The organism is Halogeometricum pallidum JCM 14848, assembly GCF_000337095.1.
In the GTDB taxonomy this organism is placed as follows: Archaea; Halobacteriota; Halobacteria; order Halobacteriales; family Haloferacaceae; genus Halogeometricum; species Halogeometricum pallidum.
Genome location: NZ_AOIV01000041.1, coordinates 114,221 through 225,203 on the forward strand (window position 1 = coordinate 114,221; position 110,983 = coordinate 225,203).

At 69.0% G+C, this 110,983-nt stretch carries 114 protein-coding genes, 1 tRNA gene and 3 pseudogenes (2 of these 118 cut by a window edge); 60 read left to right on the forward strand and 58 right to left on the reverse strand.

The features are described 5' to 3' along the window. From C474_RS16860 to C474_RS16890, 8 genes and pseudogenes are all read right to left on the reverse strand, one after another. Positions 1–667, reverse strand: partial view of a DUF2103 domain-containing protein gene (locus tag C474_RS16860; protein ID WP_008388998.1) — the 5' portion only. The gene continues 56 nt to the left of window position 1, outside the view; the window shows 667 of its 723 coding nt (coding positions 1–667); the start codon lies at positions 665–667; its stop codon lies beyond the left edge, outside the window. A gap of 113 nt (positions 668–780) precedes the next feature. Beyond that, positions 781–1,935, reverse strand: coding sequence for a flavin-containing monooxygenase (locus C474_RS16865; RefSeq protein ID WP_008389000.1), 1,155 nt, complete (start codon positions 1,933–1,935; stop codon positions 781–783). Between the two features lie 83 nt (positions 1,936–2,018). Next, positions 2,019–2,828 carry a helix-turn-helix transcriptional regulator gene (locus C474_RS16870; protein WP_049917140.1) on the reverse strand — a complete coding sequence of 270 codons (810 nt, stop codon included), beginning with the start codon at positions 2,826–2,828 and terminating at the stop codon, positions 2,019–2,021. 44 nt (positions 2,829–2,872) lie between these two features. Further along, positions 2,873–4,285 carry a tRNA pseudouridine(13) synthase TruD gene (truD, locus tag C474_RS16875; RefSeq protein WP_008389004.1) on the reverse strand — a complete coding sequence of 471 codons (1,413 nt, stop codon included), beginning with the start codon at positions 4,283–4,285 and terminating at the stop codon, positions 2,873–2,875. A gap of 90 nt (positions 4,286–4,375) precedes the next feature. Continuing rightward, the gene (locus C474_RS23200; protein ID WP_239640455.1) at positions 4,376–4,654 is read right to left on the reverse strand and encodes a sensor histidine kinase; all 279 of its coding nucleotides are present in this window, start codon (positions 4,652–4,654) and stop codon (positions 4,376–4,378) included. A gap of 202 nt (positions 4,655–4,856) precedes the next feature. After that, positions 4,857–5,747, reverse strand: a pseudogene (locus C474_RS16880) (PAS domain S-box protein); the annotation flags it as partial. A gap of 89 nt (positions 5,748–5,836) precedes the next feature. Beyond that, positions 5,837–6,175 carry a peptidyl-tRNA hydrolase Pth2 gene (pth2, locus tag C474_RS16885; RefSeq protein WP_008389008.1) on the reverse strand — a complete coding sequence of 113 codons (339 nt, stop codon included), beginning with the start codon at positions 6,173–6,175 and terminating at the stop codon, positions 5,837–5,839. A gap of 45 nt (positions 6,176–6,220) precedes the next feature. Continuing rightward, a complete protein-coding gene (locus C474_RS16890; protein ID WP_049917141.1) occupies positions 6,221–7,456 on the reverse strand; it encodes an AI-2E family transporter in 1,236 nt (411 codons plus the stop codon). 171 nt (positions 7,457–7,627) lie between these two features. Here C474_RS16890 and dcd point away from each other — a divergent pair, with 171 nt between their 5' ends. The 4 genes from dcd (at position 7,628) to C474_RS16910 (ending at position 10,479) form a co-directional block, all read left to right on the forward strand. Next, positions 7,628–8,305, forward strand: a complete 678-nt coding sequence (gene dcd, locus C474_RS16895; protein WP_008389013.1) for a dCTP deaminase — start codon at positions 7,628–7,630, stop codon at positions 8,303–8,305. After that, positions 8,305–9,213, forward strand: coding sequence for a thiamine-phosphate synthase family protein (locus C474_RS16900; protein ID WP_008389015.1), 909 nt, complete (start codon positions 8,305–8,307; stop codon positions 9,211–9,213). The genes dcd and C474_RS16900 overlap by 1 nt, the downstream gene beginning before the upstream one ends. A gap of 1 nt (position 9,214) precedes the next feature. Continuing rightward, positions 9,215–9,889, forward strand: a complete 675-nt coding sequence (locus C474_RS16905; RefSeq protein WP_008389017.1) for a class I SAM-dependent methyltransferase — start codon at positions 9,215–9,217, stop codon at positions 9,887–9,889. Between the two features lie 80 nt (positions 9,890–9,969). Further along, entirely contained in the window at positions 9,970–10,479 is a 510-nt protein-coding gene (locus tag C474_RS16910; protein WP_008389019.1) for a halocyanin domain-containing protein, read from the forward strand. 52 nt (positions 10,480–10,531) lie between these two features. Here C474_RS16910 and C474_RS16915 read toward each other — a convergent pair whose 3' ends face one another. After that, positions 10,532–11,458: a sulfide-dependent adenosine diphosphate thiazole synthase gene (locus C474_RS16915; RefSeq protein ID WP_008389021.1), complete on the reverse strand. Its 927-nt coding sequence runs from the start codon at positions 11,456–11,458 to the stop codon at positions 10,532–10,534. Positions 11,459–11,635: 177 nt separating this feature from the next. Between C474_RS16915 and C474_RS16920 the strand changes: the two genes are divergently transcribed. From C474_RS16920 to C474_RS16930, 3 genes are all read left to right on the forward strand, one after another. Further along, positions 11,636–12,586 (forward strand): hypothetical protein, encoded by a 951-nt coding sequence (locus tag C474_RS16920; protein WP_008389023.1) that lies wholly within the window; start codon positions 11,636–11,638, stop codon positions 12,584–12,586. A 141-nt stretch (positions 12,587–12,727) separates the two neighbouring features. After that, positions 12,728–13,729 (forward strand): glutathione S-transferase family protein, encoded by a 1,002-nt coding sequence (locus C474_RS16925; protein ID WP_049917142.1) that lies wholly within the window; start codon positions 12,728–12,730, stop codon positions 13,727–13,729. Between the two features lie 162 nt (positions 13,730–13,891). After that, positions 13,892–15,025, forward strand: a complete 1,134-nt coding sequence (locus C474_RS16930; RefSeq protein WP_008389027.1) for a molybdopterin-dependent oxidoreductase — start codon at positions 13,892–13,894, stop codon at positions 15,023–15,025. On the opposite strand, the gene C474_RS16935 is transcribed toward C474_RS16930, so the two are convergent. From C474_RS16935 to aspS, 4 genes are all read right to left on the reverse strand, one after another. Then, entirely contained in the window at positions 15,022–15,777 is a 756-nt protein-coding gene (locus C474_RS16935; protein WP_008389028.1) for a 4-phosphopantoate--beta-alanine ligase, read from the reverse strand. The two genes, C474_RS16930 and C474_RS16935, sit on opposite strands and share 4 nt — an antisense overlap. 110 nt (positions 15,778–15,887) lie before the next feature. After that, on the reverse strand, positions 15,888–16,748 hold the full coding sequence (locus C474_RS16940; RefSeq protein WP_008389030.1) for a pantoate kinase: 861 nt from the start codon (positions 16,746–16,748) through the stop codon (positions 15,888–15,890). 117 nt (positions 16,749–16,865) lie between these two features. Continuing rightward, entirely contained in the window at positions 16,866–17,456 is a 591-nt protein-coding gene (locus tag C474_RS16945; RefSeq protein WP_008389032.1) for a hypothetical protein, read from the reverse strand. Positions 17,457–17,771: 315 nt separating this feature from the next. After that, positions 17,772–19,076, reverse strand: a complete 1,305-nt coding sequence (gene aspS, locus C474_RS16950) for an aspartate--tRNA(Asn) ligase (RefSeq protein ID WP_008389035.1) — start codon at positions 19,074–19,076, stop codon at positions 17,772–17,774. 215 nt (positions 19,077–19,291) lie between these two features. Between aspS and C474_RS16955 the strand changes: the two genes are divergently transcribed. Beyond that, complete coding sequence (locus C474_RS16955; protein ID WP_008389038.1) at positions 19,292–19,561, forward strand: hypothetical protein; 270 nt, start codon at positions 19,292–19,294, stop codon at positions 19,559–19,561. 72 nt (positions 19,562–19,633) lie between these two features. Here the strand turns inward: C474_RS16955 and C474_RS16960 are convergent, their stop codons facing one another. Genes C474_RS16960 through C474_RS16965 form a run of 3 tightly spaced genes read right to left on the reverse strand, consistent with a single transcriptional unit; the run spans position 19,634 to position 23,958 of the window. Continuing rightward, the gene (locus tag C474_RS16960; protein ID WP_008389040.1) at positions 19,634–20,362 is read right to left on the reverse strand and encodes a phosphoglycerol geranylgeranyltransferase; all 729 of its coding nucleotides are present in this window, start codon (positions 20,360–20,362) and stop codon (positions 19,634–19,636) included. Positions 20,363–20,415: 53 nt separating this feature from the next. Next, positions 20,416–21,411: an HNH endonuclease gene (locus tag C474_RS21790; RefSeq protein ID WP_008389042.1), complete on the reverse strand. Its 996-nt coding sequence runs from the start codon at positions 21,409–21,411 to the stop codon at positions 20,416–20,418. A 39-nt stretch (positions 21,412–21,450) separates the two neighbouring features. After that, the gene (locus C474_RS16965) at positions 21,451–23,958 is read right to left on the reverse strand and encodes a DNA topoisomerase I (RefSeq protein WP_008389044.1); all 2,508 of its coding nucleotides are present in this window, start codon (positions 23,956–23,958) and stop codon (positions 21,451–21,453) included. A 252-nt stretch (positions 23,959–24,210) separates the two neighbouring features. Between C474_RS16965 and C474_RS16970 the strand changes: the two genes are divergently transcribed. Then, positions 24,211–25,614, forward strand: a complete 1,404-nt coding sequence (locus C474_RS16970; protein ID WP_049917160.1) for an MATE family efflux transporter — start codon at positions 24,211–24,213, stop codon at positions 25,612–25,614. 86 nt (positions 25,615–25,700) lie between these two features. Then, positions 25,701–25,883 (forward strand): hypothetical protein, encoded by a 183-nt coding sequence (locus C474_RS16975; RefSeq protein WP_008389048.1) that lies wholly within the window; start codon positions 25,701–25,703, stop codon positions 25,881–25,883. Positions 25,884–25,956: 73 nt separating this feature from the next. Here the strand turns inward: C474_RS16975 and gatB are convergent, their stop codons facing one another. Continuing rightward, positions 25,957–27,447: an Asp-tRNA(Asn)/Glu-tRNA(Gln) amidotransferase subunit GatB gene (gatB, locus tag C474_RS16980; protein WP_008389050.1), complete on the reverse strand. Its 1,491-nt coding sequence runs from the start codon at positions 27,445–27,447 to the stop codon at positions 25,957–25,959. A 121-nt stretch (positions 27,448–27,568) separates the two neighbouring features. On the opposite strand from gatB, the gene C474_RS16985 reads away from it, so the two are divergent. The 5 genes from C474_RS16985 (at position 27,569) to C474_RS17005 (ending at position 34,141) form a co-directional block, all read left to right on the forward strand. Continuing rightward, positions 27,569–28,396 (forward strand): alpha/beta hydrolase, encoded by an 828-nt coding sequence (locus C474_RS16985; RefSeq protein WP_008389052.1) that lies wholly within the window; start codon positions 27,569–27,571, stop codon positions 28,394–28,396. A gap of 129 nt (positions 28,397–28,525) precedes the next feature. Continuing rightward, entirely contained in the window at positions 28,526–29,047 is a 522-nt protein-coding gene (locus C474_RS16990; protein ID WP_008389055.1) for a DUF7518 family protein, read from the forward strand. A 30-nt stretch (positions 29,048–29,077) separates the two neighbouring features. Beyond that, positions 29,078–32,674 carry a chromosome segregation protein SMC gene (gene smc, locus C474_RS16995; protein ID WP_008389057.1) on the forward strand — a complete coding sequence of 1,199 codons (3,597 nt, stop codon included), beginning with the start codon at positions 29,078–29,080 and terminating at the stop codon, positions 32,672–32,674. After that, positions 32,667–33,620 carry a segregation and condensation protein A gene (locus C474_RS17000; protein WP_008389059.1) on the forward strand — a complete coding sequence of 318 codons (954 nt, stop codon included), beginning with the start codon at positions 32,667–32,669 and terminating at the stop codon, positions 33,618–33,620. The genes smc and C474_RS17000 overlap by 8 nt, the downstream gene beginning before the upstream one ends. A gap of 50 nt (positions 33,621–33,670) precedes the next feature. Next, a complete protein-coding gene (locus C474_RS17005) occupies positions 33,671–34,141 on the forward strand; it encodes a hypothetical protein (protein WP_008389060.1) in 471 nt (156 codons plus the stop codon). Here C474_RS17005 and C474_RS17010 read toward each other — a convergent pair whose 3' ends face one another. The 5 genes from C474_RS17010 to C474_RS17030 all read right to left on the reverse strand — a co-directional run bounded on the left by C474_RS17010 (position 34,142) and on the right by C474_RS17030 (position 38,657). Continuing rightward, positions 34,142–35,392, reverse strand: a complete 1,251-nt coding sequence (locus C474_RS17010) for an ABC transporter substrate-binding protein (protein ID WP_008389062.1) — start codon at positions 35,390–35,392, stop codon at positions 34,142–34,144. 104 nt (positions 35,393–35,496) lie between these two features. After that, positions 35,497–36,357, reverse strand: a complete 861-nt coding sequence (gene mtnP, locus C474_RS17015) for an S-methyl-5'-thioadenosine phosphorylase (protein WP_008389064.1) — start codon at positions 36,355–36,357, stop codon at positions 35,497–35,499. A 51-nt stretch (positions 36,358–36,408) separates the two neighbouring features. Continuing rightward, positions 36,409–37,365, reverse strand: coding sequence for an AEC family transporter (locus C474_RS17020; protein WP_008389066.1), 957 nt, complete (start codon positions 37,363–37,365; stop codon positions 36,409–36,411). Between the two features lie 96 nt (positions 37,366–37,461). Continuing rightward, positions 37,462–37,896, reverse strand: coding sequence for a DUF6653 family protein (locus C474_RS17025; protein ID WP_008389068.1), 435 nt, complete (start codon positions 37,894–37,896; stop codon positions 37,462–37,464). A 47-nt stretch (positions 37,897–37,943) separates the two neighbouring features. Next, positions 37,944–38,657 (reverse strand): phosphoribosyltransferase, encoded by a 714-nt coding sequence (locus C474_RS17030; protein ID WP_008389070.1) that lies wholly within the window; start codon positions 38,655–38,657, stop codon positions 37,944–37,946. A 165-nt stretch (positions 38,658–38,822) separates the two neighbouring features. Here C474_RS17030 and C474_RS22710 point away from each other — a divergent pair, with 165 nt between their 5' ends. Both C474_RS22710 and C474_RS17035 read left to right on the forward strand, forming a co-directional pair. Further along, positions 38,823–38,978: a DUF7563 family protein gene (locus C474_RS22710; protein ID WP_008389072.1), complete on the forward strand. Its 156-nt coding sequence runs from the start codon at positions 38,823–38,825 to the stop codon at positions 38,976–38,978. A 58-nt stretch (positions 38,979–39,036) separates the two neighbouring features. Further along, positions 39,037–39,936, forward strand: a complete 900-nt coding sequence (locus C474_RS17035; RefSeq protein ID WP_008389074.1) for a PhzF family phenazine biosynthesis protein — start codon at positions 39,037–39,039, stop codon at positions 39,934–39,936. A 120-nt stretch (positions 39,937–40,056) separates the two neighbouring features. On the opposite strand, the gene C474_RS17040 is transcribed toward C474_RS17035, so the two are convergent. From C474_RS17040 to C474_RS17060, 5 genes are read right to left on the reverse strand one after another with little or no spacing between them, the layout of a single operon-like run. Then, on the reverse strand, positions 40,057–40,815 hold the full coding sequence (locus tag C474_RS17040; protein WP_008389075.1) for a proteasome assembly chaperone family protein: 759 nt from the start codon (positions 40,813–40,815) through the stop codon (positions 40,057–40,059). 4 nt (positions 40,816–40,819) lie between these two features. After that, a complete protein-coding gene (locus C474_RS17045; RefSeq protein WP_008389076.1) occupies positions 40,820–41,002 on the reverse strand; it encodes an RNA-protein complex protein Nop10 in 183 nt (60 codons plus the stop codon). Between the two features lie 3 nt (positions 41,003–41,005). Continuing rightward, positions 41,006–41,806, reverse strand: a complete 801-nt coding sequence (locus C474_RS17050) for a translation initiation factor IF-2 subunit alpha (protein ID WP_008389077.1) — start codon at positions 41,804–41,806, stop codon at positions 41,006–41,008. 24 nt (positions 41,807–41,830) lie between these two features. Next, a complete protein-coding gene (locus tag C474_RS17055) occupies positions 41,831–42,016 on the reverse strand; it encodes a 30S ribosomal protein S27e (RefSeq protein WP_008389078.1) in 186 nt (61 codons plus the stop codon). 3 nt (positions 42,017–42,019) lie between these two features. Further along, positions 42,020–42,301 (reverse strand): 50S ribosomal protein L44e, encoded by a 282-nt coding sequence (locus C474_RS17060; RefSeq protein WP_008389079.1) that lies wholly within the window; start codon positions 42,299–42,301, stop codon positions 42,020–42,022. A gap of 250 nt (positions 42,302–42,551) precedes the next feature. Here C474_RS17060 and C474_RS17065 point away from each other — a divergent pair, with 250 nt between their 5' ends. Both C474_RS17065 and C474_RS17070 read left to right on the forward strand, forming a co-directional pair. Further along, on the forward strand, positions 42,552–43,910 hold the full coding sequence (locus C474_RS17065) for a PQQ-dependent sugar dehydrogenase (protein ID WP_008389080.1): 1,359 nt from the start codon (positions 42,552–42,554) through the stop codon (positions 43,908–43,910). Positions 43,911–43,979: 69 nt separating this feature from the next. Then, the gene (locus C474_RS17070; RefSeq protein ID WP_008389081.1) at positions 43,980–44,237 is read left to right on the forward strand and encodes an HAH_0734 family protein; all 258 of its coding nucleotides are present in this window, start codon (positions 43,980–43,982) and stop codon (positions 44,235–44,237) included. A gap of 17 nt (positions 44,238–44,254) precedes the next feature. Here C474_RS17070 and C474_RS17075 read toward each other — a convergent pair whose 3' ends face one another. Beyond that, positions 44,255–46,639, reverse strand: a complete 2,385-nt coding sequence (locus C474_RS17075) for a DUF2298 domain-containing protein (protein ID WP_008389082.1) — start codon at positions 46,637–46,639, stop codon at positions 44,255–44,257. A gap of 156 nt (positions 46,640–46,795) precedes the next feature. On the opposite strand from C474_RS17075, the gene C474_RS17080 reads away from it, so the two are divergent. The 3 genes from C474_RS17080 (at position 46,796) to C474_RS17090 (ending at position 48,181) form a co-directional block, all read left to right on the forward strand. Beyond that, positions 46,796–47,590, forward strand: coding sequence for a glycosyltransferase (locus C474_RS17080; RefSeq protein ID WP_008389083.1), 795 nt, complete (start codon positions 46,796–46,798; stop codon positions 47,588–47,590). Further along, the gene (locus C474_RS17085) at positions 47,587–48,036 is read left to right on the forward strand and encodes a GtrA family protein (protein ID WP_008389084.1); all 450 of its coding nucleotides are present in this window, start codon (positions 47,587–47,589) and stop codon (positions 48,034–48,036) included. The genes C474_RS17080 and C474_RS17085 overlap by 4 nt, the downstream gene beginning before the upstream one ends. 70 nt (positions 48,037–48,106) lie before the next feature. Further along, a tRNA-Met gene (locus C474_RS17090) sits at positions 48,107–48,181 on the forward strand. Between the two features lie 364 nt (positions 48,182–48,545). On the opposite strand, the gene C474_RS17095 is transcribed toward C474_RS17090, so the two are convergent. The 4 genes from C474_RS17095 to C474_RS17110 form a co-directional block, all read right to left on the reverse strand. Next, positions 48,546–48,983 carry a Rieske (2Fe-2S) protein gene (locus C474_RS17095; protein ID WP_008389085.1) on the reverse strand — a complete coding sequence of 146 codons (438 nt, stop codon included), beginning with the start codon at positions 48,981–48,983 and terminating at the stop codon, positions 48,546–48,548. A gap of 65 nt (positions 48,984–49,048) precedes the next feature. Next, positions 49,049–49,936: an aminotransferase class IV gene (locus C474_RS17100; protein ID WP_008389086.1), complete on the reverse strand. Its 888-nt coding sequence runs from the start codon at positions 49,934–49,936 to the stop codon at positions 49,049–49,051. A gap of 120 nt (positions 49,937–50,056) precedes the next feature. Continuing rightward, a complete protein-coding gene (locus C474_RS17105) occupies positions 50,057–50,989 on the reverse strand; it encodes a helix-hairpin-helix domain-containing protein (RefSeq protein WP_008389087.1) in 933 nt (310 codons plus the stop codon). A 52-nt stretch (positions 50,990–51,041) separates the two neighbouring features. Next, on the reverse strand, positions 51,042–51,842 hold the full coding sequence (locus C474_RS17110; RefSeq protein WP_008389088.1) for a shikimate dehydrogenase: 801 nt from the start codon (positions 51,840–51,842) through the stop codon (positions 51,042–51,044). A gap of 185 nt (positions 51,843–52,027) precedes the next feature. Between C474_RS17110 and C474_RS17115 the strand changes: the two genes are divergently transcribed. The 7 genes from C474_RS17115 (at position 52,028) to C474_RS17145 (ending at position 58,409) form a co-directional block, all read left to right on the forward strand. Further along, on the forward strand, positions 52,028–53,347 hold the full coding sequence (locus C474_RS17115) for a ca2+/na+ antiporter (protein WP_008389089.1): 1,320 nt from the start codon (positions 52,028–52,030) through the stop codon (positions 53,345–53,347). Between the two features lie 126 nt (positions 53,348–53,473). Continuing rightward, positions 53,474–54,571: a sensor histidine kinase gene (locus C474_RS17120; protein WP_008389090.1), complete on the forward strand. Its 1,098-nt coding sequence runs from the start codon at positions 53,474–53,476 to the stop codon at positions 54,569–54,571. A 125-nt stretch (positions 54,572–54,696) separates the two neighbouring features. Beyond that, positions 54,697–54,963 (forward strand): hypothetical protein, encoded by a 267-nt coding sequence (locus tag C474_RS17125; protein WP_008389092.1) that lies wholly within the window; start codon positions 54,697–54,699, stop codon positions 54,961–54,963. 78 nt (positions 54,964–55,041) lie between these two features. Further along, a complete protein-coding gene (locus C474_RS17130) occupies positions 55,042–56,394 on the forward strand; it encodes a D-aminoacyl-tRNA deacylase (RefSeq protein WP_008389094.1) in 1,353 nt (450 codons plus the stop codon). A 100-nt stretch (positions 56,395–56,494) separates the two neighbouring features. Then, positions 56,495–57,649, forward strand: coding sequence for a cell division protein FtsZ (gene ftsZ, locus C474_RS17135; protein WP_008389095.1), 1,155 nt, complete (start codon positions 56,495–56,497; stop codon positions 57,647–57,649). 137 nt (positions 57,650–57,786) lie between these two features. Next, positions 57,787–57,960, forward strand: a complete 174-nt coding sequence (locus C474_RS17140; RefSeq protein ID WP_008389097.1) for a protein translocase SEC61 complex subunit gamma — start codon at positions 57,787–57,789, stop codon at positions 57,958–57,960. Positions 57,961–57,962: 2 nt separating this feature from the next. Further along, positions 57,963–58,409, forward strand: coding sequence for a transcription elongation factor Spt5 (locus tag C474_RS17145; protein WP_008389099.1), 447 nt, complete (start codon positions 57,963–57,965; stop codon positions 58,407–58,409). A gap of 91 nt (positions 58,410–58,500) precedes the next feature. Here the strand turns inward: C474_RS17145 and C474_RS17150 are convergent, their stop codons facing one another. Beyond that, on the reverse strand, positions 58,501–58,803 hold the full coding sequence (locus C474_RS17150; RefSeq protein ID WP_008389101.1) for a DUF7565 family protein: 303 nt from the start codon (positions 58,801–58,803) through the stop codon (positions 58,501–58,503). A gap of 184 nt (positions 58,804–58,987) precedes the next feature. Here C474_RS17150 and C474_RS17155 point away from each other — a divergent pair, with 184 nt between their 5' ends. Next, positions 58,988–59,722 carry a PHP-associated domain-containing protein gene (locus tag C474_RS17155; protein ID WP_049917162.1) on the forward strand — a complete coding sequence of 245 codons (735 nt, stop codon included), beginning with the start codon at positions 58,988–58,990 and terminating at the stop codon, positions 59,720–59,722. A 10-nt stretch (positions 59,723–59,732) separates the two neighbouring features. Here the strand turns inward: C474_RS17155 and C474_RS17160 are convergent, their stop codons facing one another. The 3 genes from C474_RS17160 to C474_RS17170 all read right to left on the reverse strand — a co-directional run bounded on the left by C474_RS17160 (position 59,733) and on the right by C474_RS17170 (position 61,250). Next, positions 59,733–60,017 carry a hypothetical protein gene (locus C474_RS17160; protein ID WP_008389105.1) on the reverse strand — a complete coding sequence of 95 codons (285 nt, stop codon included), beginning with the start codon at positions 60,015–60,017 and terminating at the stop codon, positions 59,733–59,735. Positions 60,018–60,073: 56 nt separating this feature from the next. Continuing rightward, positions 60,074–60,604 carry a metal-dependent hydrolase gene (locus tag C474_RS17165; RefSeq protein WP_008389106.1) on the reverse strand — a complete coding sequence of 177 codons (531 nt, stop codon included), beginning with the start codon at positions 60,602–60,604 and terminating at the stop codon, positions 60,074–60,076. A gap of 124 nt (positions 60,605–60,728) precedes the next feature. Next, positions 60,729–61,250 (reverse strand): CinA family protein, encoded by a 522-nt coding sequence (locus C474_RS17170; RefSeq protein WP_008389108.1) that lies wholly within the window; start codon positions 61,248–61,250, stop codon positions 60,729–60,731. Between the two features lie 83 nt (positions 61,251–61,333). Here C474_RS17170 and C474_RS17175 point away from each other — a divergent pair, with 83 nt between their 5' ends. Next, a complete protein-coding gene (locus tag C474_RS17175) occupies positions 61,334–62,458 on the forward strand; it encodes a pyridoxal phosphate-dependent aminotransferase (RefSeq protein ID WP_008389110.1) in 1,125 nt (374 codons plus the stop codon). 100 nt (positions 62,459–62,558) lie between these two features. Continuing rightward, positions 62,559–63,806: an ArsA family ATPase gene (locus tag C474_RS17180; RefSeq protein WP_008389111.1), complete on the forward strand. Its 1,248-nt coding sequence runs from the start codon at positions 62,559–62,561 to the stop codon at positions 63,804–63,806. Positions 63,807–63,837: 31 nt separating this feature from the next. On the opposite strand, the gene C474_RS17185 is transcribed toward C474_RS17180, so the two are convergent. The 5 genes from C474_RS17185 to C474_RS17200 all read right to left on the reverse strand — a co-directional run bounded on the left by C474_RS17185 (position 63,838) and on the right by C474_RS17200 (position 67,367). Next, positions 63,838–64,680 carry an SDR family oxidoreductase gene (locus tag C474_RS17185; protein WP_049917143.1) on the reverse strand — a complete coding sequence of 281 codons (843 nt, stop codon included), beginning with the start codon at positions 64,678–64,680 and terminating at the stop codon, positions 63,838–63,840. Between the two features lie 53 nt (positions 64,681–64,733). Beyond that, on the reverse strand, positions 64,734–65,501 hold the full coding sequence (locus tag C474_RS17190; RefSeq protein ID WP_008389113.1) for an endonuclease V: 768 nt from the start codon (positions 65,499–65,501) through the stop codon (positions 64,734–64,736). A 3-nt stretch (positions 65,502–65,504) separates the two neighbouring features. Next, on the reverse strand, positions 65,505–66,422 hold the full coding sequence (locus tag C474_RS17195) for a rhomboid family intramembrane serine protease (protein WP_008389114.1): 918 nt from the start codon (positions 66,420–66,422) through the stop codon (positions 65,505–65,507). 150 nt (positions 66,423–66,572) lie between these two features. Further along, complete coding sequence (locus tag C474_RS22715; protein ID WP_169330572.1) at positions 66,573–66,713, reverse strand: hypothetical protein; 141 nt, start codon at positions 66,711–66,713, stop codon at positions 66,573–66,575. Between the two features lie 120 nt (positions 66,714–66,833). Continuing rightward, positions 66,834–67,367 (reverse strand): inorganic diphosphatase, encoded by a 534-nt coding sequence (locus tag C474_RS17200; protein ID WP_008389115.1) that lies wholly within the window; start codon positions 67,365–67,367, stop codon positions 66,834–66,836. Between the two features lie 311 nt (positions 67,368–67,678). On the opposite strand from C474_RS17200, the gene C474_RS17205 reads away from it, so the two are divergent. Then, a complete protein-coding gene (locus C474_RS17205) occupies positions 67,679–68,035 on the forward strand; it encodes a PadR family transcriptional regulator (protein ID WP_008389116.1) in 357 nt (118 codons plus the stop codon). A 24-nt stretch (positions 68,036–68,059) separates the two neighbouring features. Here C474_RS17205 and C474_RS17210 read toward each other — a convergent pair whose 3' ends face one another. Next, the gene (locus C474_RS17210) at positions 68,060–68,692 is read right to left on the reverse strand and encodes a DUF7108 family protein (RefSeq protein ID WP_008389117.1); all 633 of its coding nucleotides are present in this window, start codon (positions 68,690–68,692) and stop codon (positions 68,060–68,062) included. Beyond that, positions 68,685–69,278 carry a ribonuclease HI gene (gene rnhA, locus C474_RS17215; protein ID WP_008389118.1) on the reverse strand — a complete coding sequence of 198 codons (594 nt, stop codon included), beginning with the start codon at positions 69,276–69,278 and terminating at the stop codon, positions 68,685–68,687. Before rnhA ends, C474_RS17210 begins: the two co-directional genes overlap by 8 nt. Positions 69,279–69,467: 189 nt before the next feature. Between rnhA and C474_RS17220 the strand changes: the two genes are divergently transcribed. The 5 genes from C474_RS17220 (at position 69,468) to C474_RS17240 (ending at position 74,660) form a co-directional block, all read left to right on the forward strand. Further along, on the forward strand, positions 69,468–70,004 hold the full coding sequence (locus C474_RS17220) for a metal-dependent hydrolase (protein WP_085944960.1): 537 nt from the start codon (positions 69,468–69,470) through the stop codon (positions 70,002–70,004). 70 nt (positions 70,005–70,074) lie between these two features. Further along, entirely contained in the window at positions 70,075–71,886 is a 1,812-nt protein-coding gene (locus tag C474_RS17225) for an ABC transporter substrate-binding protein (protein ID WP_008389120.1), read from the forward strand. A gap of 112 nt (positions 71,887–71,998) precedes the next feature. Next, positions 71,999–73,003 (forward strand): transcription initiation factor IIB, encoded by a 1,005-nt coding sequence (locus C474_RS17230; RefSeq protein ID WP_008389122.1) that lies wholly within the window; start codon positions 71,999–72,001, stop codon positions 73,001–73,003. Positions 73,004–73,168: 165 nt separating this feature from the next. After that, positions 73,169–74,434, forward strand: coding sequence for a DNA repair protein NreA (nreA, locus tag C474_RS17235; RefSeq protein ID WP_008389124.1), 1,266 nt, complete (start codon positions 73,169–73,171; stop codon positions 74,432–74,434). Between the two features lie 37 nt (positions 74,435–74,471). Then, positions 74,472–74,660, forward strand: coding sequence for a hypothetical protein (locus C474_RS17240; RefSeq protein WP_152421701.1), 189 nt, complete (start codon positions 74,472–74,474; stop codon positions 74,658–74,660). 33 nt (positions 74,661–74,693) lie between these two features. On the opposite strand, the gene C474_RS17245 is transcribed toward C474_RS17240, so the two are convergent. From C474_RS17245 to C474_RS17255, 3 genes are all read right to left on the reverse strand, one after another. Beyond that, positions 74,694–75,143, reverse strand: coding sequence for a DUF302 domain-containing protein (locus C474_RS17245; RefSeq protein WP_008389128.1), 450 nt, complete (start codon positions 75,141–75,143; stop codon positions 74,694–74,696). A gap of 68 nt (positions 75,144–75,211) precedes the next feature. Continuing rightward, on the reverse strand, positions 75,212–75,901 hold the full coding sequence (locus tag C474_RS17250; protein WP_008389131.1) for a CPBP family glutamic-type intramembrane protease: 690 nt from the start codon (positions 75,899–75,901) through the stop codon (positions 75,212–75,214). A gap of 20 nt (positions 75,902–75,921) precedes the next feature. Continuing rightward, the gene (locus tag C474_RS17255; RefSeq protein ID WP_008389133.1) at positions 75,922–76,221 is read right to left on the reverse strand and encodes a DUF5789 family protein; all 300 of its coding nucleotides are present in this window, start codon (positions 76,219–76,221) and stop codon (positions 75,922–75,924) included. 184 nt (positions 76,222–76,405) lie between these two features. Here C474_RS17255 and C474_RS17260 point away from each other — a divergent pair. Next, positions 76,406–77,424 (forward strand): annotated as a pseudogene (locus tag C474_RS17260) (DUF7139 domain-containing protein). Between the two features lie 37 nt (positions 77,425–77,461). Here the strand turns inward: C474_RS17260 and C474_RS17265 are convergent. The 3 genes from C474_RS17265 to C474_RS17275 are packed head-to-tail and all read right to left on the reverse strand — an operon-like array spanning position 77,462 to position 80,174. Continuing rightward, the gene (locus C474_RS17265) at positions 77,462–77,986 is read right to left on the reverse strand and encodes a DUF5615 family PIN-like protein (protein WP_008389135.1); all 525 of its coding nucleotides are present in this window, start codon (positions 77,984–77,986) and stop codon (positions 77,462–77,464) included. Further along, on the reverse strand, positions 77,986–79,734 hold the full coding sequence (gene polX / locus C474_RS17270; protein ID WP_008389137.1) for a DNA polymerase/3'-5' exonuclease PolX: 1,749 nt from the start codon (positions 79,732–79,734) through the stop codon (positions 77,986–77,988). The genes C474_RS17265 and polX overlap by 1 nt, the downstream gene beginning before the upstream one ends. Then, positions 79,734–80,174 carry a DUF5788 family protein gene (locus C474_RS17275; protein WP_008389138.1) on the reverse strand — a complete coding sequence of 147 codons (441 nt, stop codon included), beginning with the start codon at positions 80,172–80,174 and terminating at the stop codon, positions 79,734–79,736. Before C474_RS17275 ends, polX begins: the two co-directional genes overlap by 1 nt. A gap of 222 nt (positions 80,175–80,396) precedes the next feature. Between C474_RS17275 and C474_RS17280 the strand changes: the two genes are divergently transcribed. Next, positions 80,397–81,746, forward strand: coding sequence for an alkaline phosphatase family protein (locus tag C474_RS17280; protein ID WP_008389140.1), 1,350 nt, complete (start codon positions 80,397–80,399; stop codon positions 81,744–81,746). A 66-nt stretch (positions 81,747–81,812) separates the two neighbouring features. Here C474_RS17280 and C474_RS17285 read toward each other — a convergent pair whose 3' ends face one another. Then, positions 81,813–83,000, reverse strand: a complete 1,188-nt coding sequence (locus C474_RS17285; protein WP_008389141.1) for a glutamate-cysteine ligase family protein — start codon at positions 82,998–83,000, stop codon at positions 81,813–81,815. A 190-nt stretch (positions 83,001–83,190) separates the two neighbouring features. Then, complete coding sequence (locus C474_RS17290; protein WP_008389143.1) at positions 83,191–84,276, reverse strand: tubulin/FtsZ family protein; 1,086 nt, start codon at positions 84,274–84,276, stop codon at positions 83,191–83,193. 75 nt (positions 84,277–84,351) lie between these two features. On the opposite strand from C474_RS17290, the gene C474_RS17295 reads away from it, so the two are divergent. The 12 genes from C474_RS17295 (at position 84,352) to C474_RS17350 (ending at position 97,864) form a co-directional block, all read left to right on the forward strand. Continuing rightward, a complete protein-coding gene (locus tag C474_RS17295) occupies positions 84,352–84,864 on the forward strand; it encodes a DUF7310 family coiled-coil domain-containing protein (RefSeq protein WP_008389145.1) in 513 nt (170 codons plus the stop codon). Between the two features lies 1 nt (position 84,865). Then, entirely contained in the window at positions 84,866–85,333 is a 468-nt protein-coding gene (locus tag C474_RS17300) for a DUF7311 family protein (RefSeq protein WP_008389146.1), read from the forward strand. Positions 85,334–85,365: 32 nt separating this feature from the next. After that, on the forward strand, positions 85,366–87,351 hold the full coding sequence (locus tag C474_RS17305) for a type II/IV secretion system ATPase subunit (RefSeq protein WP_008389147.1): 1,986 nt from the start codon (positions 85,366–85,368) through the stop codon (positions 87,349–87,351). Further along, complete coding sequence (locus C474_RS17310) at positions 87,348–89,075, forward strand: hypothetical protein (RefSeq protein ID WP_008389148.1); 1,728 nt, start codon at positions 87,348–87,350, stop codon at positions 89,073–89,075. The genes C474_RS17305 and C474_RS17310 overlap by 4 nt, the downstream gene beginning before the upstream one ends. A 71-nt stretch (positions 89,076–89,146) precedes the next feature. Beyond that, positions 89,147–89,626 (forward strand): DUF7283 family protein, encoded by a 480-nt coding sequence (locus C474_RS17315; protein WP_008389149.1) that lies wholly within the window; start codon positions 89,147–89,149, stop codon positions 89,624–89,626. After that, the gene (locus C474_RS17320) at positions 89,604–90,050 is read left to right on the forward strand and encodes a DUF7285 family protein (RefSeq protein WP_008389150.1); all 447 of its coding nucleotides are present in this window, start codon (positions 89,604–89,606) and stop codon (positions 90,048–90,050) included. Before C474_RS17315 ends, C474_RS17320 begins: the two co-directional genes overlap by 23 nt. Further along, entirely contained in the window at positions 90,047–90,988 is a 942-nt protein-coding gene (locus C474_RS17325; protein ID WP_239640451.1) for a DUF7284 family protein, read from the forward strand. Before C474_RS17320 ends, C474_RS17325 begins: the two co-directional genes overlap by 4 nt. Next, positions 90,988–94,074 (forward strand): DUF7286 family protein, encoded by a 3,087-nt coding sequence (locus C474_RS17330; RefSeq protein ID WP_049917165.1) that lies wholly within the window; start codon positions 90,988–90,990, stop codon positions 94,072–94,074. The genes C474_RS17325 and C474_RS17330 overlap by 1 nt, the downstream gene beginning before the upstream one ends. A 47-nt stretch (positions 94,075–94,121) precedes the next feature. After that, positions 94,122–94,553: a DUF5791 family protein gene (locus C474_RS17335; RefSeq protein WP_049917144.1), complete on the forward strand. Its 432-nt coding sequence runs from the start codon at positions 94,122–94,124 to the stop codon at positions 94,551–94,553. Next, positions 94,554–95,459: an SDR family oxidoreductase gene (locus C474_RS17340; protein ID WP_008389154.1), complete on the forward strand. Its 906-nt coding sequence runs from the start codon at positions 94,554–94,556 to the stop codon at positions 95,457–95,459. Between the two features lie 78 nt (positions 95,460–95,537). Then, positions 95,538–96,728, forward strand: a complete 1,191-nt coding sequence (locus C474_RS17345; protein WP_008389156.1) for a DHH family phosphoesterase — start codon at positions 95,538–95,540, stop codon at positions 96,726–96,728. Between the two features lie 41 nt (positions 96,729–96,769). Beyond that, the gene (locus C474_RS17350; RefSeq protein ID WP_008389158.1) at positions 96,770–97,864 is read left to right on the forward strand and encodes an aldo/keto reductase; all 1,095 of its coding nucleotides are present in this window, start codon (positions 96,770–96,772) and stop codon (positions 97,862–97,864) included. Positions 97,865–97,873: 9 nt separating this feature from the next. Here C474_RS17350 and C474_RS22720 read toward each other — a convergent pair whose 3' ends face one another. Beyond that, on the reverse strand, positions 97,874–98,044 hold the full coding sequence (locus tag C474_RS22720) for an HVO_0758 family zinc finger protein (protein WP_008389160.1): 171 nt from the start codon (positions 98,042–98,044) through the stop codon (positions 97,874–97,876). Positions 98,045–98,227: 183 nt separating this feature from the next. On the opposite strand from C474_RS22720, the gene C474_RS17355 reads away from it, so the two are divergent. From C474_RS17355 to C474_RS17385, 7 genes are all read left to right on the forward strand, one after another. Continuing rightward, positions 98,228–99,424, forward strand: a complete 1,197-nt coding sequence (locus C474_RS17355) for an MFS transporter (protein WP_008389162.1) — start codon at positions 98,228–98,230, stop codon at positions 99,422–99,424. A gap of 118 nt (positions 99,425–99,542) precedes the next feature. Continuing rightward, complete coding sequence (locus C474_RS17360) at positions 99,543–100,640, forward strand: glycosyltransferase family protein (RefSeq protein ID WP_008389163.1); 1,098 nt, start codon at positions 99,543–99,545, stop codon at positions 100,638–100,640. After that, positions 100,637–101,149 carry a DUF7109 family protein gene (locus tag C474_RS17365; RefSeq protein ID WP_008389164.1) on the forward strand — a complete coding sequence of 171 codons (513 nt, stop codon included), beginning with the start codon at positions 100,637–100,639 and terminating at the stop codon, positions 101,147–101,149. Before C474_RS17360 ends, C474_RS17365 begins: the two co-directional genes overlap by 4 nt. 75 nt (positions 101,150–101,224) lie before the next feature. Next, positions 101,225–101,824: an NUDIX hydrolase gene (locus tag C474_RS17370; protein ID WP_008389165.1), complete on the forward strand. Its 600-nt coding sequence runs from the start codon at positions 101,225–101,227 to the stop codon at positions 101,822–101,824. A 157-nt stretch (positions 101,825–101,981) separates the two neighbouring features. After that, on the forward strand, positions 101,982–102,764 hold the full coding sequence (locus tag C474_RS17375) for a DUF7388 family protein (protein WP_008389166.1): 783 nt from the start codon (positions 101,982–101,984) through the stop codon (positions 102,762–102,764). Between the two features lie 134 nt (positions 102,765–102,898). After that, entirely contained in the window at positions 102,899–103,675 is a 777-nt protein-coding gene (locus C474_RS17380) for a creatininase family protein (protein ID WP_008389167.1), read from the forward strand. Beyond that, entirely contained in the window at positions 103,672–104,850 is a 1,179-nt protein-coding gene (locus tag C474_RS17385) for an NAD(P)/FAD-dependent oxidoreductase (protein WP_008389168.1), read from the forward strand. Before C474_RS17380 ends, C474_RS17385 begins: the two co-directional genes overlap by 4 nt. A 285-nt stretch (positions 104,851–105,135) precedes the next feature. Here C474_RS17385 and C474_RS17390 read toward each other — a convergent pair. The 3 genes and pseudogenes from C474_RS17390 to C474_RS17395 all read right to left on the reverse strand — a co-directional run. Next, positions 105,136–105,633: pseudogene (locus C474_RS17390) on the reverse strand (Hsp20/alpha crystallin family protein); the annotation flags it as partial. Beyond that, entirely contained in the window at positions 105,630–105,788 is a 159-nt protein-coding gene (locus C474_RS22725) for a DUF7559 family protein (RefSeq protein WP_008389170.1), read from the reverse strand. The gene C474_RS22725 and the pseudogene C474_RS17390, both read right to left, overlap by 4 nt. 91 nt (positions 105,789–105,879) lie before the next feature. Then, complete coding sequence (locus C474_RS17395; protein WP_008389171.1) at positions 105,880–106,515, reverse strand: GNAT family N-acetyltransferase; 636 nt, start codon at positions 106,513–106,515, stop codon at positions 105,880–105,882. 197 nt (positions 106,516–106,712) lie between these two features. Here C474_RS17395 and C474_RS17400 point away from each other — a divergent pair, with 197 nt between their 5' ends. Further along, complete coding sequence (locus C474_RS17400) at positions 106,713–108,440, forward strand: radical SAM protein (RefSeq protein WP_008389172.1); 1,728 nt, start codon at positions 106,713–106,715, stop codon at positions 108,438–108,440. A 502-nt stretch (positions 108,441–108,942) separates the two neighbouring features. Here the strand turns inward: C474_RS17400 and C474_RS17405 are convergent. The 3 genes from C474_RS17405 to C474_RS17415 all read right to left on the reverse strand — a co-directional run. Further along, positions 108,943–109,353: a TRAM domain-containing protein gene (locus tag C474_RS17405; RefSeq protein ID WP_008389174.1), complete on the reverse strand. Its 411-nt coding sequence runs from the start codon at positions 109,351–109,353 to the stop codon at positions 108,943–108,945. Between the two features lie 91 nt (positions 109,354–109,444). Next, positions 109,445–110,158, reverse strand: coding sequence for a YkgJ family cysteine cluster protein (locus tag C474_RS17410; RefSeq protein ID WP_008389176.1), 714 nt, complete (start codon positions 110,156–110,158; stop codon positions 109,445–109,447). 73 nt (positions 110,159–110,231) lie between these two features. Continuing rightward, positions 110,232–110,983 carry the 3' portion of an MBL fold metallo-hydrolase gene (locus C474_RS17415; protein WP_008389178.1) on the reverse strand. Its footprint extends 34 nt past the window's final position, so 752 of the gene's 786 nt are visible here — the last part of the coding sequence; its start codon lies off the right edge, out of view; it ends in the stop codon at positions 110,232–110,234.

The following is a 110,983-nucleotide window of genomic DNA, read 5'->3' on the forward strand; positions in this document are numbered from 1 at the left end:
CGCCGGTCTCCGTGTCCATCGCGGTGGTGACGATGCGGTTCTCCTGCACGCTCGACCCGTCGCGGAGGAGGAGGCGGACGTTGCCGTTGGCGTCGGCGCGCGTCACCTTCGCGCGGAAGCCCTTCTGCGACCCCATCCCGCCGGCGTCGATGGGGCCGGGGATGACCTTCTTCACGTGCGGGTGGTCGGCGATGACGCTGATGGCCCGTCTCCCCTCCCGGTCGCCGATGAGCGTCGAGTGCGTCCCGCCCACCTTCTCTCTCGGCGGCGTCTCGACGACTTCCAGCGAGCGTTCGCCGCGCCGTTCGAGGACGCGTTCGACGGGGTTCTCGCCGGCGACGCGGTAGAACTCGTGGTGCAACTGCGCGCGCGCCTCCCGGAGCACGTCCCGGTCGCCCGCGGCGTACACCTCCTCGGGGCGCTTGCGGCGTATCTCGTCGGCCACGAGGCCCGCGAAGTTCCGCAGTTCGACCACCTTCGCTTCCCCCTCCTCCTCGGGGATGGTCGTCACCGTCGTCGTCGCGACCACCTCCTCTTCGTCCAGCATCGTCAGCGTCGCCCGGTCGCGTTCCAACACGGCGACGACGGTGTCGCAGTTGGCGGTGTTGCACGTCAGACAGTAGTCTCCCGGCTTCTCTAACGGCGTGCCGCACCGCCCGCAGTCCATAGGTGTGAAAGCGGGCGACCGCATAAAAACGCGATTGTTCTCGGCGGTCACCGTCCGCCCGGATTCGCGTCCGGACCGCGGATCGAGAGGCCCGTGAGGCGGTCTCGGACGGGCTATCCCTGTTTCACTCCGGAACTGTCCGCCTCCCGCGACGCTGTGACGCTGGCCTCGGTCTGTCCTCCCCCTCTCTCGTCGCGTGCCGTGAGTTGCTTCACGACGTATCGCGCGTCGCGGCCGACGCCGGTGAACAGCGAGGAGGTCAGCGCGTACAGGAAAAGGAGGCCGACGAAGTATAGACCGGGGGCGTCGGGGACGACGCCGCGAACGTGGACGGGTTCCGCGGGCGCGTCCTGCCCGTCGAATATCGGGAGGTCGATCCACGAGAAGTCCGGTCGAAAGCCCGTACACCAGACGACGTTCGCGACGTCGAGCGTCCGGTCGTCTCCGACGATGGGGAGACCGTCCCGGACTCCGGTCGTCCGAGCGACCCGTTCGACTCCCGCCGAGGACAGGTCCGCGGGCTTGGTCCGAACCACGGGACCGCCCCGACCGAGCACCTTCGGCCGCACCCGTCGCCCGACGGGCGTCCCCGTGGTCAGGACCCGGTGGTAGAGAACGCGGAGCACGAACGGAACGCCGAGGTGCCTCCCGAACCGCGAGTCGACGTGGAACGGCACGTGACCGACGTCTCGTCCCGACAACCACGTCTCGTGGTGCTCGGCGACCTCGAGGGCGATCTCCGCCCCCGAGTTTCCCGCCCCGACGACGAGCACGCCGCCGTCTCGGAGTTGGCCGGGGTTGCGGTAGTCGGTCGAGTGCAACTGGACGACGTCGTCGGCGAGGTCGGCGGCGAAGTCGGGCACGACGGGAACCTGATAGCTCGCCATCGCCACGACGACGTTCCTGGCCTCGATTCGGCGGTCGTCGGCGGTGATCCGGTAGCCGTCGTCGGTTCGCTCGAGGGCCCTGACGCGAACGCCCAGTTCGACGGGGAGGTCGAACCGGTCGGCGTACGCTTCGAGGTAATCCGCCACCTCGTCTTTCGTGGGGAAGTAGTACGGCGACGTCGGGAAGCCCATCCCCGGCAGACCGGTGTAGCGGGCGGGGGTGAACACGCGGAGCGAGTCCCATCGGTTCCGCCACGGGTCGCCGACGCGCCCGCCGGCGTCGAGGACGACGAAGTCGCGGTCGTGCTGCCGCAGGTAGTACCCGGTCGCGAGGCCGGCCTGGCCACCGCCGACGACGACGGTATCGTAGTGCTCTGTCATGGGGTCGTTCCTCGCCCGAACGGAGGCGCTCCGAGACCGTGATGATGCCGCGTGCAAGCTTTCACGTCGTGAAAGCTCCGCGACTACGTGGCCGGAGACGACTCGGTCGTGGGGTCGACCGGCGTCGCCTCCGTCTTGACACGCTCGAAGGTCGAGAGCGCCCACTCTCGAGCCGCGGGGGCATCGGTATCGACGACGGCCACCAGTGCGCCGGTCTCGGGGTCGTGACAGCAGATGCCGGCCCGGTCGTCGACGATGCCGAGACCGCACCGGTCGCCGCCGGGCAGGTGGTCGTGAACGAAGAGCGCGGCGTTGTCACACGCGGCGACCGCGCGCATCCGTTCGGGATTCCAGGCGAACGTTCCCTGGAGGGCCTCGGGTGCGAAGACGTACTCGAACGCCATGCCGTCGAGGATCGCCCCGCAGGCCGTTTCGAGGTTGCTCGATTTGTAGACGATGCTGTCGAACCCGCGCATCCTCGTGGTCGATTCGATGAGGTGGCTGAGTCGTTCGACGGGTTCGTAGGGGTAGGCCGGTCCGGGGTACGAGACGACGGCGTCGGCGAACAGTTCGACGCTGAAGCCCGGCATCTCGTGCGGAAGCCACCGCCAGATGTCGCGGAGTTTCGCCTCGATTTCCATCGCGTCTCGCAAGTCGAGAAAGCGGTCTGCGACGAAGTCGCCGAGCGGTGTCAGCGCGTAGGTGGCACCCTCTCGCACGACCCACTGGCGGTCCTGGAAATCGGCGAGAACGCGCCCCATGGTCGGAGAGGAGGCGCCGGTCGCCTCGCCGAGTCGACCACGGGTGGTCGGTCCGTCGCTCAACGCTTCGAGAACGCCGACCCGGTGGGCCGACCGGGCCACGAACTCGACTGTTTCGACACCGGGAGTCATGTGCTATCTATGGTGGCAACCCCCTTAGCCTTTCCAGAGGACGCTCAGAGGTCCATCGGCGTCGCCTTCAGATACTCCCGCAGCAGCACCGTCGCGTACGACCCCGAGGGGAGCGAGAAGGCGAGTTCGTAGGCGTCTCCCGCCTCGTCCACCGTCGTCTCCGCGTCCGTCCGCAGGAGAACCGCGCGGCGCGTCCCCGAGGAGTCGAACTCGCCGGGCAGGTCGAAGTCGGCGGGTTCGAGGTCCAACTCGTCGAGGACCGCCCGTTCCACATCGCCGGGTTCGCCCTCGGCCAACTCCGTCTCCGTCCCCACGAGGGGCGCGGTGACGAACGCCCGGCCGCGTTCGCAGTGGCGGGCCATCACGTCGACGCGGCGGCCCGTCGCCACTTGGGTTCTATCGGGGTCCGCGCGGTAGAGTCGGTCCGGAACGTCGCGGTCCGAGAAACAGACCACGTCGCCCTCGACGGGTTCGGTCAGCGGCAGTCCCCGGTCGAGTCGCTCCGAGATGATGCGGTTGAACGCGTACGACTGCGCGGCGTTGACGAACAGACGCTGGAGGTTCCGCGGGACGGCTTCGAGGGCGTGCCGCCACTCCTCGTCGGTCTCGTCCCCGTCCTCGGCGAGGCGGTGGAGCATCGACCGCTCGTAGCGCAGGCGGTGCGGCATCGCGTCGAGGCAGGCCCCCCAGTCGGGACGGTCCGAGTCGGCCTCCCTGTCGACGAACTGCCGGGCCTCGCGCGTCCCCTCGGGTTCGGCCTCGGCGGGGTTGCCGACGTAGGCGAGGACGGCCTCGCGCCACTCCTCGCGGGCGACGTGCAGGCCCACGACGTGCGTGACGGGCCGGCGACTGCCGAATCGCTGGTGGCCGAAGTAGTTGGGGACGGCGACGGCGGCCGTCTGGCCGTCGGTCGGTTCGCCGCCGTCGCCGCCCGCATCGTCACCCTCCGAGCCGTTTTCGCCCGCGAGGAACGCCGCCAACTCCGCCGTGACCGCGGCGGCGTTTTCGGGGGCGTCGGCGTCGCGGACGCGCACCTCGAAGTCGTTGCCCGCCAGGTCGCCGAACCCCAGGTCGCGCCCGATTCGCCCGAGAACCGCCACGTCGGCGTCGCGTACGTCGGGAATCCTCTCGGGGTCGACGTCGCGGACGGAGAACAACTGCGTCGTGACGGCGTATTTGTCCTTCGTCCCCGCCCACGAGACGCGTTCGCGGCTGATTCCCATCGCGTCCGAGAGGCGGCGCGCGAAGTCGTTCGTGTCCCACTCGCGGAGCGTCGCGCGCAGGAGGAGGTGCGGGTAGTCGCCGGGGTCGGCGTCGACGTCGACGGGGTCCATCGCCTCCACCTCGCGGACGCGGAAGTCCTCGGGGTCGACGCGGAGGCGGCCGCCCGTGCCCTCGGCGTCGCTCGCGTAGTAATCGATTCCGACGCGCCGTTCGAGTGAGTGAGCCTCGCGCATCTGTGTCTCCGGTTGCTCGGCGTTTCGCTCGGGCGGGTAAGGTCCCTCCGGTCTCGGGTTCCTCGCGGCGGGCTTCCCGTTCCCGCCTCGTCAGTCGGAGACGCCCGTGACCTCGAAGCGGGCGCCGCCGTCGCCCTCCGAGACCGCGACGTCCCAGTCGTGGGCGTCGGCTATCTCGGCGACGATGTTGAGCCCGAAACCCGTGCCGTCGTCCGCCGTCGAGTAGCCGTACTCGAACACGTCGTCGCGCTCCTCCGCGGGGATGCCCGGCCCGTCGTCTTCGACTGAGAACCCGTCGGAGAGGCGGTCGACCGTGACGGTGACGCGTTCCCCGCCGTGGCGGACCGCGTTGTCGAAGAGGTTCTCCAGGAGGCGACGGACGCGCTGTCTGTCGCCCTCGACGACCCCTAGGTCGTCGCCGACGACGAGAGTGGCCGCGGGGGCCTCGACGGCTGTCTCTTATACACATCNCCGTGAGCGGGAACGTCTCGGGGTCGCTGACGTACCGTCCCTCGCGGGCCAGCGTCAGCACGTCGTCGATTATCTCGGCCATCCGGTCGGTCAGGTCCTCCAGCGTGTCGACGTACTCGTTGTCGCAGCCCTCCACCTCCCGAAGGAGCGTCAACTGCGCCATCGCGGCGCTCAGCGGGTTCCGAAGGTCGTGGCTGAGCACGCTGGCGAACCGCTCGAGTTTCTCCTCGCGGCGCTTCCGGCGAGTGATGTCGCGGGCGACGCCGACCGCCCCGCCGAACGACTCGCCGTTCCGCGGCGGCAACAGCGCCATGTGCGACTCGATGGTCCGCTCGCTCCCGTCCGCGCGGGTGACGGTTCCTTCTAGACGCACCGAGTCCTCCTCGGACTCTTGGAGCCCGTGGATGGCTTCGAGATGTTCGCGCGACGTCGAGGAACTGAGCGTCAGTTTGGCCGGGTGCGCGCCGATTAGTTCTTCCCGCGAGTAGCCGGTCAGATTCAGCGTCGCCTCGTTGACGTAGTCGATCCGGTCCCGCTCGTCGAACGTAAACACCGGGTCGGAGATGAGCGAGACGAGCCGCTCGTACCGCTCGAGTTCGAGTTCGTGCTCCTTGCGGTCGGTCACGTCGCGGATGACGTTCACGAGCACCGTCCGGTCGCCGAGGTCGGTCTTCGAGATGTCGATGTCGACCCAGAACTCGGTGCCGTCGGCCCGCTTGGCCTTCCACTCGAAGGTGCTCTCCCCCGTTCGTCGCGCCTCGGCTATCAACTCCTGTGCGCGCTCTTCGGTGTACTCCGGCGGCCCGGCGCTGTACGCCTCGATGGGGAGGTCGCGGAACTCCTCGGGAGTGTAGCCGTACACCTCCTCGACGGCGCCACTGACCGCCAGCGTCTCGCCGGTCTCGGCGTCTCGGACCGTGATGACGTCGTTGACGTTCTCCAGTATCTGGAGAAGTCGTTGATCCGAGTCGGACGCCGCGAAGTCCCTCATCGCCGGGGTATCGGCAGTGGCGCGTTGTAAGTTGTTCGGCTATTCCTCGCCGCGAGATGTGGTTGTTCGGCGGTTTCCGTCGGGAGAACTCAGTACAGCGAGAGGTCGCCGGTCACCTTGTCGACCAACTCGTCCCGACCCGGCCCCACGGCGAGGCAGGTTACGGTCCCCGGCTCCAACTGGGTGTGCCCCGCGTCCCGGATGATGGCGTGCGGGAGCCCCTGACGCTCGGCGTCGTCCGCGAGACGGAACAGTTCGTCCTCGCCGTTCGCCTTCAGGACGACCTTCTTCTGTCCGGAACCCTTCCACTCCGTCCGCGCCTTTCGGTCGGTGTCCTCGTACGCCGAGAGACTGGCGTGGGCGACCTGCGCGGCAAGTTTGCCGCGGCCCATGCCGAGGTCCGCCCGGGCGACGATGGCCTGTTTCATGGGGCGCAGTCGCCGCCCCGGCGGTAAAGCAGTGCCGAGTCGTTCTCAGGCGTCGCCGGGGGAGTTCGACCCGCGTCCGCCGTCCGACGGCCCGTCGTCCTCGTCGGCAGCGGATTCGTCGTCGCCGGCGGTCGAGTCGCCGGCGTCCTCTTCCTCGGAGAACGCCGCCGGTTCGGTCGTGCCGAGCGACCGGGCGGCGTCGACGTGCGGCGTCAGCGTGTCGCCGTGAACGAGGTCGGTGAAGGTCACTCGCACCACCTCGATGACGAGGACGACGATCAGGGGGAGCAGGAAGAACCCGTACCAACCCCAGACGATGGGGCCGAGAATGTAGGCGAACAGCAGGAGCCCCGGGTGGAGCTTTCGGCCCGTGATGTAGGGCTGGATGATGCCCTGCGGCGCGAGGTCCAACACCACGAGACAGACCGCGAGGAAGCCGCCCACGAACGCGAGTTGGTTGCCGGGCGTCTGTATCGACGAGAGGGCGAGGTATCCTGCTATCGGGATGTACACCACCTTGCTCACCACCAGCGGGATGAGACTCGACACGCCGGTCAGCACCGCGAGGACGAGCGGAATCGGGATGGAGAGGCCCTGCGGCGCCAGCATGTTCGTCCCGGAGTAGACCGTCGCGGCGATGACCGCCATCACCACGACGAACAGGACGTTGCCGAAGTACAGCGACTCCAAGTCGGTGTCGACGGCGGCCATGTACTGTCCGGTGGTCGACTCCTTGCTCGCGACGTTGTCGTGGAACCAGCCGACGATGCGGTCGTCGTCGCGGAGCAGATAGAACGCCATCGCCAGCGCGAGGACGAGGTGCAAGAGCACGTTCACCGCCGTTCCGAGGACGGCGGTGCCCTGCTGGAGTATCGTCTGGACGGTCTGCTGGTCCATGCTGAACGACCGCGGCGGGTTCGAGACGAGGTTCGAGAGCGACTGCCACTGCGCGCCCGAGAGCGACTGGATGCCGGTGAACCGCTGGATGAGCATCCGAATCGGCTCGGGGAGGCTACCGAGGGAAGTCTGGAGACTCGTCGCGACGTGGACGCCCGTGTACAGCAGCAACAGGACGACGGGCAACACGAACCCGAGTACCGTCGCCCCCGCGGCAACCCCGTCCGAGTCGGTTACTCGACTGATACGGCCGTACAGTGGCCGCGCCGCGTAGTAGGCGAAGACGCCGAGCACGAACGTCCCGACGAACGAGTAGACGACGAACCCGAGGACGACGCCGAGCGCCAGGACGTACGCCCACCAGCCGACTCGAGAGCGGTCCATCGACGACTCAGAGGAGAGCGATGAGAACGACTTCACGTTTCCCACTACTCTCGGCTTCCCGGAAGGTCTTATGCCCGACCGGTCGGATGCGGGCACTGTCGTTACCCGCGGCCGGTCGATAGGCGACTCCGAGACGAGTCCTTTACATCGCCCCGATGCACCTCTGTCGATATGATACTGTCCGACGTGGACATCCTCGACCGTCTGGGGGAGGGGGACCTCGTTGTCGATCCGCTTGACGACGTGGACATGCAGGTACAGCCGGCGAGCGTCGACCTCAGACTGGGCGAGGAGTTCCTGGAGTTCCAGCGGACGAACATCTCCTGTATCCACCCGAACCGGGAGAACGAGGTGTCGAAGTACGTCCGAGAGACGCACGTCGCGGAGGGCGAGGAGTTCATCCTGCACCCCGGCGACTTCGTCCTCGGGACGACCAAAGAGCGCGTCGAGATTCCGCCGGACCTCCTCGCCACCGTCGAGGGACGGTCGTCGCTCGGCCGCCTCGCCATCGTCATTCACGCAACAGCAGGAATTGTCGATCCGGGGTACCACGGACAGATCACGCTCGAACTGTCGAACCTCGGCACCGCCCCCGTCGCCCTCTCGCCGGGGATGCGCGTCTCCCAACTCGTGTTCACCGAGATGAAGAACCCCGCCGAGCGCCCGTACGGCGTCGAACGCGGGTCGAAGTACCAGAACCAGGAGGGACCGCAGGCCTCCCGCATCGGCTCCGACCCCGAGTTCGCCGCGGCGCGCGCCGAGGCCGAAGCGGACGCGGATGCAGAAACGGAGGCGGGCACAGAGACTGACGCTGACGCCGACGGTGCGGGCGGGACGGGGGAGAGCTGATGCGGTTCATCGAGGAGATAGTCGTCGACGCGTTCCTCCCCACGTTCCGGTCGATGCTCGCCGAGGAACTCCGCGACCGGGGGTTCACCCAGCGAGAGGTCGCCGAGGCCCTCGGCATCAGCCAGTCGGCCGTCTCGAAGTACGCCCACGGCGAGGTGAGCCGCAACGAGGTTTTCTTGGAGGACGAACGGGTCGAAGAACTCGTCGAGCGCATCGCCGAGGGGCTCTCGACGGGCGATATGACGCCCGTGCAGGCGCTCGTGGAGGCCGAGGTACTGGTCCGACGCTTGGAGGAGGGTGACCTCTTGGCGACGCTTCACGAGGAGGCGATGCCGGCGCTTGCGGAGTACGACGGCGCCTTGAGCGTCCACGACCCCGACAGCACGCTCCGGACAGCGGAGCGCGTCCGGTCGTCGGTCCGCCGCGGCCTGCGGACGCTGACGAACGCCAGCGGATTCGCCGGCCTCATTCCGAACGTCGGCTCGAACCTCGTGGAGTGCCTGCCGGACGCCGACGGCATCGACGACGTGGCGGGCATCCCCGGGCGCATCTTCGACGTGAAGGGACAGGCGACGGTGCCCGGCGACCCCGAATTCGGCGTGAGCGAACACGTCGCGAGCGTCCTGCTCTCGGCGCGTGAGGCGGGCCGGGACGTGCGGGCCGCGGTCAACATCCGGTACGACCCGGACGTCGTCTCCTCGCTCGAAGCCGCCGGCCACGACGCCGTCGAGTTCGACCCCGACGCGCCGGAGGACCCCATCACCGCCGCCCTGTCCGGTCGGGCGGACCTCTCGGACACGTTCGTGGTGTACCAGACCGGCGCGTACGGTATCGAGGCCATCACCTACGTCCTCGGCCCGGACGCGCCCGCGGTCGCCCGCGCGGTCCGGGGTCTCCTCGCCGACTAAGATGGCGGACGGCGTCACCACCACGCAGGAGTTCTACACGCGCTACGCGGCGCTGTACGACGACATCGCCCGCCGGACGCCGGGCGTCCGGGGCCTCCGACGCGCCGTCGCCGACGCCCTCGACCCGGCGCCCGGCGATATCGTCGTGGAGATGGGCTGCGGGACGGGTGCGAACTTCCCCTACCTCCGAGAGCGGGTCGGTCCCGAGGGAACCGTCGTCGGCGTCGACTTCACGCCGGGCGTCCTCGCCGTCGCCCGGGAGCGAATCCGACGGGAAGGCTGGGAGAACGTTCACGTCGTCCGCGGCGACGCCACCCGCCCACCCGTCGGCGACGCCGACGCCGTTCTCGCCACGTTCGTCTCGGGGATGCTCGCCGACCCCGCCGCCGCGGTTCAAACGTGGGCCGAACTCGTCGGCCCCGGCGGGAGATTCGCCCTCGCCGACTTGGCTCGGACGACGCGGACGCCGTTCACGCCGCTCAACGCGATTTTCAGGGGCGTCGTCCGCGCGTCGTCGCCGCCGGGGACGCGGAGTATGACGGGGTCGCCGACCGATATCCTCGATTCGCGCCTCGTGGCGGCGCACCGCGAACTGGAGAATCAGTGCGAGGACGTTCACCGGGAGACGCGGGCGCTCGGGTTCGCTCGGGTGGCCGGCGGGCGGGTGCGGCGGTAGCGACCCGACGCGACCCGGAGCGTAGCGTGCTCTGTGTTAACCAGTAACAATATCCGCGTTCGCCCCGTAGTTACTACTCGATGTCCAACACGACGCGTCGGACGCTCCTCCGCATGGTCGGCGTCGCGACGACAGTGGGGCTGGCCGGGTGTACTGGAGGGGGCGGTGGCGAGCGAACGGTCGCCGGGAGCGACTACCCGCTAATCGACGAGTGGTTGACCGAGACGAACGTCGGGGGCGCGGCGGACAACTACGACGGCGAGTTGCTCGACTGGACCGACCGCGAGACGGTCACCGTCCACGTCGGTACGGAGGGAAATCGGGGTGACTTCGCGTACGATCCGCCGGCAATCGTCGTCTCGGCGGGGACGGAAGTGACCTTCTCGTGGACGGGCGAGGGGGATGCACACAACGTAGATGCCGAACCGGACGAACAACTCGGGAAGTCCGACTACGAGTTCAGTTCGGGCGAACCGAAGGCCGGGTCGAGCGTCACCTACCGGAAGACGATGGACGAGGCGGGCGTCGCGTTGTACCACTGCGAACCGCACCTATCGCTGGGTATGAAGGGAGGAATCGCGGTCAGCTAACCCCCGACTGCGGGAACGTGGCGTCGGGCCGTCCGACGGTACCGGACGCCGTTCAGTCGTCAGCGGGCGCCGCCGGCGAGAACTCTATCTCCGGGCCGTCGCGGCCCAGTTCGTCCATGATGGACTGGGCGGCGCGCTTTCCGGAGATGAGCATCGCGCCGAACGTCGGTCCCATGCGCGGCAGGCCGTTGACGGTGGCGACGGCCATCCCGGAGGCGACGACGCCGGGGTGGACGAGGCCCGTGTTCTCGACCACCGCGTCCTCCGATTCGCCGACCCACATGGAGTCGTGGCCGGGCGAGTCGTGCCCGGGGGCGCCGTACTCGCCTTCCTCGGTTTGGTCCATCCCGGTGTTGTGCTCCTTCGCGTGTTCGATGCCGGGGGCGTCGAGGACGCCGCGTTCGGTCAGTTTCGAGATGACGACGGCGTCGTGGCCGGTGGCGTCGAGGACGAGGTCGGACTCGACGGCGACGGGGTCGACGCAGGTGAGTTCCCGGGGGAGGGCGTGGACGGGCGTCCAGTTGAGGACGACGCCGCCGACGCGGTGGTCCTCGCGGACGACCACGTCGGTGAACTCGGTCATGTTCTGGACGTTCGCGCCCGCGTCGCAGGCCGCCTCGATGAGCGCCGAGCAGGCGTGCGGCCCGTCGGCGACGTAGAGGCCGGGGGCCTCCTCTGCCTCCTCGTAGGGGACGCCGAGTTCGTCCAGCACCGACTGAGCGGGGTCGCGGACGGTCACCTTGTTCATCAGGAAGCCGCCCAGCCAGAACCCGCCTCCGAGGTAGTTGTTCTTCTCGACGATGGCCACGTCGACGTCGCGTTTGGCGAGTTCCTTCGCCGCCATCAGCCCCGAGGGACCGCCGCCGACGACGATGACCTCGGTGTCGATGCGGTCCATGAACTCCTCGGTCCAATCCGACGCGATAGCTCGGGTAACCTGTGCTTCGCTCACGTCCGCGAATCCGCTGAATTCGGACATACCACCTAGTGTTACCACTTGGTACTAAACTGTTCGGGTGGGCGTCGGTTCGGCGGACAATCTCCCGTATCGACGAGAGGAAGAGCGGTGGTCGAACCGCGCGCCGGTGGGCGGGAGGATAAAACGGCTCTTTGAGCGTACTGAAAGCACTTATCGCGGAGCGACGAACGGCCGACGATGAACCGACGACGGCTGCTCGGACTCTGCGGACTCTGCGTCTCCGGCGCCGCGGGCTGTCTCTCCGGAGGGTCACGGCCCGGCGACGAGGGGAACGAGACGGAGGCCGACGAGTCCGTTCGAGGGACGAGCGAACCCGACGGCCGAACGGGAACGGAAACCGACGAACCGACGGGCACCGGAACCGACGAACGGACGAGCGAGACGGCCGAACCACCGCCGGGAGGCGTCGTCGTCGTCGAGGACGTCGTCGTCAGGAAGGCCGTCAGGTACGAGTCGGTGATGGGCTCCGGCGGCGTCCTCGCGGCCGAGGGGGAACAGTACGTCGTCGCGTCGGTCCGAACCGACCGCGACCTCTCGCCGTCGTCGTTCGCGTTTCTGGCCGACGACGACTCGTGGGACCCCGGACTCCCCCACACCGTCGGTGCCATCAACTTCTCCGTCGCGGGGCGGACGGGCGCCCCCCTCGGCCGCGCCTTCGGGAGCGGCGACGAGTCGTATCTGGCGTTCGCGGTCCCCGCACCCCTGTCGGCGACCGACCCGCGAATCCGATTCGAGGGCGACGGCACGGAGTGGCCGCTCTCGGCTCGGATGCGGGACCGACTCGCGGCGCCGTCGCCGCGATTCGACCTCGAGAGCCTCACCGTTCCGGAGGCGGTGTCGCAGGGGGAGACGCTGTCTCTGTCGCTGACGGCGACGAACGTTTCGGATACGGACGGGCGCTTCCTCGCGGCCGTCTACTGGCCGACGGCGCTGATAGCCGACGACGACGAGTCGCACGTGGTCGAACGGACCGTCGCCGCGAACGACGACGTGACGGCGTCGCTGGAGATAGACACCGCTCACACCGGGTACGAGGCGGGGCCGGTGACGCTGTCGATTCGCGGTCACGTTTCCGCACAACGAGACATCGAACTGCGGGACGCCTCGACGGCGTCCGAGACGGGGTGACGGCGCGTCCGCCGCGTTCGCTCGACTCGCCGTCGGCGTCCGTGTCCTTGTACGGACGGCGCCCGAGCGCCGAACCGTTTAGCCCGTCCGGTTCCAACGAGCGTCCATGACGCGACAGTCTCTCAACGGCGGTGGTCGACGGTGAACATGCTCGTCGACGGCGAGTGGCGCACCGGCGCCTACGAGAGCACGAACGAGGACGGCGAGTTCGACAGACAGGAGACGTCCTTCCGGAACTGGGTTCGAGACGAGGATGACGCCGAGTTCCCCGCCGAGTCGGGTCGCTATCACCTCTACATCTCGCGGGCGTGTCCGTGGGCGCATCGGGCGGCGATGACGCGTCGCCTGAAGGGGTTAGAAGACGCCATCTCCCTCTCCGTCGTCGAACCCGTCCGCATCGACGACGGCTGGGAGTTCTCCGAGGAGTACCCCGACCCCCTCCACGGCGAGGAGTACCTGCGCGATATCTACGTCCGCGCGGACGAGGACTTCACGGGCCGCGTCACGGTGCCGGTCCTCTGGGACACGGAAAAAGAGACCATCGTCAACAACGAGTCCCGCGAGATAATGCGGATGCTGAACACCGAGTTCGACGACCACGCGAAACGCGACGTGGACCTGTGGCCCGAGGGCCACCGCGAGGAGGTCGAAGAGATTCTAGACGACATCTACGACCCCATCAACAACGGCGTCTACCGCGCGGGGTTCGCAAAATCGCAGGACGCCTACGAGGAGGCGGTGGACGACCTGTTCGACGCCCTCGACCGCTGGGAGTCGGTACTTGAGGACAACCGCTTCCTTGCGGGTGACGTGCTCACCGAGGCCGACATCGCCATGTTCGTCACCTTGGTCAGATTCGACCACGTCTATCACACTCATTTCAAGTGTAACAGACGGGCGATTCACGAGTACCCGAACCTCTGGGACTACGCGAAGGAACTCGCGCAACTGCCGGGCGTCGAGGAGACGATAAATCTCGACCACATCAAGCGCCACTACTACGAGAGCCACGGCGACGTGAACCCCTCGCGAATCGTCGCCACCGGCCCGGACATCGACTTCTTCGAGTCTCACGACCGGGACCGACTGACGGCCGACCTTCCCGAGTCGTTCCGCGGCGACGCGGCGCCCGCTGACGACTAACCAGCTTTTTACTGACTCGGGTCGCGCTTTGCGCGACCACTCGTTGCAAAAAGCTGGACCAAAAATCTGCCACGAGGCTCGCATTCGCTCGCCTCGTGGTACATCCGCAGACCTCCTACATTCCGGCGACGCCTTCTTTCTCACCGGCTCCTTAGCACCGCCATGAGTGACGGGAGCACGGGTCGTCTCGCTCGCCTCCGCCGCCTCCTCGCGGCGGTGGAACCGCCGCCGCGACTCGTGGACTGGTCCATCCTGACGTGCGTGCTGTTCGAGGCGGCCAGCGGCGTCCTCAGTTTCGGCGCTGGCGCGCCGTCCCACTGGCCCCTCTTCGCGCTTCACACCGTCGTCGGCCTGACGCTCGTCTCCCTCCTGTTCTACAAGTTCCGTCGCGTCCGGCGACGCGTCACCGACTCGCGCCTGTGGACGCGAACGACCGGACTCTCGGTGCTCGTCGCCGCCGTCGCCGTCGCGGCCCTCGCCACGGGGTCGCTCTGGGTGCTCGGCGGCAACGCCTCGGTGCTGGGCTACTGGAACCTCCTGAACCTCCACGTCGGACTCGGACTCGCCCTCGTCCCCCTCGTCCTCGCGCACCTGTACACCCGGTTCCGAACGCCCTCCCGCGCCGACTTCGAGGGTCGGCGAACGGCCCTCAAATTCGGGACGCTCCTCGTCGGCGACGCCCTCCTCCTGCGCGCGCAGGAACTCCTGAACGCCGCTCTCGACACCGGCGGCCGAGTGCGGCGGTTCACCGGGTCGAAACCCGTCGAGAACGACGGACTGGCTCCGGAGGGCAACGTCGGGAGCGGAAACGCCTCCTTCCCGGTGACCAGTTGGGTCGCGGACGACCCCGACCCGATAGACGAACCGGCGTGGCGACTCCGCGTCGGCGGACTGGTCGACGCTCCCCTATCGCTCTCCGCGGCCGACCTCTCGCCCGTGACGGAGCGGACGGCGCTCCTCGACTGTACCAGCGGGTGGTACGCCGAACGCGACTGGCGCGGCGTCGAACTCGGGACCGTCCTCGACGCCGCGGGCGTCGCCGACGAGGCGCGGTGGGTGACCGTCCGGTCGGTCACGGGCTACCGGTGGTCGTTTCCACTCGAGGAGGCGCGCGGGATGCTCCTCGCCACGCGCGTCGGCGGGGAACGACTGACGCACGGGCACGGCTTCCCGTGCCGACTCGTCGCGCCGGACCGGCGCGGTTTTCAGTGGGTGAAGTGGGTCGAGTCGGTGGAGGTTCGGCGACGGCGCGATTCGGCGCAGTGGTTGGCGGTGCTGGTCAGCGGCTTCGATTAATCCAGGTCGCCGCCGCGAATCGCCGCTTCGGCCTCGCGCAACGCCGCCTCGCGGTCGAACTCCGCGACGATGCGCTCCAGTTCCTCGCGGGAGGCCCCCGACTCCGAGAGGTCGCGGGCGTGTTCGGTGACGTTTGGGACCGCACGGAGGATGTTGTCGATGATCGGAACCGCCGCGGATTGTGCGGAGCGAGACATCGGGTTGAGGTCGACGACTATCTCGGTCTTCCCCATCGCCGCCAGCGCCTCGGCCCTGTCGCCGTCTTCGAGGGGGACGAGAACCACGTCGGCGGCGCCGATGCCGTCGGCGTCGACCTTCGCGCGTTCGTGGTCCAAGCCGGGAATCCGACCGTCGGCGGTCAGCCCCTTCACCCCCTCGGCGCCGTGGTCGCGCAGGTGGTCGGTGATGGCGCGGATTCGCTCCTCGGTTCGGTTGAACAGGTTCACCTCCAAGTCCGCTCCCACGGCGGCCGCGAGTTCGACCATCTCGCCGGGGACGAGAGCGGCGACGTTGCCGTTGACGGAGAGGACGGGACGCTCCGCGAGGAGCAACTGCGCGGCGGCGGTCCGTTCGGCGGCGTCCGCGGAGGGGATGGTCTCCTCGCCGAGGAGGTAGTCGAACGCCTCCCCTCGTCCCTCCGCGATGAGTCCCTGCTTCGAGGTGATTCCCTTCTCCACGCCCTCCTCGATGCGGTGCCGGGTGAGAAGCGAGAGGTAGCGCGGGTGGCTCTCCGGGATGTCGACGTCGCTCATGCGCGGAGATGAGTCGCAGTGGGAGAAAAACGGGGCGATACGGGACGGCGGACAGGGGACGGTAGACGGCAAGATAACAGACGGTGGAGGGAGCGGGTCGAACGACCCGGCTACTCCGAGACGAGGCCCGACCCGGTCGGATGCACCTCGCAGACGGCGGGGTCGTAGCCCGCGTCCGACAGCGCCGTCCCGAACGCGAACACGGTGTCGCCGAGCATCGCCATCGCCGCGTCGCCGCCGGCGGCGCGGACGTCCGCGACGGCCGACTCGACGCGGTCGGTGGTCAGTTCGGCCTCGCGGGCGAACCGACGCGAGAGGGCGACGAGACGGGCGGGCGTCGGTCGGTCCCGGAGGTCCGCGAGCGAACGCTCGCCCGCCCTCGTCAGCGACCTCGTGTCGCCGGAGAGTACCGCTTCGGTCGACACCTCGCCGAACGTCAGATACTCCACGCGGGGACGGGCGGGAACGCCGTCCATCGCGCCGTGTTCGGGAGCGCCGGGTTCGAGTCGAATCGGTAGCCCGCCGCGGGCCTGTCCGACCACATCGCCGAGTCCGGTCCCCGCCTCGACTTCGGCGCAGTGGGCGGCCGAGACGAGTCCGTTCTCCGACAGTCGACGCCCGAAGACGGCGTTCGCGGCGTAGGCGGTTCCGAGCGCCACCGCGCCGCTGACGCCGAAACCCGACCCGAGCGGAAGGGGAGTCTCGGCCTCGACGGCGGCGTCGGGGACGCCGAGTCGCTTCCGGACGCCGTCGACGGGCGGCATCGGGACGGACTCGCCGTTCAGGGTCGTTCGGGGCGGTCCGTCCGTCGTTTCCCTGCCCTCGTCGGGCCGCCGAACCGTCACGCGCACGCCGTGCGAGAGGGCGACGCCCGCCCCGCGGGACCCGGCCCTCGCGGGGTTCTCGTGCGGGTGGGCGCTGAAGAAGCCCGTAACGTGCCCGGGGACGAACGCCGTCGCCTCGTCGGTCATACCCGGAGGTGGAGGGCGAGCGTTATGTCCGGTGCGGTTTCGGGCGGCGGGGTTCGCGGCGCCGGTGGACGCCGGGTCAGGATGCCCCGGACCCGGGTACGGGGCCGCGAGACTCGCTCAGTTGTGGTCGACGCCGTCGAGGGCGACGCGGGCCTCGGGGTGCTGGTCAGCCTTCTCGGAGAACACGTCCTCGTCACGGAGGCGTTCGATCTCCCGTTTGGCCTCCTCCCAGGTGAGCGGACCGAGGGTGGTCACGACGTTGATGAGCGTCTCTTCGGGGATTCCGGCGCCCTGACCGCCGCCCGGGAAGGCCTCCTGGGAGTCGTCGACGGCGGCGACGATGTACTCGACGAACCGAACCACGTCGTCCTCGCCCGCGAGCGCCTCGTGCCAGTCGCGGGGGTAGACGCTCACGTGGTTCTCGCCGGTGACGTAGAGTTTCTCCTCGCCGACCCAGGTGTCGCTGTGCACCGTCTCCTCGGCCAGCGCATCCTTGACGTCCTCCACCGAGAGCAACTCGGCGCCCGACCGGAGGGCCTCCACGTACGAGATGAGTCGGTCTTCGCTCACGCCGAACTCGTTGGACTCGATGACCGCCGGGTCGTGTCGCTCGATGAGCGTCACGAGTTCGGTGGTGACGAGGAATTCTCCGCGCTCGGTCGCCGTCTCGAGGATTTCGTCGACGAGGTCGACCTCGGTTTCGGCCATGTTGCCCGAGGGTTAGGACGTGCGGACAAAAGGTGATGCGGCCGTTCGGTTCGCGAGGCACGAGTTAGCGTGTGAACAGGCCCCAAAACACCGTATACCCGCCGTCGATAAGCGCGAAGACTCCAAAGGTTCCACCGGACCGGTGAACGCCGCGAGCCGGGAGACCGACTCGCAGACGAAGCGGCGAAAGAAAACGGAGCGTAACCGCAAGTTCGTCCTCGCGGCGTTGCCTACGGCGACAGCCGCTGACGGTCACGCGGGAACTCGGTCGCGGCAGAGCCGCTCCCCATTCCCACTCGCAGAAACGCCTTCGTCCTACGGACTCAGACGTTGTCTGTCTCGCGGGAACAACACGGCCTCCCGGATGTTGTCGAGGCCGAGCATCGTCATGACGAGGCGCTCGCCGCCGATAGCCCACCCCGCGTGCGGGGGCATGCCGTATTTGAACATCTTCGTGTAGTACTCGAACTGGTCGGGGTCGAGCCCCTGCTGCTCGAAGCCCTCCACGAGGTGGTCGTAGCGGTGCTCACGCTGCCCGCCGGAGACGAGTTCCATGCGCGGGTGCATCATGTCGAACCCGGTGGAGAGCTGCTCGTCGTCGTCGTGGTCCTTGATGTAGAACGGCTTGATCTCGGAGGGCCAGTCGGTGATGAAGTAGTGCTCGCCCACGTCGTCGCCGAGAGCGCGTTCGCCCTCGGTGGGCAGGTCGTCGCCCCAGACGAGTTGCTCGTCCAGTTCGCCCGTCGCGTTGATGCGCTCGATGGCCTCCTCGTAGGTGAGTCGCGGGAACTCGCCGTCGGGAGCCTCGAACTCGTCGGCGAGGCCGAGCAGTTCGAGTTCGCGCTCGCAGTTCTCCGCGACGCCCTCGTAGGCTGATTTGACGACGTGCTCGCAGGCGTCCATCGCCTCGGTGTGGTCGAAGAAGGCCGACTCGAAGTCGATGGACGTCGCCTCGTTCAGGTGCCGCGGCGTGTTGTGCTCCTCGGCGCGGAAGATGGGACCGACCTCGAAGACGCGCTCCAGACCGGAGCCGACCATCAACTGCTTGAACAACTGCGGCGACTGGTTCATGAACGCCTCCTTGCCGAAGTACGTGATGGGGAACAGCTCCGTGCCGCCTTCGGTGCCGGTGGCGACGATTTTCGGCGTGTTGATCTCCGTTGCGCCAAGCTCGCGGAAGGCGTCGCGGGCCGAGCGGAGGATCTCCGCGCGAATCTCGAAGACCGCCTTGACCTCTTCTTTCCGGAGGTCGAGCGTCCGGTTGTCGAGGCGGGTCGACAGTTCGGCGTCGACCTTCCCGGAAGGGTCGAGGGGGAGTTGGGTGTCCGCCTCGGCCATCACGTCGATGCTCTCGGGGACGATTTCGACGTCCGTCGGCGCGCGCGGTTCCTCTTTCACCTCGCCCGCGACGGCGATGACGCTCTCGCGGGCGACGTCGAGGCCCGTCTCGACGAGGTCCTCGTCCATCTCGTCTTTCTCCAGTTTGATCTGAATCTTCCCGCTCTTATCGCGGAGGATGAGGAAGGCGATGCCGCCGAGGTCGCGCACCTCGTGGACCCACCCCGCGACGGTGACGCTGTCGCCGGGGTCGGCGTCTGCCGTGTACGTTCGGTTCTGCATGTGGCGTGATTCCGACCGCCCGGTCTTAAAAACGGTCGTTTCGACCCGAGCGCCGCTCCTATGACCGCGTATCCGTACATCTTCGATGATGTACGACGGCCGCCCCGCCACCGAACACCTTCGGCGATATATGCGGACGAGTGGCTAACTTCGATCATCTACTCTTGCGACACGTTTACTTTTCTCCGCAATCGTACATTAGATGTCTATCAGATGTGCCTCTGCTCCGATTCACTCGGTCTTCGCCTGTCCACCCCCTGACGCTGCTCGCGGTCGGGGTCGTCGGGTTGCTTCCGACGGTTCCCTACGCGCTCGCGGTCGCGTGGTGTTATCTCCGGTTGGTCGAACTTCTCGGCGTCACCCTCGCCGCGGCCGTCACGGGCGTCGGGGTGTTCGCGACGCTTCCCGTCGTGCTCGTCGTTCTCATCGCTCTCGAACTACTCCTGATAGAGCGCCTCCCGTGGTCGTCGGAACGGGACCGATAACTCGCGGCGGCCGCTCCTGTCCGTTCGGACGGGAGCGGAGGAAGAAGACAGAGGCCCCGGTCGGCGGCGCGGTTACCGCTCGGCTTCGGCGCGTTCGGCCATCGCGTCGCGCGCGCCCTCCACCGTCTCACGAACGGCGTCGACGCCCTCGTCGTGCAGGAGGTCGCCGACGACGACCACGTCGGTGTGGCTGCCCATCTCGTACGCCGACTCGTAGTCGTGGATGCCGCCGCCGTAGAACAGCGTCGACTCGTCCAAGGCGTCGTACGCGGCGTGCACCTTCTCCGTGTCGCCGAACGTGCCGGAGTACTCGATGTAGACTATCTCCTGACCGAACATCCGCTCGGCGACGGCCGCGTAGGAGGCCACGTCGTCGACCGCGAGGTCGCAGTTGGCGTCGGTGAGTTGCGCGACGGAGGCGTCGGGGTTGAGCACGATGTACGCCTCGGTGTGCGTGCGGTCCCAGTCCATCCCGTTCTCGATGCGGACCCACTCCTTGTGGGCGCCGGTGATCCAGAAGGCGTCCTTCGCGTTGAACACCGTCGGGATGAGGTAGCCGTCGAGGGCGTCGTCGTCGACGACGACCCCGGGGTTCGACGGTTCTTGGTACAGCGGTACGTCGTACTCGGCGCAGGCGTCGACGACCCGTTGCATCTTGTCTGCGGTGATGTCGAGGGTGCCGCCGATTTCGATGGCGTCCGTCCCGGTCTGACAGACGTCCTCGAACGTCTCGTCGCCGACGAGGTCTTTATCTGGGTCGACCTTGAGGATGTGATTCCACTCGGTCCAGGGGCCGGTCATTGGGCGTACTACCACCGGGAGGCGTTAAAAATGACGCGGATGGGTCGTGAAGACTATTCACCGAACCCGTGAAGTGCCCGATGTTCTCTTAGATACAGTCTTGCAGGATGCTTGTTTTCGTCCTCGGGGAGGTCGATTTGTCTTCCCTCAAGTGATTCGAAGTCCTCGTGTCCCGGTACCGACTCGCAGCTCTGTACCAACACTCGGAACTGATCATTGATGGCCAACCAACCCTTGTCGAGGGCCCAGTGGTGTAGTCTGCACAACGCGAGTCCATTACGAACGTCATCCTTTCCCTTGTGACTCTTCGGATAGATATGTGCGGCTTCGACCTCCGGTAGACCGTTCGGTGATAGCCGATACGACCCACAGATTGCACACCGATTATCGTAGAGAGACTTCACGTCTCGGGCAAATACCGCAGAACGCTCCTTTCGTCGTTGTTCCGAGTACGACTGTGATTCGGTCAGTTCTGGTGGCGACTCCAACTGTGCATCCAGTTCCCGCTTTTCGATATCTGCTGCAGTCGGAGACACATCTACTGAGTGTTCGTCAACGAATCCTTTGACTGATCCATAGGCTGATTCGATGCTTCGCACAGCCTCTCCAGTCAACCGCATGAAATTCTGTGGGTGCCCCCGACTGTGTCCGGCGTGTTCGTGGTGTACCTCTCGGCTGTCGATGTCGACTGACTGCACCTCGTCGAGATAGATAATGTTGGGCCACAGTTCATCATTGTTCTCTCGCAGTCCGATTTTGTATTCTGTCCAGAGGTGAGCTGCGAGTGGCTCGTTGACTTCCCGTCCAATCACGCGTGCAGCGTACTCGTACCGGTTCTCACCCAGGTAGAAAAGCAGTATATCTCCCGCAGACATCCTGCCGAGAAATCGATCCGCTCCGGGAGAGACGCCCCAGATTGATGCGGGGTCACCGACGTACGCATCGGTGTGCTGCGCGTAGCGACTTCTGGGAACTCCATTGATGACGGTATCGTGGAGATGCTCTTGTGCCTTTGAGTTGCTACAAGGAACGACGAAGACTTCGACCATCCACAGCAAAACCCCAGCAACTGACAAATAACTATCTGATTAGTCTGCGGACGTCTGCCACTTCCGCACCGTATCCGGTCCAACGCCGTCCATCAGGTCGGCTAAGGCGTCGGGTTCGGCCTCCTTCAGCGACGGCACGTCCTCGACGCCGGCGGCCTTCAGTTTCTCCGCCGTCTTCTCGCCGATGCCCGTCACGCTCTCCAGTTGCGAGCCGTCGACCTGTTCGGCCTGATACTCTCTGTAGTTGCAGATGGGACAGCCGAGGTCCCACGGCTCCCTGTCGCTGTCCTCGTAGGTGATCTGAATCTTCGGCAGGTCGTGCTCCTCGCAGTCCTCGTCGGTCACCTCGATGTCGCCGCGGCGCGGGAGGGGCAGCGAGTAATCGCAGTCGGGGTAGCGCGTGCAGCCGACCAGTCGAGAGCCGGAACGGAGCCGCTTTATCGCCAGTTCGCCGCCGTGTTCGTCGCCGCACTCCGGACAGACGCCGATGACGAGGTCCTCCTCCTCGTCGGCCTCCTCGGCCTTACAGAGCGGACAGCCGTGGACGAACGTCTTCCGCCCGGCGAGCATCTTCACGTGGTTCAGGTCGTGTTCCTCGCAGGACTCCTCAAGGATGAGCGGCTTGCCCGTCGACGGCAGCGGCAGCGTGTACGTGCAGTCGGGGTAGCCGTCGCAACCGATGAAGTACGACCCGTGACGGCTCTTTCTTATGACCAGGTCGTGGTCGGACTCGGGGCACTGCCCGACGGTCTTGTCCGCCTTCAGCGACTTCTGGAGGTGTTTGCCCACCTCGTCGCCGGACTCCATCAACCCCTCGAACACGCCTTCGAGAATCTCTCTGGACTCCTCGGTGACGTCGTCGAGGGTGGTCTCTCCGCGCGTGATGGCCTGCATGTCCTCCTCCAGTTGGGCGGTCATCTCCTCGCTCACGATGAGTTCGGCGAACTCCTCGGACGCCTCGACGACGGCGCGGGCGAGTCGGGTCGGGCGCGGCGGGTCGCTCTCGATGTAGTTGCGGTCGTAGAGCTTCTGAATCACGTCGTGCCGCGTCGCCTTCGTCCCGATGCCCATCTGCTCCATCGTCTCGATGAGGCGCGACTGGCCGTAGCGGCGGGGCGGTTGCGTCTGCTTGGCCTCCATCTCCGTGTCCGTCACGGCGAGTTCCTCGCCCTCCTCCACGTCGGGGACGAACGACTCGCTGGAGTTAAAGTACGGGTACACCGCGTGGTAACCCTCTTTCACGAGGCGCTTGCCGTTGGCCTTCAGCGAGAGGCCGGCCGCATCGGCGACGACGCGCAGGTGCTCCCACTCGGCGGACTCCGCGACGGTGGCGAAGAAGCGCCGGACGACGAGTTCGTACACCTCCCACTCGTCCTCTGTGAGGTCCGCGCGTGAGGGGAGTTCGCCCGTCGGGTGGATGGGCGGGTGGTCGGTCGTCTCGTTGTCGCCGGCGGTCGGTTCTATCTCCTCTTGGTCGAGGAGCGACTCCGCGTCCTCGGCGAACGTCCGGTTCGCGGTGAAGGCGTCGAGCAGTTCCCGCGGGTCGAGGTCCTCGGGGTAGACGGTGTTGTCCGTCCGCGGGTAGGTCATATAGCCCGCGGTGTAGAGGTCCTCCGCGATGCTCATCGCACGCTGGGCGGAGTAGCCGATGGACCCCGCGGCGCGGATGAACTGCGTCGTGTTGAACGGGGCCGGCGGGTCGTCCGTCCGGGTGCGGCGGCGGACCGAGGTGACCGTCGCCGTCTCCGCCCCTCGAAGCGTCTCGTACGCCGCCTCGGCGTCGTCGCCGTCCCAGACGCGTTCGGCTTCGTTGTCGTCCTCGTCAAGGTAGAAGTACTGCGCCTCGAACGACTCCGAGCCCTTCTCCAGGTCGGCGAACAGTTCCCAGTAGTCCTCGGGGTCGAACGCGTCTATCTCGCGTTCGCGGTCGACGATGAGTTTGAGGGTGGGCCCCTGCACCCGGCCGACGGAGATGAAGTCGTCGCCGAGTTGGCGCGCCGACAGCGAGAGGAATCGGGTGAGCGCCGCCCCCCACACCAGGTCGACGATCTGTCTGGCCTCGCCCGCCGCGGCGAGGTTGAAGTCGAGTTCGTCGGGGTTCTCGAACGCCTCGGTCACCTCTCGTTGGGTGATAGAGGAGAAGCGCACCCGGTCGACGGGCACCTCCTCGTTGACCTCGCGGACGAGTTCGTACGCCTCCTTGCCGATGAGTTCCCCCTCGCGGTCGTAGTCGGTGGCGATGACGACGCGGCGGGCGTTGCGGGAGAGTCGCCGCAGGGCGGCGACGATGTTCTCCTGCGTCGGGTGCTTGTCGATGGGCGCGTCGATGAGTTCCACCGGTTCGACGTCGCGCCAGTCGTTGTACTCCGGCGGGAAGTCCACGCCGACGACGTGGCCCGACAGCCCGATGCAGCGTTTCCCCCCCCACTTGTAGACGTTCACGCCGTTGACGCGTTCGGCCTCCGCGGACTCGCCGCTCAGGATGTCGGCGATGCGCCGAGCGGCGTTGTCCTTCTCGGTGATGATCAGTTCCGGACCCTTACTCATTGGGCGGCGATATGCGAGGGTCCGGCCTAAAGCTTTCGCGGCGAATCGGCCCGAATCGGCGGCCAGCGCGGGCGTACGCGTGGGAGCGCGGATGGGCGAGCGACGCGGGCGGGCAACGTGTACGGGGGCCGCGAGCGGTCCGGGCGCGGCTTGGAAGGCGGACGAACCGGCAACGCGGCACCGATCCCCAACAGATAGGTGTCGACGCGCGGAGTGGACGCCACCGTGTCCGGACGAGAGAGCCGAATCGATATGACCGACGGAGCGGTGACGCCCAAACTCGTGTCGCTCTCGTGGCCCCTCGTCGCGGGCAACCTCCTCCAGACGTTCTACAATCTGGCCGATATGTTCTGGGTGGGCCGCGTCGGCCCCGAAGCCGTCGCCGCCGTCTCGCTCATGTTCCCCACGGCGTGGATGTTCGTCTCCGTCGCCATGGGCGTCACCGCCGCGGCCGTCGCCCTCGTCTCCCAGCACGTCGGCGCGGGCGACGACCGGAGCGCCGAACGGGTCGTCGGGCAGACGCTCCTGCTCGCCGTCGGCGTCGGCATCCTCCTCGGTATCGTCGGCTACCTCGGCAGGCACCCCCTCCTCGCACTCATCGGCGCACAGGGGCGCGTCTACGCCGAGGCCCTCGCCTACGCCGAGGTGCTGTTCGTCACGCTGCCGTTCACGTTCGTCTTCTTCGCCTTCCGGGCCGTCCTCCGCGGCGCAGGCGACACCCGCACCGCGATGTGGCTGGTCGTCGTCAGCGCCGGACTGAACGTCGTCTTGGACCCCGTGTTCATCCTCGGATGGGCGTGGGTCGAACCGATGGGGACGCGCGGCGCCGCCGTCGCCACCCTCCTCGCGCGAATCGTCGCCGCAGTCGCCGGCCTCGCTATCCTCCTCCACGGCGGGTGGGGCGCGCGCCTGCGCCTCCCCGACCTGCGGCCGGACCCGACGCTACTCCGGAAACTCGTCGACGTGGGGTATCCCGCGACGCTGGACGGCCTCGCGCGGAGTTTCGCGGCCGTCGCCCTCGCCGCACTCGTCGCCCGGTTCGGCGCGGTGGCCACCGCCGCCTACGGCATCGGCCTCCGCCTCATGTCCGTCTCGTGGACCGTCTCGGGCGCCGTCGGCCAAGCCGCCGCGACGGGCGTCGGACAGAATCTCGGCGCGGACACGCCGGACCGGGCGGCGGAGGTGACGTGGAAGGCGACGGCCGGGACGATGGCGATTCTCGGCGTCGCCGGCGCCGTCGTCTGGGCGATTCCGGCCGCCTTCATGCGCGTGTTCATCGACGACGCCGCCGTCGTCGACGCGGGCGTCGAGATGCTCACCATCGTCGCGCCGTTCTGGGCCTTTTTGGGCGGGCTGATGGTGATTCAGGGGGCGTTCCGCGGCGCCGGGCGCACCCGCGTCTCGATGGCGCTCTCCCTGATTTCGCGGTGGGTCGTTCGCTTCCCGGCGGCGTTCGTCCTCGCCTACGTCCTCTCGTGGGGCGTCACCGGCCTCTGGTGGAGTCTGTCGCTGTCGGGCGTGGTGACGTTCGCCGTCGGATGCCTCTGGTTCCTCCGCGGCGGGTGGCGCTCCGCCGTCGTCGAGGGCGACGGGAGGGACGGGGAGGAAGAAGACGGCATCGCCGACGGCGAGGAGTCGTCCTCGACGGCCGACTGAGTCTCCCTCCGCGTCGCGGTTCCGGACGCCGGACTGTCCGGCGAATCCCGGAAAACGGCCAAGTGTCCGACGGTCGAACGGTACGTATGTCCCACACGCCGGACCTTCCCGAACGGTACGTCTGCGAGAGTTGCCACGCTGTCTACGCCGGCACCGTCGTCGACAGCGACGGCGAGACGCACGAGTTCGCCGCGCCGGACCAGTGCGCCGCCTGCGGGTCGACGGCGTTCGTCCCGATAGAGCAGTACATCTACGACATGAAGGCGTGAGGCGTCCGCGGACGGCGGCCGGAGTCCGCTGGTAACGGAGCAAACGCGCCGAGAGAACGGAGGCGGCGCCTCGTTACTCGTCCAGACGCTCGCGGAGCATCCCGTTCACGTCGCCCGGGTCGGCGCTTCCGCCCGTCTTCTGCATCACCTGTCCGACGAGGAAGTTGATGGCGCCGCCCTCCCCTGCGTGATAATCTTCGACGGCGTCGGGGTTCTCCTCGATGGCCTCTTCGACGGCACTGACGACTTCGTCGTCGTCGGCCGCGCCGAGGCCCTCCTCCTCGACGATTTCGTCGGGCGCGTCGCCCTCGTCGAGCATCCCGCGGAGCACTATCTCCTCGGCGTTTTTCGTCGTAATCTCCCCCTCCGCGACGAGTTCGACCAGTCGGGTGAACTGGTCGAGGCGGTCGGAGACATCGGTAATCGACATATCGCGGTAGTTGAGTTCGCCGAGGAGGTTGTCCGCCACCCACGTCGCCGCGAGGTCCGGGTCGAACTGGTCGGCCACGTCCTCGTAGAAGTCCGCCACCTCCTTCGTGGAGGTGAGCTTCGAGGCCGACTCCGCGTCGAGACCGTACTCCTCGCGGAAGCGCTCGCGGCGGGCGTCGGGGAGTTCGGGGATGGCTATCTCCGCTTTCCAGTCGGCGACTTCGAGGGGCGGCAGGTCCGCCTCCCGGAAGTACCGGTAATCCTTCTCCTCTTCCTTCGAGCGCATCGAGACCGTGATTCCCCGGGATTCGTCCCAGTGGCGCGTCTCCTGCTCGACGCCGCGGCCGCGGGAGATGGCGTTCTTCTGTCGGGTCACCTCGTAGGCCAGGGCCTTCTCGGCGCCCTTGTGACTGGAGATGTTCTTCACTTCGGTCCGGTTCGCCTTCGCCAGCGTCTCCCCGGAGATTTCGCCGCCCTCGCCCACCTCGTCGTCGGGCACCATCGAGATGTTCGCGTCGATGCGGAGCGACCCGTCGCGCGTCGCGTCGAACACGCCGAGGTACTCCAGCACCTCCTCCAACTTCGCGAGGAACGCGCGCGTCTCCTGCGGACTGCGGAAGTCCGGTTCCGTCACGATTTCCATCAGGGGCGTCCCCGCGCGGTTGTAGTTGACGAGCGTGTAGTCGGCGGTGTCGATGCTGCCGCCCTTGTGCTGGAGGCTCCCGGGGTCCTCTTCGAGGTGGGCGCGTTCGATGCCGACTTCGCGGCGGTTCCCCTCGACGGACACCTCCAACGTCCCGTCCGAGCAGATGGGAGCGTCGTACTGGGTTATCTGGAAGTTCTTCGGCAGGTCGGGGTAGTAGTAGTTCTTCCGGTGAAAGCGGGTGTGCTCGGCGACGGTGGCGTCGAGCGCTTTCCCCACCTTCACGGCGGCCTCGACGGCGCCTTCGTTCAGGACGGGAAGCGCGCCCGGCAGACCCAGGCAGACGGGACACGTCCGCGTGTTCGGTTCCTCGTCCTCGGCCGCGTCGGTCGAACACCCGCAGAATATCTTGGTGTCCGTTTCGAGCTGGACGTGGACCTCCAGCCCGATGACGGTGGCGAGGTCGCGCTGAGAGAGCGCCTTCGCGGTCATTAGGCGCGATTTGGCGGCGCGCGGCTAAAGACTAACGGGAACGCTCCGAACGACCCCGCCGAACTCATCTCAGCCGAACGCAAATTATTCACAGCAGTACGGTAATGGCCCACCGAGACAGATGCCCTACCCGTTCGGTTCGCCGCCCGTCGAAGTCGTCCGCGACGCGGCGTTCGCCTCGCCGTCGGAGGGGATCCTCTCGCTCGACGTCTACCTGCCCGTCGGAGGGAGAGACGGAGACGGCGGTGCGCGCCGAGCGCTCGTCGTCCTCCTGCACGGCGGCGGGTGGCGCGCGGGCGATAAAGCCGACCTGCGGGACGCGGCGTTCGCCCTCGCGGAGCGACGGTTCGCCTGCGCCGTCCCGAACTTCCGCGGCAGCGACGAGGCGACGTTCCCGGCGCAGATTCGCGACGTGAAGGCGGCGATTCGGTGGTGCCGCGCGAACGCGGACGCCCTCGGCGTCGACCCCGAGCGAATCGCCGCGTTCGGCCCGTCGACGGGGGCGCACCTCGCCGTCCTCGCGGCGCTCTCGGCCGACGACCCCCGGTTCGCCCCCGACCCGGCGCACGTCTCCGACGCCGTCTCCGAGGCGTCCGACGCCCTCGCGGCGGCCGTCGGCGTCGCCGGCCTGTACAACTTCGAGCACACGCCCGAACGGGCCGAACTCGCGGCGTTCCTGGGCGGGTCGCGGAGCGACGCGCCGGAACGCTACGAACTCGCCTCCCCGTCCTCGCACCTCGGCGGCGGCCCGCCGATTCTCCTGCTTCACGGCGCCGACGACGACGTGGTTCCCGCGATGGCCTCCGAACTGTTCTACGACGGACTGGAGGAGGCGGACGTCGAGGCGGAGTGCGTCGTCGCCGACGGGGTGGGACACGACGTACTCGGCGAGCAGTTCGAGTGGGCCGTCGACTGGACCGAGGGGTTTCTCGACCGACATCTCCGCTGACGGCGTCGCAGTCTCCCGGTTTACCGTCGACTCCGGTCGGGATGCGTCGCCTCTTTCTGTTCGATATCTATCATTTAACGACTATATGTCTGACGCACGTTTATGTGTCCACGGACGGGGATAACACGCATGAGTAACCGGGTGGAGGAACTCGAATCGAAAGTCGCGGAACTCCAAGCCGCCGTGAACGGACTGACCGAGGAACTGGTCGAGACGAAAGAACGGGTGCGCCTGCTCGAAGACCAGGTGGAAGTCGACCTCACCACCGGGACCCGCCCCGTTGGCCACGCCCCCGCCCAGCCCGAGGAGCCGGAAACGGAGTCGGAGTCGACGCCGACGCCGGAACCGGAGTCGAGCGAGGCCGACGCGGCCGCCGACGGCGGAAACGTCGACGAGAACGAACCCAGCCTCCGCGAGTCGCCCGCGCAGGCGCAGTCGCGCGCCGAGACGTCCGCTCAGCCCTCCGACGACGCGAGCTTCATCGACGCCGACGCGCCGAAAGACTCGCCCGCGGCCCCCGACGACCCCTCCGACGACGCCGCCGAGGCGGAACCGACCGACCCCGCGGACGACGAAGTCAAGTCCGAGGAGTCCGAGACTACCGACGAGGCAGAGTCCGCAGAAGACGACAGCGATATCATCGTCGCGTAACTGGGTGGCTCTGTCCCCCGCGAGCAACCCATGCATATCAAAGAGCTCGTCCTTGACGGTTTCAAGAGCTTCGGGCGTAAGACCCGGATTCCGTTCTACGAGGACTTCACGGTAGTTACCGGCCCCAACGGGTCGGGCAAGTCGAACATCATCGACGGCGTGCTGTTCGCGCTCGGACTCGCCCGCACGAGGGGCATCCGAGCGGAGAAACTGACTGACCTCATCTACAACCCCGGCCACGCCGACGACGCCGAGGGCGGCGGCGGCACCAAGGAAGCGAGCGTCACCGTCGTCCTCGACAACGCTGACGGCAAACTCGACCGCTCGCAGGTGGTCAACGCCGCCGGCAGCGACGACGTGGGCGACGTCTCCGAGATTCGCGTCAAGCGACGCGTGAAGGAGACGGACGACAACTACTACTCGTACTACTATCTCAACGGCCGCTCCTGCAACCTCTCGGATATTCAGGACCTCCTCGCGCAGGCCGGCATCACGCCGGAGGGCTACAACGTCGTGATGCAGGGCGACGTGACGGAGATAATCAACATGACCCCCTACCAGCGGCGGGGCATCATCGACGAGATAGCCGGCGTCGCGGAGTTCGACGCGAAGAAGGAGGACGCCTTCGGCGAACTCGACGCCGTCGAGGAGCGGATAGAGGAGGCCGACCTGCGGATCGAAGAGAAGCGGGGCCGCCTCGACCGCCTCGAAGACGAACGCGAGACGGCGCTGAAATACCAGTCGCTCCGCGAGGAGCGAGAGGAGTACGAGGGCTTCCTGAAGGCCGCCGAACTCGAAGACAAGCGCGCCGACTTGGAGAAGACCGAGTCGAAGGCCGAAAAGCGCGAGGCGAAACTCGATTCGCTGCGCGAGGAACTCGACACGCGGCAGGGGAAGGTCTCCCGCCTCGAGGGCGAGTTGGAGGAGCTCTCGAAGGAGATAGAGCGGAAGGGCGAGGACGAGCAGCTTCGGATAAAATCCGAGATCGAGTCGGTCAAAGGCGAAATCGACAGGCTGGAGAACGCCGTCGAGGCCGCCGAGGACCGCATCGACGACGCCGAGACCGAGCGGCGAAAGGCGTTCGTCGAACTCGACCGCAAGCAGGAGAAGATAGACGACGTGGGCGACGACATCCGCGCCGTCAAGGTCGAGAAGGCGTCGGTCAAATCCGAGATACAGTCGAGAGAGACCGACCTCGCCGAAGTCGAGGCCGAGATAGCCAGCGTCGACACCGAGTTCGACGAACTGAAAGAGGACCTCGCCGAGAAGAAATCCGAGTTGGAGGAGCTGAAGACCGAGCGGAACGACCTCCAACGGGAGAAAGACCGCCTCTTGGACGACACGCGCCGGCGCTCCTCGGAGATATCCGAGACGCAGGAGAAGATAGAGGAGATACGCGAGGAACTGCCGGAACTGAAGGCGTCGCTGTCGGACCTACACTCGGAACTCGACAAGGCCGAGAAGAACAAAGCGAAGATAGACGGCGTCATTGAGGACCTCCGAGACGAGCGGTCGGACCTGAAAGACGACTTAGACGAGGTCGAAGAGGACCTCCGCTCGAAGCAGTCCGAGTACGCCGAACTCGAAGCGCGCGCGGGCGAGGACGGCGACGCGTCGTGGCCGCGCGCGGTGACGACCATCCTCAACTCCGGGCGGTCGGGCGTCCACGGCACCGTCGGCCAACTCGGCTCGGTGCCCGGCGAGTACGCCACCGCCTGCGAGACGGCCGCCGGCGGTCGCCTCGCGCACGTCGTCGTCGACGACGACGGCGTCGGCTCCGACTGCATCGACTACCTGAAATCGCGGAACGCCGGTCGGGCGACGTTCCTCCCCATCACGAAGATGGACGACCGCGGCCTGCCGAGCAAGCCGAACGACCCGGGCGTCGTCGGCTTCGCGCGAAACATCGTCGAGTACGACGCGCAGTACGAGCCCATCTTCTCCTACGTGCTCGGGTCGACGCTGGTCGTCGAGGACATGGAGACCGCCCGGTCGCTGATGGGCGACTTCCGGATGGTGACGCTCGACGGCGACCTAGTTGAGCGCTCCGGCGCGATGACGGGCGGGTCGGGCGGCGGCTCCCGGTACTCGTTCTCGAAGTCGGGGTCCGGCCGACTCGAACGCCTCGCCACCGAAATCTCCTCGCTGGAGGACGACCGCCGCGAACTGCAGAGCGAGATACGCGACGTGGAGTCGCGGTTGGACGACGCCCGCGAGAAGGCCTCCGACGCCGCCGACCGGGTCCGCTCCGTCGAGGGCGACATCGACCGCGCCGAGGCCGACGTAGAGGAGAAGGAAGCGGAGATAGACCGCCTCGAAGACCGCATCGAGGAGTTGCGCGAGGAGCGAGCCGACGTCGACGAGGAGATGCAGTCGCTGGACGCCGACATCGACTCGCTGAACGCCGACGTCGCGGACGCGGAGTCCGACATCGACGACCTCGAATCCGAACTGCAGGATTCTGAGATTCCCGAACTGACGGCGAAGGCGGACGAGATACGCGCCGACATCGACGAGAAGGAGGCGCGGATGGACGAACTCGACGGTCGCCTCAACGAACTCCAGTTGGAGAAGGAGTACGCAGAGGACGCCATCGAGGAGTTGAACGAGACGGTCGAGAGCGCACAGGAGCGGAAGGCCGACGCCCGCGACACCGTCCGCGAGAAGGAGGCGGAAATCGAGGCGAAAGCGGAGACGCTCGAGGAGAAACGCGAGGCCGTCTCCGACCTCGAAGACGAGTTGAAGGAGCTCAAATCCGAGCGCTCGGAGCTCCGAGCGGACGTGCGCGAGGCCAAGAGCGAACGCGACGAACAGCGCGATAAGGTCGACCGCGCGGAGTCCCGTGTGGAGAACCTGCGCGAGAGCGCCGAGCGCCTCGCCTGGGAGATAGACGAACTCGAATCGGAGGTGGGCGAGTACGACCCCGAGGCGATACCCGACCACGAGGAGGTCGAGGCGAACATCGAGGAACTCACCGACGAGATGGAGGCGCTCGAACCGGTCAACATGCTCGCCATCGACGAGTACGACGAGGTCGAAGCGAGCCTCGAAGAGATGCAGGAGCGCCGGGACGTACTCGAAGAGGAGCGAGGGGGCATCCGCGACCGCATCGAGCAGTTCGAATCGCAGAAGAAGGCGACGTTCATGGACGCGTTCGACGCCATCAACGAGAACTTCACCGACATCTTCGAGCGTCTGTCGGACGGCACCGGGGAACTCCTCCTCGAGAACCCGGAGGACCCCTTCGAGGACGGCCTGACGATGAAGGCCCAACCCGGCGACAAGCCCATCCAGCGGCTGAACGCGATGTCGGGCGGGGAGAAGTCGCTGACCGCGCTGGCGTTCATCTTCGCCATCCAGCGGCACAACCCCGCGCCGTTCTACGCCTTGGACGAGGTGGACGCCTTCCTCGACGCCGCCAACGCCGAACGCGTCGGCGAGATGGTCGACGACTTGGCGGGCGAGGCCCAGTTCGTCGTCGTCTCGCACCGCTCGGCGCTCTTAGAGCGATCCGAGCGCGTCATCGGCGTCACGATGCAGGGCGACAACGTCAGCGCGGTGACGGGCATCCAACTCGGCGAGGAAGACGAGGAGGCGGGCGAACCGGAGGCCGCGGCGGATGACTGAGGACGTCGGCCCCGCCGCGCCGCCCCGTGAGACGGTCGTGCCCGACGGCGTCGACGCCGATGTCGACGCGGGCGCGGACGCCGACGACGACGAGGTCGAACCGGTCGAACTCCTCGTGCAACTCGCCGAGGATGGCGAGATAGACCCGTGGGACATCGACGTGGTGGAGGTGACGGACGCCTTCCTCGCGCGCCTCGACGCGACGGACCTTCGAACCTCGGGGCGGGCGCTGTTCTACGCCTCCGTCCTCCTGCGGATGAAGTCCGACGCCCTCCTCGAACCCGACGCCGACGAGGAGGAACCCGAACTCGAACCGTGGGAGCGGGCGCTGGAGGGCGGCGGCGAGATGGCCGGCGGCGACGACGTCGACGGCGCGCCCGGGTCGGAATCGGGGTTCGACCCGGTCGACGCCCTCGAAGCCGAGATGGACCGGCGCCTCGAGCGGAAACAGGCCCGCGGGTCGCCGGAGACGCTCGACGAACTCGTCCGCGAACTCCGGGAGGCCGAACGCGAGTCGTGGTGGAAGCGCCGCCGCGAGTACGACACCTCCGACTCGCCGCGGGGCTACGGCCGCGGGACGCAGACGCTCGATTACCGGTCGACCGACGACTTCCGGGCGGACGACGAACCCACCGCCGCGGACGTGACGGGGACGGCGCACACCGAGGACATCGAGTCCTCCATCGCCGCCGTCGAAGCGGCCCTGCACGAGCAGTACGGGAAGGGGCGGGCGGAGGTGCTGTACGCGGAGATTCGCACCGCCGCCGAGACGCCGGTGACGACGTACCTCTCGCTGCTGTTTCTCTCGCACCGCGGAACCGTCCGCCTCCAGCAGGACGACCTGTTCGGAGACCTATGGGTGCGGGACCCCGCGGCCGTCGACGGGGCGGGGGACGGCGGCGACGGCGACGCCGAGGACGAGACGACCGAAGCGATAGCGGACTGAGTCGTTACCCCCGGGAGAGATTTTCTACCGCTCGTCCGTAGTCGGGAACCGTGCCTCCACCGACCCTCCTCTCCGGCACCCTCCGGAGGCTCACCGTCGCCGTCTCGCTGCTCACCTCCGCGCTGTTCGCCCTCCTCGCGGGCGCCCTCGCCGCCGGCGCACTGGGCGTCCCCGCCGGAACGGCTCTCACGGCGGTCGTCGCCGCCCTCGCGTTCCTCCCCGTCTTCTGGTTGCACTGCTACGCGGCGGGCTACGTCGCCTACGCGCCGACCGAGTTCGGAGCCGTTCGGCGTATCGAGACGCTCTCGGCGCAGGTCACCGCGTGTACGGTCTGCGGCGACTCCGACGCGAACGGCGTCTGCCGGCGCTACGGCGAACAGCGGGTCGTTGCGGGCGTTCCGCTGGCGACGACCGAGGAGGGCGAAAACTGGTACTGCGGGAACTGCCACGCCGTCGAACACGGCGACGGCGGGTCGGCGCCGGACGCGACAGTCGACCGCGCCTTGGAAGAGACGGACTGACTATCGGTCGCCGTTGACCGCGGCGGCGACTTTCGTCCGACTGAACAACTGCTCGCCTTCGGGAATCTCCGGGTACGGCTCGCCGTCCTCGTACTCGGGCCACTCGCCGAACTGCTCGGGGTAGAGCTGTTTGGCGCCCATCTCCAACTGGAAGAGGTTCATGACGGGGCCCTGATAGCGCATCCCGGCGGGGTAGACGTTCCCGTTCTGTACCGCGGTTAACTGCCCCCCGACGGGATGGTCTTCGAGCGCCGCGCGCACCTCGCTCATCTCGTAGTTCGGCGTCATGCCCCAGAGGTGGAGGATGACGTCGGGGTCGGCCTCGGCCAGCGTCTCGAAGTCGACGGTGCCCCAGAGGCCGTTCCACTGCTCGGAGCCGAAGGCGTCGTTGGCGGCCAGCGGCCGGGTATCGGCCAGCCAGTAGCCGGGCCGGTTGAGGTGGTAGGTCCAGAACGTCTCGTTCTCCGCCGAGTAGGTGGCGCGGACGGCCGTCGGACGCTCCTCTTTCGGCGGAAGGTTCGACCGGATGGTCGAGAGGAGGCCCCCGTGAACCGCGTTCAGCGCCTCGTAGCGCTCGGTCTCTCGGAACACCTCGGCCACCTTGCCGAACAGTTCCCAGAGCGTGTAGTACTGGTAGTTGCCGTAGCCGTCCGGTGCGTCGGCGTGGGTGCCGCTGTAGAAGTTGCCGAACCACGGCGCCACCTGCGAGCCAATCTCCTCGACGTCCGAGTCGTCCCAGTTGTCCTGCGTCGACGCCCACGCGGGGTCGGTCAGGTGGACGTCGCTGCCGAGTTCGAACAGCTTCTCTTTGTTCAGCCCGCTGCTCAGCGGGTCGTAGAGGTCCTTCCACTCGAAGCCGACGCCGTCGAGGCGGTCGTAGTAGTGGTTCATCGTCGTCCCCGACATCTCGGGTACGTAGACGGAGTTGACGGCGTCACCGTGCCCCAGCGCCACCGCCATGTCGGCGTACTGCGGGAAGACGGTGAAGACGTTCTCGGGCACGCCGTCGAACGCGACGTCGCCCATCGGCGACATCGACACCGTGTACGACCCCGAGGCGGACGAGCCGGTCCCTTCCTCCGTTCCGTCCGTTCCCCCAGTTGCCGCCCCTTCGGTCGCCGTCGACCCGCTTACGTCGGTGCCTTCCGTCGCCGTGCCGCCGGAGTCGCCGGAGCAACCGGCGACCAACCCCGCCGCGACGAGCGCGCCGGTCCGCTTTAGATACGTCCTCCGCGTCGTTTTGTCGACCATCTTGTTTTAGGTAGGCCTAAACAGGCGTAAGACGCTTTCGACTCGCGGGAGCGAGGCGGGGGGGACCGGACGCGAACGGGCGGGAACGGAGGCGGCTTGACTTGCTACTCGACGTACTCGCTGATGAGGGGCGCGAGGTCGGATTTCACGTCCTCGTCGATGGCGTCGTCCGGCGTGTTGATGGTTCCCTCCAGCGAGGAGTGACACGGGCACTCGTGGTCCTCGGGGATGGCTTCGATGGCGGCCTCGACGGTCTCTTTGATGGCCGTCTCGTTCTTCTCGGCGTTCTTCAGCACCTCTTCGAGGGTGACCTCGCTGTCCGCCTTCCAGACGTCGTAGTCGGTGACGCCGGTGACGGTGGCGTACGCCATCTCCGCTTCCCGGGCGAGTTTCGCCTCCGGAATCGTCGTCATCCCGATGACGTCCCAGCCCTGTTCGCGGTAGAACTCGCTCTCGGCGCGCGTGGAGTACTGCGGCCCCTCGATGCAGACGTAGGTGCCGCCGCGGACGACGTCCGCGTCCGTCGCCTCCTCGGCGGCGTCGGCGAGTATCTCGTTCAGTTCCGCGCAGTAGGGGTCGGCGAACGGTTGGTGGACGACGACGCCCTCCTCGAAGAACGTCAGGTCGCGGTGCTTCGTGCGGTCGTATATCTGGTCGGGGATCACGAGCGTCTGCGGCGGCAGGTCCTCGCGGAGACTGCCGACGGCGTTCGAGGCGAGGACGTGCGTGACGCCCTGTTCTTTCAGCGCGTAGACGTTCGCGCGGTACGGCAGCGTCGTCGGCGAGCGCTGGTGTTTCGGCCCGTGACGCGGGACGAAGACGACCTCTCGGCCGGTGTCCCCGAACTCGCCGACGGTGAGCGGCGCCGAGGGGTCGCCGTACGGCGTCTCCACCTCGACGGTGCGCGTGTCCCTGAGGGGCAGGGCGTCGTAGATGCCGCTTCCACCGATGAATCCGATTGTCATACCCCTCCCTCGCGGGCCGGGGGCTAAAGCGTGGTGAGTCCGGACGAAAACTCAGAACAGCAGGCCCGACTCTAAGAGGGCGATGACGCCCGTGAGCATCGGGACGCTGACGAGCGTCGTCACGAAGACGGCGGTGGAGACGAACTCCGCGACCGAGACGCCCCGGACCGTCCCCTCGGAGAACTCCGCGACGAGGATGAGGGGAGTAATCGCCGCCGGCATCGCGGTTTCGAGGACGATGGTCTTGGCCACCGTCGGGTCGGAGATGCCCGCCGCGAGGGCGAGACCGAGGCCGACGACGGGCGCGACGACCATCTTCAGCGTCGTCACCACGCCGACGGTGCGGAGCGTCGCGCCCACGTCCGTCCGGGCGAGTTGGACGCCGACGATGAGCAACATCAGGGGGATGGAGGAGTCTCCGACGAGTTGGAGCGTCTCCATCGCCGTCGAGTCCGCGGGGGGGACGGCGCCGAGTGCGCGGGCGAGGAGGGCGGCGAGGACGGCGTAGACGAGGGGGATTCGGAACACGTGCTTCAGGCCGGACAGTCCGCCCGACCCGCCGCCGCGCGAGGCGATGAAGACGCCGAGCGTGTAGATGAGGATGCTCTGCACCGACAGGAAGACGACGGCCGTCGCCCGCCCCGTCTCCCCGAACGCGAAGTTCGAGACGGGGATGCCGTAGTTACCGGAGTTCGAGAACGCGGAGACGAGGACGAGCGAACTCAGGAGGGGGTCCGTCTCGCCGAGGGCGCGGCCGACTCCCTCGGCGACCAGTATCATGACGAGGTGGTAGGCGACGACGACGCCGACGACTTCGAGGAGCGTCGACCCCGCGAGCGTCGTCGTCGCCAGACTGTGAAAGACGAGTGCGGGCGCGAGAACGTAGACGACGACGGTGTTCAGGGGGGCGGTGTCGACGTCCTTCGTCCGACCGAGGACGAAGCCGACGGCGCCGACGGCGAGGATGGGGAGGATGGCCGTCGCGAAGATAGACAGCAGTGATGCCACGTTCGCGTCTCACGACCGACCGGGTCAAGCGCTTCGGAGACGGCGCGACTTACCGCGTCGTGAAGGACCCTGATACACCGCGCGCGGGCGGACGAGTCAGCCCCGGGTCTCGTACAGTCGCGCCATCCGATCGAAGAACAAGAACATGACGACGAGCGAAACCGCCGTGCCGACGGCCGTCCGGAGCGACCGTCGCTCGGCCGCCGCGCGGAGTGTGGACAGGAACACCGGAGCCATGAGTGCCACGAACAGCGCGTCGCCGGGCGACGACAGGAGTCCCCGGTCGAGCCAGACCCGTTCTCCGAGCACGACCCGGGTCGCCCACGCCGCGTCGTCGTCGGGTTCTGAGAACAGTAACGGGTTCGCCGCGACGAACAGGAGCGTCCCGGCGAGGAGTCGCCGGTCCCGGCGGTAGACGGCAGCGACCAGTACCGGGTACGCTCCGACCAGCGTCCAGACGCTCCCGGGGTTCGCGTGTCGAGTCCAGAAGAACTGCTTCGCGAGACGCCATCGCTCGGCCGCGGTGGTCATGCGCGTTCCTTCGTTCGGACCGGAGATAACCGTGACTTCGCGTCGCTCTACGCGCCGACGCCCTCGTTCTCCAACAGTCGCCACGCGTCGCCGCCGGCGGATTCGACGTACCCGCGGCGCTCCATCTCCGAGAGAACCTCGGGCATTCGGCCGGGTTGGGCTATCTCCATCTCGATGCGGTCGACGCCGTGGTACTCCGCGAGGTAGTGTCTCAGGTCCTCCATCTCGAACGTCTCCTCGTCGGCCTTCTCCATGACGCCCGTCGTGAGGTCTATCATGTCCTCGATGAAGTTCCACGGGTAGACGACCCACGTCCACTCCTCGAGGCGTTCGCCGACGAAGTCGGGTTCGAACTCGCTCGTCTGGAGGAGTTGGAGCGTCCCCGTCCGTACTTCGCCGGCGTCGCGTTCGGTGACGTACTCGTAGGCGCGTTCGATAGAGCCGCCGGTGTCGGCGATGTCGTCGATGATGAGTACGTCTTTGCCCTCGACGCTCCCCTCGGGCATCGGGTAGCGAACTTCGGGTTCGTTCGACTTCTGGGCCGTCCCGACGTAGTGTTCCATCTTCAGGCTCGTCAGGTCGTCCAGCCCGAGGAAATCGCAGATACAGCGGCCGGCGAACCAGCCGCCGCGCGCGAGTGCGACCACCACGTCCGGGTCGAACTCCGCGGCTTTCACCTGGTCGCTCACGTCGCGGCAGCGACCGTAGATGTACTCCCAGTTCGTGATAGTGCAGTTAAATTCGTCGGGGAGGTCGCCCATGAGCTTCGTTCACCACTTCGTGAACGGGTCGTAGACACCTTTAACGTGTTCGTCTCGTCGCGAGTCACACCCTCAGCGGAGGCTGGGCCGCCTTCCCCGTCGGATACCGGGCGCATAGCTTTATACTTCCTTGCTGTATGGCAACATGTAACAAGGTGTGTTCCGATGTACACGTGCAACAACTGCGATGGGTTCGTGACCCGCGATTTCGTCCGCGTCTTCGGCGACAGCGACGACGAGGTGTTCGGCTGTCCCTCGTGTATGAACATGCGCGAGGTGATGAACGGCGCTGCGTCGCGTCCGAGCGCCGTCACCGAGTAGTCCGGTCGCCCGTCCGCGACCGCCGGGATTCTTACCGGCGAGCGCCGTCGAGGGACGCATGCAGACGCGCCGCGCGCTTCTCGTCGACGCCTTCGCGACCGAACCGCTCTCGGGCAACGCCGCCGGCGTCGTCCCCGACGGCGACCTCGACGCATCGCAGATGCGGGCGGTCGCCCGCGAACTCGCCGTCAGCGAGACGGCGTTCGTCGGACCGTCGAGCGACGCCGACCGACGCCTCCGCTTTTTCACGCCGACCCGGGAGGTGGACCTCTGCGGCCACGCCACCGTGGCCGCGCACGCGCACCTCCACGAGGACGGCGTCCTCGACGCCGGAACGCACACCGTCGAGACGAACGTCGGCGTCCTCGACGTGGAGATAGCCGAGGACGGCACCGTCTGGATGACCCAAGAGCCCCCGACGGTCGAGACGGTCGACCTCGATTACGACCGCGCGGGCGAGGCCCTCGGCGTCGACCCCGCGGCCCTCCGCGACGTGGGCCAGGACCTGTCCTCCGCGGTCGCCTCCACGGGTCTCCCGTACCTCGTCGTCCCCGTGAACTTCCTCGAACATCTCGGCGGCGCGGACCCCGACTTCGCCGCCGTCGAGGCGTTGGCCGACGAGTACGACGCCGCCGGCGTCTACGCGTTCACGTTCGACGCCCTCGCCGCCGACTCGACGCTCCACGGGCGCATGTTCGCGCCCGGTCTCGGTATCCCCGAGGATCCGGTGACGGGAACCGCCAGCGGCGCCTGCGGGGCGTACCTCCGCCACGTCGACGCCTTCGAGGGTGACCTGCCCGAGGAGATGACCTTCGAGCAGGGCCACTTCCTGGACCGACCGGGTCGCGTCCGCGTCCGCGTCGGCGAGACGGTCCGCGTCGGGGGGCGCGCCGTCACCTCGCTCGACGGGTCGCTCGCGGTCCCCCCCGCCGCGGACGACGACATCGTCGAAGCCTGAGGTCGCGGCGTCCGCGGCGCCATCGCTCGTCGCTCCGATTCGAACGCGGAACGGACTGGCTCTCGTCGCGAGAAGGAACCCCACCGGTCCGCGGTTGCGGTTCGCCGAGCGAGCGCCCGGTCAGCCGATGTAGCGCAGGTCGTCGTCGCTTATCGCCTGCCCCTGCTGTTGGTTCTGCATCTCCTGTATCTTGCCGACGACTTCCTTCATCTCCTCGGCGCGTTCTTCGAGCGACTCGAAGCCGACCTCGAAGCCGATGACGTCCTGCATCACTTCGAGCACCCCCTGTGCGCTCTGCGGGTCGACGAGGTAGCCGCTGGTCTCGCCCATCAGACAGGCGACCGAGAGGCCGCGGCGTTCGCCCAGACCGAGGAGGAGGCCGCTGACGCCGACGATGCCGCCCGCGGGTTCGTCCTCGCGGAACTCCACGCCGGCGTCTTCCAGTCGTTCCACGTCGTCGGCGTCGGTGACGGCGCCGAGGACGCTCGGTTCGTCCACGAGTTCGCCCGTCGGGACGCCCCCCAGGGCGTACCCTTCCTCGACGCCGAACTCCTCGGCGATGTCGAGGAAGGCGTCGGTGAGGTGGTAGTGCCCCTCGTTCGACTGCGCCTGGTGGTCGCCGGTGAGAATCAGCAGGTCGTGCTCGCCCGCGTCGACGGCGTGGAACTCCGCGCGGGCCAACTGCGCGACGTTGTCGTCGAGGGTGACCTGCGGCGGGAACTCGTCGGCGTACACGTGTCGGACGGGTTCGCTGTCGAACTCTTCGAGTAGGTGTTCGACGGCGAGTTTCCCGACGTGTCCGACGCCGGGGAGCCCCTCGATCAGTACGGGGTCGCTGAGCTCGGGGTCTGCCAGCGTCTCCACTTCGATATCTTCCATGCCCCTACTCCCGGACGCGGCGTTTAAGAGCGCGTCGGTACTCCCCGTACGGGTCCTCGGGGTTGTACGGTGCCGGAGCGCTGTTGACGGCGTCGGCGCCGCAGTCCGGACAGGTCTCCGAAAGAGTGTAGACGGGTCGTTCGTGGGCCTCCCGCCACTCGTCGCAGACCCGAATGTCCGATTTCACGCGTTACTCGTCGTCTTCGGTGCGTTCGCGGTGGAACAGCGCCGTTCCGCCGGCCGTCACGATGGAGTCCTCGGCGCGCCCCGCGGCGTCTTCGAGAGCCGTCTCGGCCGACTTGTAGTCGGGCGCCTGCACCTTGATGCGGTACTCGGGCGCGCCGACGTAGGTGACCTCGAGTTGCGTTTCGCCCTCTTGGGCGTCGTCACCCTCGGCGGCCTTCAGCGCCTCCTTGATGTGATCGACGCCGTCGCCGGTTGGGCATCTGAGGTCGACGTAGCCGGTGACGTTGACGTACGGCACCGAGACGTTGTCCCGGGCCGTCTCGACGATTGCCTCGACCTCGTCTTCGTCGAGGTCCGTGTCTTCGAGCGCCTCCGCGCCGTGGATGGCGGCCTGCTCGAAGCCGTCGTAGAGCGTCTCGTACTCGACGAGGACCGCGTTGGCGACGGCGCCGTACTCCTCGTCGGAGACGTCCTCGCCGAACGCGATGCTCATCCACTTGTCGGCCTTCTGCTCGTTCTTCCACTCCTGGATCTTCTCCTTGCGCTGGTGCTCGTTGACGTCCTTGATGGAGAGGTCGATCTGCTGGGAACTCGTATCGACCTCGAGCACCTTCGCGACGACCGTCTGTCCCTCGCGGACGTGGTCGCGGACGTTCTTGATCCAGCCGTTGGCGACCTCGCTGATGTGGCAGAGGCCGCGCTTGTCTTCGTACTCTTCGAGGTCGACGAAGACCCCGAAGTCGGTTATCTCGTCTACTTCTCCGACGACGAGTTCACCGCTGTCGGGCCAACCGCTGTACTTCATGTATGAATACCTCCAGAGGGGAGCTTACGCCTCGGCGGACCGGCGTTCGACCGTCTCGACAACCTCACCGTGAATCTCGGCGTCGCCGCCCGTCGGCGTCGCGAGCGTCGTGCCGCAGACGGCGCAGTTGACGGTCGAGGAGGCCTTGCCGAAGACGACCTGTTCGTTGTCGCAGTCGATGCACTGCACGAGATAGAAGTTACCCGCCATGGATTACTCCTGGAACTCCAGTCGCCCGGCGCGCCAGCCCTCGCGCATGTGAGCCTTGCCGCAGTCCGAGCAGATGTATTTTAGGTGGGTCTTCTTCGTCGGCTTGTCTCCGCCGGGGACCTTCGAGAACTTGCCGGCGTTCCCGATGACCGCCTTGCCGCGGCGAGTCTGACGGGCGTTCCACTTCATCCCCGTCGAGCGCCCCGTGCGGACCTTTTCCACTTCGTGTTCGTGATGCCCGTTGCAGTTGGGGCAGTACGTGTTGAATCGGCGTGGCATCTGCATAGATATCGACCTTGCCCGTGTTTTGCCGCCGCCCGTTAAAACCCGTTTGGTTCGCGGACGCCGCCGGACGGGGGCGTGCGGGTGCGTAGTGTGCGACAGGTCGGTTCGGGAGCGTGCGGGGACGGCGGCCTCACGCCCCGGAGACCGGTGTCGTCGTGTCTAATCGGGCTAAATATCTGATTATGCGACAGTTAGTGCGAGGATAGTTATCGATGCGGGTAGTAGTAATCAGTCAAAGACGTACCTCACTATGAATCGGAGAACATTTCTCGGCGGGGTCGCCGGGTCGGCGGCCGTCGGCGGACTCTTGAACTGGCGGACGGAGTGGGGCGTCCAGCGTCCGCAGACGAGCCTCATCGACGACGGCCCGACGGTCGTACTCGACCCCGTGGCGACGGGCCTCGAACAGCCGGTCGCCTTCGCGCCGATCCCCGGGCGGACGGGGAGCTACGTCGCCGACAAACTCGGGATGGTCTACGTCCACGACGGGGACGACATCCGGGACGAACCGCTCCTCGACGCCCGCGACCAACTCATGGAGTTGGTCTCCTGGGAGCAGGGGCTGCTCGGTTTCGAGCTCCACCCCGACTTCGAGAACACGCGGCGCTACTACGTCAGATACAGCGCGCCGCGGCGCCCGGGGACGTCCGCCGACTACGACCACACGTTCGTGCTATCGGAGTTCACGGCCACGGAGGACCTCATGGGGACGGTTCCCGACTCCGAGCGGACCATCCTGGAGATTCCCGAGTACGGCCGGAACCACAACGCCGGCGCCATCGAGTTCGGCCCCGACGGCTACCTCTACGTCGCCGTCGGCGACGGGAACAACGGCGGCGGCGACGGCGGAACCGGACACGCCAACGACTGGTACCTGCTGAACCGCGGCGGGAACGGGCAGAACGTGACCGACAACCTCCTGGGCAGCATCCTCCGCATCGACGTCGACGTCGACGGCGACGAACCGTACGCGGTGCCGCCGGACAACCCCCTCGTCGGGCGCGACGGGCTGGACGAGCAGTACGCGTGGGGCTTCCGCAACCCCTACCGAATGTCGTTCGACGGCGACGACCTGTACGTCGGCGACGTGGGCGAGGACAAATACGAGGAGATAAACCTCGTGCGGCGCGGGGGCAACTACGGCTGGAACGTCCGGGAGGGGACGCGCTGTTTCAGCAACCGGCTCTCGATAGCCGCGCTCGCGAGGGTGACGGGCGGCGAGCGGACGTACCCGGCGTGCCCGACGACGACGCCCGCCGGCGAACCGCTCGTCGACCCCGTCGTCTGCTACCCCCACTCCCGCGACGGCGAGGTGTTCGGCTCGGCGGTCATCGCCGGCTACCGCTACCGCGGCGCGGACGTGCCCGAACTCGACGGCAAGTACGTCTTCGGCGACGTGCTCGGGTCGCTGTTCGCCGCGACGCCGACGGACCGGGAGGACGAGATGTGGCCGATGGAGACGGTGCGCGCGACGACGCCCGACGGCGAACCGTTCCGAAGCCCGGTGCTCTCGTTCGGCCGCGGCGGGGACGGCGAACTCTACGTCCTGGCCTCGACGTTCGAACCCGGGTCTGGCACGGTGTACCGGGTTCGTTCGAGCGGGAACTGAGGCGGGCGGCCCCCGCCTCCCCGACCCGTCTCCGAAGGCGTTAAGCCCCGACTGCGTAAACCACGGGGTATGAAGAAGGTCATCATCCGCGGCGACCCCGGCATCCGACGCGGCGCGATCATCGAACTCGACGGCCAGGAGGTCATCTGCTTCTCCATCGACCGACAGGGCGATTACCACGGCCCCGACCGGCCGCAACTGTGGTGTACGGTCGGTACCGAGGACGAACGCGAGGCCTTCGAGAAGCGCGATTTCGTCCCGCACTTTCTCGACACGGTGGCCGTCGACGCCGAGGCGCTGACGGTCATCTCGAAGCGCCCCTCGTAGCCCGTCCTTCGGTCGGCCTACGCGAGCGACGCCGACTCGTTTCCGGCCGGCAGCGCGCTCCGGTCCACCTCGTATATCGTTATCGACCCCGACCGGTGAGCGACGCTGACTCCCGGCATATCGAACGTTATCTCGCCGTAGCGACCGCGCTCGCTCGGCCCGACCCAGACGTGCGTCACGTCGTACTCGCGGAGAAGTCGGGCGCGCGTCGCCGCGCCGCCGGTGTAGATGGCGTCCACGTCGCGAACGCGTTCGTAGTAGGCGTCCGGCCCCCGGTAGCCGACTTCGTGGGCCCACCCGACCACCGACGGGACGCCGGTGAGGCTGGACGCCGGGTTGGCGTTCCAACTGTACATCACGCGCTCGCGGCCGTCGTCGCCGCCGGGGTAGTAGTTCGTCCCGGGCGCCTCGACGAGCACCGACGCCTCCTCGTGGTCGTCCAGCCAGTCGATGGCCTCGGCCTGCTGGGGATGGTACGTCTCGACGAACTGCGTCGCGTCGAGCGTCGTCCCGCCGGGCGGGCCCTCCTGCAGGTGACTCCCGACGGCGGCGACGCCGTAGATGCTCGTGGAGACGACGAGGAGGCAGACGAAGGCGACGGCGGCGGCGCGCGTCCCGCCGCCGGAGCCGTCGGTGGCGACCGACGGGGCGGCGTCACGCACGCGCGAGGCGACGCGCGACGCGCTCGGAACGCCCCGAATCAGTCCGGCGAGGGCGACGCCCATCGCCGGCGCCCACAGCACCCACACCTGCATGTACGTCTTGAACACCGTGTTCATCCGGCCGGGGCCGGCCTGTTCGTTCACGTACACCAGTTCGACCAGCGTGACGAGGCCCGCGCCGGCGACGACGAGCACCGTCTCGTAGCCGACGGGCGCGTCCGACCGGAGGGCGACCCAGCCGAACACGACGAGCGGCACCGAGACGATGAGGGCGGCCAGTCCGATCTGCGTCCCGACGTAGGCGGCCGCGAAGACGCCGCCGACGAGGTAGACGGGGCGGCGGACGCGGAGGCGCGAGAGGAGGTAGGCGGCGAACCCGACGAGGAACGCGCCGTGGACGAGGAGGAGGCCGCCGAGGCCGCTCCGCATCTCCGGGCCGAGGAAGTCGACGGTTCGCTCGCTCCCGCTGACGGCGGTGCCGAGGAAGAACGGGGCTGCGACGGCGACGGCGACGACGGCGCCGAGGACGGTGACGCCGAGGGCGACGCCGAGGCGCGTCGCCTCCGCGGAGAGCCGAGACCGGGAAGCCAAGCGGTCGCCGACCCGCGAGAGGCCGGGAACGAGCGTCCGCGGGTCGGCGGGAGCGAGGGCGACCGACAGCGTTCCCAGGGCGAGGACGCTCGGGAAACTCCACGTGTTGTGAATCGCCTGCCAGCCCGCGATGACGGGTATCGCGGCCAGGAGGAGGCGTCTGCGCCGCAGGTCCGGCGCGGGCGTCCGGTAGTACGCGTAGCCGACGGCGGCGGCGAGAACGAGGAACGACGTCCCCGTCATGTGCGCGTGGAGGTCGCCGTTCAGCCACGAGAACAGCGGGAACTCGTTGATGGTGTCGGGGATGACCCGCGAAGCGCTCCAGTAGGAAAAGGACGAGAAGCCGTCGAGCAGCGTCGCCACGGTGTACTCGCTGTTCTCGGCTATCGCCTCCGCGACCGGTCGCCGCAGGCCCTCCGGCAGCAGGAGGATGCCGAACCGCCACGCGGTGACGAGGTTGCTCGCGAACCCGACGAAGAAGGCCCCGATACCCCCCGCGACGCGCCGGGAGAGGTCGTGGTCCTCGCCGACCGTCGCGGCGAGTTCGAAGACGGCCGTGACGAGCATCGCGTAGAACCCCGCCAGCGCGAGGTTGTAGGCGAACCGCGTCGGCGTCCCGGTCAGCCACGCGAACAGCGTGGTGACGAGGTGGCCGCCGTAGTAGTACTTCACGCGGGTGCCCGCGAACCACATGTCCTCCGGCGGGAGCACCGACGCGCGTCGGAGGCTCTTCAGGAGGCCGTAGTCGAGGAACTTCTCTCCGCCTCCCGGGAACACCCCGGGGTCGAACGCCCGCACGAGGACGAGGAAGGCGAACGAGAGGGCGAACACGACGGCGGCGTCCAGCACCGGACCGCGCGGCACGTCGACGGCGAGTTCGAGTCGGCCGTCGCGCAGGGCGCCGACGTCGAGGGCCGCGAGGGCGGAGGCGGCGAGGAGGACGACGACGCCCGCGAGAAGCGCCGGGAGACCGAAGGCGACCTGTCCGACCCAGTACGCCGGAATCACGAGGACGAGCGTCGCGGCGGGGACGGCGAGGCCGACGCCGCGGCCGCGGGTGTTCGGGAGGAGGCGGGCGACGAGGGGCACTCCGGCGGCGAAGAGGGCGGCGTAGAGGACCAACCAGCGAAGGACGAGCGCGTACTCCATTCTCTACGGGACGAACTGCGGGCGGGCGTCATACGTCTTATGATGGCCGACGAGCACCGTCTCGACGCTCCGAACGCGCCCGGCCGTACCGGTTCGAAAGGCGACAGATACGCGTAGCAGTTCGTTTTTTACCCTCGCCACACCGAATCAACGCCAATGGACCGAACCGTCGGGGTCGTGGTCCCCGCCTACCGGCCGGACCTCCAGCGTCTCGAAGCGTACGTCGACGCCCTCCGGAAGCACGTCTCGCCGGCCGTCGTCCGCGTCGAACTCGACGCCCCCGGACCGGGCGTCCTCGACCGTCTCGACGACCTGCCGGCGACGGTGCACGCCGTCGACGGGCGCCGCGGCAAGGGCGCGGCCGTCACCGCCGGCTTCGAGGCTCTCGCCGACGAGGTTGACGTGTTGGCGTTCGCCGACGCCGACGGGAGCACGCCCGCCGAGTCGTTCGCCGCAGTCGTCGACCCCGTCCGCGAGGGGGAGGCGGACCTCTCGGTCGGGTCGCGGCGACACCCCGCGTCCGTCGTCGAATCACACCAGACGTTCGCCCGCCGCCGCCTCGGCGACGGGTTCGCGTGGATCGCTCGCCGCCTCCTCGACGAGCGATTGTACGACTACCAGTGCGGCGCGAAGGCGCTCTCGGCGGAGACGTGGCGTTCGGTGCGCCCACACCTCTACGAGGCGGGGTTCGCCTGGGACATCGAACTCATCGCCGTCGCGGGCGCCCTCGGCGAACGCATCGTCGAGGTGCCGGTCCGGTGGGAGGACCACCCGGGGTCGACCGTCTCGCCGGTGGACACCTCGCTCAGTCTGGCGGTCGCGCTCCTCAGTTCGCGGCACCGCGCCCGCATCATTCGCGAGAACCGACTGCACACGTTCCTCGAAGCGACGCGCGAGCACGAACCCGCGCTGATCGAACGACAGGGCGAGACGCTCGACACCTCCGAATGAGCGAGCGCACGCTCTCGGCCCTCCTCTCCGGCGTCCGGTTCGGCAAGTTCGCCTCCGTCGGGGCCGTCGGCGCCGTGTTCGACGTGACGACGACCACCGCCCTCATCTTCCTCTTCGACGTGCTGAACGAGTACGCCAAACTCGTCGGCGCAGAGGTGGCCATCGTCGTCATGTTCGTCATCAACGAGCACTGGACGTTCGCCGACGCGGGCGAGGCGGGCCTCCTCCCGACGCTCCGGCGCTTTCTCACCTCGAACCTCGTCAGGAGTGGCGGCCTCGCGGTCCAGTTCCTCGTCGTTCGGGCGTTCCGCGAGGCGGGCTTCTCCTACGTCGTCCTCGGCGTCGACGTCTGGGAACTGCTCCCGATTCCGTTCGCTATCGGCGCGTCGATGCTGTTGAACTACGTCGCCGAGAGCGTGTTCACGTGGCGCATCGCCGGGGGGTGAGAAGCGGTGGAAACTGACATACGGCGGTCGAATCACAACCCTTAACCGTAACCCGCGGTTTGGATGATACAGCGGGATGGGATAGCCAGGAGATTCCGCCGGGCTCATAACCCGGAGATCGGTAGTTCAAATCTACCTCCCGCTATGGTTTTGCCGAACTCACGCCCCAAGCGAGGCGTTTCATCGCCGAGCGACGGTCGAGTTCGGTCCCATAGCTTCGAGGAGATTTGAACCGGAGAGTGACGTAAGCGTCAGCGAACGGAGCGACCGTGGTTCAAATCTACCTCCAGCTATTCTCCTGAAATTCACACTCCCGAGCGCCGAGTCTTGTCTCGGCGCGACGACGTGTTTCTGTACGAAGAGTGTAGGTCCCGAGCGGTGCGTTTTATCGCACCGCGAGGACGCGTTTCCGTGCGAAGAGAACGAAGTCGTTTGAACGAGAGAACCGAGCGGTAGCGAGGTTCGCATAGTTCAACTCTACCTCCTGCTGTTCGGAGGCGTACGCCGCTCTAGCTCCCAGTGAAGTCGATTCGGCTCCCCGACGAGAGGTCGTGGTCGCCCGACCCGCCGAGGTGTTCGAAGGAAAAGGCGTCGTCGGTGAGATACACCTGCCCGTCCTCGACGGCCACGTCGAACGTCGAGAGGACGGACCCCTCGCAGGGGCCGAAATCGCAGTACCCCGAGTCGCGTTGGAACGTCGCGCCGTGTTTCTGACAGACCAACTCGCCGTTTCTGACGTAGGCTCCCGACCCCTTGTCGAGGCGCACGTCCGTCCAGTGCGGACAGGTGTTCTCGAAGGCGACGACCGTTCCGTCGCCGAGTTTCGTCAGGATGGCCTCCGTCGTCTCCGCGTCCGCGTCCGCGCCCGCGCCCGAACGGACTGTAAAGAGGACGGTGCCGTCGGCGGGAACCTCGTCGGCGGCGATGATTCGGCGCTCGTCGTCCATGGGCGGCGTAGGGATGGCGACGATTCAAAAGTAGCGGTTCGCGTGGACGGGTCGCGTCCGGGCCCCTAACTGTCCTCGGCGTAGTGCGTTCGTTCCACGCGCGCGTCGAACAGTCGGGAGAGGAGCCTCGTCACCGGGCCGCCGCCGAGTTCGATGCCGTCCACCGACTCGACGGGGCGCAGTTCCCACGTCGTGTTCGTGGCGAACGCCTCCGTCGCGTTCCGCAGGTCGTCGGGGACGAACCGCCCCTCGCGCACGGGGATGCCCTCCTCGCGGGCGATATCGAGTACCTCGGCGCGGGTGACGCCCGGGAGGACCGGTCCGTCGAGGTCCGGGGTGCAGAGGGCGTCGTCGCGGACGAAAAAGAGGTTGCTCGTCGCCCCCTCTGCGAGGCGGCCCTCGCCGTCCAGCATCACCGCCTCGTCCGCGCCGGTGGTGCGGAGTTCGAGTCGCGCGAGGATGCCGTTCAGGTAGTTGTGGGTCTTCGCGCGCGCGGGAACCGCCCGGTCGGGGACCCGGCGGGTCTTCACCGTCTGGAGCGTCGCCGGGCCGTCCCAGACGGAGTCGCCGCCCCGTCCGCCCCGGGGGAGCGGTTTCACCTGCACCACGACGGTCGGATCCACCTCGGGGTCGGGCGTCAGCTTCCCCGGTTGGACGCCGCGCGTGACGGAGAGTTTGACGTAGGCGTCCGAGAGGTCGTTCACTCGGAGCGTCTCGTCGACGCGGCGCTTCAGCTCCGGGTCCGAGAGGCCGTGGTCGAGTGCGAGGGCGTCGGCGCCCTCGGCGAGGCGGTCGGCGTGCGCCTCCCAGCGGAACACGTCGCCGCCGTAGGCCCGGAGCGTCTCGAAGAGGGCGTCCCCGTACGAGAACCCCCTGTCGCGGACGTTCACCGTCGCCTCCGAGGCGGGGACGAGTTCGCCGTTCACGTGGAACCGGAGGTCATCGTCAATCATCGTCGCCTCCGCAGGCCGCGACGGTCGACGTTGGCGAGTCGGTCATGCGGTCAAGTAGGGTACCGGCCGATAAACGAGTTCGTGGTACCGGCGAGTAGAACCAGCGTCCGCTTCGAGGCGTTACGCGTCGTGGTCGGCCGCGCGGTCGATCCAGCGCTGGACGCGCTTTTCGGAGACCTCTATCGTCTCGGCGAGGTCGACGGCGTCGGCGGTCGCGAGGTCGTCGACCGTCTCGATGCCGGCCTCGGCGAGGCGTTCGGCGTAGGCCGGACCGATGCCCTTCACGTTCTTGACGGGTTCGGCGTCGCCCGACGCCATCGCCTCGCCCGGGTCGGCGTCGCCGGCCGCGTCCGGTTCGTCCACGTCCTCCTCGACGTCGTCGCCGGGGTCGGTATCGGCCTCGACGTCGGTGTCCATCTCCTCGGAGGACGGTCCGACGGCCTCTGCGGGTTCGGCGGCCTCGGTCGGTTCGTCGGCGTTCTCGTCGTCGAGGAGCGAGTCGGTGGACGCAGCGGAGGCGGCGTCCGAGGTGGCCGAATCGTCCGTTCCGGCCGGTTCGTCGTCCGGGGTTTCGGTCCCGTCGCCGGTCTCGGCGTCAGATCCTGCGTCCACGCCCGCGTCCTCGGTCGTGGTGGCGCCGACGGCCTCGGCGGGTTCGGCGGCCTCGGCGGGGTCCCGTTCCTCGTCGACCATCGAACCCGTCGACGCCGCGCCGTCCGCGTCGGCCGCGGCCGCCTCGTCGGCTTCGTCCGTTTCGGAAGGTTCGGCCTCCTCGATGACGGTCTCGGGGTCCTCGTCGTTCTTGACGCTCTCGACCGCCTCGGCGGGTTCGCGACCCGCCTCCTCGTCGACCAGCGTGTCGGTCGACGCGGACGCCTGCGTCTCCTCGGAGACGGGTTCTTTCACGGCGGACTCGGACTCCGTGTCGACCTCGCTCCGCGTGTCGCGTTCGACCGAAACGCGCGTCTCGCGCCGCGACGAGTCGGTAGAAGACGTTTCGTCGCGGCCGAGAAGCGACCGCAGCGACGACTTTATCGAGTCGAATATACCCATTGTGTCACCGTATGAACGCCGCTTATTTAAAAATCGTTACCTCGCCGTCTGTTCATCCGAGATTCGCTCTGAGGGCGTCGTTCATAGCGTCGACGGGCGCGTCCCGACCGGTCCACCGCTCGAACGCCTCGACGCCCTGAAACAGCAGCATCCACGCGCCGTCTATCGTCGTCGCGCCGGCCGCGGCCGCCTCCCGGAGCAGACGCGTCTCCACCGGCGCGTACACGGCGTCGAGGACGGCGAGTCCGTCGTGGAGGCGTTCGGCGGGAACCGGCGTCTCGTCGGACTCCATCCCGACGCTGGTCGCGTTCACCAACAGGTCGGCATCGGCGAGTCCGTCGAGCGTATCCAGTCCGCCGCCGGTGGCGCCCGGCACGTCGGCGGCGAGGGACGTCGCCCGCTCGGTCGTCCGATTCGCCACGTGGACCGACGCGCCCGCGTCCGCGAGGGCGAACGACGCGGCGCGCCCCGCCCCCCCGGCCCCGACGACGACGGCGCTCCGCCCGTCCAACGGCACGTCGTGGTGTGCGAACGACCGGCGGACGCCCGCCGCGTCGGTGTTGTACCCGCGCGGCGGTCCGTCCCCGAAACCGACGGTGTTCACCGCGCCGATGCGGGCGGCGAGTTCGTCGGGTTCGACGAGGTCGACCATCTCCCGCTTGAACGGAATCGTCACGTTCAGCCCCGCGATTCCGAGCGCTTCGGCGCCCTCGACGGCCGCCGAGAGGTCCTCCGGCGAGGGCTCGAAGGTGACGTAGCGCGCGTCCATATCGACTCGGTCGTACGCCGCCTCGTGCATCGGCGGCGACAGCGAGTGACCGACGGGGTTGCCGACGAGTCCGAACACCTGCATGGCCGTGGCGTTTCGACGGGAGAGGGATAAGTGCCGCCGAGTCGGCAGCCTCTGCGGAGCCGATTGCGTCGGGTCGACCGAAACGGCTTCAGGAACAGCATCACCGTTCAACGCGGCTTTTCGTCCCGTTCGTTGGGACGGAGAAAACGCAAGAGATAGGCGTCGGGGGTGTGGTAGCCCGCACGATGAGTTCACGCCTCAGCCATCCGCTCACCGCCGTCGGGTTCGCGGTGCTGTTGACGGCCCCGTGGGTCTTCTTCTGGACGACCGGTTCCGCCTCCTCTCTGTCGCACACCCTCACCGTCGCCGTCAGCGGTCTGGCGGTGCTCGGCGCATCGTTCCTGCTCGCGTGGGGCGCCGAGACGGCCGAGGAGGACGTCCCGCGCGCGTTCGCGCTCGCCATCCTGGCCGTCCTCGCCGTCGCCCCCGAGTACGCCGTCGACGCCCTCTACGCCTGGCAGGCGGCCAGCGACCCCTCGAAGGCGAACCTCGCGGTCGCCAACATGACCGGCGCGAACCGCATCCTCATCGGTCTCGGCTGGTCCGGCATCGCCCTCTTCTCGATATACAAAGCGTCCCGCGGCCGCGACGACGACAACGTCGTGCACAGGGAGGGCCGCCTCCGCGACGCCGTCGCCCTCGACCCCAGCATCTCCACCGAGATTCTGTTCCTGTTCGCCGCCACGGTGTACGCCTTCCTCGTTCCGCTCGGCGACGCCATCGACGCCGTCGACTTCTTCGTCCTCGTCGGTCTCTACGTCACCTACATCGCCATCATCGTCCGCGGCGACGCGGACGAGCACGAAGAGCAGGTAGGCGTCCCGGCGTACTTTCAGGAGAAGCCGAAGAACCTCCGTGTCGGATCCGTCCTCACCCTGTTCGCCTACTCCGGCTTTCTCATCTTCACCGCCGTCGAGCCGTTCGCCCACGGCCTCGAACAGCTCGGCCTCCAGTTCGGCATCCCCGAGTTCTTCATGATACAGTGGATAGCGCCGCTGGCCTCCGAGAGCCCGGAGCTCATCGTGACCGCCTACCTCGTGAACAAGGCGCGCGCGACGGCGGCGTTCAACGCGCTGATATCCTCGAAACTGAACCAGTGGACGCTGCTCGTCGGGACGCTCGTCGTCGTCTACAGCATCGCGCTCGGCCGCTACGGCGCGCTGCCGTTCGACCTGAAGCAGGAGGCCGAGATATGGCTCACCGCCGCCCAGAGTTTCTTCGCGCTGACCGTCCTCGTGAACTTCCAGATAGACGTGCGCGAGGCGGTGACCATCCTCGTCCTCTTCGTCTCGCAGGTGGTCCTCGAGTTCGCGCTCATCGAACTGTACCCGACGGCGGTGGCCGAGCAGTACTCCGTCTCCCTGCTGCTCGGATACTCCGTCCTCTACGTCGTCCTCGGACTCGGCCTGCTCTTCCGCCGCCGCGGGGACCTGCGGCGCCTCTGGACGCTCACGGCGAAGAACATCCGCGGCGAACCGGTGCCCGAACCCGGGCAGGCGGACTGAGAGCGCGCCGAGGGACTCGGTTGCGGGCGCACTGCGCATCCGTTCGGTGTTTCCCATCCGAAAGGCGGCAATAACTGTTTATAACGTGGCCGAGATAGCTTCTCGTATGGGTGGTGAGCGGTCGCCATGAACCGAGAGATTCTCGAGGGGGACGAGGAGTTCCTCCGATCACTCCTCGAGAGCACCACCGAGGGGATACTCGTCATCGATACCGAGAGCCGGATTCGGTTCGCCAACCCCGCTATCGAACCCATCCTCGGCTATCGGCCGGAGGAACTGGTCGGACGCGAGAAGATGATCATCATCCCGGAGCGACTGCGGTCGACCCACGAGGACGGGTTGGCGCAGTACCTCGACACCGGAGAGCAACACATCGACTGGACGGGCGTCGACCTCCCAGCCCTCCACAAGGACGGCCACGAGGTTCCGGTGTCGGTGAGCATCGAGGAGTTCACCTACCGAGACGAACGGCTGTTCTGCGGCGTCTTCACCGACGTGACGGACCGGAAACGGCGGGAACGACGCCTCCGTAAACAGGCGAACGAACTGGAGGAGTTCGCGGGCGTCCTCTCGCACGACCTCAGGAACCCGCTCTCCGTCGCGCAGGGGTACCTCCAGTTGGCTCGCGACGACGACAGTGAGGTGCTGCGGAAGATAACGGAGTCCCTCGACCGGATGGAACAGATGATCGACGACACGCTGGCGCACGCCCGGGACGCGCAGGCGGCCGACGAGACGGAGGTGACGTCGCTCCGGGAGTTGGTCCAAGCGGCGTGGCAGAGCGTCGTTACCGACGAAGCGACGCTCGTCCTTCCTTCGGAGCGGTGGCGCATCCGCGCGCACGAAGGGCGGGTCCGGCAACTGGTGGAGAACCTCGTTCGCAACGCCGTAGAGCACGGCTCCACGGGCAGTGAGACGGAGTCTCACGACGCCGTTGAGCACGGGACCGGGGACGGCGAGTCCGACGGGACCCGCGTGACGGTTCGCGTCGGCGTCCTCGACGGGGAGGACGGCTTCTACGTCGAGGACGACGGACCGGGTCTCCCGGACCACGTCAAGGCGCAATTGGAGGCATCGGCCGAGTCGACGTCGGACCACACCGGCGGCTACGGGTTGAACATCGTCCAGACGGTCGCGGCCGAACACGGCTGGGAGATGCGGGTCGCGGACGCCGAGTCGGGCGGCGCGCGCTTCGAGTTCCGCGGCATGTCGTTCGTCCACTGAGGACTCACCCGCTCCGGCCGCCCGCGCGCGGACCGAAGCGCTCGGCCGCCGGTCACCTCCGCCGCCCGTCGCCGTCGTGACAACTGACCGAACCATTATCCCCCGTCGGTTCCGACCGTTCTCCCGTGCTGAACCTCGACAGACGGCGGCGCGACCTGCGGCGCGACGGCGCGCGGTTTCTCGTCGGTATCGTCGGCCTCCTTGTCGCCGAACTCGTCGTCCCCGCCGCGTCGTTTCTCGCCGCCGACGGAGTGGTGCACGGATTCCTGTTCGGCGCGTCGCTGGGGGTCCTCCTCTCGGGCGTCTTCCGCGCGACGGCCCGACAGGCCCTCTCGTCGACGCTGGCGCTCGGCGTCGGCTTCGCCCTCGGTGCCGTCGTCGACCTGTTCTGAGTCACCGGGCGCCCTCTCCTCCGAGACCGCGTCGCCGGCTTCGACGCGCTTTAGCGTCCCGACCGGTCAGTCTCTCCCGTGATAGCCGTCGTCGTCAGCCGCGCGGACAGCGCATCGGTCCACATCGGAGAGCGCCTGCTCGAACTCGGGACGTGGGACGAACGGACCGACGACTCGCGCCCGGACGCCGAGGGCGGCGGGACCTACTACGAGAACGAGGACTTCGAACTCCGCGAGTTCGACGACCTGCACCTCGAACTGGAACACGTCGCCGACGCGTTCTCCGAGCCTCCCGAGTTCGTCGCGTTCGTCTCCCGGCACTCCGGCGAGACGGGACCGCTCCTCACCGCCCACTTCACCGGCAACTTCGGACCGGCGGAGTACGGGGGCGAGGAGGGAGCGTTCGCCCGCGCCTGTCCGAACGCGGAGAAGGTCGTCGTCGAGGCGTTCGACCGCCACGCACCCGAGGGGTACGAGGTTGGAATCGAGTGCACCCACCACGGCCCGACGGACGCCGGCGCCCCGGCGATGTTCGTCGAACTCGGCAGCGGCGAGGAGGAGTGGGGGGACCCCGCCGGCGCCCGCGCCGTCGCCCGCGCGGTGCTCGACCTCTCGGGGGTCGACGCCGACCGGGAGCGGCAACTCGTCGGCTTCGGCGGCGGCCACTACGCTCCCCGGTTCGAGCGCATCGTCCGCGAGACGGACTGGGCGGTCGGTCACGTCGGCGCGGACTGGCCCCTCGACGCGATGGGTGCGCCGGCGAAGAACCGCGAGGTGATACGCCGAGCCTTCGAGGCCTCCGACGCCGAGTACGCCGTCGTCGACGGCGACCGGCTGGAGGTGGTCGAAGCGGTCGAGTCGCTCGGCTACCGCGTCGTCACCGAGACGTGGACGCGGGAGACGGCCGGCGTCTCCCTCGACCGACTCGACGAACTCGAAGCGGCCCTGTGCACCGTCGAGGAGGGCCTCAGACTCGGCGCCGACGCGGGCGACTCGGACGCCGGCGAGGGCGACCCAGCGTCCGACGACTACGTCGTGGTTTCGCTCCCGGACGACCTCCTCTCCGAAGCGGCCGGAATCGACCTCGACGCGGCCCGCGACGCCGTCTCCGCGAACGCCGTCGCGTTCGAGACGAGAGAGGGGGGGACGAAGGCGACGGGGCGGGCCGCACTCGTCGAGGCGGGGCGGTACGACGACATCGTCGACTCGCTGGCGGCGGTCCTTGGAGAAAAATACGACGAGGTGCGCCGCCAGGAGACGGCCGTCGTCGCCGTCCGGGAGTCGTTCGACGCCGCGGCGGCCGCCGAGTTGGGCGTCCCCGAGGGGCCGGCGTTCGGGAGGCTCTCGGCCGGTCAGTCCGTCGAACTCGACGACCGCGAGGTGACGCCCGCAGAAGTGCGCTCGGAGGAGAAAGTAGCGTTCAGGATATAATCAGTTATCGATTCACTAATCCGGAGTCTCGGGCCGTCCGACGCGCGTCGGACGCGGAGGGGAAAGATAATTAGGCTCCATTCGGTAAGGATGCTCATAAATGGACTCTATCGTCGACGACGCGATTGACGAAGCCGAGGAGACGGGGGATGGGAGGTCCGTCGACGGGCTCGATAACGACCAAGTACGCCGAAGCGGCACGATGACCGACGACGAACTGAAGGACGTTCTGCAGGATTTACAGACCGACATCACCGTCGTCGGTTGCGGCGGCGCGGGCGGTAACACCGTCAATCGGATGCACGAGGAGGGCATCAAGGGGGCGAAACTGGTCGCCGCCAACACCGACGTTCAGCACCTCGTGGAGATAGAGGCGGACACGAAGATACTCATGGGCGAGCAGAAGACCCAGGGCCGCGGCGCCGGGTCGCTGCCGCAGGTGGGCGAGGAGGCGGCGCTCGAATCCCAAGAGGAGATTTACGACGCCATCGAGGGCTCCGATATGGTGTTCGTCACCGCCGGCCTCGGCGGCGGGACGGGGACGGGTTCGGCGCCCGTCGTCGCCAAGGCGGCCCGCGAGTGCGGCGCGCTGACCATCGCCATCGTCACGACGCCGTTCACCGCGGAAGGCGAGGTCCGACGGACGAACGCCGAGGCGGGTCTCGAACGCCTCCGCGACGTGGCCGACACGGTCATCGTCGTCCCGAACGACCGCCTCCTCGACGCGGTGGGCAAACTCCCCGTCCGGCAGGCGTTCAAGGTGTCCGACGAGGTGCTCATGCGCTCGGTGAAGGGCATCACGGAACTCATCACGAAACCCGGTCTCGTCAACCTCGACTTCGCCGACGTCAAGACGGTGATGGAGCGCGGCGGCGTCGCCATGATCGGTCTCGGCGAGTCCGACTCCGACTCGAAGGCGCACGACTCCGTCAAGAGCGCCCTCCGGTCGCCGCTGCTCGACGTGGACATCTCCGGCGCCAACTCGGCGCTCGTCAACGTCACCGGCGGTTCCGACATGAGCATCGAGGAGGCCGAGGGCGTCGTCGAGGAGATTTACGACCGCATCGACCCCGACGCGCGCATCATCTGGGGCACCTCCGTCGACGAGGAACTCGACGGGACGATGCGGACGATGATAGTCGTCACCGGCGTGGAGTCGCCGCAGATATACGGCCGCAGCGACGGCGGGGAGTCCGAGAGCGGTCCCGAACCGCAGGCGCCCCAGCAGGGGCAGGACATCGACTTCGTCGAGTAGTCGAAGCTCTCCGTTCTTTCGTCGCTCTCGCTCCGAACACGCCTCGATTCGCCAGTTCCGTCTCTTCTCGCCGCCGGTCTCGCCACCCCGGTTGTATCAATAGATAGAAAAAGCCCGCCGTCTAAGCCACGGGCAACATGGACGTCAAGTACGACCTGAACAGTTACGTGCGGGTGCTGAAACTGGCGAGCACCCCCTCGTGGCAGGAGTTCTCCCAGATCGGTCTCATCGCCGGTGCCGGCATCTTCCTCGTCGGCTTCATGGGCTTCGTTATCTTCGCGCTGATGACCTTCCTTCCCGGAGGTGCGTAGGCGTGCCCATCTTTGCCGTAAAGACGACTGCGCGACAGGAACAGACCGTCGCCGACATGATCGCGAACCGTGAGGAGGCGGAGATTCACGCCGTCCTCGCCCCCGACTCGCTCACGAGTTACGTGATGGTCGAGGCGGACAGCAACGCGGTCATCAACCGCGTCTTAGAGGAGATTCCGCACGCTCGCGGCCTCGTCGGCGACGGCCAGGCCACCTCCAGTATGGCCGAAGTCGAGCACTTCCTCTCCCCGACGCCGGACGTCGAGGGCATCGCCGAGAGCGACATCGTCGAACTCGTCGCCGGGCCGTTCAAGGGCGAGAAAGCGCGCGTCCAGCGCATCGACGAGACGAAAGACCAGGTGACGGTCGAACTGTACGAGGCGACGGTCCCGATTCCGGTCACGGTCCGCGGGGACCAGATCCGCGTGCTGGACTCCGAAGAGCGGTAGTTCTCCCGACCCGAATCCCCTCCGATTTCTTCTCGCCGCCGATAGCGGCGTCACCGGTCGCCCGCGGACGGCGACTGACACCCCGTGTCGCCTACAGCGCTCCCCGTTCTTCGAGCGTCTCGACGACCGACTGGAGGTCGATTTCCGACTCGATTTCGCCCTTTACCCGCTCCCGTTCGCGGACGTGCGAGGAGTTCGCGTCGTAGGCGCGGACGAACTCCGCGCGCGAGTGTTCCCCGAAAGCGTGGCGGATGGCGAAGTAGCCCTCGGGGACGACGGTCCCGCAGATCTTGCACTCGTGACGCTCGTGTTCGACCGTCTGGTGGATGACCGCGTCCGCCGCCGTCTCGAACCGCCCGTCGCACCCGGCGACGCCGCACTTCCACAGGGACATACAGACCCGGACGGATACCGGGAACTAAACCGTTCCGCAGCAGCCGACTCCGCCGCGCCGACCCGTCGCCGTCCGGTGGCTACGCGGCGCGGCCGGTCGAGAGATAGTAACCCCTAACCGCGGCGACGCCGGACCGACAGACGTGACCGCTACGTCCTCCGCCGCGGGCGTCGCCCGCGTCGATATGCACGTGAAGGTGTTGGACGAGCGCGTCGCGTCCCGAGCGAAAGCCCGCGGCATCGACGTGCTGGTGTACGCGCCGCACTTCACGCGCCTCCCCGACATCCGGGCGAAAGCCGCGGCGTTCACCGACGACGAACTGCTGGTCGTCCCCGGCCGCGAGGTGTTCACCGGCACGTGGCGCCGTCGCCGGCATCTCCTCGCGGTCGGTCTCTCCGACCCGGTGCCGGACTTCATCACTTTCGAAGCCGCCTTCGCCGCCTTCGCCCGACAGGACGCCGCCGTCCTCGCCCCCCATCCCGGCTTTCTCAACGTCAGCCTCGGCCGCGAAGACGTCCGCGCGCACGCCGAGGAGATTCACGCCGTGGAGACGCACAACGGGAAACTGTTCCCCTCGCAGAACCGCCTCGGCCGCGAACTCTCCGCCGAGTTCGACATCCCCGGGTTCGGTTCGTCGTACGCGCACCTCCGCGGGAGCGTCGGCGAGGCGTGGACGGCGTTCGAACGGGAAATCGACTCCGAGGAGGAACTGGTCGCCGCCCTCCGAGAGGGCGCCCCGCGGCGCGTCTTCCACCGCTCCGGCCACCGTCACCGGCTGCGCTCGGCGGCGGAGTTCGCCCACCTCGGCTTCGAGAACTCGTGGGGGAAACTGAACCGACTGCTCCTCTCGGGGATGGAACCGACCCACCCCGGCCACGTCGCCTACGAAGGGAAATTCGACGACGTGCGCGAGTACTGAGTCGCTCGGCTCACGCGGTCCGCCCCTGATTGCGACCGACGACGAGATAGAGGACGATGACGATACCGGCGCCGATGAGCGACCCGGCGAGTCCGCCGATGAGCGTCGCCACCGTCCAGAGCAGTCGGTGCGGGTTGTCGTTCTTTCCGGCGTCGTAGTAGACGAATATCGCCGGTACGACCCCGAGGATGCCGATGAAGAAGATGATGAGCAGTTCCGGACCGCCCGGAATCCCCGGGAACAGGGGCGTCGGCCCGAGTGCGCGATCGGCCGATAGCTGTAGGGAAGACAACATGTCTCGGCGTTCGGACGCTCGTTATTTGTCGGTATCGGTTCGCCGCGTCGGGACGCTCACAGCCCCAACAGCACGGCCGCCTCCGAGAGCGGCGTGTCCAGCGCGAACACGTAGTAGTGGACGACGGCGAGGACGACGAGTTCGAACGCCGTCACGACGACGGTGACCGTCCGCGCCCACCGACTCGACGTGGCGACGCCCGTCGGAAGGTCGTACTCCCGCGGCGACAGCGGGTAGAACAGCGCGATGCCGCGCTTGGAGCCGACGACGTCGAGGACGTAGTGCGTCGCCACGCCCACCCAGACGAACTGGAGGTTGCCGAAGACGTACGGGAAGGCGACGAAGAGGGCGAGTACGGGGAGGTTGTGCAGCGTCTTGCGGTGCCTGCCGAACGCCGTGTCCACGTCCGGGAACAACGCGCCGAGGATTATCGGCAGTGACAGTTCCGCGACTCTCGTCGCCGCTGTCAGCGCCAGCGCCGACGGCGTCTCCTCGACGAGAGGTCCCACCGTCGGGTCCACAGCGAGGATGGCGCCCAACCCCACCGCCAACAGCGCGCCGTTCAGGACGTGCCCGTCTTTATTCATCGAGTGACTGTCAGGCGCCGAATAATACAAGCGTTGTGCCACGCCGCGAATCGTCGGACGGGCGGCTGACGGCGACCGGAGAGCACCGGAGTCCGGTCGGCCCCCTCGTCCCGTCGCCGCCGTCTCAGACGCGCCGCGACCCGACGGCGGTTTCTACCGTCTTCAGGGCGGCGCGGGCGAACCGCTCTTTTACTTGCACCCGGTCGCCGTCGAACTCGTGTCTCGCGGCCGTGGTGTAGGACTCGCCGCTGCCCCACTCGCCGCGGTAGGCGACGCCGACGTACACCGTCCCGACCGGCTTCTCGTCGGTGCCGCCGCCCGGTCCGGCGATGCCCGTCGTCGCGACGCCCCAGTCGGTGCCGGCGGTGTCGCGGACGCCGGCGGCCATCTCGCGGGCCACGGGTTCGGAGACGGCGCCGCGTTCGTCCAGCGACTCCCGGGAGACGGCCAGTTCGGTCAGTTTCGCCTCGTAGGAGTAGGTGACGACCGAGCGGTCGAAGTAGTCCGACGACCCCGGCACGTCGGTGAGGAGCGACCCGACGAGGCCGCCGGTGCAGGACTCCGCGACTGCGAGCGTCTCTTCGGCGTCCCGGAGGGCGTCGCCGAGGCGTTCTTCCACGGGCGGGTCGTCCGCGAACTCGCGCATGGACGCCGAGAGGAGGGGGTCGGTGAAAAGTCGTCCTGCCGACGGCGAAAGAGCCACCTCCCCCCAGTCCGAGTCGACGGACGATGAGCGCGGACGAGACGGCGAACGACGAGTACGACGAGCCCCTGTTCTTCCAGGTGATGCAGTACGCGGCGCGCACCGACAGGGACGTGGTGGGGATGGTGTCCGGCAACCCCGACTGGGAGCCGCCGGCGGCCCTTCGGGACGGTCTCCGGGAGTACGCCGACGCCGACCCTCCGCAGCTTCAGTACCCCGCGAGCGAGGGGCTTCGGTACCTGCGCGAGGAGATAGCCGCCCGCCGGAACGTCGACGCCTCCCGAATCGTCGTGACGAACGGGACGGGCGAGGCGAACTACCTCGCGATGGCGCGGGCGATGGAACGGGACGCCGGACGGGAGTTTCTCTTGACCGACCCGGTCTACCCGTACTACCCGGGAAAGGCGACGATGCTCGGCGGCACCGCCACGAAGGTGCCCGTGTTGGAGAGCGGCGCCCCCGACGTGGCGGCGATGCGCGAGGCGGCCTCCCCGGAGACGGCCGCCGTCCTCGTCAACACGCCGAACAATCCGACGGGCGCCGTGTACGACCGGGAGACGGTCGAATCGCTCCTCGAAATCGCCGAGGAGAACGACGCCCTCCTCCTCGTCGACGAGGTGTACGACCACTTTGATTTCTCCGGGGAGTTCGAGAGCGCCCTCACCCTCGACTCCGACCGCGTCGTCGTCACGACGGGCTTCTCGAAGTCGATGGCGATAACGGGCTTTCGGGTGGGGTACGCCGTCTTTCCCAACCATCTCGTGGAGGCGGCGAAGACGCGTCACATGCTCGTGAACGTCGCCACCACGCGGCCCGGACAGGTCGCCGTCCACCGCGCCCTCGAGGAGACGCCGACCGAGTACTACGAGGAGACGCGCGGGATGCTCCGCGAGCGCATCGCGTCGTTCACCGACGCCCTCGACGCCGCGGGCGCGACGTACACGACGCCGAAGGGGGCGTTCTACGTCATGGCGCGCTTCGAGGACTTCCCGGGCACGATTGCCAACGTGGAGCGACTGATAGACGAGGCGGGCGTCGCGGGGATGCCCGGCGAGGCGTTCGGCGAGGCCTACGACGACTGGATCCGCTTCGCCCTCGTCACGCCGCGGGCCGACGAGGCGGCCGAACGACTCGCCGACTACTTCGCCTGAGCGACGGTACGCGCCGACGCCGGCGCGTTCGCGTCGCTTCCCGCCGGTCTCTCGTCCCGCGACCGACGGGTACACAAGCCCCGACCGCGTGCCTCCCGCTATGACGAACATCGACGTCGAACCCGTCGACCGCGTCGACGACGACGACGCGCGCGACGGCCACGCTGACGAGGGCGACTCGGAGGAGTCGACGGAACTGTCGGTCGACGTGGAGACGCGGACGACGGACGGGACCGACCTTCCCGACCGAGTGGACGCGCCGGAGTACGTCCTCTACGGTGGGAAGGGCGGCGTCGGCAAGACGACGATGGCGGCCGCGACGGCCCTCGCCTCGGCCGCCTCGGGAACCTCGACGCTCGTCGTCTCGACGGACCCCGCCCACTCGCTGTCCGACACGCTCGGCACCCCCGTCCCCGCCGAACCCGCGCAGGTGCGCGAGGATATGCCCCTGTACGCCTCCGAGATAGACCCCGACGAGGTCATCGAGGGGCCGTTCGCGGCGGACGAGGGGACGGGCGGGTTCGACGCCGCCGACCGCGACGCCGACGACAACCCGTTCGAGGACGACGGGAACGGCGCGGGCGGACTCGGCGGCGACTCCGGCGCGGCCCCCGGGCAGGACGGACGGGCGGGCGCGAACCCGTTCGGCATGGACATGGGCGGCATGGAGGACGTGCTCGGCGACATGATGGGTCCGGGGTCGATGCCCGGCGCGGACGAGGCGGCGGCGATGCAGCAACTGCTCGCGTACCTCGACGACCCGCGGTTCGACCGCGTCGTCGTCGACACCGCGCCCACGGGGCACACCCTTCGACTGCTGGAACTGCCCGAACTGATGGACTCGATGCTCGGGCGCATCGCCCGCATGCGGCAGAAGTTCTCCGGGATGATGGACAACCTCAAGGGGATGTTCGGCGCGGGGTCCGGACAGGAGATGGCCGATTTGGACGAACTGCGCGGGCGAATCGAGCGACTGCGCGCGGTGCTCAGAGACCCCGAGCGGACGGACTTCCGGGTCGTGATGATACCCGAGGAGATGAGCGTCGTCGAGTCCAAGCGGCTCATCGACCGACTCGACGACTACGAGATTCCGGTGCAGACGCTCGTCGTCAACCGGGTCATGGAGAACCTCGCCGACGTGACGACGACGCCCGTCGACTCCGAGTGGGTCGTCTCGCCGAACCTCGAGGAGTGCGAGTTCTGCCAGCGCCGGTGGGCCGTCCAACAGCGCGCCCTCCAGCGCGCGACGGACCTCTTCCGCGGGCGCAACGTCAAGCGCGTCCCCCTCCTCGCCGACGAGGTGAGCGGGGAGGAGGCGCTCCGCGTCGTCGCGGCGTGTCTGGCCTGAGCGGGACGCGTTCTTCGCGCCCCTCGGGGCCTCACGCGAGTTTTCTGAGGTACGAGTACGCCGTGTCGACCCACGAGTTCGGCAGGTACCGCGCGAGGGCAGCGACGCGGGCCGGCGTGCCCGGGAAGTAGCGCGACCGCGGTTTCGTCGAGGAGGCGGCGTCCACGATGTCCTCGGCGACGCGTTCGGGCGGGATGGCCGCCGGGCCGGCGCCGCCGAGCACCTGCGAGTCCTCGAAGATGTCGTACCACGACTCGTACGCTCCGGAGCGCTCGATGCCGGGAATCTCGTTCGTCCCGTCGACCTGTTCGGCGGCGCGTTCGGAGAAGTTCGTCGCCACCGGACCGGGTTCGACGAGTACGGCGTCGACGCCGTACTCGGCCACCTCGTTGCGCAGGGCGTCGGTCATCGCGCCGAGGGCGAACTTCGACCCCGAGTAGACGCCGCCGCCGGGGAAGGAGATGCGCCCGGCGACGCTGGAGACGTTGACGATGGTCCCCTCCTCCTGCCGGCGCATGTGGGGCAACACCGCGCGGACGAGGCGGTGCGGCCCGTAGACATTCACCTCGAACTGGCGGTGAACCTGTTCGGTCGGCACGTCTTCGAGGGGGCCGAACTGCCCGTACCCCGCGTTGTTGACGAGACAGGTGAGGTGACCCTCCTCCTCGACGATGCGGTCGACCACGCGGTCGACGTCGTCCTGTTCTGTCACGTCGAGCGTCGCTAACTCGCAGCCCTTCTCCCCCAGCGTCTCGATGTCGGCGGGGTTGCGGGCCGTCGCGTAGACGCGCCAGTCTTCCTCCAGAAACGACAGCGCTGCGGCGCGGCCGATACCGGACGAACAGCCAGTGATGAGGACCGTCTTCGGATGCACGTTCACGCACTCTCCCCGCGTCGAGTTAATAGTTCTTCAGTCGCGTCGCCCCGTTAAGCGTACTCGCCCTTCGCCTCGTCGGCGTAAGCGTCGGCCTCGCGAGTCGGTTCGGGGAGCTTGTATCCGCCGCAGAGCCGCGAGACGAGTTCCGTTGCCGTCGGCACCGACACGCGGTGGCCCGGGCTGACGTACAGCGGGTTGATTATCGGTTCGGAGTCGTACTGCCGGGACTGGTAGGCGTGCCCGATTCGATCCTCGGGCGCGGCGTTCTCGACGGAGCTATCGGCCACTACGTCGGTCCGCCAGCCCTCGGGCCGCCCGTCAACGTCTTCGGCCGTGCGCCCGCACAGCAGGTTCTTCGCCACGCCGACGCTCGGCACGTCGAAGACGACGCCGAGGTGCGTGGCGAGGCCCGCCTGTCGGAAGTGGATGCGACCGCTGCCGTCGAAGACGACGAGGTCCGGGTCCGACGACAGTTGCTCGAAGGCGGCGACGATGGGGCCGCCCTCGCGGAACGACAGCAGCCCCGGAATGTACGGGATATCGAGGTCCGTCACCGCGTGGACGCGCTCGACCACTTCGCCGCCGCGCATGAGCACGATAGCGCTGACCGCCTCCTCGCCGAGGAACGCCTGGTCGACGCCGGCGACGAGGGGCCTCTCGCCCGTCAGCGACGCCTCGGTGCCCAGCGAGACGTTCGCGGGGTCGAAGTCGAACGCGTCGGTCCAGTCGGCGGCGTCGGCCACCTCGAACTGGAGGTCCTCCATCTCCCCGCGGTCGAGCGCCGGGTCGGGGAGGAACTCGGGGTTGGCCGGGCGCACGGTTCAGAACCGCCCTCCCGGTCCGCCCATGCCGCCGCCGCCGCGGCCGAACTGGAGCGACTCGGGCGTTCTGACCTCCCGTTTGATACGGACGCCGTAGAGCAGACCGACCACCAGTCCCGCGAGGTGGGCGAGGTGGGCGACGTTGCCGCCCAGGGCGCCGACGCCGCCGCTGACGCCGAACCCGGCGACGATGCTGAACGCGGCGAAGCCGAACGTCAGCACCCACAGCGGCATCGGGATGACGAAGTAGAGGTACACTCTGAGGCTCGGGTTCAGAATCGTGAGCACGCCGAGGACGCCCATGATGGCGCCCGAGGCGCCGACGACGCCCGCACCGACCGCCCCGACGGTCAGGAGCGTGCTCGTCACCTGCGCGAGGCCCGCGAGGATGCCCGCGGCGAAGAACAGGAGGACGAACCGCTTGGTGTTGATGTAGCGTTCGACCACCGGGCCGAAGAAGTACAGCGCGATGCTGTTGAACGCGATGTGCGTGAAACCGCCGTGGGCGAACATCGAGGTGAGCCACGTCCAGACGTAGCCGATGTGTCCCGGTCGGAGGACGAACACGGTCTGCCAGAGTTCGGTCCGCGGACCGAAGCCGAGCACCGGGAAGAGGAAGTACTGGAGGGCGAAGGTAATCCACATGAGGCCGAGGAACACGTAGGACATGTTCCCGCGGACGTAGCTCATCGGGCCACCCGTGCCGGTGAGGCGGTCGAGCGCCCCCTTCGTCCGTCCCCCCTGGTTCACCGAGTCGTCGAAGCCGCTGTCGAACACGCCGGAGGGGTCGTTCCACTCCGAGAGTCCCGGGCAGTCGTGGTTCTCCGGTAACCGATGTTCCGTGCAGAACGTCCGCCCGCAGCGCCGACACTGATACGGGAGGTTCTCGTGCTTCCCGCACTTGTCGCACGTAGCCATTGCAGGGGCTAATCGTCGGTGGCTAAAAGGGGTTCCCCTCGTTCGGCGGTTACTAACCCCGCTCGGGCGGCGGAAAGCGGACCCTACGCGGGTGTCCGAGCGTTCGGTCCGGTCGAGCAGGCGTCCGAAAACGGTTGGGGACTGCGCACGCTACGCCGTCCCGTCGCCGTCCTTGCCCGCCTCGACGGCGCCTTCCCCGTCTGCGTCGTCAGCGTCCGCACTCTCGGGGTCGAAGTTGCGCGGAACGACCGTCGCGTGCGCGATGCCGAAGGTGGATTGTTTCGCTGCCATCTCTACGTGCATCTACGAACGTGAGGGTCTAAAAATTACCCATGCGCATAATTCATTGGCGGCGTGCGCCGTGATAACTCGCGGACATGCGAGCGGAGCGGAAAACGGCTCCGTCGGGCGTTACGCGAAGTTCTCTTCGTAGAGGTCCATCGCGTGTTCGATGGCGTCCTTCGCGGCGTCGGCGTCCTCCCAGCCCAGGGTCTCCACTTCCTTGCCCTTCTCTAAGTTCTTGTACGTCTCGAAGAACTCGGCTATCTCGCGCTTCTGCTGTTCGCTGAGGTCGTCGAGGTCCTGCACGTCGTCGTAGCGCGGGTCCTCGGTGGGGACGGCGATGACCTTGTCGTCCTTCTCGCCGTCGTCGTCCATGCCCATCAGGGCGACGGGGCGGGCCTCGATGATGCACCCCGGGAACGTCTGATCCTCGACGAGGACGAGGACGTCGAAGGGGTCCTCGTCGTCGTAGTACGTCTGCGGCATGAAGCCGTAATCGGAGGGGTAGTGGACGTTCGAGTGGAGGACGCGGTCGAGGACGACGCCGGGGATATCCTTGTCGTACTCGTACTTGTTGCGTTCGCCCTTCAGACACTCCACGACCGCGTAGACCACGTCGGGCGCGTCGGGACCGGTCTCGATGTCTTCCCAGAGGTTAGTCATGCGTCTCTCCCGTCGGACAAGGCGGAAAAAGTCCTTTCGCATTTCGAAGCGTCCGACGGCCGGACCGAACACGACCCGACCGGGACCGTTTCCACCGATATCACCGTGCCACCTAAAATAGATATTCTCCCAAGATTATTTCCGGAGTATCGGTTGTCCGGATTGTCAGACTCCAAACAGCCGTCCGTAGGCGTTTGAGTACATATCTGTACACCGTACTCCCGAGTTCTTCTTCGAAGCACCCTGTTGTAATCGGCGAACCAAAGCGTCAGTTGAGAAGGGTTAAGTAGTTAGGTGACATTTTTGCAACTATGTCAGAGGCACAAACAGTTGACAGCTCCGGACTGGCTCGCGATCTGACCGCGTTCCAGCAGAATATCCTCGTCATTCTGGCCGAGGAACCGATGTACGGACTCGCGATCAAACGAAACCTCGAAGACTACTACGGGACCGAGGTCAACCACGGGCGCCTGTACCCGAACCTCGACGACTTAGTCGAGATGGGACTCGTCGAGAAGAGCGAACTGGACAAGCGGACGAACCAGTACGAACTGACCGAGAAGGGCCACGACGCGGTGCTCGATCGCTTCGCGTGGATGCTCGATAAGTTCGTCACCGACGAGACGCGCGCCGACGAGGTTCGCGAACTCATCGACGCCAACCTGTAGCGGCGACCGAAGGGAAAGAGTTCTTCAGAACTCGGGCACGTCCGCTTCGGCGACCTCGAACACGAGTTCGACGCTGTCGCGGACGATCGACTCCTGCTTTTTTGACGGCCAGGCGTTGCGCGGATAGTACTCGCTCAGGAACTCCTCCACCTCGGCGCGCGAGGCGGTGTCCATCCGGCGCACGTAGTGATTACCCATGAAGTCCGCGAAGACGCGGGCGTTCGCCGCGTGGACGGCGCCGTGTTCGGCCTCGACGGCGTCGACGAGGTCGGCGTTGTGTTCCTCGACGGCGTCCCAGTCGCCGTCTACGTCCGCGCCCGTCAGCGGAATCTCGTACGCGCGGTCGGTGTCGTCGATGCGGTCGGTCCGGACGGTGTCGCCCGCCATCCACTCGGCGGGGTGGAGCACCAACGTCTCGTCGGCGTCCCGGACGCGCGCTCTGAACTCGTGGTCCGCGAGGACGTCGTCGCGTCGCTCCCGGTAGGCGGCCGCCTCGTTCCCGTCGACGGCGTCCCGCGCGAGTCGCGTGAGTCGCTCCGCGGCGTCGACCGCCGCCTCGGGCAGTTCGCCCGCCTCGTCTCCCCCGGCGACCGGCGCACCGCGGTCGGCCGCCTCTGACACGCTGTTCTCCTCGCCGCGGTCGGTCTCTTCAGGCATGGTCGAGGGCCTCGTTCGCCAAGGAGTCGGCGCGGTCGTTTATCTCCCTCGGGACGTGTTCGAGCGTCCAGCGGTCGAACCGTTCGAGCAGTTCGCGGACCCGGACCCGGCGTTCGCGGAGTTCCGGGTTGTTCGCGTCGTACTCCCCGCGGACCTGCTTGACGATCAGTTCGGAGTCGCCGCGCACGTCCACCTCCTCGAAGCCGAACTCCGCGGCGGCCTCCAGTCCCCGGATGAGCGCCTCGTACTCGGCGCGGTTGTTCGTCGTCTCGCCGATGGTCTCGGAGCCCTCGCCGACGATGCCGTCGGAGTTCACGATGGCCCATCCGACCGCCGCGGGACCGGGGTTGCCGCGACTCGCGCCGTCGAAGTAGACGTGCGCTCGCCCGCCCGACTTCCTGAGAAGCGCCAGGAGGTCGGTCGGACGCGCGCCCTGGACGACGACCTTGTCGTCGTAGGCGACGGCGTTGGCGCCGCCGCGGGAGGCGCGCCAGCGTTCGTACTCCGTGTTCCCCTCCTCGACGCTGACCCCCGCCTCCTCCAGTCGCCGTCGGGCCTCCTCGGGGTCGCAGTCTGCTGTCGGCATACCCGTCCCTTCGACGGCGCCCCTAAAGCGGATTCGCTCTTCGTCGGGCGGGTCGGTCGACCCGCTCGGTCAGAATTGTTATGTGAACCCGTGACAGTCCTCAACCATGACCGACGAGACAGCCGTCGTCACTGTCGCGCGTAGGTCTTCCCGCCCGCCGGAGACTCCCTCGCGGACGACGTCCGGGAGGTGGTGACCGTGGTCGCCGACGGCGTCCACGTCCTGCTCGGCGTCTCTCTCGTCGTCTCGGTGCTGCGCACCCGACGGGCGGAACCCTACCTCGTCGCCATCCTGGCCGCCAGCGTCCCGGACCTGGACAAGTACCTGTTCACGCCGTTCGTCTACGCCGGCTACCTCTCGGGCCCCCTCTGGACGCACCGCGGCATCACGCACTCCCTCCTGGCCCTCCTCCTGTTCGTTGGCGCCGCCCACCGCGTCGGCCACTGGCGGGCGGCGGCCCTCGGTTACGGTTCCCACCTCGTCGCCGACTACCTCACCGGCGCTATCCGGCTGTTCGCCCCGTTCACCGTGCGACTCTACGGCCTCTACTACGATTGGATGCTCGGCAACGTCGTCGCCGGGTCGTTCGCGGTGGTCGTCACCCTCGTCGGCTTGGCCGCCATGCTCCGACTCGACGCTGACGCTGACGCCGACGCCGCCACCGGGACCGGCGCCGTCGGCGTCGACGACCCGTTCGGCCGGTTCTCGCGGTGGTGGTTCCGATGACGGTTCCGGCGACGGGATGCTCGGGGGGGTCACAACGCCTATGGACGGAGGAGCTGAACGTTCCGGGCCGATGACGGAGTCGTCGATGCCGGCGGTCCGACGCCGGGCGCTGTTGGCCGCGGCGGGCGGGGCGGCCGCGTTCACCGGCGGGTGTCTCCGGCGAGTGCGGCGGTTCGTCGACGGGGACGCGCCCCGGCGAGTGCGAGTGCGCGTCGCGACCCTCCCGCGCGACACCGACCCGTACGCCCGCCGCATCGCCCGCCAGGTCGCGGAGTGGCTCCGGGCCGCCGGCGTCGGGGCCACCGTCGTCCCGATGGCCGAAGAGGAACTGTACCGCCGCGCGCTGCTCCGCGAGGAGTTCGACCTGTTCGTGGCGCGCCTCCCCTCGCAGTTCCGGCGGCCGGACGCCCTCTACCCGTTGTTGCACTCCCGGTTCGTCGACGGGCCCGGTTGGCAGAACCCGTTCGGCTACGAGAACGACCGCGTGGACGAACGACTCGACGCGCAGCGACGGGCGTCCGGACGGCGACGCCTGCGATTGGTGCGGGAACTGCAGTCGACCGTCGCCCGGACGCAACCGTTCACGCTGCTCGGCGTCCCCGACGACGTCAGGGCGGCCCGGCGGACGGCGTACACGGGGTGGCGGGGGGTCGACCTCCGGTCCCCCCTCGGCTACCTGTCGCTGGAGCGGACGACGGGGACGACCGAATCGCGCGCCGGCGGCCGGCGCCGCGACGACACCCTCCGACTGGCGGCGACCGACGAACGGCGGACGGCGAACCTCAACCCCCTGTCGGTCGCACACCGGAGCGACGGCGTCCTCACGGGACTGTTGTACGACCCGCTCGGGTACGCCACCGGCGAGGGCGTCGAACCGTGGCGCGCCGACTCGTGGACGCTCTCCGACGACGACGCCCCGGTCGGCCGCGTGCGACTCCGCGAGGGGACGACGTGGCACGACGGGGAACCGTTCACCGCCGCGGACGTGGCGTTCACCTTCGAGTTGCTCTCGGACACGACGCTCGGGGAGGGCGCGGGCGACGGCGACGACCCGGTTCCCGCCCCGCGATACCGCGGATTGACCAGCCTCGTCGACGAGGTGGTCGCCGAGGACGAGACGACGGCGGTGTTCCGATTCGTCGAGTGCGTGCCGAGCGTCGCCGTCCACGCGTTCACCGTCCCGGTCCTCCCCGAACACGTCTGGCGCGAGCGGACCGCCTCGGTCTCCCGGGAGGGCGAGGCGGACCCGACGACCGAGGCGCTGACGGCGGACAACGTCCCCCCCGTCGGGAGCGGTCCGCTCCGGTTCTCCGGGAACACGCCGGGCGAGGAGGTAGTGCTCGAACGCTTCGACGACCACTTCCTGACCGGGGAGGCCCCCCCCGAGACGTTGGCCCGACGGGTCGGCGGCGTCCCCTTCGAGCGGTTCTCCGTCCGGGTCGTCGGCACCGGGATCACGGCCGTCGAAACGGTCGCCGGCGGCGAGGCGGACGCGACGGGGACGCCGGTCGGCGCCGACGCCGTCCCCCGAATCGGCCGCTCGGACGCCCTCGAACTCCTCGTCGACCGCTCGCCGTCCCCCTACATCGTCGGCTACAACGCCCGCCGGCCCCACCTCTCGGACCCTCGGTTCCGCCGCACGCTCGCGCGACTCTTCGACTCCGAGCGCGTCGTGGAGGCGATATTCGACGGCTACGGGCGGCCCGCGGTCGGTCCGCTCTGGGACACCCGCTGGTACCCGGAGGCGTTCGAGTGGACCGACGGCAACCCGGTCACCCCCTTCCTCGGGAGCGACGGCGACGTGGACGTCGGGCGCGCGAGGGAAGCGTTCCGGTCGCTGGGATACCGGTACGAAGACGGCGTTCTCGTGGTCGACCGGTGAGGCGATTTTCGCGGTCCGAATCCGCCGCTGACGGGCCTCGGGGGGGCGTTCTCTCCGCCTGCCGATTCGTCCAAGGATTTAACTTTGACGCGATACCGAGTATAAAAATGCGATGACACGGCCTACTCGCCAGCGGGAGCGAGACGGTGATCGAGTACGATGGAACCGCGAGCGTCGGGACGAGGGCGCCGCTGAAGAGCAGACGGAAGAGGAGAACGAGGACGACATCGACTTCGAGGACATGGACGAGGAGGACCTCGTCCGGACCGGCGACGGGGAACTCATCCACGAACCGACCGGCATCGTCGTCGAGGAAGAACAGATAGACCCCGGCCCGGAGTGGCGGGCGTTCAACCACTCCGAGCGCCAGTCGAAGTCCCGCGTCGGCGCGCCGACGACGCAGACGATGCACGACAAGGGACTGACGACGACCATCGACTGGAAGGACAAAGACGCCTACGGGCGCTCTATCTCCTCGCGGAAGCGCTCGCAGATGCACCGCCTCCGCAAGTGGCAAGAGCGCATCCGGACGAAGGACGCGGGCGAGCGGAACCTCCAGTTCGCGCTCTCGGAAATCGACCGGATGGCCTCCGCCCTCGGCGTCCCGCGGTCCGTACGGGAGGTCGCCTCGGTCATCTACCGCCGCGCGCTGAACGAGGACCTGATTCGGGGGCGCTCCATCGAGGGCGTCGCCACCTCCGCCCTCTACGCCGCCTGCCGGAAGGAGGGCATCCCGCGCTCGCTCGAAGAGATTTCCGACGTCTCCCGGGTCGAGCGAAAAGAGATTGGACGGACGTACCGCTACATCTCCCAGGAACTCGGGCTGGAGATGAAGCCCGTCGACCCGAAGAAGTACGTCCCGCGGTTCTCCTCGGAACTCGAACTCTCGAAGGAGGTGCAGTCGAAGGCCAACGAGATAATCGAGACGACGGCGGAGAAGGGTCTGCTCTCGGGGAAGTCCCCGACGGGGTACGCCGCAGCCGCCATCTACGCCGCCTCCCTGCTCTGTAACGAGAAGAAGACCCAACGAGAGGTTGCAGACGTAGCGCAGGTGACCGAGGTCACCATCCGGAACCGGTACCAAGAGCAGATAGAGGCGATGGGCATCCACGGCTGAGGACCCGTCCCGTTCCGACGACGCGTCGCCGACCCCGACCGTTCTCGGCGGCGACGGACGCTCGCGAACGAGCGATTCCGTGCGGTCCCGATTTACTTCGATTCTCCGCGTTCGGCCCGTCCGCGACAGGTTCAAGCGGGTCGCGCGGCTAGAAACGTCGACCAGATGCGCCTCGACGAGTACATGGACATCGCGGCGGAGTCCGAACGCGCGAAGCGACGCCGCCTCGCCCAGGAGAAGTCCTACGACATCCTCGAGCACTTGGAGGACTTCCAGCACCGCTTCGAGGAGACGGTGCAGGGCGACTCGCTGTTCGGGAGCGTCTCGCCGTCCATCTTCGTCGGCGCGTCGAACTACCCGAACGTCTCGACGGGCATCCTCTCTCCCGTCGGCCGCGAGGACGACGCCGCGAGGTACGAGACGTCCGCCGGGTGGTACGAGGAGGGCGTCTCCATCGAGGACGTGTTCCGGCGCCGCACGAGCCTCCTGAACTCGAACCGGCCGACGGAGGTGCAGAACGTGAACGACGCGTGGGACGGCTTCCTCGGCGTCCAGCGGGAGGTCGCCATCGCCGACCGACCGGTGAGCGTCGAAATCGGTCTCGACGGCCGCCCGGACGTGGACTTCGACGTGGGGCGCGACGACATCGCCACGCCCACCGGCCCGCGCGCCCGAGCGAGGTCCGCCGACTTAGCGGAGAACCCGCACGTCCCCCGGCCCGTCCAGAAGACGCTGGAGGACGACGACTGGAACGCACAAGGGGCGATGAACTACCTGTATCGCCGGGGGTTCGACGTGTACGACATCAACACCATCCTCTCGGCGGGGGCGCTGGGACAGGGGGAGAATCGAAGACTCGTCCCTACGCGGTGGTCCATCACGGCCGTCGACGACACTATCGGGCAGTTCTTACGAGGAAGAATCCGGACCAACCCGAGCGTCGACGGGGTGGAGATTCACCGCAACGAGTTCCTCGGCAACGCCTTCTGGGTGATTCTCGCCCCCGGCGACTGGGAGTTCGAGTTGGTCGAGATGAAGGCCCCGGGCAGCGTCTGGAACCCCGACCCCGAGGCGGGGATGTGGCTGGCGGCCGACGGCGAGGGATTCGAGGGCCGCACGGGATACGTCGAGGAGACGGCGGGCGCGTACCACGCCTCCCGCCTCGGCGCGTTGGAGTATCTCGACCGGCGGGACAGGCAAGCGAAGGTGCTCGTCCTCAGACACGTCTCCGACGATTACTGGGGACCGGCGGGCGTCTGGCAGGTCCGCGAGTCGGTCAGGGACGCCTTCGAGGGCGAGTCGGCCACCGCCGAGACGTTCGCCGCGGCGGTCCGGCAGGTGACGGAGTACCTCCCCGTCTCGACGAACGACCTCCGGCGGAAGTCGACGATGGCGTCGGGACTCCAGACGAGCCTCGGCGACTACTCGTAGACGAACGCCTTTTCCGATGCCCGCCGCTCTCGCCGGTATGTTCACGCTCGTCCTTCAGGTCGGCTTCCCCGGCGGCGCCGGAGCGCTGCTCGCTTTCATCCTCTACGGCCTGTTCGCGCTCGTGCCCGTCAGCGCCCTCCTCGCGATCGCTTACTTCGTCTACCAGATTCGAGAGGACACGAACCGCATCGCGGACTCGCTCGAACGACTCGAAGAACGCGTCTGACCGCCGCGGAAGACGTCGACGAGCGAGGCCGGCTTACTCCCCGTCGAGGTTCGAGAACGCCTCGTCGGCGAGTCGTCCCGTCTCGGCGATGATGTCGTCCATCTCCTCGTCGTCGGGAGCGAGGCCGACGAGGCGACCGATGCGCATGATGCTCACGTGGTACACCGTCTGGACGCCCGGTTCCTCCTCCCAGACGATGACGTTGCAGGGGAACAGTCCGCCCATCCGCTTCTCGGAGGCGTCGAGAACCCTGTCGGCGATAGTGGGGTTGCAGGCGCCGAGGACGTAGTAGGGGTCCCTGTCGGCCTCGACTTTCTCGTTGAGCAACTCGGAGGGTGAGAACTCGACGGGGACGCCGAATCCGGCGTCGACGAACGTCTCGCGGACGTGTTCTATCGCGTCCTCGTGGTCCATCCGGAGCGTCGCTCGCTTCTCGCCGATGTCGCCGTCCGAGAGCGCCTCGGGGTCGATTGGGAGCGTCATCGCCTCCGGCTACGGCGCCGTCGGGGGAAAAGCTACGGGAGTGTCCGTCCCGCGCACGACCCGACGGTTCAGAGCGGAATCGGAAGCCAGCGGAGCCATCCGACCACCGTCTCCGTGGGGATGAGCGGGTCGTGCAGGACCAACCAATCGAGCAGTGCGAGACCGAGGCCGTGCGCGACGATGGAGGGGAGAATAGAGTCGCTGTCGTAGTCGACGGCGCCGAACAGCACGTCCGTCGGCGCCGAGAGGACGAGTTCGATGGGCGGCTTGCCGACGTGGTGAAGCGCGTAGACGACGGGGCTGATGAAGACGCTCTTGAATCCGAACTCCTCGCTCACGCCGACGCACAGCAGGCCGCGGTAGTACGTCTCCGCGGCGACGACGACGAGCAACTGCTGGAGGGCGTGCGGGACGAACTCCCCGAGGGCGAGGCTGGTCTGCCACATGGGGTAGTACGCCCTGACGCTCGGGAGCGACGACCCGACGACGTAGAACGGGAGGACGAACGCCGAGACGAGAAGCGTGTTGCGGAGGGCGCGTCGGTTCACCCGCCACCCGAGGTTGCGGCCGTGGGTGATTGCGAGGGCGACGGGGAAGACGATGAAGACGACGGCGTCGCGGAACGCCCGGTAGGTGAGGTTCGACGGCGGCACGGTCCACGTTCCCCACAGCAGGGCGAGAAACAGTCCAGTCAGTAGCGACTTTTGAAGCCACGAGAGGTCGGCCACCGAATCGCGAAGCCGCGAGACGCCGAACACCGAGAACGCCCTTCGACCGCCTACGTCGTCTTCCGCTTCGTCTCGACGGGACCGTTCCCGACGACGGACTCAATCTCGTCGACGAACTCCTTTCGCGTCTCGAAGTAGGAGACGTCGACGTCGTCCAGCACGTCCGAGAGCGTCTGCGGGCCCGACGGCGTCCGGATGACGGCGTCTCCCTCCTTGTCGAGGAGGCGTGATCTCTCGCGCGGCCACGTCAACCGCGAGGCGACCCGGGCGAGCGGTTGGCCCTCGACGGGCGTCTCCTCGCCGAGTTCGACGACGGGTCCCTCGTTTTCGTCCTCGTCCTCGTCTGCCATATCGTGCGCTTTGCCACCGCCGGCAATAATCCCTTCGACACGGTCGCACTCCCGCGACACCCCGCGCCGGCCCCCGACAGTCGAACGGCTCTACAAATCAGATGCCGTGAGGTTGCGGAGTGAAGACAGGTGTCACACGAGCGTCTGACGCACCGTTTTGTGTGCGGGGACTATACACACGCGCATGACCAGTCTCTCGGAGGCTTATCACACCGGAGAACGCGCGGGGCCGAGCCTCCGGCGACTGTCGCTCGGACTGGGGGTGTTCCTCGTCGGCGTCGCTCTCGTCGTCGCGGGAATCGTCGTCGCCACGACGGACCTGCTCCTCGGCAGCATGACGCTCGGGGGGGTCCGCGAACTCGGCGGCATCCTCGCCGGCGTCGGCGTGCCGATGGTGTTCCTCGGTATCTTCGCGGTCNTGCCACGACGGACCTGCTCCTCGGCAGCATGACGCTCGGGGGGGTCCGCGAACTCGGCGGCATCCTCGCCGGCGTCGGCGTGCCGATGGTGTTCCTCGGTATCTTCGCGGTCACCCCGTCGAGTCGACTCACGAAAGCCGCGGCCGTCGTCGGCGCGGGCATCGCCTTGGTAGGCGTCGCACTGTTCCGGTACGCGTACCCCTGCCGGTGGTCCGGGGCGACGGGGTGCCCCGCCGGGTACGGGGACCTGACGCTTCTGACGGTAGGCATCTACTTCCTCGGCGCGCTGACGACGTTCTGGTGTCTGTTCGTCGGCGTCGCCAACTTCAAGACGCGAAACGCGCCGGGCGGCACCGCCACGGTGCAGGTGACGAAGAAGGGCGAGACGCGGTACGTGGAAGTCGACCGCTCGCGCGGCCTCGGCGGCATCGGCTTTCTCGGCGGCACGCCCGACTCGGAGGCGGAGACGCAGACGGCGCGGGACAAGCGGGCGACGGAGACGGGCACCGTCTCCGACGGCGGCACGGACCCCGAACCCATCACCTCGCCGCGGGGGACGGGCGGAACGCGGAGTCCGGAGGGGTCGCAGGGACCCCGTTCTCCGTCCGACCGGTCGCAGCCTCGGTCCCAGTCGTCGCGGCCGGCGGACGTCTACTGCGGCAACTGTGCGCACTTCGACTACGTCCGCACCGACGACGGCATCGTGCCGTACTGCGGCTATCACGAGGAACTCATGGACGACATGGAGGCCTGCGACCGCTGGACGTCGCGGAGCGAGCGGTAACCCGCCCTCTCTTCTCTTCCGCCATTCGCCTTCGCGTTCACCCGACGGCGTCCAGTCGCTCCGCCACGTCCGTCCAGTGGCTCCCCCGCCAGAACACCTGCTCGCAGTCCCGGCACCGCCAGAGCGGTCGTTCCGCGGGGTCGGGCGCGTAGTCCGGAACCGACTCCCCGGCATCGACGGGGGCGACCGGGGCGTTGCACGACCCGCACCGCGTCGGCCGGTCGCCGAGTTCGACGGGGTAGCCCGCCGCCGCGAACTCGGCGAGTTGGTCGGTCACCGCCTTCGAGGAGAGGAGGACGCTCCGATCGGCGCGTGCGGCGAGGCGTCGGTCGCGGGTCACCAGCGTTCGGCCCTCCTCGCGCGCCCAGTCGAGGACGGCGTCGTCGCCGGGGTCCGGGCCGTCGTCGAGGACGTAGGCGGCGTCGTAGCCGCACATCCGCAGGTACGTAGCTAGTTTTCCGAGCATCGAATCGAGGAGGAGCGAGTCGATGTCGGCGTCGACGCCGGAAACGTCGGCGCCCTCGGCGCCGCTTCCGCCCTCGCCCGCGGACGGGTCGGACATCAGTGGAGGAACGAGCGCAGGTCCTCGACCGCCCGCGCGTTCAGCAGGTCGTCGGCCTCGCACCACCCGCGTCGGGCGGTGTGGACGCCGTATCGCACGTAGTCGAGGCTTCCGGGGGCGTGCGCGTCGGTGTTCGTGATGACGGTCGCCCCCGCGTCGATAGCGACGCGCGCGAGTTCGCCGCGCAGGTCGAGTCGGGCCGGGTCGGCGTTGATTTCGAGAGCCGTGTCGTTCGCCGCGGCGGCCTCCGCGACCCGTTCGAGGTCGACGCCGAGGCCGGGTCGCTCGTTGATGAGGCGGCCGGTGGGGTGACCGAGGACGTCGACCGAAGGATGCTCGACGGCTCTCACGAGCCGCTCAGTCGCCGTCTCGCGGTCCTGCCCGAGGGCCGCGTGCGGCGAGGCGACGACCACGTCGAGTTCGGCCAGCACGTCGTCGCCGACGGAGATTCCGCCCTCGGCGTCGACGTTCGCCTCGACGCCGTGGAGGAGTTCGAGGTCCGCGTCGGCGGCCGCCCCCTCGACCGCGTCCGCCTGTTCGCGGAGTTCGTCGTCCGAGAGGCCGACGCCGCCGACCATGCCGGGCCCGGTGGCGTGGTCGGTGACGGCGTAGTAGTCGTAGCCTCGCTCCTCGGCGGCGGCGACCATCTCCTCGAGGGGGTAGCGGCCGTCGGACCAGTCGGTGTGGGTGTGCAAGTCGCCGCGCACGTCCCCCGATTCGACCAGCGTCGGGAGCGTCCCCTCCTCGGCGGCCTCGATTTCGCCGGCGTCCTCGCGGAGTTCCGGCGGTATCGGCGGGAGGTCGACGGCGGCGTACATCGAATCCTCCGTCTCGCCGGCGACTCGCTCGCCGACGCGCTGACCGGCGTCGGGGTCCGCCACGTCCGAGACGTCGAACACGCCGTACTCGTTCATCTTCAGCCCCCGTTCGATGGCGACGTTCCGGACCCGCCGGTTGTGCTCTCTGTTCCCGGTGAAATACTGGAGGGCGGCGCCGAACTCCTCGGGAACGACGACGCGCAGGTCGACGCGGATGCCGTTCGACCGGACGCTCGCCTTCGACTCCCCGGCCTCGATGACGTCGTTCGCCGCCGGCCAGTCGACGAACGCGTCGACCACCGCCGCCGCCTCCTCGCTGGCGACGAGAACGTCCACGTCTCCGATGGTGTCGCGCCAGCGCCGAATCGACCCGGCGACGTCCGCCCGTTCCACCGCGCCGTCTGCGCGGAGGTACGCCAGCGCGTCGTCTGCGAGCGGTCGGGCGTCGCCGAGGCGTTCGCGTTCCTGGGCGCGCCGGGCGAACGGCACGTTCTCCCGGATGTTCTCCTCCGTCTTCGGACCGAACCCCTTCACCTCGCGTATCCGCCCCTCCTCGGCGGCGGCTTCGAGTTCGTCGAGCGTGGTGATTCCGAGCGCCTCGTACAGCGAGGCGACCGTCTTCGGACCGACGCCTTCGACGCTCGTCAGCGCCGCCATGTCGACGGGGAGTTCCGCTCGGAGCTCCTCTAACTCCGCTATCTCGCCGGTCTCGAAGTACTCGACCACCTTCGAGGAGATGGCCTCGCCGACGCCCTGAATCTCCCCGACGGCCTCTTGCCCCTCCGCGGCGAGTTCCTCGACGGGTCGGGCGTGCGCCCGGATATTCTCGGCGGCGCGGCGGTACGTGTTCGGCTTGTAGGAGACGTCTTTGGCCTCCAAGAGGTCGGCGAACTCCTCGAACAGCGACGCCACCTCGTCGTTTCGGCTCATCACCTCCCCCCTCGGCTCGCGCCGCCGCTGTCGCGGCCGAGCGCCTGCTTCAGGAAGTTCATCCAGCGCTTCTGGTCCTGCGCCTCCTGCAACTGCGCCTCCTGTTCGAGGTCGGCCGGGCGCAACTGCTCGAGGGCGTTCAGCGCCCGGTCGATGCCGACGATGCTCTCGGCCAGTCGCTCGCCCTCCTCGTAGCTCACCTCGTTGTCCTCGATGCGCTGGAGTCGTTCGAGGCGTTCGCGCCGGAGGTTCCGCTTCGCCGTCTCGACCCCTTCGCGTTCGCCCTCCGGAATCGTGTCGCGTCGCTTTATCTCGAAAACGAAATCGCGCAGTTCGACCTCCTCGCCCTGCACGTCGACGGCGTCGGGGATGTCCACGCCCACCGTCGCGCTCTCGCGGTTAACCCGTTCCAGCAACTGCTTTCGCTCGAACTCCTTCACGGTTGTCGTCGCCGAGTACGGACGGGCGACACTTCGCTCCTTCGCCCCGAGCGACGGCCGCCGTCGCTCCGGCCCGGTTGGCTCCGATTCGACCGCTCCGGTGGTTCCCCGGCCCGATTCGCTTCGCCGCCGCCCAGTCGACCGTTCCCGCTGCGTCGCAGTCACCGGCAGACGTTCGGACGTAGAAGAACCTTCTTATGGCGTCTCCGCGGAAGGAGTGGTATGGGTTTGTTCGACCGACTACGCGGGCAAGACGACCCGCGTGTCGCCTTCATCGGAATCGACGGCGTTCCCTTTAGTCTCCTCGCCGACAACCCCGACGAGTTCCCCAACATGGCGGCCCTCGCGGACGCGGGTAGCGCCGGCGCGATAGAGAGTATCGTGCCGCCGGAGTCCTCGGCGTGTTGGCCCTCGCTCACGACGGGTGTCAACCCCGGGGAGACCGGGGTGTACGGCTTTCAGGACCGCGAGAACGGCTCGTACGACACGTACGTCCCGATGGGGCGCGACGTGCAGGCGACCCGCCTCTGGGACCGCGTGACCGACAGCGGACGCAAGGCGACGGTGATGAACGTCCCCGTGACGTTCCCGCCGCAGCGGAACGTCCAGCGCATGGTCTCGGGATTCCTCTCGCCCAGCGTCGACAAGGCCGCCTACCCCGACGAGTTCCGCGACTACCTCGACTCGATGGGCTACATCATCGACACGAACGCGAAACTCGGGCACAAAGACGACAAGACCGAGTTCGTCGAGAACGCCCACAAGACCGTCGACAAGCGTTTCGAGGCGTTCACGCACTATCTCGAACAGGACGACTGGGACCTCTTTTTCGGCGTGTTCATGACGACCGACCGGGTCAATCACTTCCTGTTCAAAGACTACGAAGACGGGACGCCGGATAAAGAGAAGTTCATGGAGTTCTACCGCAAGGTGGACGACTACCTCGGCGAGATCCGAGAGACGGTCGCCGACGACGTGACGCTCGTCGTCGCCTCCGACCACGGCTTCACCTCGCTCGACTACGAGGTCCACTGCAACGCGCTCCTCGAAGAGGAGGGGTGGCTCTCGTACGACGACGACGACCACGAGCAACTGGACGACATCTCCGACGACACGCTCGCGTACTCGCTCATCCCCGGCCGCTTCTACATCAACCTGGAGGGCCGCGAACCGCGCGGCGCCGTCCCCGAGGACGAGTACGACGAACGCCGCGACGAACTGAAGGAGATGCTCGAGAACCTCGAAGGCCCCAACGGGCGGAAGGTCGCGGACCGCGTCGTCGAGAAGGAGGAGGCGTTCCGCGGCGACCACGACGACATCGCCCCGGACCTCGTCGTCGTCCCGAACCACGGCTTCGACCTGAAGTCCGGGTTCAAAGGCGCCGACGACGTGTTCGGACAGGGCCCCCGAAACGGGATGCACAGCTTCGACAACGCGTCGCTGTTCGTCGACGACCCCGACGCGGCCATCGAGGACGCCGACCTGTTCGACATCGCGCCGACCATCCTCGACCTGATGGAGGTCGACTACAGCCGCACCGACTTCGACGGCGCCAGCCTGCTCACGCAGTAACGCCGCCGTTCCGACCGCTCGCGTCTCGCTCTCACGATTTTTCCGACGCCGCTTTCGGTTCAGCCGTCAGTCCGTCCGCTCCCGCAGGCTCGGCGCCTCCCGAGCGCTCCGCCGCTCCGCGCCCCGAACGTCGCGTTCGAGGCGTTCGGCGTGTTCGAGTCGGAGTTCGCGCGCCTCCTCCGGGGAAATCGACTCCCGACCGTCTATATCGTGCGTGACGGGGCTGTAGGCGTCGACGTCGAACCCCATCCGGTCGAGGTACGACCGGACGTCCTCGGACTCCAACCCCTCCTCGATGGCGGCGTCGACGTACCTCAAGACGGCGTCGAACTCCGGGAGGACCACCGTCTCCTCCGTCGCGCGACCCGTCTCGCCCTCGATTCGGAGTTCGGCGCCGTCGAGGCGTTCGACGAATCCGGCCACGTCGTCGGCCAACCGGAGCACCTCGCTCGGGAGCGCGTTGTCCGGTGAGCGCCACTCGACGGTCGAGAAGCACTCTCGGAGTTGGACGGGCGTCCAGACGGCGCTCTCGGGGTCGAAGTTCGATTCGACGGCCGTCCGGTCGACGCCGGCGTTCACGGCGGCGGTCACGAACTCCTCGAAGCGGCGTTCGAGCCGCCGCGACCACTCGCGGGTGTCGTCCGCGTAGCGCCACAGCCCCCCCTGATGCGGTACGTCGTCGTACGCCATCCGTCGGTACAGCTTCGACCGCGCGCCCGCGGCCAACCGCCGCCCGTCGAAGTACGGCGACGTGTTCGCGAGCGCCAGCGCGGGGTCCGCGGCGACGAGCGCGTTCAGCTGGTCGATTTCGCGCCCCGGACGCTGCTCGACGTGGATGTGCGTCCCCGCGCAGTGTCTCACGTACCGGAAGTCGTCGCCGACGACGCGGTTCTGAATCCGCGTCCGCTCGCCGTCCAGTTCCCCGATGACTTCCTCGCTCATCGGCGTCGCGAGCGGAACGAGACCCTTGCCGAGTTCGTCGGCGCGCCGGAGAACCGTCTCGAGTCGTTCGTACAGTTCCCCGCGCAGTTCCGCCGTCGTCTCGCAGGGCGTCGTCTTCACCTCGAGGATGGGCTCGACGAACTCGCGTTCGGCCCCTTCGGTCGTTCCGACGAGTCCGCCCGGTTCGACGAGGCGACCCTCCTCGTCGACGACCCAGTATTCGACTTCGATGCTCCGCCGAAGCGGGCCGGATCCGTCTACGGACACGGCCGTCCCGTGGGGTCCCGAACGGTGATCGGTCGTCGATGACATCGTTCGTCTACATCGATGTTTGGTAACACGCCACCGTATTACGAGTTCCACCCACATGAACTCTTTGCAGACAAAACTAAATATTCCGGAGCTCCCGTGGACTGGCCCCGTTGATGCGATATAACTGACCGCACTGGACAAAAGAATCTTATCAGCGCTACATTCGGTCGATTCGGTCGGGGCCGACGGCTCAGATGAGGTCGTCGAGTTGGTCGGTGCTCCACATGTCGGTGGGGTCCTCGCGCTCTTCGGTCCCGTCGGCCTCCTTCGCGGCGTCCCGCGCGCGTTGCATGAACGCTTCGAGGCGGTCGGAGCGCTCGACGCCACCGAGGAGGATGAGCGAGGCGATGCGGCCGGACTGCAGCGGGAAGTCGCCGCCGCGGACCTGCTGGCTGCCCGTCTCCTCTTCGACCCACCGGCGGGCGCGTTCGACGCCCTTGCGGGGAATCTTGTCCGGTTCGCCGGCGACGACGAGAAGGGCGGCGTCGGACTTCGACGCCTCGGGGAGGCTCGTCCCCGTGAGGAGGGCGCGCCGCGTGGTGCTCATCACGGTGTTGATGTTACCTTCGGCGTCCTCGGCCGACTCGGCGGCGGCGTAGCCCAGCGCGGCGATACCGCCCGAGCGGAGCGTGTTGATGACCTCCGAGGAGTCGACGACGCTCTCGGCGACGCCCCCGACGGCCTCTCCGGAGGCGAACAACAGACCGACGCGTTGTGCGATTGCGTCGTTGATGGCGTCGAAGCCCTGTTCGACGCTCTCGCCGGAGCTTCGGAAGGCGTCGTTGTCGACGAGCAGCAGCGAGTCCGCCTCGCGGGCGACGGTCTTCAGAGACCGGCCCGCGTTCACCTGGTACATCGCCCCCTCGTTCCGCCCGGGGAGGACGCCCAGCGCGTAGACGGGCACGTCGTATATCCGCTTGAGTTCGCGCACGAGGACCGGCGCGCCGCCGCTCCCCGTTCCCCCGCCGAGACCGGCGACGACGAAGACGGCGTCGGCCTCGGCGGTGACGCTGCCGTCGAGGGCGGACAGCACCTCCCGCCTGTCCGCGTCCATCACGGCCGCGCCGAGTTCGTTGTCGCCGCCGACCCCGTGTCCCTTCACGCGGTCCTGACCGACGAGGACGGTCTCGAAGGGGAGGTCGCTGAGGTCGGCCTTCGCCGAGTTCACGCCGACGGCGCCGAGAATCGCGCCGAACTCCATTCGCTCGTCGAAGTCGACCAGCGCGCGGGTGAGTTTCCCCCCGGCCTGTCCGACCCCTATCAGGACGGTCTTCATACCACCGAGTGGAGAGTACGGACCTTCAACTTTCCCCACCAATTCTTTATGTGACATGACGGGGCCAGCCGTCCCATGCCGAACGACCGGACCGACACCGCGACGCTCGCCGCCCGCCTCGACGCCGTCGAACGCGCGCTGACCGACGAGACGCGCACCGCCCCCGGATCCGCCGCCGAACGGGAACCCGCCTCTACCGACCCCGACGACTCGGACCTCTCGGGCGCGTTGAACGTTCCCGACGCGCCGGGCGCGGAGTCCGAACGGTCCGACGCCGTCGCCGCCGACGGGGACGCCGTCCGCCGACTCGAACGTCGGGTGGAGGAACTGGCCGCCGAACTCGACGCCGTCCGCGGACTGCTCGGCGGCGTCGAGGCGGTGAACGAGTCCGTCGAACGGCGCGCGAACCTCGCTCTCGCGGCGGCCGAACGGGCGAGGACCGACCGAGAGACGGACGGCCTCGTCGTGGAACGCCTCCCCGACGGGGACGACGTACGCGACGACCGCTCGTCCGCCGTCGACGCCGTCGAAGCGGAGAGAGAGGATTCCGCGGCCTCTCTCGCCGCGCGTCTCCGCGAGGCGCTGTGACGTGCTTCGCGTCGTCCTCGCGGCGGTGCTGGCGACGGCGGTGCTCGGTGCGTCGCTTCCGGCGGTCGAGGACGCGCGGGCCGACCGGACCGCGACGGCGCTGGACGCCTCGATAGCGCGGGTCTCGGCGGCCGGGTCGGCGCTCGCCGTCGGAAACGACGCACCGAGCACCGCCGTCGCGCCGACGCGAACGGTCGCGTTCTCGCTCCCGCAGCCGACGTGGACCGCCGCGGCCGTCGAGTACGTCGCCGTCGGCGGGTCGCCGGGCGGCCCGGGGAACCGAAGCGCCGTGACCTACGCGACCGAGGGCGGCGGCGAGGTGCGGCGACTGCTCTCCGTTCCCGTCCCCGTGCGGACGCCGCGCGGCCCGGTCGTCTTCCGCGGACGCGGCGAGCGGACGATCTCGCTGTCGCTTCGGGCGACGGCCGACGGGCCGGTACTCGTCGTCGGACGCGGCGGTCGCACCTGAGCTTCTTATACCGGGACGCGGCCAGCCGACCCATGTCACTCGACTTCGCCGCCGGCCTCGCGGCCGCCGCGAACGCGGTCGTCGCCGGCGGCCGAGACGCCGGGGAGACGGACGCCTGCCGGTGTCGCCACTCGTTCGAGACGCCCGTCGGCCGGGGAGCCGACCGGACGGAACTCGTCGTCGCCGCCGACGACTGCCCCGGAGAGGGGGACCTCGCGCGCGCCCCGTCGTGTCGCGCCGCCGTCGTCACCGCACTCGCCGAGCGAGACGCCGACGCGGTCCGGGTGCGGGCCGACGGACTCGAACGCGCCTACGACGACGGCGCCGCGGGACTCCTCCTCGCGGCCGGCCGGTTCGTCGAACGCGCGCGCTTCCACGACGAATCGCTGGCCGACCGCGCGACGCGCGACCCGGTCGGGGCCGCCCGCCGGGCGACCGGTCGAGCGGGTCCGGTGGCGCGAATCGCCGCCGAGACGGGCCTCGCCGCGGGTGCCGAACGCGCCGACCGGGGAGGCGGAGACGGCTACGCGGACCTGCTCCGCTGCTCCGTCGGACCGTCCGTCGCCCGGTCGCGGGTCGTCCGCCGTCCGCCGCCCGACGCGACGCTCCTCGACCGCCGGGAACTCGGCACCGGCGCGACGGTTCGCCTCTACCGAACCGACGGACGGGAGGCCGGCGCCGACCGACTGTACCACCTCACGCCCGTCTCGCACGGCCTCGACGCGGACGCGACGGCGACGCTCGCCGCGGCGCACGACTGCCTCGCCCGCGGGGGCGGCGGCGGCGGCGAACGCGCCCCCGGCCGGGCCGTCCGACACGTCGCCGCCGACGGCGACCCGGTGGAGACGCTCTCGGACGTGCTGGACCGACACACGCGCGGTAACGGCGTCCTCGACGACCTGTTCGCCGACCCGCGCGTGACGGACGTGGTCGCCTCCGCGCCCGTCGAGTCGAACCCGGTCCGCGTCACCCTCGACGGCGAGCGCGTCCCCACGAACGTCCGCCTCACGACCGACGGCGCGGCGGCCCTCGCCTCCCGGTTCCGACACGCCAGCGGGCGCGGGTTCTCGCGCGCCTCGCCCGCGCTCGACGCGACCATCCGCGCGCCGAACGGCCGTGTCCGCGTCGCGGGCGTCACTGCGCCCGCCAGCGACGGCGTCGGCTTCGCCTTCCGCGCGCACGGCGACCGCGCGTGGACGCTCCCCGGCCTCGTCGCGGCCGGGACGCTGTCGGCCGAGACGGCGGCGCTCCTCTCCGTGGCGACCGAACGCGGCGCGACCGGCCTCGTCGCCGGGACGCGCGGCGCGGGCAAGACGACGCTGCTCTCGGCACTCCTCTGGGAACTCCCGGCGTCGACGCGCCTCGTCACCGTCGAGGACACGCCCGAACTCCCGGTCGACGCGCTCAGAGACGGCGGCCGCGACGTGCAGGCCCTCCGAACCGAACTCGGGGAGGCGTCGTCGTTCTCCCCCACGGACGCCGTCCGAACCGCGCTCCGCCTCGGGGACGGAGCCCTCGTCGTCGGGGAGGTGCGCGGCGAGGAGGCCGGCGCGCTGTACGAGGCGATGCGCATCGGCGCGCACGGGCACGCCGTCCTGGGGACCATCCACGGCGACTCGCCCGCCGCCGTCCGCGAACGGGTCGTCTCCGACCTCGCGGTCCCCGAGTCGTCGTTCGCGGCGACGGACGTCGTGGTCGTCTGCGCCCGCGACGGCGCGGAACGACGGGTCGACGCCGTCGCTGAGGTCCGCCGGGGCGGTGATGGCGCTCGGGGAGACGGCGCGCTCCGCTTCGAGACGCTGTACGACCGCGCCGACGAGGACGTCCGCGAAACCGGCGTCGTCGCCCGCGGTGACAGCGCGCTCGTGGCGTCGCTCGCTCGGCACGACGAGTCGTACGCCGACGTGCTGGCCGCCCTCCGACGGCGCGAGGAGCACCTCGAACGTCTCGCCGAGACCGACCGGACGCGACCCGAGGACCTGCCGAACCGCGGCGGCAACTTCGGAGCGACTCGATGATCGGCCCCTCCCGAGTCGCCGCCGCGCTGGCGCGACTGTACCCGTGGTCGGTCGATCCGAGCGACGACCTCCGTGGGGCGCTCTCGTATCTCGGCTGCGACGTAGACGCCGAGACGGTCGTCCGCGCGGGATACGGGCTCTGTCTCCCGCTCTCGCTGGCGGCGTTCCTCCTCTCGACGCTCGCGCCCGCCGACGTCCCCCTCCCCGCCCGCCTCTGCGCCGGCCTCGCCGTCGGACTCGCGGGGACGCACGCGGTACACCGGCTGCCGGCCGCCGCCGCCCGACTCAGACGGACGCGCGCGCTGGGCGAGACGACGGCGCTGGTCGGCCGCGCGACGCTCCGGATGCGGCTCGCTCCCGTCCCCGAGCGCGCCGCGTCGTTCGCCGCCCACACCGCCGACGGACCGCTGGCCGACAGCCTCGCGGCGCACGTCCGCCGCGCCCGCGGCACGCCCGACACGGGATTCGAGTCGTTCGCCGCGGAGTGGGGCGAGGCGTTCCCGGCACTCGCCCGGGCCGTCTCCCTGCTGTCGGCGGCCGCGGACGCCCGACCCGCGGACCGAGAGCGGTCGCTCGACCGCGCGCTCGACGCCGTGCTGGACGGCACCCGGGACGAACTCGCGTCGTTCGCGTCGGACGTCCGCGGACCGACGACGGGCGTCTACGCCTTCGGCGTCCTGCTTCCGCTGGCGCTGGTCGGCGTCCTCCCGGCGGCCCGCGCCGGCGGCGTCTCGGTGCCGACGGCGCTGTTCGTCGGCGTCTACGACCTGCTGCTCCCGGCCTCGCTGGCGGCGGCGGGCGCGTGGATACTGCTCCGCCGACCGGTGGCGCTGGCGCCGCCGCGCGTCGATGCGAATCACCCGGACGTTCCGTCCTCGCCCGCGCGGGCGGTCGGCGCCGCCGCTGTCTGCGGCGTCGGCGGGTGGTTCGTCGGGTCCGCCGTCGCTCCGTGGGCCGACTGGCCGACGGCCGTCGGCGCGTGTCTCGGAACCGGGCTGCTCGTGCGCTACCGTCCCATGGCGCGGGTTCGAGCGCGCACCCGGGCGGTCGAGGCCGGACTCGACGACACGCTCTCGCTCGTCGGCCGCCGCGTCGACGCGGGCGACTCCGTGGAGGCCGCCATCGAATCCGCGGCCGAGGCGTTCTCGACGCCGGCGGGCGAGACGTTCGCCGAGGCGGCCGGCGTCCGCCGCCGCCTCCGCGTTGGCGTCCGGGAGGCGTTTCTCGGAAAACACGGCGCCCTCACCGACGTGCCGAGTCCGCGGGCGCGGGGGGCCGCGGCTCTCCTGTCCGTTGCGGCGAACGAGGGGCGACCCGCCGGGGATGCCCTCGTCGCCGGCGCGGACCACCTCCGCGACCTCCGCCGGGTCGAGTCGGAGGCACGGTGCGAACTCGCCGCGGTGACGGAGACGCTGTCGAACACCGCCGCCCTGTTCGCACCGCTCGTCGGCGGCGCCACCGTCGCCATGTCGGCCCGGATGGGGTCGGTCGACGCCGCCCTCGCCGAACGCGGGGCGGGGACGGCGGGAACGCTCGGCCCCGAACTGCTCGGCGCGGCGGTCGGCGGCTACGTCCTCTTTCTCGCCGCCGCGCTGACCGTCCTCTCGACCGGGCTGGACCGGGGCCTCGACCGGACGCTCGTCGGCTACCGCGTCGGAATCGCCCTCCTCTCGGCGACGGCGGCCTACCTCGCCGCGTTCCGCGGCGCGTCGCTGGTGTTCTGATTTCCCCCGTCCCGCCCGCGCCCCCTCCGCTCCGCCGAGCGTTTATATACGAACCCGCGGCCAGACGCCCCATGCTCGACCTACCCCTCGACGCGTGGTACGCGTGGCTCGGACTCTCGATCGCGGGCGTCGCCCTCGTCGGCGCCGCCTCGGGGCTGCCGACCGCGCCGCCGCCGAACGCCGAATCCGCGGCCGCGACGGTCGACCGTGCGGCCGCCGCCGAGTACGCGTCGACCGCCGAACACCCGCTGGATGCGACGGCGGTCAGACTTCGCCCGCGCCGACTCGCCCTCCGGAACGACGCCGGGACCGCGCACGCGACGTTCGCGTTCGGCCCGGTCACGCCCGTTCCGCCGGGGGACTCGCGGCTTCGCGACGTAGTGCACGGCGCGCACCCCTCCGACGTCTACGGCGACCCGGAGGCGTTCCGACAGACGGTCGTCGACGCCCGCGCCCGCGGGACCGACGCGCCGTGGCGCGAGGTGGACCGCACGCTACTCGTCCGCAAGACGACCTGGGAGGGGGTCGATGTCGTCCTCGTCGACGCGTGAGCGGTCGGCCGAGCGGAGCGGCCGCGCGCAGGCGTCGCCCGTCGCCGCCCTCGCGGCCCTCTTCGCCGTCTGCGCCGGAGTGACCCTCTACGCGACCGTTCTCGGCGGCGCGATGCCGGTCGTCGACGACCGGGACGCGGCCGACCCGACGCTGGACCGCGTCGCGGATGTAACGAGCGACGGCGGGGTGGTCGCTCCCGCCCGACTCGCCGAAGTCCGCGGTCGCGGTCCCGTCGGGCGCCGACTCAATGTCTCACTCGTCGCCGGCGGCCGCGCGTGGCACGTCGGTCCCGCCGTCCCCGCGTCGCTGTCGCCCGCAACGGACCGCACGGACCGCGCGGACCGAGCCAGTCGCCTCGTCAGCGTCCGACTCGGCGACGCTCGCGTCGAACCGGGTCGGCTCTCGGTGGCGGTGTGGTCGTGAACGCCACCGTCGACGCCGCGGTGTTCTTCCTCCTCCTCGGCGCCGCCGTCCTCGGTGTCACCGCCGCCGATACTGGAGAGTCCGCGGCGGCCGTCGACGGGGACCGCCCGGACGCCGTCGGCACCGTTCTCGCGACGAGCACCGCCACGGTGAACTACTCGCTCGCTCCGGGCGCACGCCGGGCAAACAGCGAGGAGGCCGACGGCGTGAGCGGCGTCCGCTTCGAGCGCACGGCCGGCCCGGAGTTCGAGCGGACGACGCACGGGTCGCTCGCCGGCCTCCTCGCTCGTGCCGCCGTCGGGACGGCTGGCTTCGATGACGCCCCCGTCACTCACGCGCGGGACGACCTACGGGCGGCCGTCCGCGGGGCCGTCGCATCCAGGATTTCGACCGTCGGGCTCCGAGTCGACGCCGTCTGGCGGCCGTATCCCGGCGCGCCGGTCGGGGGACGGGTCGCGGTCGGCGACTCCCCGCCCGACGACGAAGCGGTCGACGCGGCGACGCTCACCGTCCCGACGGGGGCGGAACCGCTCTCGCCGCGCGAGACGCGCGACTTCGCGTCGCTGTCGGGCGCCGTCGCCGACCGCACCGTCGACGTGTTGGCGCCGGCGGGTCGGATGCGGCTCGCGCTCCGCGACGACGCCCCCGTCTCGACGTTCGCGCGGTACCGCTACGCGCGCCTCGCCGCGGAACTGAACGTCTCGGTGACCGGCGCCGTCGCCGACGCGGACACGCGGGCGGCGAATCGTCGTCTCGCGTCCGCCTTCGCCTCCCGGGTCGAGTCCGACCTCCGGGCGCGCTACGACTCGCCCGAGGCGGCCGCCGCCGCCGTCTCCGCGTCCGAGGTGCGGGTCGTCGTCCGCGCGTGGGACGCCGGTCGGCGCGGGAACGACGCCGACGCGACCGACGACGGGCGGACCCCGGAGGGCGGTCGCTGATGCGTCTCGCGGACGACGAACGGGCGAGAGTCCCGTTCGCGCTCGTCGGCGTCCTCCTCCTCGTCGGGAGTTCGACGTTCGCGGCGTCGCTCGCCTCGCCGAACGCCGGCGTCGTGGACGACTCGGTCGACGTTGCGATGGACCGCGCCGACGCCGAGACGACCGCCGCGCTTCGAGTGGCGGTTCGCGAGGCCGCGAGGGCGGCCGCCGCCGACCCGGTGACGACGCCCGCGAACACGACGGTCGGTCGCGCCCTCGGGAGAAACCGGACGTTCCGGAACTACCTCCGGCTCAGAATCGCGCTCTCGGCCCGCGAGGCGGTGTCGACCGTGGAACACCGTCGGGGGAGCGCGGTGGCGCGGGCGTTGCTTCAGCCGGTCCCCGCGGTCGGTCTCGAACCGGCGTTGCGGAACGTCTCCGTGGCTCGCGCGGACGGGGGGCGGTCGCTGACGGTCGTCGTTCGAAACGTCTCGCTCGTCGCCGCGCGGGACGGACGCGTCGTCGCCGAGCGAACCGTCTCGCGGCGCGTGACGGTCCGTGTCCCGGTGCTCGCGCTCCACGACCGGACCGCGGAGTTCCAGCGACGGCTGAACCGCTCGCCGGTGTACGCGCCCGGACTGAAGCGCCGCGCGACGGCCGGATTGCTCGCCGTCGCGGAGGCGCGCGGCCTCGCCCAGCACGCCGGCGCGCCCGTCGACAACGTCCTCGCGAACCGGCACGTCGAACTCTCGACGAACGCGGGCGTCCTCGCCGCCCAGCGTGCTTCGTTCGGTCGGACCGACCCCGACGCCGCCCGGGGCGTCCGCGCGGCGACGCTCCGAACCGGACTCTCCGACGCGTTCTCGACGTCCGCCGGCGGCGAAGCCACGGAGCGAATCGTCGGCGCCGCGCCGCCTCCGAACCCGTCACCCCCGTCGTCCCCGCTATCGACGCAGACGTTCTCCGCGAGCGTCGATGGAACCGCCGACGACGCCTTCCTCGCGGTGCTCGGTGACGGGAACGAAGGCGGTGACGGCTCTCCCGGCGACGCGCCGACGCTCGGTCGGGTCCTCCGCGACGGCTACGCCGCGGACCTGACCGTCGTCTCGGCGGTGACCGACGCGGACGAGGGGCGGAAGCCGGCGCCGAACGCGCCCGGCGCACCGGACGGGTCGGGCGAGGCGGGCGGGTGGACGCTCGTCGACGAGGATGTGGACACCGATACGTCGGTGTTCGTGCTGGAGGACGCCGCACCGCCGGCCGTCGGCATCGGCGAACGCGCTTTCGAGACGACCGCCCGACGGGTCGTCGCGCGCCACACCGTCTCTCGGACGTGGGTGCGGAACGGGACCCAGCGGACGACCACGGGGCGTTGGACGGACGACTACCGCGTCCGCGTCGCCGTCGTCGCGTCGCTCCGCTCGCTTCCCGGGCCGGACCGGCCGGTGACGCCGCTATTCGAACGCGGCGGCGCTCTCTCGGGGCCGAATCTCGCCGCGGTTCCGCGACTGGCGAGCGCGGAACTCGCCGACAGCGGCGGGGCCGACGCCGTCGCCCGCCGGACGGCGCTCGACGTCGGTGGCGACGGCGACGAGGACGCTCTCGTGGCGTCGACGACCCACGTCGGCGACCGTCCGGATTCCCTCCGCGAGTGGGTCTACACGGACGTGGCGAGACTCCGCGAACGGGTCCGTAACGTCTCCGTCGAGGTGACGGCGCGGGACGCGGCGACCGGCCACGCCAACGCGGCGGCCGACCTCGCGGCCGCCGTCCGCGCCCGGCGAGCGGAACTGGTGGACGCGCCGACCGAGTACGACGGCGTCGCCGACCGGGCCCGCGCCGCGGCTCGGGAGGCGTACGTCGACCGGGTCCTCGCGGCGCTTGACGAACGCGCCGCGGCGGCCGGCGGGCGGAACGACCGACTGCGCGAGGCGCTCGCCTCCCGCGGAGTAGACCCGGACGCGGTGCGGGCGGTCCTCGCCAGCAGCGCCGTCGAGGACGACCGGGCGGTCTCTGCGGACGCCGCGACCGCCGCCGCCGACGCCGACGCGTTCGTTCCCGACGGCGACCCGGCGTACCTCTCGCTGTCGAGCGTCGACGGCGCGGCGGTCGACGGCGTCGCGGACGACGCCGCGTACACCCCGCTGGGGGCCCAAAACACCAACCTGTTCACCCTCCCGTACGGCGACCTCGCGGACGCCGTCGCCGGTGCGGTCTTCGGCGGCGACCGGGTGTCGCTCCGGACCGCGGGGCGGGCGCTCGTCGCCGCCGATCGGACGCTCGCCGTCCGCCCGGATTCGACGCTCCGCGACCGACGGAACGCGCTCGCGGAGGAGGTGGACCGCTCGCTCGTCGCGGTCCGACTGCGGGCCGCCATCGCGGTCCGGCGCGAGACGACGCTGACGCGCGAGGAGAGCGCCGACGCGGTGGACGCCGCCCTCGCCCGCTGGGAGGGGCCAGGCGCGCGCGCCGTCGCGGCGTCGAACGGGTCGCTCGCGGCCGCCGTCGCGTCCGAGGCGGGCGTCGAGAGCGACGCGGGGCGGGACCGACTCGCCACGGCGCTCAGAGTCGAGTTGCGCGAGGCGACGACCGCCCCGGGGGTCCGCGTCTCCGAGGCGGCGGTGAACGGCACCGCGTCCCGGACGCGGACGCTCGCGGCGGAACTGGCGACCGAGGCGGCGTCCCGCGGTGCGGACCGCCTGACCGACCGCGTTCTGAACGGGACGCTCGGGTCGGTTCCCGCGGGCCTCCCGCTCTCGCCGACGCTGAATCCGTGGGTCGCCACGACGAACCTGTGGGTAATCGAGGCCCGCGGCGCGTACGCCAGATTCGCCGTCTCCGCGGGCGGCGGCGCCGTCCCCACGACGTACGTTCGCGACGGGTCGGTCGTCCGGGTGGACGTCGACGGCGACGGGAGCCGCGAAGTCGTCGGCTCGAACGAGCGAATCGGCTTCGAGGTGCGAACCGTCGCCGTCGCCGTCGTCCCGCCCGCCGGTAGCGGCGTCGGCGACATCGGCGGCGACGCGGTCGAGGCGTCCCCGGCGTGGTCCGGTGCCGCGCCGGGACCGCGGTGCGACACGCCGACGGGACGGTGTCCGCCGGAGTGACCCCGGGCGACGGAAACCGTTTTGACCGAGGCGCGGCGAGTGGAGGTATGCTCTACGACGCGGCCGACGACCCGGCGTCGCTCTCGCCGGCGGAGTTGCGAGAAGCCTACGAGGCGCAGATTCGGACCGTCGTCGACTCGGTCGGCGTCGAGACGGCGGCGGCCGACGCCGGCGTCGACGAGGGGCGGGTCGCCGCCGTCGCCGACGGCGCGGCGCCCGATATGCGCGTCGAGGACGCGGCGGCCCTGTTGGCCCTCTCGGAGGACTACCCCGACCAGGAGGCCATCGTGCTCGAACTCCGCGACCACCTCCTGATGGGGATGACGACGGGCGTTCTCGACGTGGACACCATCGCCTCGAACGTCGATTTGGACCTCTCCGGACAGGAGATACAGCAGGCGCTTGAGGGTCGTATCCCGATGACGCTCGAACAGTTAGCGGCCATCCACGGCTACATCGCCGAACGGAACGACCGCTAAATGGCGCGCGCAGTCATCGTCGGGTGCGGCTACGTCGGCCTCGAACTCGGCCGGCGGTTGGCGGCCGACGGTCACGACGTGACGGGCGTTCGCCGCTCAGAGGACGGTCTCGCGGCCGTCGAATCCGCCGGTTTCAACGCCGCGCGGGCGGACGCGACGGACCCCGACTCGCTCTCTTCGCTCCCGGACGCCGACTGGGTCGTCTTCGCCGCGAGTTCCGGCGGCCGCGGCGCCGAGGCGGCCCGCCGCGTCTACGTCGACGGTCTACGGAACGTCGTCGAGGAGTTCGGAGACCGCGAGTCGCCGCCGGAGCGACTCGTCTACACCTCCTCGACGGGCGTCTACGGCGACCACGGCGGCGACTGGGTCGACGAGGAGACGCCGCTGGACCCGACGACGGAGAAGACGCGGGTGCTCGCGGAAGCCGAACGCGTGGCGGTCGAGGCGGCCGCCGGGGCGGGAATCGACGGTGCAGTCGCGCGGTTCGCGGGCCTGTACGGTCCGGACCGCTACCGCCTCGACCGCTATCTCTCCGGTCCGGTCACGGAGGGCTATCTCAACATGGTCCACCGCGACGACGCCGCCGGCGCGGTCCGCTTTCTCCTGACAGACGAGGGCGCCCGCGAGACGGACACGCTCCTCGTCGTCGACGACGAACCGGTCGACAAGTGGTCATTCGCCGACTGGTTGGCCGACGAGTGCGGCGTCCCCCGACCCGACAAGCGGACGAAGGAGGCGCGTCTGGACGACGACCTCTCGGAGGCGGCGCGGCGGCGCATCCTGACGAGCAAGCGGTGCTCGAACGACCGACTCCGCGGACTCGGGTACGACTTTGCCTATCCGACCTTCCGGGAGGGCTACCGCGCGGCGATAGACGACTACCGCGCGGACGGCGGCGCGGGATAGCGTTCACTGCCGTATCCTCCGGGGTCGTGACGGCGAACCAAAAGGAATATTCATACGTGTGGCACGGGACCACACGGTATGGATTCGAGGGCTGCCGTCGGCGCGACGGGGATCGCGCAGGTGGTCGGTGGGGCTCGATCCGTCATCGCGGACCATCCGGGGCTAGTCGTGGCCGTCATCGTCGCCGTGATGGCGTTAGTCGGCGGTCTGTACGCTATTCTCCATTTCAAGCGTCCGACCGGGACCCGCTTTCTGGAGCGGTTGTCGGAACTGGACGAGGTGGCGGTGCTGATGCACCCGAACCCCGACCCCGACGCGATGGCGGCGGCCATCGGCGTCGCCTGCCTGGCCGAACAGATCGGTGTGAGCGCGCACATTCAGTACACCGGGCAGATACGCCACCAGGAGAACCGGGCGTTCGAGACGGTGTTGGACCTCGATCTGGAGGCCATCGACCACGTCACCGACCTCGCGGCCCCGAACGTGGTTCTCGTGGACCACAACCGCCCGCGCGGGTTCGCCGGCGCCGACGGCGTCCTCCCGTTCGCCGTCGTCGACCACCACCCCGGCGAGGGAACGGGCGAGCGATTCACCGACGTGCGGACCGACTACGGCGCCTGTTCGAGCATCGTCGCGGAGTACTTCCGCGACGTCGGCGCGCGGCCGGTCCCGCCGGACCGCCACGCCAGCGAGGTCGGCTCCGAGTACATCGTCCCCTCGATGGTGGCGACGGGACTGCTCTACGGCATTCTCACCGACACGAAGCGGCTCACCGCGGGCTGTTCGGCCAACGACTTCGCCGCCGCGGGCTATCTCTACCCCGGCGTCGACGAGGACGTGCTCGACCGGGTGGCCAACCCCGAGGTGTCCAAGGAAGTGCTGGAACTGAAAGCGCGCGCCATCGCCGGACGGGACGTGCGCGGCCCGTTCGCCGTCAGCGACGTCGGCACGCTGTCGAACGTCGACGCCATCCCGCAGGCGGCGGACGAACTCATCCAGTTGGAGGGCGTCACCGCCGTCGTCGTCTGCGGCGAACGCGACGGCACGCTCTTTCTGTCGGGTCGCTCCCGCGACGACCGGGTCCACATGGGCCGGACGCTCGAACACGCCCTCGACAACGTCCCCGGCGCGTCCGCCGGCGGTCACGCCCGCATGGGCGGCGGGCAGATTCCCCAGCAGAACGGCCGCATCCTCACCGACGGCGGCGACGCCCTCGCGCGGACGACGCTGTGCGAACGCCTGTTCGAGGCGATGTCGGGCGACGTGTAGGAGACCAGAGCGCGTTTACCCGCCCGCTCCCTACCCCGCCCATGGCGACGACATCCGGCACGTGGGGGTATCGCGACCGATTCGACGATGCGTTCGCGCGGACGTACTTCCGCCGGTTCGGCCCGGGCGTCGTCTCCAGCATCGGCGCCGGAACCTATCTGGGCGACCCGACCGACGACGCCGACGCGCGCTACCGCGAGGCGATGGTCGAGGCGCTCGAATCGGGTATCAACCTCCTCGACACGGCGATAAACTACCGCTGTCAGCGCAGCGAACGCGCCGTCGGCGACGCCCTCGACGCGGCGGACGCCGCCCGCGAGGAAGTCGTCGTGGCGACGAAGGGCGGGTTCGTCCCGTTCGACGGGTCGCGCCCCGACGACCCGGGCGCGTACGTCCGCGACGAGTTCGTCCGCACGGGCCTCGTCGACGCCGACGACTTGGCTCGCGGGAGCCACTGCATCGCCCCCGGCTTCTTGGACGCGATGTTCGACCGCTCGCTGGAGAACCTCGGGGTCGAACGCGTCGACTGCTACTACGTTCACAACCCCGAGACGCAGTTGACGGAGCGCTCCCGCGAGGCGGTGTACGACCGGTTAGAAGACGCCTTCGAGACGTTGGAGGAGCGCCGCCTCGCGGGCGAGTTGGGCGTCTACGGCGTGGCGACGTGGGAGGCGTTCCGCGTCCCGCGCGGACACGACAGCTACCTCTCCCTGCCCGAAGTCGGCGCGCGCGCCGAACGCGCCGCGGAGTCGGCGGGCGCGGACGAGTGCGGTTTCGCGGCGGTACAACTCCCGTTCAACGTCCGGATGGCCGACGCGTTCACCGTCGAGGCGCACCGCCACCCCGAGGAGGACACGGACGTGAGCGCACTCCAGTACGTACAGGAGTCCGGACTCGACGCGTTCGCCAGCGCCAGCCTCTCGCAGGGGGCGCTCGCCGAGTCGATTCCCTCGCCCGTGAACGAACAGCTCTCGGGGGAGACGCCCGCTCAGCGGGCCCTCAACTTCGCGCGAAGTGCGCCGGGCGTCACCGCCGCCCTCGTCGGCACCGGGTCGCCCGAGCACGTCGCCGAGAACGTCGCCGCTGGGACCTTCGAACCGCTCGGCGCCCGCGCGTTCGACGCGGTGTTCGAGTGAGACGCCGCCTCAGCCGATTTCCTTCCACTCCGCGCCGCACTCGGGACAGGTCCGCACCGAGAACACCTCGTCCGGGTCGTTCCGCGTCTTCAGCGTCTCGCCGCACTCGCTACACGCGAGTCGGTCGTACGTGTCCTTCTCCAACTCCCCTTCGCGCATCCCCTTCCGCGTCGTTTTCATACCGCTTGGGTTTTGTCAGGAGCACTTAAAAAGACGCTGGGGAGTGACACCGATCCGCACGCGACGCGTCCGGCGGTTCCGAGCGGCGGGCAGGGGTCCGAACGGCGTTCCGGAACGCTTGAATCGCCCCGAACGAAACGGACGAGCGTGTCACGAGGTCGGCTGTTCGGAACGCTCTGCTCGATGGTGCTGCTCGTCAACCTCGCGCGGGTGATATTCGCTCCCCTCTTGGAGGAGTTCATCGCGGTCTTCGGTATCGGAGAGGCGACGGCCGGCCTCGTCGCGACGCTCGTCTGGGTCGGCAGCGCCGTCCCCCGCGTCCCGACCGGGTGGCTCCTGACGCGCGTCCCCCGCCACCGCGTCATCCTCGCGACCGGCGCGATACTCACCGCCGCCTCCGCGTTCACCGCCGCCGCGAACTCCATCTTCACGGTGGGCCTCGGCGCCTTCCTCATGGGCCTCTCCTCCGGCGTCTACTTCGTCGCCGCCAACCCCCTCGTGAGCGAACTGTACCCCGAGCGCGTCGGGCGGGCGATGGGCATCCACGGCATGGCGAGCCAACTGGCCGCCGTCGTCGCCGCGCCGTTCGTCACGCTCGTCCTCTCGGTGTTCGTCGAGTGGCGCGTCGTCTTCGTCTGCATCGGGGTCGTCGCGTTCGCCGCCACGGCCGTCTTCTACCACATCGCCCGGCGGACGGAACTCCCGGGCGCGGGGGCGGCCGACAGGGACCTCCTCGGCGCGGCGCGGGCGCAGTGGCGGGTCGTCCTCCTCGGCGTCGTCATCCTCGGCTCCACCGGGTTCGTCTGGCAGGGGCTGTTCAACTTCTACGGACTGTACATGCAGACGAAGGGGCTCGGAAGCGCGACGGCGAAGAACACGCTGACGCTCCTCTTCGCCGCGGGCGTCCCCGCGTTCTTCGTCTCGGGTCGCCTCGCGGACCGCCTGCCCCGGGTACCGTACCTCCTCTCCATCGTCGCGACGTTCGTCGTCGCCGTCCTCGCACTGACGGCGACGAGTGGCTTCGTCCCCCTGCTCGTCCTCACGGCCGTCATCGGCTACGTCGTCCACAGCCTCTTTCCGGCGCTCGACACCTACCTGCTCGACACGCTCCCCGACGAACACCGTGCCAGCGCCTACGCCGTCTACTCCGCGGGGATGATGGTCGTTCAGGCTTCGGGCTCCTCCGCCGTGGGGGTGCTTCGGGAGGGTCACGGCGCCTACGAGGTCGTTCGCGCCGCGACGGCGTTGCTGCCGGTCGTCGGCCCCCTCCCGCCCGGCGGCCTCTCGTACGACGCCATCTTCACCGGCTTCTCGCTCGGCCTCGCCGTCGTGGTGAGCACGCTGCTCGTCCTCCGGCGCGGCGGCAGACTCCCGAACTGACTGGCCGGGACTCCGGCGGCCGACTTCGACCCCGACCCCGACCGGCGGGCCTCAGTCGGCCTCGATTTCGGCCGCCGGACCCGCCCCCTTTTCATCCGGCGGTCCTCACTGTCGCTCGATGGAGTACGTGCAGGAACGGGTGACGACGCTTCACGACCTCTCGGACCCGGTCCCCGACGCGCCGACGGCGCGGACGGCGGTGGTCGTTCCGATGACCGAACGCGAGTACGCGGGGTTGGCGGCCGACCGCGTCCTCTCGGTGCTCGAACGGGTCGACCCCGCACGCGTGGTCGTCCCCCTCCGCGCGCCGGCCGAGCGCGTCGGGTCGTTCCGCGAGTGGCTCTCCGAGTACGACCTGCCCCTCGAAGTGCTGTGGTGCGACGGCCCGCGCGTCTCGGACCTGCTCTCGGCGGAGGGGCTGAACGGGACGCGCGGGAAGGGCCGCGACGTGTGGCTGGCGCTCGGCCGCGCCGCCGAGGAGGAGTTCGTCGTCGTCCACGACGCCGACACGAAGACGTACGACCGCTCGTACGTCTCGCGCCTCCTGTTCCCCTTGGCGAACGGGTACGGCTTCTCGAAGGGCTACTACGCCCGCGTCGAGGACGGCCGCCTGTACGGCCGGCTGTTCCGCCTGTTCTACGCTCCGCTGGTCCGCGCGCTGGCCGACGAGACGCGCGCGCCCGTCGTCGACTACCTCGACGCCTTCCGGTACGCGCTGTCCGGCGAGTTCGCGGCGACGAGCGACGTGGCCCGGTCGCTCCGCGCGCCGCGGTCGTGGGGGCTCGAAGTCGGCGTCCTCGGCGGCGCGTTCGACGCCGTCGGCTTCGACGGGACGGCGCAGGTCGACCTCGGCGCCTACGAGCACGACCACCGGGCCGTCTCCGGACCGACCGGCCTCTCGGATATGAGCGAGTCGGTCGGCGAGACGCTGTTCCGGACGCTCGCGGACCGCGGCGTCGCCCCCGACTTCGGGACGCTTCCCGCCCGCTACCGCGAGGCGGCGTTCCGGCTGGTCGACCAGTACGCCGCCGACGCGGCGTTCAACGGCTTCGAGTTCGACCGGGCGGGCGAGCGCGAACAGGTGGACGCCTACGCCGACGCGGTGGTCGAACCCGAGGGCGAGGATCGTCGGTTGCCCGCGTGGACGGACGCGCCGTTCGACCCCGCGGACGTGGTCGCCGCCGCCGAACGAGACGCCGAGGAGGTGTCGGCGTGACCGACGCGGAGGCGCTGTACGACGACCTCGCGGGAATCGTCGACCTGTTCGGCGCGCTCTCGCGGGCGGAACTCGGGCGCGCGCTGGACGAACTCGCGTTCAAGCAGGGACGGGATGCCGACGCGGACGCCTTGTCGGCGGCCGTCGAGGATGCGGTGCGAGAGTACTACCTCGTCGCGTACGACCGCGACGGCGTCGAACTCCTCGTCCCCGGTCCGGCGGCGTTCCCGTCGCTCCCGGAGAACGCCGAGGACCTGCCCCACATCCTCGACGTGGACCGGCGAGAGGTCGACGGCGAGGCGGCCGCCGATGCGACCCTCGCCCGCCTGCGGAGCGACGCCGATGCGGCCGTCGAGGCGGGCGACGACGACCGAATAGAACATCTCCTCGACGTGACGTACGACGCGGAACTGTGGGCGCCCGGCGGCGCGAACGTGGACCTGAGCGGGGAGACGGACGCGAACGTCGAGTCGGTCCGCTCGCGGTTGGAGGGGGCGCTCGACGCGTAACCCGCCTCTCAATCCGCACGGACGACCGCTCGCCGCGAGAGCTAAGGCTAAGCACCTCCGACGGTTCGAACCAACATGGACCTCTCGCGGGTGTCGTCGCACGACGCCGAGACGATATCGGACGCGGACCGGCAGGCGGCGGTCGTCGCCCCCGTCCTCGTCCGCGGCGGCGAGGACCACGTCCTGTTCACGAAGCGCGCGGACCACCTCGGCGAGCACCCCGGCCAGATGAGTTTCCCCGGCGGCGGGCGCGAACCGAGCGACGACAGCATGCGCGAGACGGCGCTCCGCGAGGCGTACGAGGAGATCGGCCTCCTCCGCGACGAGGTCGACTTCTTCGGCCGACTCGACGACATCGGCACCGTCACCGACTACTCCGTGACGCCGTTCGTCGCGCGCGTCCCCGACCGGAAGTACGACCCCGACGAACGCGAGGTGGCCGAGATAGCCGTTCTCGCGGAGTCTGATCTGACGAATCTGGACAACTACGAATCCGAACAGCGGATGCACCCCCAGTACGGCGACCACCGCATCCACTTCTTCCACGTCGACGGCTACACCGTCTGGGGGGCGACGGGCCGGATGCTCGTCCAACTGCTCGAACTCGCCACCGACTGGGAGATGCCGGCCGAACCTGACCGGGTGGTCGACCCGGATGCCGAACTCCCGCTGTAACGTCGCCCATCCGCTCGACCGACCCCCGCGGGCAAGAAGTGCCTCTGAGCGACGAGTTTATGCCGTCCGGTCGGCAACGAGAGGTCACATGGTCGCACAGACGATGGATCGCGTTCCGCGATGACGATGATTTTCCTCCCGTGAGTAGTGATACACGATGTTGACCGGTGAGTGCGCCGTCTCGCAGACGGGTCTCGACGCCGTGGCCCTGAAGCCGAAAGAGTGCGACGTGCGGGCGGCCCTCGACACGCCGTTCGACACCGTCGCCGTCGACTACGAGGGGCGCGAGCACCTCCCCGACGCCGAGGTGCTTCGAGAACTCGCGGCCGACCGCGAGGTTCGTCTCACGATGCCCGTCCGCGCCGACGGCTTCGACCCCACGGGAGACGACGACCTTTGGAACTGGGTGCCCGAGGGGGTCCGCCGCGTCTTCGTGGCGGGCCACGCCGCCTACCTCTCGGAAGAAGAGCGACGCCGCGCCGTCGCGCCGCGTCTCGCCGCCGGTCTCGAACGCGCGCCGGACGCCTGGGTCGGCACCGAAGGCGTCGAACGCGTCGCCCTCGCCGCCGGCGGGACGCAGTACGAACTGCTCTCGCGGTCGACGGAGGCGGATCTCCGCGCCCTCCGCTCGACGGGGTACGACGGCGAGATAGCCGTCTACGCGCCGACGGTGCTTACCGACGACGAGGACGACATCCTCGACGCCGTCGGCGCCTACGCCGGCCGTCGCCGCCCCGTCGCGAAGGCGCTCCCGACCGACGCGACCACGGACGCCCGCGCCGAGGGTCGCGCCCGCGACGTTCTCGGGAAGGCCGTCCGCGACTACGCCCTCGTCGGCGACGTCGCGAGCGTCCGGGAACGCGTCTCCTCGCTGAAGGAAGCCGGCGCGGACCTCGTCGTGGGCTATCCCGCCCGCGGCGTCGAGGAGTTCTCCGAGTAGCGTCCGTCGTTCGACCGGAATTTCACCGTTCTGCTGGCGGATTGCTCCCGCTCACCGAAGTCGTTCGAGCGGTCGCTCGCCGCTCCGTTCTCCGCCTCACCGACTGCTAAGTGTCCCGCCGACGAGCGACGACTATGAAGAGGGACTCGCCGCACCTCCACGAACACACGACGACCACCGCCGCCGAGCGGTTCGAAGGGGCCTCGGTCGCCCTGCTCCCGACCGGCGCCATCGAACAGCACGGCCCCGCGCTTCCCCTCGGAACCGACTACCTCGCCGCCCGCGCCCTCGCGGACTCGGTCGACCGCGAGGATACCGTCGTCCTGCCGCCGATTCCGGTCGGCGTGAGCGCCCATCACCGCCAGTTCCACGGGACGCTCGCGGTCACCCCGGAGACGTTCGCGGCGTACGTCGAGGAGACCGTCGAGAGCCTCGCGACCCACGGCGTCCGGAAGGTGGTCGTCGTCAACGGCCACGGCGGAAACGACGACGCTCTCGAACGCGTCGCCCGCCGCCTCAGGGGGGAGGAGACGGCGTTCGTCGTCCCGTGGAACTGGTGGTCGAACCTCGGGGAGACGGCCGAAGAACTGTTCGGCACCGACGGTATCGGACACGCCGACGAGATGGAGACGAGCATGGTGTACGCGACCGCGCCCGAACTCGTCCGCGAGGACGCACTCCCGGAGGCGGAGGAAAGCGGCGCGGCGTCGTGGGGAATCTCCGTCGCGGGGGCGTCGCTGCCCGTCGACGCCGCGGAGTTCACCGATAGCGGCGCCGTCGGCCGGCCCACCCGCGCGTCCGCCGAGGCGGGCGAGCGCCTGCTCTCGGAGGCCGAGGCGGACCTGGAGACGCTCATCGGCTGGCTGGTCGAACGGTCGTTCGAGTCGCTGCTGCCGGCCGAGCACCGATGACCGACGCCGAGGCGTTCGTGCGGCCGTTCGAGATACCCGACGGGTCGGGCGAACGAGTCGCCGTCGTCGGCGCGGGCGCGGTCGGACTCACGGCCGCGGCCGACCTCGCCTCGGCGGGGGCGTCGGTGACGGTGTACGAACGCGGCGACGCCGTCGGCGCGGGGTCGTCGGGACGGGCCGCCGGCATCCTCTACGACGCCTACGCCGAGGACGTGGACGTGCGGATGGCCGCCCGCGCCCTCGCCCGGTTCCGCGCGTTCGACGCCGACGGGGGGACCGAGTTCTCGGTGACGCCCTGCCCGTACGTGTTCCTCGCCCGCGCGGACGACGGCCGGACCGGCGAGGCCATCGCCGAGACGGCCGAACGGATGCGCGCCCACGGGCGCGACGTGACGACGACGGACGGCGCGGGTCTCCGGGACCGGTTCGGCGACGCCCTCCGGACCGACGACGTGGGGACGGCCGCCGTCGCCGCCGACGCGATGTGGACCGACCCGGCCTCGTACGTCTCGATGGCGGCGGACTGCGCCCGCGCGGCGGGCGTCGGGATTCTGACGGGCGACGCGGTGGGCGTCCGAACCGACCCCCCGGGCGTCGTCCGTCGGGGTGGCGCGGTGACAGAGCGGTACGACTCGGTCCTCGTCGCCGCGGGCGCGCACACGAAGCGGGTGCTCGCGGAGGCGGGCGTCCCCCTCGCGACGAAACCCTACCGAGTGCAGGCGCTCGTCAGTCGCCGGCCGTACGACGGTCCCATCTGCTACGACGCCACGGAGGGGGCGTACTTCCGTCCGCACCCCGAGGGCCTCCTCGCGGGCGACGGCACCGAGGCCGTCGAAGCCGACCCGGACGAGTGGTCCCGCGAGGGCGACGAGTGGTTCGTGGAGGCGGCGACGGGCGTTCTCGACCGCCGGGCGAACTACGAGGCCGACGTATCGCGGGCGTGGGCGGGCCTCTGCACGGCGACGCCGGACAGAAAGCCGCTGCTCGGCGCGGTCGCTGAGGGCGTCTTCGTCGCCACCGGGTGGCACGGCCACGGGTTCATGTGGGCGCCCGCCTCGGGCGAGGCCGTTGCGGCGGCGATGCTCGGCGGCGAGGGCGTGGAAGAAACGTACGACCCGCGTCGGTTCGACGGAAGTGAAGCGTTCGAGGTGGTCGAGGGGATGACCGTGGACTGACCGACGGGCGGATCAGCGGTCGAGGCCGGCGGAGTTGCTGTCGCCACCGTCTCCGTTCTCGTCGTCTCCGTCGTCCGCACCGAGTTCGACGTCGTCGTCCTCGTCGTCGACGCCGGTCGAATCCGTCGACCCGACGCCGTCGGCGGCGTCCGTCGCGTCGATGTCCGTCGAGGAACCGGTCGCGTTGAGGCCGGCGCCGTCCTCGGGCGCGTCGACTTCGTCGCGGGACGTCTCCCCTCCGGTGTCGTCTCGGGCGTCGTCTCTCCGGGACCCCTCCCGCGTCGACGCCTCGCGGGCCATCGTCTCGCCCATCGTCGTCTCATCGCCCGCCGCGCCGGTCCCCGTGGCGTCCGCGTCGGACGAGGAGGCGTCCGCCTCGTCGGTGACGGCCACGTCCCGTGCGCGATCGTCCTTCGGAATCTCGACGCGGAGCGTCCCGTTCGCGGCGATTGTCGCGCTGGCACCGGTGGCGTCGACGGCGGCGTCGTCGGGTAGTTTCGCGCTCCCGTCCAGCGACAGGCCGCGGCCGGGGAAGCGCATCTCGAACCCCTCGTGGAAGTCGCGGAAGCGGTCTATCTGGACCTGCACCTCGCCGTCGAGAAAGCGCACCTGCACGTCGCTTCGCTGGACGCCGGGCGCGTCGAAGACGACGAGGTACGCGTCGTCGCTCTCCAATACGTCGTGCGGGAGCGGTTTCCGTTCTTGGACTCGGCCGACGCCGCGACCGATGCGTTCGAGGACGCTCCGGGCCGCCGACTCGCCGAACTCCTTGAGTCCGCTCATAGCTCGATGGCTTCGAGACAGTCGGTCCCTCGGCAGTACGGACAGGCGAAATCCTCGACGCCCACGTCGTCCGGCATGTCGTACGTGTAGTGCATCTCGAACATATCCATCTCGCAGTCCGAATCCGTACACTTCACTTCGAGGGTCGCAGGCATATCTCCACCTAGCCCCGCCACGATGATAAACGCGCGGGCTTCGGCCCGCCTCGCCGCGGTGTCGCGGTCCTCGAGGGTTCTCCTCGGCCCCTCACTCGTCGCCGAACGCCGGGTCGACGGCGGAGACGGGGCGCGGCGGGTCGGGGTCCGCGGGCGCCTCCCGAAGCGCGCGCCGGTACCACTCCACGTCGTGCCACGCGCCGAGTTTGAACCCCGCCTCGGGGAACGTTCCGAGGTGGTCGAATCCGGTCGCCTCGTGGAACGCGACGCTCTCGGGGTTCGGCATCCCGAGGGCGGCGTAGGCGGCGACGTACCCCTGCGCGCGGAGCGTCTCGAACAGTCGCTCGTACAGCGCGCTCCCGACGCCGCCTCGCTGTGCGTCGGGGTCGACGTAGACCGACGTCTCGACGGCCCACTGGTAGGCGTCCCGTTCGCGGAGCGTGCCCCCGTACGCGTAGCCGACGACGCCCTCGCCCGTCTCGACGACGTACCACGGGTAGGCGTCGGCCGCCAGTTTCGCCCGCACCTTCTCGCGCATCGCCTCGACGGACGGAACCTCGTCGGAGAACGTCACCGCCGTCCCCTCGACGAACGGCGCGTAGATATCCCGAATCGCCGCCGCGTCGCCGGGGTCGACGGGCCGGATTCGGAGCGCCTCGCCCGCCGCGCCGTCCGTCGCACCGTCGGCCCGCCCGTCGCCGCCTGCCGCGCGTTCTCCGTCGCTCATACGTGGAGGGTGACGCGGGGAACCAAACCTCTCCCGGTGACGGCGGAATTGGCGGGGCGGGGAGGGACAGCCGGGATTCCGGACCGTCTGGCGGCGCGAGGGGTCCCTCTTCGTCCGAGCGGGCGGTCCGCCTCGTTCTCTCCGCTCGCCGCTCCGAGGTAGTCATCGTTTTACCCGTCGGCCGTCTCCTCACCCACATGACCGACCCGGCCGACCTCACCGTGACGCTCGTGGACGGCTACGTCGACGAACCGGCGCACTTCGGCGTGCCGCCGTACATCTCGACGTACCCGCGCTTCACGGCCGGAGCCCTCGTCGACGCTGGCGTCCCCGAGGAGAACGTCACCTACCACACCATCGACGAACTCCGCGACGAGAGACAGAAGTGGGCCGACGTGGCCGACGCCGACCTGATGGTGTACATCGGGGGGATGACCGTCCCCGGAAGCTACGTCGGCGGCACCCCCGCCGAGCCCGATGAGGTGCGCGAACTCGCCTGGACCGCCGACGGAACCTCGGTGATGGGCGGCCCCATCCGCTTCGGCGTCGGCGAGGAGAACGCCGGCGCACAGGAGATGGAGCGGCGGAACCTCGACTACGACTTCCTCGCGATGGCCGACGTGGAGGCGGCCGCGTACGACTTAGTCGACAGCGGACTGGAGGGGTTCGACAACCGCTACCGCGACAACGAGGAACTCGACAGGTGGGCCGCCAAGGGGGCGTTCGTCGTCGAACAGCACCCGAACCACCCCGACTACCTCATCTGCGAGATGGAGACGTCGCGCGGGTGCGCCTACCGGTGCTCGTTCTGCACCGAACCGATGTACGGCAACCCCGCCTTCCGGACGCCGGAGTCCGTCGTCCGCGAGGTGGGCAACCTCTCCGACCGGGGGGCCAAACACTTCCGCCTCGGCCGGCAGGCCGACATCCTCGCGTTCGGCGGCGACGGCGAGGCGCCGAACCCCGACGCCCTCCGGCGACTGTACGAGGGGATTCGGGAGGTGGCGCCCGACCTGGAGACGCTCCACCTCGACAACATGAACCCCATCACGGTGGTCGAGTGGCCCGAAAAGTCCCGCGAGTGCATCCGCATCATCGCAGAGCACAACACGCCCGGCGACACCGCAGCGTTCGGCCTCGAATCGGCCGACCCCGTGGTGCAAGAGCAGAACACGCTGAACGTCACCGCCGACGAGTGCTTCGAAGCCGTGAAGATAGTCAACGAGGAGGCCGGGTGGCGGCCGGGCGAGTCGCCCGCCGACGCGCCGACGCACGGCGACGGCGCCACCAATCGCCTGCCGAAGCTCCTCCCCGGCATCAACCTCCTGCACGGCCTGAAGGGCGAACGCGAGGAGACGTTCGCGCACAACAAGCGCTTCCTCCACCGCGTCTACGACGCCGGTCTGATGGTCCGCCGCATCAACATCCGGCAGGTGATGGCGTTCGAGGGCACCGAGATGGCCGAGGAGGGGGCGAACATCGCCGCCGAGCACAAGAAACTGTTCCAGAAGTACAAAAAGGAAGTCAGAGAGGAGATAGACCGGCCGATGCTCAAGCGCGTCGCTCCCGCGGGCACCGTCCTGCCGAACGTCCACTTGGAGTACCACCAAGACGGCCGGACGTTCGGCCGCCAACTCGGAACCTACTCGCTCCTCGTCGGCATCCCGGGCGAACTCGAACTCGGGCGGACGACGGACGTGACCATCGTCGACCACGGTTACCGCTCCGTGACGGGCGTCCCCCATCCGCTGGACCCGAACGAGGCGAGCATGGACGAACTCACCTCGATTCCCGGTATCGGCAAGCGCACCGCCGGCGACATCGTCGTCAACCGCCCGTACGCCTCCGCGGACGAGGTGAACGCCGCCGACGTGGACCTCTCGAAGTTCACCGGACCTTATCCGGTGGAACCGAAGGCCGAGTAGAAGAGGGGAGATGCACCCCCTGCGGTGTCGAGCGTCGCGGTGCAGTGCGGGGTTGACGATGAGCATTCATCCGTCTACGTACCGAGCGACGACGGGAATAGCCTGTCTACTCAGACGAGCAGTCGCTTTCCAACGTGACCGCTCTTCCCGCGATAAGGGTGGTTTTACGGCTGACACCACCCCTAACCGATCAGCAGATTCGCCGACCGATTCGCGGCTGAGACGCAAACTGTCTAGACTTCCAACGCGAGAAAAGAGGAGAGTCGGGACCGCGCCGAGCGAACGGAGCGAGCGAGGCGCGGACTCTTTTTGTCGCCAGAACGCTGCGCGTTCTGGCTGAACAGCCAGAAATCGGAGATTTCTGGCGGTGCCGTCAGACGGCACGGCCGTCTGACTGCTAACCGGAAAGCGCCGCTTTCCGGTGATGGTCGAGCTTTTTGCGAGGAGGGTCCCCGCAGCGAGCCGAAGGCTCGCGAGGAGACCCGAGTGTGCAAAAAGCTCGTTAGAAGTCGTCCTCTATCACTTCGCCCACGGCGAAGTTGGATTTGACTTCGGTCACCTCGATCTTGACGCGGTCGCCGACTTCCGCGCCGGGGACGATGATGACGTAGCCGCGTTCGACGCGGGCGATGCCGTCGCCCTGCTTGCCGATGTCCTCTATCTCGACGTAGCGGAGTTCGCCAACTTCGACGGGGGGTTGCGGTTCGGACGAGGGCGTCGTCGACGCGGTGCTCGTGTCGGCCTCCTCGTCGGACTCGACCGCCTCGCGGGAGATGAGAGCGACGCGATACGTCTCGCCGGGTTCGACCGTGCCGGACTCGACTTCGCGCTTCGGAACCTCGACCACGTACCGGTCGTCCTCCGCGCGCACGTCAGTGTTGAACAGACACAGGAGTTTATCTGAGATTTCCACCGTGATAGACCTCCACGCAAAACTCTCGTGGCACTGTTAAATGTGTACCGCCGGAGCCGGTTCGTCGGACGCCCGTTCGTCGACCGCGCGCTCACTCGTCCGACCGCGTCTCCGCTGCGGCCGTTCCGTCCGGTCGCTTCGCGCCCTCGGAGTCGTGGACGACCACCTCGCCCGGTCCCGTGGCGACCGACCGGTACTCGTCTCTGACGCCGATAGCCTCCTCCAGTTCCCGGACCGCGCGCTCCTTCAACGCCCGCGCGAGGTCCTCGGCCTCCGCGCGGGAGATGTTGCGTCCGAGGCCCTCGCACTCGTGGGCGCGGACCATTCCCTCTGCATCGACCGCCTCCCCCATCGGCTGACTCGTCCCGCCGAGGGCGACGCTGAACGGGTACGTCTCGCAGATGAGCGGTCGGTCGGCGTGGACGGTGCAGGCGCCCCGCGTTCCCTCGTCGGTCTCGGTTTCTTCGTAGAACGCGCAGTCGCCGCAGGCGTCGGTCTGGAGCGCCCACTCGAACGTCTCCCCCTCTGGACCGTCGTCGCCGTCCGAGAGGCCGTAGGGCATCGGGCGGGCGACGTCCCGCCACTCGAGTTCTTCGGCGGTCGCGTCCTGTATCTCCCGCACCTCGTCGGGGAACACCGTCGCGGTGTGGGGTTCCCGGTCGTCGGCATCCCCGTGGCCCTTACAGCAGGCGCCGCACCGGGTGCACTCGAATCCGATGGACTCGACGGCGTCCGCGAGGTCGGAGACCGACAGGTCGCGGGCGCGTTCGAGTTCCTCCTCTAAGCTGGGACCGGCGTGGCTCACACCGTCGCTTCGGCGCGAGGTCGAAAAACACTCCCGGTCCGGTCGGGTTCCACCGCGACGCCGACCCCCTGCGTCAGGCGGGTTCGACGCGCTGGGAGTCCGCGTCGTACCGGAGGCGCCCCTCGGATGCGAGTTTCTCGAGGTGGGCGATGACCGTCGCGCGCGCGAGGTCGCGGACGCCCGTCAGGTCCTTCTCGTAGGCGGCGTCGACGACGGCGTCGACGTCCGCCGCGCCGCGACCGACGGCGTCGAGGACGCTCCGCTCGCGGTCCAGACGGTGCCGAATCAGGCGTTTGCACGTCGCCCGCGGGTCGTCGATGACCGGACCGTGTCCGGGGTAGAGCGCGGGCGGGTCCCGAGCGTGGAGGCGGCGGAGGGCGACGAGGTAGGCGCGGAGGCTTCCCTCGGGTGCGCCGACGACGACGCTGCCCTCGGCGACGGCGAGGTCGCCGCAGCAGACGCCGAAGTCGCCCTCGAACGCGACGTGGTCGGGGGCGTGCCCGGGCGTGTCGAGGACGGTCACGCCGTCGTCGCCGACCGGAATCTCGTCGCCCTCCGCGAACGTTCGGTCGGGGTCGACCCCCGTCGCGTCGGCGAAGCGCGCCTCCCGGCCGCGTCGACACCAGACGGTGGCTCCGGTCTCCTCGGCGTAGGTCCGCACCGCCCCGGTGTGGTCGGGGTGCGTGTGCGTGACCGTCACGTGTTCGACGCGTCGCTCGAAGACGAGTTCGTTCAGTTCGTCCGTTCGACCGGCCGGGTCGACGAGCAGCGCCCGGTCCGACCCGACGACGTAGGCGTTCGTCGACCCCTCGGGCGCGCGAGTGG

Bases quoted from the DNA above. Each gene is read 5' to 3' on its own strand.
- C474_RS16865 (WP_008389000.1), bottom strand. From the start codon at position 1,935: ATGACAGAGCACTACGATACCGTCGTCGTCGGCGGTGGCCAGGCCGGC.
- C474_RS16870 (WP_049917140.1), bottom strand. From the start codon at position 2,828: ATGACTCCCGGTGTCGAAACAGTCGAGTTCGTGGCCCGGTCGGCCCAC.
- truD (WP_008389004.1), bottom strand. From the start codon at position 4,285: ATGCGCGAGGCTCACTCACTCGAACGGCGCGTCGGAATCGATTACTAC.
- pth2 (WP_008389008.1), bottom strand. From the start codon at position 6,175: ATGAAACAGGCCATCGTCGCCCGGGCGGACCTCGGCATGGGCCGCGGC.
- C474_RS16890 (WP_049917141.1), bottom strand. From the start codon at position 7,456: ATGGACCGCTCTCGAGTCGGCTGGTGGGCGTACGTCCTGGCGCTCGGC.
- dcd (WP_008389013.1), top strand. From the start codon at position 7,628: ATGATACTGTCCGACGTGGACATCCTCGACCGTCTGGGGGAGGGGGAC.
- C474_RS16900 (WP_008389015.1), top strand. From the start codon at position 8,305: ATGCGGTTCATCGAGGAGATAGTCGTCGACGCGTTCCTCCCCACGTTC.
- C474_RS16905 (WP_008389017.1), top strand. From the start codon at position 9,215: ATGGCGGACGGCGTCACCACCACGCAGGAGTTCTACACGCGCTACGCG.
- C474_RS16910 (WP_008389019.1), top strand. From the start codon at position 9,970: ATGTCCAACACGACGCGTCGGACGCTCCTCCGCATGGTCGGCGTCGCG.
- C474_RS16915 (WP_008389021.1), bottom strand. From the start codon at position 11,458: ATGTCCGAATTCAGCGGATTCGCGGACGTGAGCGAAGCACAGGTTACC.
- C474_RS16920 (WP_008389023.1), top strand. From the start codon at position 11,636: ATGAACCGACGACGGCTGCTCGGACTCTGCGGACTCTGCGTCTCCGGC.
- C474_RS16930 (WP_008389027.1), top strand. From the start codon at position 13,892: ATGAGTGACGGGAGCACGGGTCGTCTCGCTCGCCTCCGCCGCCTCCTC.
- C474_RS16935 (WP_008389028.1), bottom strand. From the start codon at position 15,777: ATGAGCGACGTCGACATCCCGGAGAGCCACCCGCGCTACCTCTCGCTT.
- C474_RS16940 (WP_008389030.1), bottom strand. From the start codon at position 16,748: ATGACCGACGAGGCGACGGCGTTCGTCCCCGGGCACGTTACGGGCTTC.
- C474_RS16945 (WP_008389032.1), bottom strand. From the start codon at position 17,456: ATGGCCGAAACCGAGGTCGACCTCGTCGACGAAATCCTCGAGACGGCG.
- aspS (WP_008389035.1), bottom strand. From the start codon at position 19,076: ATGCAGAACCGAACGTACACGGCAGACGCCGACCCCGGCGACAGCGTC.
- C474_RS16960 (WP_008389040.1), bottom strand. From the start codon at position 20,362: ATGACCGGCCCCTGGACCGAGTGGAATCACATCCTCAAGGTCGACCCA.
- C474_RS21790 (WP_008389042.1), bottom strand. From the start codon at position 21,411: ATGGTCGAAGTCTTCGTCGTTCCTTGTAGCAACTCAAAGGCACAAGAG.
- C474_RS16965 (WP_008389044.1), bottom strand. From the start codon at position 23,958: ATGAGTAAGGGTCCGGAACTGATCATCACCGAGAAGGACAACGCCGCT.
- C474_RS16970 (WP_049917160.1), top strand. From the start codon at position 24,211: ATGACCGACGGAGCGGTGACGCCCAAACTCGTGTCGCTCTCGTGGCCC.
- C474_RS16975 (WP_008389048.1), top strand. From the start codon at position 25,701: ATGTCCCACACGCCGGACCTTCCCGAACGGTACGTCTGCGAGAGTTGC.
- gatB (WP_008389050.1), bottom strand. From the start codon at position 27,447: ATGACCGCGAAGGCGCTCTCTCAGCGCGACCTCGCCACCGTCATCGGG.
- C474_RS16985 (WP_008389052.1), top strand. From the start codon at position 27,569: ATGCCCTACCCGTTCGGTTCGCCGCCCGTCGAAGTCGTCCGCGACGCG.
- C474_RS16990 (WP_008389055.1), top strand. From the start codon at position 28,526: ATGAGTAACCGGGTGGAGGAACTCGAATCGAAAGTCGCGGAACTCCAA.
- smc (WP_008389057.1), top strand. From the start codon at position 29,078: ATGCATATCAAAGAGCTCGTCCTTGACGGTTTCAAGAGCTTCGGGCGT.
- C474_RS17000 (WP_008389059.1), top strand. From the start codon at position 32,667: ATGACTGAGGACGTCGGCCCCGCCGCGCCGCCCCGTGAGACGGTCGTG.
- C474_RS17010 (WP_008389062.1), bottom strand. From the start codon at position 35,392: ATGGTCGACAAAACGACGCGGAGGACGTATCTAAAGCGGACCGGCGCG.
- mtnP (WP_008389064.1), bottom strand. From the start codon at position 36,357: ATGACAATCGGATTCATCGGTGGAAGCGGCATCTACGACGCCCTGCCC.
- C474_RS17025 (WP_008389068.1), bottom strand. From the start codon at position 37,896: ATGACCACCGCGGCCGAGCGATGGCGTCTCGCGAAGCAGTTCTTCTGG.
- C474_RS17030 (WP_008389070.1), bottom strand. From the start codon at position 38,657: ATGGGCGACCTCCCCGACGAATTTAACTGCACTATCACGAACTGGGAG.
- C474_RS22710 (WP_008389072.1), top strand. From the start codon at position 38,823: ATGTACACGTGCAACAACTGCGATGGGTTCGTGACCCGCGATTTCGTC.
- C474_RS17035 (WP_008389074.1), top strand. From the start codon at position 39,037: ATGCAGACGCGCCGCGCGCTTCTCGTCGACGCCTTCGCGACCGAACCG.
- C474_RS17040 (WP_008389075.1), bottom strand. From the start codon at position 40,815: ATGGAAGATATCGAAGTGGAGACGCTGGCAGACCCCGAGCTCAGCGAC.
- C474_RS17050 (WP_008389077.1), bottom strand. From the start codon at position 41,806: ATGAAGTACAGCGGTTGGCCCGACAGCGGTGAACTCGTCGTCGGAGAA.
- C474_RS17055 (WP_008389078.1), bottom strand. From the start codon at position 42,016: ATGGCGGGTAACTTCTATCTCGTGCAGTGCATCGACTGCGACAACGAA.
- C474_RS17060 (WP_008389079.1), bottom strand. From the start codon at position 42,301: ATGCAGATGCCACGCCGATTCAACACGTACTGCCCCAACTGCAACGGG.
- C474_RS17065 (WP_008389080.1), top strand. From the start codon at position 42,552: ATGAATCGGAGAACATTTCTCGGCGGGGTCGCCGGGTCGGCGGCCGTC.
- C474_RS17070 (WP_008389081.1), top strand. From the start codon at position 43,980: ATGAAGAAGGTCATCATCCGCGGCGACCCCGGCATCCGACGCGGCGCG.
- C474_RS17075 (WP_008389082.1), bottom strand. From the start codon at position 46,639: ATGGAGTACGCGCTCGTCCTTCGCTGGTTGGTCCTCTACGCCGCCCTC.
- C474_RS17080 (WP_008389083.1), top strand. From the start codon at position 46,796: ATGGACCGAACCGTCGGGGTCGTGGTCCCCGCCTACCGGCCGGACCTC.
- C474_RS17085 (WP_008389084.1), top strand. From the start codon at position 47,587: ATGAGCGAGCGCACGCTCTCGGCCCTCCTCTCCGGCGTCCGGTTCGGC.
- C474_RS17095 (WP_008389085.1), bottom strand. From the start codon at position 48,983: ATGGACGACGAGCGCCGAATCATCGCCGCCGACGAGGTTCCCGCCGAC.
- C474_RS17100 (WP_008389086.1), bottom strand. From the start codon at position 49,936: ATGATTGACGATGACCTCCGGTTCCACGTGAACGGCGAACTCGTCCCC.
- C474_RS17105 (WP_008389087.1), bottom strand. From the start codon at position 50,989: ATGGGTATATTCGACTCGATAAAGTCGTCGCTGCGGTCGCTTCTCGGC.
- C474_RS17110 (WP_008389088.1), bottom strand. From the start codon at position 51,842: ATGCAGGTGTTCGGACTCGTCGGCAACCCCGTCGGTCACTCGCTGTCG.
- C474_RS17115 (WP_008389089.1), top strand. From the start codon at position 52,028: ATGAGTTCACGCCTCAGCCATCCGCTCACCGCCGTCGGGTTCGCGGTG.
- C474_RS17120 (WP_008389090.1), top strand. From the start codon at position 53,474: ATGAACCGAGAGATTCTCGAGGGGGACGAGGAGTTCCTCCGATCACTC.
- ftsZ (WP_008389095.1), top strand. From the start codon at position 56,495: ATGGACTCTATCGTCGACGACGCGATTGACGAAGCCGAGGAGACGGGG.
- C474_RS17140 (WP_008389097.1), top strand. From the start codon at position 57,787: ATGGACGTCAAGTACGACCTGAACAGTTACGTGCGGGTGCTGAAACTG.
- C474_RS17150 (WP_008389101.1), bottom strand. From the start codon at position 58,803: ATGTCCCTGTGGAAGTGCGGCGTCGCCGGGTGCGACGGGCGGTTCGAG.
- C474_RS17155 (WP_049917162.1), top strand. From the start codon at position 58,988: ATGCACGTGAAGGTGTTGGACGAGCGCGTCGCGTCCCGAGCGAAAGCC.
- C474_RS17160 (WP_008389105.1), bottom strand. From the start codon at position 60,017: ATGTTGTCTTCCCTACAGCTATCGGCCGATCGCGCACTCGGGCCGACG.
- C474_RS17165 (WP_008389106.1), bottom strand. From the start codon at position 60,604: ATGAATAAAGACGGGCACGTCCTGAACGGCGCGCTGTTGGCGGTGGGG.
- C474_RS17170 (WP_008389108.1), bottom strand. From the start codon at position 61,250: ATGCGCGAGTTCGCGGACGACCCGCCCGTGGAAGAACGCCTCGGCGAC.
- C474_RS17175 (WP_008389110.1), top strand. From the start codon at position 61,334: ATGAGCGCGGACGAGACGGCGAACGACGAGTACGACGAGCCCCTGTTC.
- C474_RS17180 (WP_008389111.1), top strand. From the start codon at position 62,559: ATGACGAACATCGACGTCGAACCCGTCGACCGCGTCGACGACGACGAC.
- C474_RS17195 (WP_008389114.1), bottom strand. From the start codon at position 66,422: ATGGCTACGTGCGACAAGTGCGGGAAGCACGAGAACCTCCCGTATCAG.
- C474_RS22715 (WP_169330572.1), bottom strand. From the start codon at position 66,713: ATGGCAGCGAAACAATCCACCTTCGGCATCGCGCACGCGACGGTCGTT.
- C474_RS17200 (WP_008389115.1), bottom strand. From the start codon at position 67,367: ATGACTAACCTCTGGGAAGACATCGAGACCGGTCCCGACGCGCCCGAC.
- C474_RS17205 (WP_008389116.1), top strand. From the start codon at position 67,679: ATGTCAGAGGCACAAACAGTTGACAGCTCCGGACTGGCTCGCGATCTG.
- C474_RS17210 (WP_008389117.1), bottom strand. From the start codon at position 68,692: ATGCCTGAAGAGACCGACCGCGGCGAGGAGAACAGCGTGTCAGAGGCG.
- rnhA (WP_008389118.1), bottom strand. From the start codon at position 69,278: ATGCCGACAGCAGACTGCGACCCCGAGGAGGCCCGACGGCGACTGGAG.
- C474_RS17225 (WP_008389120.1), top strand. From the start codon at position 70,075: ATGACGGAGTCGTCGATGCCGGCGGTCCGACGCCGGGCGCTGTTGGCC.
- C474_RS17230 (WP_008389122.1), top strand. From the start codon at position 71,999: ATGACACGGCCTACTCGCCAGCGGGAGCGAGACGGTGATCGAGTACGA.
- nreA (WP_008389124.1), top strand. From the start codon at position 73,169: ATGCGCCTCGACGAGTACATGGACATCGCGGCGGAGTCCGAACGCGCG.
- C474_RS17240 (WP_152421701.1), top strand. From the start codon at position 74,472: ATGTTCACGCTCGTCCTTCAGGTCGGCTTCCCCGGCGGCGCCGGAGCG.
- C474_RS17245 (WP_008389128.1), bottom strand. From the start codon at position 75,143: ATGACGCTCCCAATCGACCCCGAGGCGCTCTCGGACGGCGACATCGGC.
- C474_RS17255 (WP_008389133.1), bottom strand. From the start codon at position 76,221: ATGGCAGACGAGGACGAGGACGAAAACGAGGGACCCGTCGTCGAACTC.
- C474_RS17265 (WP_008389135.1), bottom strand. From the start codon at position 77,986: ATGTCCGACCCGTCCGCGGGCGAGGGCGGAAGCGGCGCCGAGGGCGCC.
- polX (WP_008389137.1), bottom strand. From the start codon at position 79,734: ATGAGCCGAAACGACGAGGTGGCGTCGCTGTTCGAGGAGTTCGCCGAC.
- C474_RS17280 (WP_008389140.1), top strand. From the start codon at position 80,397: ATGGGTTTGTTCGACCGACTACGCGGGCAAGACGACCCGCGTGTCGCC.
- C474_RS17285 (WP_008389141.1), bottom strand. From the start codon at position 83,000: ATGTCATCGACGACCGATCACCGTTCGGGACCCCACGGGACGGCCGTG.
- C474_RS17290 (WP_008389143.1), bottom strand. From the start codon at position 84,276: ATGAAGACCGTCCTGATAGGGGTCGGACAGGCCGGGGGGAAACTCACC.
- C474_RS17295 (WP_008389145.1), top strand. From the start codon at position 84,352: ATGCCGAACGACCGGACCGACACCGCGACGCTCGCCGCCCGCCTCGAC.
- C474_RS17305 (WP_008389147.1), top strand. From the start codon at position 85,366: ATGTCACTCGACTTCGCCGCCGGCCTCGCGGCCGCCGCGAACGCGGTC.
- C474_RS17310 (WP_008389148.1), top strand. From the start codon at position 87,348: ATGATCGGCCCCTCCCGAGTCGCCGCCGCGCTGGCGCGACTGTACCCG.
- C474_RS17315 (WP_008389149.1), top strand. From the start codon at position 89,147: ATGCTCGACCTACCCCTCGACGCGTGGTACGCGTGGCTCGGACTCTCG.
- C474_RS17320 (WP_008389150.1), top strand. From the start codon at position 89,604: ATGTCGTCCTCGTCGACGCGTGAGCGGTCGGCCGAGCGGAGCGGCCGC.
- C474_RS17330 (WP_049917165.1), top strand. From the start codon at position 90,988: ATGCGTCTCGCGGACGACGAACGGGCGAGAGTCCCGTTCGCGCTCGTC.
- C474_RS17335 (WP_049917144.1), top strand. From the start codon at position 94,122: ATGCTCTACGACGCGGCCGACGACCCGGCGTCGCTCTCGCCGGCGGAG.
- C474_RS17340 (WP_008389154.1), top strand. From the start codon at position 94,554: ATGGCGCGCGCAGTCATCGTCGGGTGCGGCTACGTCGGCCTCGAACTC.
- C474_RS17345 (WP_008389156.1), top strand. From the start codon at position 95,538: ATGGATTCGAGGGCTGCCGTCGGCGCGACGGGGATCGCGCAGGTGGTC.
- C474_RS17350 (WP_008389158.1), top strand. From the start codon at position 96,770: ATGGCGACGACATCCGGCACGTGGGGGTATCGCGACCGATTCGACGAT.
- C474_RS22720 (WP_008389160.1), bottom strand. From the start codon at position 98,044: ATGAAAACGACGCGGAAGGGGATGCGCGAAGGGGAGTTGGAGAAGGAC.
- C474_RS17355 (WP_008389162.1), top strand. From the start codon at position 98,228: ATGGTGCTGCTCGTCAACCTCGCGCGGGTGATATTCGCTCCCCTCTTG.
- C474_RS17360 (WP_008389163.1), top strand. From the start codon at position 99,543: ATGGAGTACGTGCAGGAACGGGTGACGACGCTTCACGACCTCTCGGAC.
- C474_RS17370 (WP_008389165.1), top strand. From the start codon at position 101,225: ATGGACCTCTCGCGGGTGTCGTCGCACGACGCCGAGACGATATCGGAC.
- C474_RS17375 (WP_008389166.1), top strand. From the start codon at position 101,982: ATGTTGACCGGTGAGTGCGCCGTCTCGCAGACGGGTCTCGACGCCGTG.
- C474_RS17380 (WP_008389167.1), top strand. From the start codon at position 102,899: ATGAAGAGGGACTCGCCGCACCTCCACGAACACACGACGACCACCGCC.
- C474_RS17385 (WP_008389168.1), top strand. From the start codon at position 103,672: ATGACCGACGCCGAGGCGTTCGTGCGGCCGTTCGAGATACCCGACGGG.
- C474_RS22725 (WP_008389170.1), bottom strand. From the start codon at position 105,788: ATGCCTGCGACCCTCGAAGTGAAGTGTACGGATTCGGACTGCGAGATG.
- C474_RS17395 (WP_008389171.1), bottom strand. From the start codon at position 106,515: ATGAGCGACGGAGAACGCGCGGCAGGCGGCGACGGGCGGGCCGACGGT.
- C474_RS17400 (WP_008389172.1), top strand. From the start codon at position 106,713: ATGACCGACCCGGCCGACCTCACCGTGACGCTCGTGGACGGCTACGTC.